Annotated in this window: 96 protein-coding genes, 1 tRNA gene and 5 pseudogenes (1 of these 102 cut by a window edge); 47 read left to right on the top strand and 55 right to left on the bottom strand. The window is 56.4% G+C overall.

What is annotated here, in order from left to right:
- Positions 1-293: 293 nt before the first annotated feature.
- The 6 genes from ACYP2Q_RS08595 to ACYP2Q_RS08570 all read left to right on the top strand — a co-directional run bounded on the left by ACYP2Q_RS08595 (position 294) and on the right by ACYP2Q_RS08570 (position 8,818).
- Positions 294-2,426: a TonB-dependent receptor gene (locus ACYP2Q_RS08595; RefSeq protein WP_459730076.1), complete on the top strand. Its 2,133-nt coding sequence runs from the start codon at positions 294-296 to the stop codon at positions 2,424-2,426.
- 130 nt (positions 2,427-2,556) lie between these two features.
- Positions 2,557-4,131 (top strand): flavin monoamine oxidase family protein, encoded by a 1,575-nt coding sequence (locus ACYP2Q_RS08590; protein WP_459730075.1) that lies wholly within the window; start codon positions 2,557-2,559, stop codon positions 4,129-4,131.
- 24 nt (positions 4,132-4,155) lie between these two features.
- The gene (locus ACYP2Q_RS08585; RefSeq protein ID WP_459730074.1) at positions 4,156-4,653 is read left to right on the top strand and encodes a RidA family protein; all 498 of its coding nucleotides are present in this window, start codon (positions 4,156-4,158) and stop codon (positions 4,651-4,653) included.
- Between the two features lie 36 nt (positions 4,654-4,689).
- Positions 4,690-7,185 (top strand): TonB-dependent receptor plug domain-containing protein, encoded by a 2,496-nt coding sequence (locus ACYP2Q_RS08580; RefSeq protein WP_459730073.1) that lies wholly within the window; start codon positions 4,690-4,692, stop codon positions 7,183-7,185.
- Positions 7,186-7,292: 107 nt separating this feature from the next.
- Complete coding sequence (locus ACYP2Q_RS08575; protein ID WP_459730072.1) at positions 7,293-8,261, top strand: aliphatic sulfonate ABC transporter substrate-binding protein; 969 nt, start codon at positions 7,293-7,295, stop codon at positions 8,259-8,261.
- Positions 8,262-8,545: 284 nt separating this feature from the next.
- Positions 8,546-8,818: a hypothetical protein gene (locus ACYP2Q_RS08570; RefSeq protein WP_459730099.1), complete on the top strand. Its 273-nt coding sequence runs from the start codon at positions 8,546-8,548 to the stop codon at positions 8,816-8,818.
- Positions 8,819-8,854: 36 nt separating this feature from the next.
- Here ACYP2Q_RS08570 and ACYP2Q_RS08565 read toward each other — a convergent pair whose 3' ends face one another.
- A complete protein-coding gene (locus ACYP2Q_RS08565) occupies positions 8,855-9,076 on the bottom strand; it encodes a hypothetical protein (protein WP_459730071.1) in 222 nt (73 codons plus the stop codon).
- Between the two features lie 247 nt (positions 9,077-9,323).
- On the opposite strand from ACYP2Q_RS08565, the gene ACYP2Q_RS08560 reads away from it, so the two are divergent.
- Genes ACYP2Q_RS08560 through ACYP2Q_RS08550 form a run of 3 tightly spaced genes read left to right on the top strand, consistent with a single transcriptional unit; the run spans position 9,324 to position 13,271 of the window.
- Entirely contained in the window at positions 9,324-10,622 is a 1,299-nt protein-coding gene (locus ACYP2Q_RS08560) for a sialidase family protein (protein WP_459730070.1), read from the top strand.
- Positions 10,619-11,227 (top strand): hypothetical protein, encoded by a 609-nt coding sequence (locus ACYP2Q_RS08555; RefSeq protein WP_459730069.1) that lies wholly within the window; start codon positions 10,619-10,621, stop codon positions 11,225-11,227. The genes ACYP2Q_RS08560 and ACYP2Q_RS08555 overlap by 4 nt, the downstream gene beginning before the upstream one ends.
- 10 nt (positions 11,228-11,237) lie before the next feature.
- Positions 11,238-13,271 carry an LTA synthase family protein gene (locus ACYP2Q_RS08550; protein WP_459730068.1) on the top strand — a complete coding sequence of 678 codons (2,034 nt, stop codon included), beginning with the start codon at positions 11,238-11,240 and terminating at the stop codon, positions 13,269-13,271.
- 30 nt (positions 13,272-13,301) lie between these two features.
- On the opposite strand, the gene ACYP2Q_RS08545 is transcribed toward ACYP2Q_RS08550, so the two are convergent.
- From ACYP2Q_RS08545 to ACYP2Q_RS08535, 3 genes are all read right to left on the bottom strand, one after another.
- Complete coding sequence (locus ACYP2Q_RS08545; RefSeq protein ID WP_459730067.1) at positions 13,302-13,982, bottom strand: NADPH-dependent F420 reductase; 681 nt, start codon at positions 13,980-13,982, stop codon at positions 13,302-13,304.
- Between the two features lie 213 nt (positions 13,983-14,195).
- On the bottom strand, positions 14,196-14,708 hold the full coding sequence (locus ACYP2Q_RS08540; RefSeq protein ID WP_459730066.1) for a hypothetical protein: 513 nt from the start codon (positions 14,706-14,708) through the stop codon (positions 14,196-14,198).
- Positions 14,709-14,803: 95 nt separating this feature from the next.
- Positions 14,804-15,265: an anti-virulence regulator CigR family protein gene (locus ACYP2Q_RS08535; RefSeq protein WP_459730065.1), complete on the bottom strand. Its 462-nt coding sequence runs from the start codon at positions 15,263-15,265 to the stop codon at positions 14,804-14,806.
- A gap of 136 nt (positions 15,266-15,401) precedes the next feature.
- On the opposite strand from ACYP2Q_RS08535, the gene ACYP2Q_RS08530 reads away from it, so the two are divergent.
- Positions 15,402-16,136 carry a metallophosphoesterase gene (locus ACYP2Q_RS08530; protein WP_459730064.1) on the top strand — a complete coding sequence of 245 codons (735 nt, stop codon included), beginning with the start codon at positions 15,402-15,404 and terminating at the stop codon, positions 16,134-16,136.
- A gap of 113 nt (positions 16,137-16,249) precedes the next feature.
- Positions 16,250-16,558, top strand: a complete 309-nt coding sequence (locus ACYP2Q_RS08525; protein WP_459730063.1) for a hypothetical protein — start codon at positions 16,250-16,252, stop codon at positions 16,556-16,558.
- A gap of 44 nt (positions 16,559-16,602) precedes the next feature.
- Here ACYP2Q_RS08525 and ACYP2Q_RS08520 read toward each other — a convergent pair whose 3' ends face one another.
- The 5 genes from ACYP2Q_RS08520 to ACYP2Q_RS08500 form a co-directional block, all read right to left on the bottom strand.
- Positions 16,603-18,360: an acyl-CoA dehydrogenase gene (locus ACYP2Q_RS08520; protein ID WP_459730062.1), complete on the bottom strand. Its 1,758-nt coding sequence runs from the start codon at positions 18,358-18,360 to the stop codon at positions 16,603-16,605.
- A 42-nt stretch (positions 18,361-18,402) separates the two neighbouring features.
- On the bottom strand, positions 18,403-19,644 hold the full coding sequence (locus ACYP2Q_RS08515; protein WP_459730061.1) for a thiolase family protein: 1,242 nt from the start codon (positions 19,642-19,644) through the stop codon (positions 18,403-18,405).
- Positions 19,641-21,524: a feruloyl-CoA synthase gene (locus ACYP2Q_RS08510; protein ID WP_459730060.1), complete on the bottom strand. Its 1,884-nt coding sequence runs from the start codon at positions 21,522-21,524 to the stop codon at positions 19,641-19,643. Before ACYP2Q_RS08510 ends, ACYP2Q_RS08515 begins: the two co-directional genes overlap by 4 nt.
- Positions 21,525-21,640: 116 nt before the next feature.
- Entirely contained in the window at positions 21,641-23,089 is a 1,449-nt protein-coding gene (locus ACYP2Q_RS08505; protein ID WP_459730059.1) for an aldehyde dehydrogenase, read from the bottom strand.
- 95 nt (positions 23,090-23,184) lie between these two features.
- Entirely contained in the window at positions 23,185-24,015 is an 831-nt protein-coding gene (locus ACYP2Q_RS08500; RefSeq protein WP_138965462.1) for a p-hydroxycinnamoyl CoA hydratase/lyase, read from the bottom strand.
- Positions 24,016-24,227: 212 nt separating this feature from the next.
- On the opposite strand from ACYP2Q_RS08500, the gene ACYP2Q_RS08495 reads away from it, so the two are divergent.
- Complete coding sequence (locus ACYP2Q_RS08495; protein WP_459730058.1) at positions 24,228-24,716, top strand: MarR family winged helix-turn-helix transcriptional regulator; 489 nt, start codon at positions 24,228-24,230, stop codon at positions 24,714-24,716.
- A 49-nt stretch (positions 24,717-24,765) separates the two neighbouring features.
- Here the strand turns inward: ACYP2Q_RS08495 and ACYP2Q_RS08490 are convergent, their stop codons facing one another.
- Complete coding sequence (locus ACYP2Q_RS08490; protein ID WP_459730057.1) at positions 24,766-26,088, bottom strand: OprD family porin; 1,323 nt, start codon at positions 26,086-26,088, stop codon at positions 24,766-24,768.
- Positions 26,089-26,420: 332 nt separating this feature from the next.
- Here ACYP2Q_RS08490 and mhpT point away from each other — a divergent pair, with 332 nt between their 5' ends.
- Positions 26,421-27,638 (top strand): 3-(3-hydroxy-phenyl)propionate transporter MhpT, encoded by a 1,218-nt coding sequence (gene mhpT, locus ACYP2Q_RS08485; RefSeq protein ID WP_459730056.1) that lies wholly within the window; start codon positions 26,421-26,423, stop codon positions 27,636-27,638.
- Between the two features lie 74 nt (positions 27,639-27,712).
- Here mhpT and ACYP2Q_RS08480 read toward each other — a convergent pair whose 3' ends face one another.
- Positions 27,713-27,925, bottom strand: coding sequence for a hypothetical protein (locus tag ACYP2Q_RS08480; protein ID WP_459730055.1), 213 nt, complete (start codon positions 27,923-27,925; stop codon positions 27,713-27,715).
- A 54-nt stretch (positions 27,926-27,979) separates the two neighbouring features.
- Complete coding sequence (locus ACYP2Q_RS08475; protein WP_459730054.1) at positions 27,980-28,147, bottom strand: hypothetical protein; 168 nt, start codon at positions 28,145-28,147, stop codon at positions 27,980-27,982.
- A gap of 187 nt (positions 28,148-28,334) precedes the next feature.
- Here ACYP2Q_RS08475 and ACYP2Q_RS08470 point away from each other — a divergent pair, with 187 nt between their 5' ends.
- Complete coding sequence (locus ACYP2Q_RS08470) at positions 28,335-28,538, top strand: hypothetical protein (RefSeq protein WP_274077396.1); 204 nt, start codon at positions 28,335-28,337, stop codon at positions 28,536-28,538.
- A 975-nt stretch (positions 28,539-29,513) separates the two neighbouring features.
- Here ACYP2Q_RS08470 and ACYP2Q_RS08465 read toward each other — a convergent pair.
- A pseudogene (locus ACYP2Q_RS08465) lies at positions 29,514-29,819 on the bottom strand (transporter); the annotation flags it as partial.
- Between the two features lie 814 nt (positions 29,820-30,633).
- Here ACYP2Q_RS08465 and ACYP2Q_RS08460 point away from each other — a divergent pair.
- Together ACYP2Q_RS08460 and ACYP2Q_RS08455 are read left to right on the top strand one after the other, a co-directional pair.
- Positions 30,634-31,506, top strand: coding sequence for a TauD/TfdA dioxygenase family protein (locus ACYP2Q_RS08460; RefSeq protein ID WP_459730098.1), 873 nt, complete (start codon positions 30,634-30,636; stop codon positions 31,504-31,506).
- 109 nt (positions 31,507-31,615) lie between these two features.
- Positions 31,616-32,095: a 2,4'-dihydroxyacetophenone dioxygenase family protein gene (locus ACYP2Q_RS08455; protein ID WP_459730053.1), complete on the top strand. Its 480-nt coding sequence runs from the start codon at positions 31,616-31,618 to the stop codon at positions 32,093-32,095.
- A 64-nt stretch (positions 32,096-32,159) separates the two neighbouring features.
- Here ACYP2Q_RS08455 and ACYP2Q_RS08450 read toward each other — a convergent pair whose 3' ends face one another.
- Entirely contained in the window at positions 32,160-33,197 is a 1,038-nt protein-coding gene (locus ACYP2Q_RS08450; RefSeq protein WP_459730052.1) for an alpha/beta fold hydrolase, read from the bottom strand.
- A 111-nt stretch (positions 33,198-33,308) separates the two neighbouring features.
- Between ACYP2Q_RS08450 and ACYP2Q_RS08445 the strand changes: the two genes are divergently transcribed.
- On the top strand, positions 33,309-34,334 hold the full coding sequence (locus tag ACYP2Q_RS08445; protein WP_459730051.1) for an AraC family transcriptional regulator: 1,026 nt from the start codon (positions 33,309-33,311) through the stop codon (positions 34,332-34,334).
- A gap of 261 nt (positions 34,335-34,595) precedes the next feature.
- On the top strand, positions 34,596-34,811 hold the full coding sequence (locus tag ACYP2Q_RS08440; RefSeq protein ID WP_459730050.1) for a hypothetical protein: 216 nt from the start codon (positions 34,596-34,598) through the stop codon (positions 34,809-34,811).
- Between the two features lie 135 nt (positions 34,812-34,946).
- On the opposite strand, the gene ACYP2Q_RS08435 is transcribed toward ACYP2Q_RS08440, so the two are convergent.
- The 9 genes from ACYP2Q_RS08435 to thrS all read right to left on the bottom strand — a co-directional run bounded on the left by ACYP2Q_RS08435 (position 34,947) and on the right by thrS (position 42,403).
- Positions 34,947-35,023, bottom strand: a tRNA-Pro gene (locus ACYP2Q_RS08435).
- A gap of 89 nt (positions 35,024-35,112) precedes the next feature.
- Positions 35,113-35,469, bottom strand: a complete 357-nt coding sequence (locus ACYP2Q_RS08430; protein ID WP_003179985.1) for a MerR family transcriptional regulator — start codon at positions 35,467-35,469, stop codon at positions 35,113-35,115.
- Positions 35,450-35,752 carry an integration host factor subunit alpha gene (gene ihfA / locus ACYP2Q_RS08425; RefSeq protein ID WP_002553164.1) on the bottom strand — a complete coding sequence of 101 codons (303 nt, stop codon included), beginning with the start codon at positions 35,750-35,752 and terminating at the stop codon, positions 35,450-35,452. The genes ACYP2Q_RS08430 and ihfA overlap by 20 nt, the downstream gene beginning before the upstream one ends.
- A gap of 3 nt (positions 35,753-35,755) precedes the next feature.
- Complete coding sequence (pheT, locus tag ACYP2Q_RS08420; RefSeq protein WP_459730049.1) at positions 35,756-38,137, bottom strand: phenylalanine--tRNA ligase subunit beta; 2,382 nt, start codon at positions 38,135-38,137, stop codon at positions 35,756-35,758.
- A 26-nt stretch (positions 38,138-38,163) separates the two neighbouring features.
- Complete coding sequence (gene pheS / locus ACYP2Q_RS08415) at positions 38,164-39,180, bottom strand: phenylalanine--tRNA ligase subunit alpha (RefSeq protein WP_007905876.1); 1,017 nt, start codon at positions 39,178-39,180, stop codon at positions 38,164-38,166.
- Between the two features lie 109 nt (positions 39,181-39,289).
- Entirely contained in the window at positions 39,290-39,646 is a 357-nt protein-coding gene (gene rplT, locus ACYP2Q_RS08410) for a 50S ribosomal protein L20 (RefSeq protein WP_007905879.1), read from the bottom strand.
- A gap of 28 nt (positions 39,647-39,674) precedes the next feature.
- Positions 39,675-39,869, bottom strand: coding sequence for a 50S ribosomal protein L35 (gene rpmI, locus ACYP2Q_RS08405; protein ID WP_002553160.1), 195 nt, complete (start codon positions 39,867-39,869; stop codon positions 39,675-39,677).
- A gap of 60 nt (positions 39,870-39,929) precedes the next feature.
- Positions 39,930-40,481, bottom strand: coding sequence for a translation initiation factor IF-3 (gene infC, locus ACYP2Q_RS08400; RefSeq protein WP_172668659.1), 552 nt, complete (start codon positions 40,479-40,481; stop codon positions 39,930-39,932).
- Positions 40,481-42,403, bottom strand: a complete 1,923-nt coding sequence (gene thrS / locus ACYP2Q_RS08395; RefSeq protein WP_459730048.1) for a threonine--tRNA ligase — start codon at positions 42,401-42,403, stop codon at positions 40,481-40,483. The genes infC and thrS overlap by 1 nt, the downstream gene beginning before the upstream one ends.
- Positions 42,404-42,777: 374 nt before the next feature.
- Here thrS and ACYP2Q_RS08390 point away from each other — a divergent pair, with 374 nt between their 5' ends.
- On the top strand, positions 42,778-43,080 hold the full coding sequence (locus tag ACYP2Q_RS08390; protein ID WP_459730047.1) for a hypothetical protein: 303 nt from the start codon (positions 42,778-42,780) through the stop codon (positions 43,078-43,080).
- A gap of 292 nt (positions 43,081-43,372) precedes the next feature.
- Complete coding sequence (locus ACYP2Q_RS08385) at positions 43,373-43,585, top strand: cold-shock protein (protein WP_003179963.1); 213 nt, start codon at positions 43,373-43,375, stop codon at positions 43,583-43,585.
- A gap of 71 nt (positions 43,586-43,656) precedes the next feature.
- On the opposite strand, the gene ACYP2Q_RS08380 is transcribed toward ACYP2Q_RS08385, so the two are convergent.
- Together ACYP2Q_RS08380 and ACYP2Q_RS08375 are read right to left on the bottom strand one after the other, a co-directional pair.
- Positions 43,657-43,974 (bottom strand): I78 family peptidase inhibitor, encoded by a 318-nt coding sequence (locus ACYP2Q_RS08380; RefSeq protein ID WP_459730046.1) that lies wholly within the window; start codon positions 43,972-43,974, stop codon positions 43,657-43,659.
- A gap of 167 nt (positions 43,975-44,141) precedes the next feature.
- Positions 44,142-44,447, bottom strand: coding sequence for a hypothetical protein (locus tag ACYP2Q_RS08375; RefSeq protein ID WP_459730045.1), 306 nt, complete (start codon positions 44,445-44,447; stop codon positions 44,142-44,144).
- Between the two features lie 133 nt (positions 44,448-44,580).
- Between ACYP2Q_RS08375 and ACYP2Q_RS08370 the strand changes: the two genes are divergently transcribed.
- Entirely contained in the window at positions 44,581-44,790 is a 210-nt protein-coding gene (locus ACYP2Q_RS08370) for a hypothetical protein (protein ID WP_459730044.1), read from the top strand.
- An 18-nt stretch (positions 44,791-44,808) separates the two neighbouring features.
- On the opposite strand, the gene ACYP2Q_RS08365 is transcribed toward ACYP2Q_RS08370, so the two are convergent.
- The 8 genes from ACYP2Q_RS08365 to ACYP2Q_RS08330 all read right to left on the bottom strand — a co-directional run bounded on the left by ACYP2Q_RS08365 (position 44,809) and on the right by ACYP2Q_RS08330 (position 52,304).
- Positions 44,809-45,831 (bottom strand): nucleoside hydrolase, encoded by a 1,023-nt coding sequence (locus ACYP2Q_RS08365; protein WP_459730043.1) that lies wholly within the window; start codon positions 45,829-45,831, stop codon positions 44,809-44,811.
- The gene (gene rbsD / locus ACYP2Q_RS08360; RefSeq protein ID WP_459730042.1) at positions 45,783-46,187 is read right to left on the bottom strand and encodes a D-ribose pyranase; all 405 of its coding nucleotides are present in this window, start codon (positions 46,185-46,187) and stop codon (positions 45,783-45,785) included. Before rbsD ends, ACYP2Q_RS08365 begins: the two co-directional genes overlap by 49 nt.
- On the bottom strand, positions 46,184-47,101 hold the full coding sequence (gene rbsK, locus ACYP2Q_RS08355) for a ribokinase (RefSeq protein WP_459730041.1): 918 nt from the start codon (positions 47,099-47,101) through the stop codon (positions 46,184-46,186). The genes rbsD and rbsK overlap by 4 nt, the downstream gene beginning before the upstream one ends.
- Positions 47,102-47,157: 56 nt before the next feature.
- Positions 47,158-48,177 (bottom strand): LacI family DNA-binding transcriptional regulator, encoded by a 1,020-nt coding sequence (locus tag ACYP2Q_RS08350; protein WP_459730040.1) that lies wholly within the window; start codon positions 48,175-48,177, stop codon positions 47,158-47,160.
- Positions 48,178-48,180: 3 nt separating this feature from the next.
- Positions 48,181-49,158 carry an ABC transporter permease gene (locus ACYP2Q_RS08345; protein ID WP_459730039.1) on the bottom strand — a complete coding sequence of 326 codons (978 nt, stop codon included), beginning with the start codon at positions 49,156-49,158 and terminating at the stop codon, positions 48,181-48,183.
- Positions 49,155-50,708, bottom strand: a complete 1,554-nt coding sequence (locus tag ACYP2Q_RS08340) for a sugar ABC transporter ATP-binding protein (RefSeq protein WP_459730038.1) — start codon at positions 50,706-50,708, stop codon at positions 49,155-49,157. Before ACYP2Q_RS08340 ends, ACYP2Q_RS08345 begins: the two co-directional genes overlap by 4 nt.
- Positions 50,709-50,762: 54 nt before the next feature.
- On the bottom strand, positions 50,763-51,719 hold the full coding sequence (locus ACYP2Q_RS08335; RefSeq protein ID WP_459730037.1) for a substrate-binding domain-containing protein: 957 nt from the start codon (positions 51,717-51,719) through the stop codon (positions 50,763-50,765).
- Positions 51,720-51,872: 153 nt separating this feature from the next.
- Positions 51,873-52,304 (bottom strand): hypothetical protein, encoded by a 432-nt coding sequence (locus tag ACYP2Q_RS08330; RefSeq protein ID WP_459730036.1) that lies wholly within the window; start codon positions 52,302-52,304, stop codon positions 51,873-51,875.
- Positions 52,305-52,626: 322 nt separating this feature from the next.
- Here ACYP2Q_RS08330 and ACYP2Q_RS08325 point away from each other — a divergent pair, with 322 nt between their 5' ends.
- The 3 genes and pseudogenes from ACYP2Q_RS08325 to ACYP2Q_RS08315 all read left to right on the top strand — a co-directional run.
- Entirely contained in the window at positions 52,627-53,715 is a 1,089-nt protein-coding gene (locus ACYP2Q_RS08325; protein ID WP_459730035.1) for an asparaginase, read from the top strand.
- A 124-nt stretch (positions 53,716-53,839) separates the two neighbouring features.
- Positions 53,840-54,130 carry a DUF1654 domain-containing protein gene (locus ACYP2Q_RS08320; protein ID WP_459730034.1) on the top strand — a complete coding sequence of 97 codons (291 nt, stop codon included), beginning with the start codon at positions 53,840-53,842 and terminating at the stop codon, positions 54,128-54,130.
- A 4-nt stretch (positions 54,131-54,134) separates the two neighbouring features.
- Positions 54,135-54,503, top strand: a pseudogene (locus ACYP2Q_RS08315) (endonuclease); the annotation flags it as partial.
- Between the two features lie 418 nt (positions 54,504-54,921).
- On the opposite strand, the gene ACYP2Q_RS08310 reads toward ACYP2Q_RS08315, so the two are convergent.
- The 5 genes from ACYP2Q_RS08310 to ACYP2Q_RS08290 all read right to left on the bottom strand — a co-directional run bounded on the left by ACYP2Q_RS08310 (position 54,922) and on the right by ACYP2Q_RS08290 (position 61,260).
- Complete coding sequence (locus ACYP2Q_RS08310; RefSeq protein WP_459730033.1) at positions 54,922-55,500, bottom strand: hypothetical protein; 579 nt, start codon at positions 55,498-55,500, stop codon at positions 54,922-54,924.
- Positions 55,497-57,440: a hypothetical protein gene (locus ACYP2Q_RS08305; RefSeq protein WP_459730032.1), complete on the bottom strand. Its 1,944-nt coding sequence runs from the start codon at positions 57,438-57,440 to the stop codon at positions 55,497-55,499. Before ACYP2Q_RS08305 ends, ACYP2Q_RS08310 begins: the two co-directional genes overlap by 4 nt.
- Positions 57,441-57,452: 12 nt before the next feature.
- Entirely contained in the window at positions 57,453-59,612 is a 2,160-nt protein-coding gene (locus ACYP2Q_RS08300; protein ID WP_459730031.1) for a hypothetical protein, read from the bottom strand.
- Positions 59,599-60,726 carry a tyrosine-type recombinase/integrase gene (locus ACYP2Q_RS08295; protein WP_459730030.1) on the bottom strand — a complete coding sequence of 376 codons (1,128 nt, stop codon included), beginning with the start codon at positions 60,724-60,726 and terminating at the stop codon, positions 59,599-59,601. Before ACYP2Q_RS08295 ends, ACYP2Q_RS08300 begins: the two co-directional genes overlap by 14 nt.
- A 120-nt stretch (positions 60,727-60,846) precedes the next feature.
- Positions 60,847-61,260: a hypothetical protein gene (locus tag ACYP2Q_RS08290; RefSeq protein ID WP_459730029.1), complete on the bottom strand. Its 414-nt coding sequence runs from the start codon at positions 61,258-61,260 to the stop codon at positions 60,847-60,849.
- A 1,222-nt stretch (positions 61,261-62,482) separates the two neighbouring features.
- Between ACYP2Q_RS08290 and ACYP2Q_RS08285 the strand changes: the two genes are divergently transcribed.
- The 6 genes from ACYP2Q_RS08285 to ACYP2Q_RS08260 all read left to right on the top strand — a co-directional run bounded on the left by ACYP2Q_RS08285 (position 62,483) and on the right by ACYP2Q_RS08260 (position 66,364).
- Positions 62,483-63,658, top strand: coding sequence for a tyrosine-type recombinase/integrase (locus ACYP2Q_RS08285; RefSeq protein WP_459730028.1), 1,176 nt, complete (start codon positions 62,483-62,485; stop codon positions 63,656-63,658).
- 94 nt (positions 63,659-63,752) lie between these two features.
- Entirely contained in the window at positions 63,753-64,355 is a 603-nt protein-coding gene (locus ACYP2Q_RS08280) for a hypothetical protein (protein WP_459730027.1), read from the top strand.
- Between the two features lie 54 nt (positions 64,356-64,409).
- Complete coding sequence (locus ACYP2Q_RS08275; RefSeq protein ID WP_459730026.1) at positions 64,410-64,604, top strand: hypothetical protein; 195 nt, start codon at positions 64,410-64,412, stop codon at positions 64,602-64,604.
- A gap of 196 nt (positions 64,605-64,800) precedes the next feature.
- The gene (locus ACYP2Q_RS08270; RefSeq protein WP_459730025.1) at positions 64,801-65,271 is read left to right on the top strand and encodes a hypothetical protein; all 471 of its coding nucleotides are present in this window, start codon (positions 64,801-64,803) and stop codon (positions 65,269-65,271) included.
- 183 nt (positions 65,272-65,454) lie between these two features.
- The gene (locus ACYP2Q_RS08265; RefSeq protein ID WP_459730024.1) at positions 65,455-65,697 is read left to right on the top strand and encodes a type II toxin-antitoxin system PrlF family antitoxin; all 243 of its coding nucleotides are present in this window, start codon (positions 65,455-65,457) and stop codon (positions 65,695-65,697) included.
- Between the two features lie 100 nt (positions 65,698-65,797).
- Positions 65,798-66,364, top strand: a complete 567-nt coding sequence (locus tag ACYP2Q_RS08260) for a 3'-5' exonuclease (RefSeq protein WP_459730023.1) — start codon at positions 65,798-65,800, stop codon at positions 66,362-66,364.
- Between the two features lie 16 nt (positions 66,365-66,380).
- Here the strand turns inward: ACYP2Q_RS08260 and ACYP2Q_RS08255 are convergent, their stop codons facing one another.
- Genes ACYP2Q_RS08255 through ACYP2Q_RS08240 form a run of 4 tightly spaced genes read right to left on the bottom strand, consistent with a single transcriptional unit; the run spans position 66,381 to position 71,206 of the window.
- Positions 66,381-67,427, bottom strand: a complete 1,047-nt coding sequence (locus ACYP2Q_RS08255; RefSeq protein ID WP_459730022.1) for a hypothetical protein — start codon at positions 67,425-67,427, stop codon at positions 66,381-66,383.
- Positions 67,427-68,950 (bottom strand): Mce/MlaD family protein, encoded by a 1,524-nt coding sequence (locus ACYP2Q_RS08250; protein WP_459730021.1) that lies wholly within the window; start codon positions 68,948-68,950, stop codon positions 67,427-67,429. The genes ACYP2Q_RS08255 and ACYP2Q_RS08250 overlap by 1 nt, the downstream gene beginning before the upstream one ends.
- Complete coding sequence (locus ACYP2Q_RS08245) at positions 68,951-69,760, bottom strand: hypothetical protein (protein WP_459730020.1); 810 nt, start codon at positions 69,758-69,760, stop codon at positions 68,951-68,953.
- 9 nt (positions 69,761-69,769) lie between these two features.
- On the bottom strand, positions 69,770-71,206 hold the full coding sequence (locus ACYP2Q_RS08240; RefSeq protein ID WP_459730019.1) for a hypothetical protein: 1,437 nt from the start codon (positions 71,204-71,206) through the stop codon (positions 69,770-69,772).
- A gap of 489 nt (positions 71,207-71,695) precedes the next feature.
- On the opposite strand from ACYP2Q_RS08240, the gene ACYP2Q_RS08235 reads away from it, so the two are divergent.
- The 3 genes from ACYP2Q_RS08235 (at position 71,696) to ACYP2Q_RS08225 (ending at position 73,483) form a co-directional block, all read left to right on the top strand.
- Entirely contained in the window at positions 71,696-72,658 is a 963-nt protein-coding gene (locus ACYP2Q_RS08235; protein ID WP_459730018.1) for an endonuclease, read from the top strand.
- A gap of 238 nt (positions 72,659-72,896) precedes the next feature.
- A complete protein-coding gene (locus ACYP2Q_RS08230) occupies positions 72,897-73,178 on the top strand; it encodes a hypothetical protein (protein ID WP_459730017.1) in 282 nt (93 codons plus the stop codon).
- A gap of 77 nt (positions 73,179-73,255) precedes the next feature.
- On the top strand, positions 73,256-73,483 hold the full coding sequence (locus tag ACYP2Q_RS08225) for an AbrB/MazE/SpoVT family DNA-binding domain-containing protein (RefSeq protein ID WP_459730016.1): 228 nt from the start codon (positions 73,256-73,258) through the stop codon (positions 73,481-73,483).
- A gap of 134 nt (positions 73,484-73,617) precedes the next feature.
- On the opposite strand, the gene ACYP2Q_RS08220 is transcribed toward ACYP2Q_RS08225, so the two are convergent.
- Entirely contained in the window at positions 73,618-73,848 is a 231-nt protein-coding gene (locus tag ACYP2Q_RS08220; RefSeq protein WP_459730015.1) for an AbrB/MazE/SpoVT family DNA-binding domain-containing protein, read from the bottom strand.
- 251 nt (positions 73,849-74,099) lie between these two features.
- Here ACYP2Q_RS08220 and ACYP2Q_RS08215 point away from each other — a divergent pair, with 251 nt between their 5' ends.
- The 7 genes from ACYP2Q_RS08215 to ACYP2Q_RS08185 all read left to right on the top strand — a co-directional run bounded on the left by ACYP2Q_RS08215 (position 74,100) and on the right by ACYP2Q_RS08185 (position 77,319).
- Positions 74,100-74,717, top strand: a complete 618-nt coding sequence (locus tag ACYP2Q_RS08215; protein WP_459730014.1) for a 3'-5' exonuclease — start codon at positions 74,100-74,102, stop codon at positions 74,715-74,717.
- Between the two features lie 82 nt (positions 74,718-74,799).
- A complete protein-coding gene (locus tag ACYP2Q_RS08210; protein WP_459730013.1) occupies positions 74,800-75,138 on the top strand; it encodes a DUF7693 family protein in 339 nt (112 codons plus the stop codon).
- A gap of 53 nt (positions 75,139-75,191) precedes the next feature.
- On the top strand, positions 75,192-75,434 hold the full coding sequence (locus ACYP2Q_RS08205; protein WP_459730012.1) for an AbrB/MazE/SpoVT family DNA-binding domain-containing protein: 243 nt from the start codon (positions 75,192-75,194) through the stop codon (positions 75,432-75,434).
- Positions 75,435-75,635: 201 nt separating this feature from the next.
- Positions 75,636-76,010 carry a hypothetical protein gene (locus ACYP2Q_RS08200; protein WP_459730011.1) on the top strand — a complete coding sequence of 125 codons (375 nt, stop codon included), beginning with the start codon at positions 75,636-75,638 and terminating at the stop codon, positions 76,008-76,010.
- 291 nt (positions 76,011-76,301) lie between these two features.
- On the top strand, positions 76,302-76,502 hold the full coding sequence (locus tag ACYP2Q_RS08195) for a DUF7693 family protein (RefSeq protein WP_459730097.1): 201 nt from the start codon (positions 76,302-76,304) through the stop codon (positions 76,500-76,502).
- A 258-nt stretch (positions 76,503-76,760) separates the two neighbouring features.
- Positions 76,761-77,042, top strand: coding sequence for a hypothetical protein (locus tag ACYP2Q_RS08190; RefSeq protein ID WP_459730010.1), 282 nt, complete (start codon positions 76,761-76,763; stop codon positions 77,040-77,042).
- Positions 77,043-77,118: 76 nt separating this feature from the next.
- Positions 77,119-77,319, top strand: coding sequence for an AbrB/MazE/SpoVT family DNA-binding domain-containing protein (locus ACYP2Q_RS08185; protein ID WP_459730009.1), 201 nt, complete (start codon positions 77,119-77,121; stop codon positions 77,317-77,319).
- A 273-nt stretch (positions 77,320-77,592) separates the two neighbouring features.
- Here the strand turns inward: ACYP2Q_RS08185 and ACYP2Q_RS08180 are convergent, their stop codons facing one another.
- The gene (locus ACYP2Q_RS08180) at positions 77,593-78,507 is read right to left on the bottom strand and encodes an SGNH/GDSL hydrolase family protein (protein WP_459730008.1); all 915 of its coding nucleotides are present in this window, start codon (positions 78,505-78,507) and stop codon (positions 77,593-77,595) included.
- Between the two features lie 167 nt (positions 78,508-78,674).
- Positions 78,675-78,938 (bottom strand): annotated as a pseudogene (locus ACYP2Q_RS08175) (hypothetical protein); the annotation flags it as partial.
- Between the two features lie 1,011 nt (positions 78,939-79,949).
- On the opposite strand from ACYP2Q_RS08175, the gene ACYP2Q_RS08170 reads away from it, so the two are divergent.
- Positions 79,950-80,159 carry a hypothetical protein gene (locus tag ACYP2Q_RS08170; protein ID WP_064679879.1) on the top strand — a complete coding sequence of 70 codons (210 nt, stop codon included), beginning with the start codon at positions 79,950-79,952 and terminating at the stop codon, positions 80,157-80,159.
- Between the two features lie 67 nt (positions 80,160-80,226).
- Here the strand turns inward: ACYP2Q_RS08170 and ACYP2Q_RS08165 are convergent.
- From ACYP2Q_RS08165 to ACYP2Q_RS08150, 4 genes and pseudogenes are all read right to left on the bottom strand, one after another.
- Positions 80,227-80,869: pseudogene (locus ACYP2Q_RS08165) on the bottom strand (LysE family translocator).
- Between the two features lie 85 nt (positions 80,870-80,954).
- Positions 80,955-82,409 carry an alanine/glycine:cation symporter family protein gene (locus tag ACYP2Q_RS08160; protein ID WP_459730007.1) on the bottom strand — a complete coding sequence of 485 codons (1,455 nt, stop codon included), beginning with the start codon at positions 82,407-82,409 and terminating at the stop codon, positions 80,955-80,957.
- A 158-nt stretch (positions 82,410-82,567) separates the two neighbouring features.
- Positions 82,568-83,386 (bottom strand): alpha/beta fold hydrolase, encoded by an 819-nt coding sequence (locus ACYP2Q_RS08155; protein ID WP_459730006.1) that lies wholly within the window; start codon positions 83,384-83,386, stop codon positions 82,568-82,570.
- A 156-nt stretch (positions 83,387-83,542) separates the two neighbouring features.
- On the bottom strand, positions 83,543-84,436 hold the full coding sequence (locus tag ACYP2Q_RS08150; protein ID WP_064679882.1) for a LysR family transcriptional regulator: 894 nt from the start codon (positions 84,434-84,436) through the stop codon (positions 83,543-83,545).
- A 105-nt stretch (positions 84,437-84,541) separates the two neighbouring features.
- On the opposite strand from ACYP2Q_RS08150, the gene ACYP2Q_RS08145 reads away from it, so the two are divergent.
- The 5 genes and pseudogenes from ACYP2Q_RS08145 to ACYP2Q_RS08125 all read left to right on the top strand — a co-directional run.
- On the top strand, positions 84,542-85,207 hold the full coding sequence (locus ACYP2Q_RS08145) for an RraA family protein (RefSeq protein WP_459730005.1): 666 nt from the start codon (positions 84,542-84,544) through the stop codon (positions 85,205-85,207).
- A complete protein-coding gene (locus ACYP2Q_RS08140; protein WP_459730004.1) occupies positions 85,207-85,869 on the top strand; it encodes an RraA family protein in 663 nt (220 codons plus the stop codon). Before ACYP2Q_RS08145 ends, ACYP2Q_RS08140 begins: the two co-directional genes overlap by 1 nt.
- Entirely contained in the window at positions 85,869-86,507 is a 639-nt protein-coding gene (locus tag ACYP2Q_RS08135; protein ID WP_459730003.1) for an RraA family protein, read from the top strand. The genes ACYP2Q_RS08140 and ACYP2Q_RS08135 overlap by 1 nt, the downstream gene beginning before the upstream one ends.
- Positions 86,504-87,718 carry a pyridoxal phosphate-dependent aminotransferase gene (locus ACYP2Q_RS08130; RefSeq protein ID WP_459730002.1) on the top strand — a complete coding sequence of 405 codons (1,215 nt, stop codon included), beginning with the start codon at positions 86,504-86,506 and terminating at the stop codon, positions 87,716-87,718. Before ACYP2Q_RS08135 ends, ACYP2Q_RS08130 begins: the two co-directional genes overlap by 4 nt.
- A gap of 53 nt (positions 87,719-87,771) precedes the next feature.
- Positions 87,772-87,864, top strand: a pseudogene (locus tag ACYP2Q_RS08125) (endonuclease); the annotation flags it as partial.
- Positions 87,865-88,192: 328 nt separating this feature from the next.
- Here ACYP2Q_RS08125 and ACYP2Q_RS08120 read toward each other — a convergent pair.
- Entirely contained in the window at positions 88,193-88,570 is a 378-nt protein-coding gene (locus tag ACYP2Q_RS08120) for an antitoxin Xre-like helix-turn-helix domain-containing protein (RefSeq protein WP_459730001.1), read from the bottom strand.
- Positions 88,485-88,901, bottom strand: coding sequence for an MBL fold metallo-hydrolase (locus ACYP2Q_RS08115; RefSeq protein WP_459730000.1), 417 nt, complete (start codon positions 88,899-88,901; stop codon positions 88,485-88,487). Before ACYP2Q_RS08115 ends, ACYP2Q_RS08120 begins: the two co-directional genes overlap by 86 nt.
- Positions 88,902-89,401: 500 nt before the next feature.
- On the opposite strand from ACYP2Q_RS08115, the gene ACYP2Q_RS08110 reads away from it, so the two are divergent.
- Positions 89,402-89,653 (top strand): AbrB/MazE/SpoVT family DNA-binding domain-containing protein, encoded by a 252-nt coding sequence (locus ACYP2Q_RS08110; RefSeq protein ID WP_459729999.1) that lies wholly within the window; start codon positions 89,402-89,404, stop codon positions 89,651-89,653.
- A 439-nt stretch (positions 89,654-90,092) separates the two neighbouring features.
- Here ACYP2Q_RS08110 and ACYP2Q_RS08105 read toward each other — a convergent pair whose 3' ends face one another.
- The 4 genes from ACYP2Q_RS08105 to ACYP2Q_RS08090 all read right to left on the bottom strand — a co-directional run.
- Entirely contained in the window at positions 90,093-90,809 is a 717-nt protein-coding gene (locus tag ACYP2Q_RS08105; protein ID WP_459729998.1) for a hypothetical protein, read from the bottom strand.
- Positions 90,806-91,870 carry an LLM class flavin-dependent oxidoreductase gene (locus tag ACYP2Q_RS08100; protein WP_459729997.1) on the bottom strand — a complete coding sequence of 355 codons (1,065 nt, stop codon included), beginning with the start codon at positions 91,868-91,870 and terminating at the stop codon, positions 90,806-90,808. The genes ACYP2Q_RS08105 and ACYP2Q_RS08100 overlap by 4 nt, the downstream gene beginning before the upstream one ends.
- A 3-nt stretch (positions 91,871-91,873) precedes the next feature.
- Positions 91,874-92,353, bottom strand: coding sequence for a nuclear transport factor 2 family protein (locus tag ACYP2Q_RS08095; RefSeq protein WP_459729996.1), 480 nt, complete (start codon positions 92,351-92,353; stop codon positions 91,874-91,876).
- A 116-nt stretch (positions 92,354-92,469) separates the two neighbouring features.
- Positions 92,470-93,118, bottom strand: partial view of a nuclear transport factor 2 family protein gene (locus tag ACYP2Q_RS08090; protein ID WP_459729995.1) — the 3' portion only. The gene runs 329 nt beyond the window's last position; the window shows 649 of its 978 coding nt (coding positions 330-978); the start codon falls outside the window, past its right edge — the gene reads right to left on this strand; it ends in the stop codon at positions 92,470-92,472.

The raw sequence follows: 93,118 nt of genomic DNA, 5'->3' as shown, positions 1-93,118 counted from the left end.
AAGAGGGCGTGTCAGTCGACATTAATGTTGCCTGGCACGCCCTCTTCGCGAGCAAGCCCGCTCCCACATTGGTTTGTGCATAGCCTCAATCACAACATCAGACTTACGCATTTAATAATTTAATTTAATGTTTATTTTTTATAATTAACTTATAACTATTCGGACTTTTACAGTCACTATTTATACAAATATTGTTACAACCATCACCGACCCCCGACCAGGTGGAGGCCCACGCAACCATATGTCTTTGCGGCCGACACCATCCCACGGTCACGCCGCATCCGGGGTTCACCATGCACAACACTTTCCACTCAAACCGCCTGACGCTGGCTGTTTCACTGGCACTCGTCGGCTTGTCGGTCCACGCCGATGAAAGCACCAGGGAGGGTGCCCTCCCCGTCGTGACCGTCACCGCCGAACACCACAGCGAAGACCTGCAAAAGACCCCGCTGGCAATTTCCGCGTTCGACGAAAAGGCCCTCGAAGACAAGCAGATCAAGAGTATCCGCGACCTGTCCGGGCAGGTGCCGAACCTGACCCTCAGCCGCCAGTCGATCTCCTACAGCGCCCAGACCTACGGGATTCGCGGCATTGGCGAGACCGACCCGATCCAGGAAGCGGCCGTCGCGGTCTACGCCGATGACCTGTACATCCCGCGGGCCATTTCCTCGATGCTCGACTTCAACGACGTCGAGCGCGTCGAGGTCCTGCGTGGCCCGCAGGGTACGCTGTATGGACGCAACAGCAGTGCCGGCGCGATCCGCGTGATCACCCGCGATCCGACCCAGCAAACCCGCGGTTTCTTCGAACTCGCCGGCGGCGACTACGATGCCAGGAACGGCCGCCTGCTGATCAGCGGCCCGCTGGTGGACAATGCGCTGTTCGGCAGTTTTTCGGCGATTCGCCTGACCCGTGACGGCACCGTCTCCGACCCCACCCGGGGCTCGGACGTGAACAACGTCGACATCCAGTCCTATCGCGGCAAGCTGCGCTACAACCCCGACGATTCGCCCTGGGATGTGCAACTGACCCTGGCCGGTACGTTCGACCGAGGCGACACCACCAGCTACACCCCCTTCGATGCCAACGGTCGCTTCGACAAATTCAAGAGCTACAGCAGCCTCAATCCGAAAAACCGCCTGGACCAGGGCAGCTCGGTGCTGCGCGCGATCTATGCCATCGACGATCACCTGAACTTCAAATCGGTAACGGCCTACTCGGCCTTCCACCAGCCGGTGAACTATGACAACTCGGGCCAGGCGGCGCTGATCCAGAACAACCTGATCCTGTACAAGCAGGACTACGCCACCCAGGAACTGCAGCTCAACGGCGACTACGACGACTTCAGCTTCAGCACCGGCCTGTACCTGTACCGCGAGACCTTCGATGCCGACCGCGACAACCTCACCTATTCCATCGCGCGCAACCGGGTGATCGGCCAGGGTCAATACAGCACGACCAACACCGAGAGCTACGCCCTGTATGGCCAGGGCAGCTACAAGGTCACGCCAAAGCTGTCGCTGATCGCCGGGCTGCGCTTGACCCGCGAGCACAAGAACTTCGACTACACCAACTACGCCATCACCACCGAGCGGCAGATCACCGGGACCAACTTCAGCGCCGATTCGAGCAAGTCGTGGCAGTCCACCAGCCCGAAGCTGGGCTTCGAATACGCCTGGACGCAGCACCTGAACCAGTACGCCTACGTGGCCAAGGGTTTCAAGGCCGGTGGCTACGACAACCGCGCGCCGACCCAGGCCGCCGCCGAACAGGCGTTCTCCCCGGAAGACGTGACCACTTGGGAAACCGGCTTCAAGGGTGACTTCTTCGAGCGCCGCCTGCGCGCCAACCTCGCGCTGTTCTACAACGATTACGACGACCTGCAGACCAACGCCTACGACCCGGCGCTGGGAGTCAGCCTGCGGACCAACGTCGGCAAGGCCCACACCTACGGTGTCGAGCTGGAAACCCTGACCGCGCTGACCCGCGACCTGCAACTGACCGCCAACGTCGGCTACCTGCAAAGCCAGTACGACGACTTCGAAAATGCCGCCGGTGCCGGTGTCGATGCCGACGGCAAGCAACTGGTGTTCTCGCCGCGCTGGAACGCCAGCGTCGGCCTCAACTACACCATTCCCGCCGGCCTGCCCGGCGACTGGCTGGTGGGCACCGATGCGCAGTTCCAGACCAAGTCCTACGCCAACGCGCTGAACGACGACATCCAGGAAATCCCCAAGCAGACCTTCTGGAATGCCAACACCCGCTACCTCTCCGGCGACGGCCACTGGACCACCACCCTGGCGGTGAAAAACCTGCTCGATCGCGCGTACCCGCAATCGGTCGGCTACGTGCCTTCCAGCGGCGCCCGTTACTACTCGATCAACGACCCGCGCACCGTGCTGTTGTCGGTGCGCTACGACCTCTGACCCCTTGTAGGAGCTGGCTTGCCAGCGAAAGCGGTGGGTCATTCAACATAATTGTCGACTGCCGCGCCGCCTTCGCTGGCAAGCCAGCTCCTACAGAGGCCCCAACGCAAGCACTCCAAGGAGCAACATCATGGCTTTTACCCGTAGGGAACTGATTTCCCGCATTGCCGCCGTCGGTGGTTATTCCGCCGCTGTCAGCGCCCTCGGCGCACTGGGGCTGACGCCTCAGGCCGTGGCGTCGACCTTCAATCCGTTGCAACTGGGCAACAGTGGCAAAGGCAAGCACGTGGTGGTGGTCGGTGCCGGTATTTCCGGCCTGGTCAGTGCCTATGAGCTACGCAAGGCCGGCTTTACCGTGACCATTCTCGAAGCCCGCGAACGGGTGGGTGGACGTAACTGGACAGTGCGACGCGGAACCAGAATCGATTTCGACGACGGTGTCAGCCAGACCGTCGACTTCGATGACGGGCAGTTTTTCAACGCCGGTCCAGCGCGCATTCCCAGCCATCACCAGACCCTTCTCGGCTACTGCCGCGAGCTGGGCGTGGAGCTGCAAGTGCTGGTCAACAGCAGCCGCAACGCCCTGGCCTTGCCGGACCCGAAGCAGCCGGCGTTCCAGTTGCGCCAGGCGGTCAACGACACCCGCGGGCAGCTGTCCGAACTGCTGGCACGCACGGTCAGCCGCAAAGCCCTGGACCAGGACCTGAGCGCTGACGATCGCCAGGCACTGCTGAATTTTCTCAAGGTCTATGGCGACCTCAACACCGACTTCCAATACAAGGGTTCGGTGCGCTCGGGCTATACCCGCGTGCCCGGTGCCGGCGACCAGACCGGCATTACCCGTACGCCGCTGGAGCTGCAGACCCTGCTCAACCCCAAGCTCTGGGGCGCGCTGGTGTTCGATGAAATCCCGGAGTTCTCCTCGACCATGTTCCAGCCGGTCGGCGGCATGGACCGCATTCCCCATGCGTTCTACGACAAGCTCAAGGACGCCGTGCGCTTCAATGCCGAAGTCAGCGACATCCAGACGTCCGAGCACGGCAGCCGCATTACCTATCGCGATCGCAAGACCGGCGCTACGCAAACCCTGAACGCCGACTACGCCATCGTCACGGTGCCCCTGCCGCTGCTGGCCAAGTTGCCGAGCAACTTCAGCGCGCCATTCAAGCAAGCGATCCAGAGCGCGCAAAGCGATCAGGCGAACAAGGTCGCCTGGCAGTCGCCACGGTTCTGGGAAACCGACTTCAACATCTATGGCGGCCTCTCGTACCTGGACCATGAAGTCAAAGGCCTGTGGTACCCCAGCGATCGCCTCAACAGTGCCCAGGGGATTCTGGTGGCGGCCTACAACACCAGCGAATCGGCCCAGGCCTTCAGCAGGAAATCCCTCGCCGAACAGTTCGCGTCCTCCCGGCAAGCCGTGGAACTGCTGCACCCCGGCCACAGCACCAAGCTGCAAAAACCGGTGGCCATCAACTGGGCCAAGGTGCCGTTCAGCAAAGGCCCGTGGATCGTCAACGATGAAGTCGGCGAAAGCGCCTACGAACTGCTCAACCAACCCCAGGGCCGCACCTACCTGGCCAGCGATGCCCTGGCCCACGGCGGTGTCGGCATTTGGCAGAACAGCGCCGCCGACTCGGCGCGACGCATCGTTTCGCTGATCGGCCGAGATGCCGAACGCAACCAAGCGGGCGTCGCCGCCTGACCCATTGAACAAAAGGACTGAACCATGAAAGCCATTACCTTGCTGACAGGACTGCTCATGACCGCCACCGCCTTAGGCAGCCACGCCGACGAGATCAAACGCGTCGCCCTGCCCAACTCGAACTTCCCGATCTCGCTGGCGGTACAGGTGCCGGCGCAAACCGAGCTGCTGTTCGTCAGTGGACTTCTGGCCGACCTGCATGACCCGAACGCGCCGAAGGATTCCTTTGCCGCCTACGGCGACACCGCGACCCAGACCACTTCGATCATCAACAAGCTCAAGGGCGTTTTGCAGAGCCAGGGCCTGGACCTGGGCGATGTGGTGCAACTGCGGGTGTTCCTGGTGGGTGATCCGGCCAAGGGCGGCAAACTCGATTTCGCCGGGTTGCAGCAAGGTTATACGCCGTTCTTCGGCAGCACCGCGCAACCGAACAAACCGGCACGCACCGCCGTGCAAGTGGTGGCCCTGCCGCTGCCTGGCGGCCTGGTCGAAATCGAGGCCGTCGCCGCGCGCAAGAAGTGACACGGACATCACCCGCCATCAAGGAGCTTCACCTTCATGTTCAACCAACCAGAGCGCGGAACAGCGCTGACCTACCGACCCTTATTGCTGCCCCTGTCGATTGCCTGCAGCCTTGCTTCGTTCAACCTCGAGGCTGCCGAAACCAGTTCGCCCACCCTCAATACGGTGGTGGTCACCGGTAACCGAGGCGCCGAACAACGCACCGTCACCACCAGCCCGACACCGATCGACGTGGTTACCGGCGACCAATTGCGCGCGGTGGGCAAACCGAGCCTGCTGGAGGCGCTGAGCAAATTCATCCCGTCCTTCAACCTGCCCGACCGGGCGGGCTGGGATGCCAGCGGCGTGGTGCGTTCGGCGACGCTGCGCGGCCTGACCGCGTCCCATGTGCTGGTGCTGGTCAACGGCAAGCGCCGGCACACCAGTGCGACGCTGAACATCAACGGCATCAACAGCGGCGCCGCCCCCAGCGACCTCGACCTGATCCCGGTGGCGTCCATCGATCATATCGAGGTACTGCGCGACGGTGCGGCCGCGCAGTACGGTTCGGATGCCATCTCGGGGGTGATCAACATCATCCTCAAGCAGACCACCGGCGGCAGCTCCGACACCACCCTGGGGCAGAACTACGACGGTAAGCGCGGCACCGCCCAGGAAGCCCTCAACCATGGTTTCGAAATCGGCGACGCCGGCGTGCTCAATGTCTCGCTCGATGCCCGCTACCAGGAGCGGGACAACAAGGCCGGCAGCAACGGCTACACCTCGCAGTACTATCCACTGGCGGACGGCTCGCCCGATCCGCGCGAGGCCACGGCCAGCCATCACACTTACAAAGGTTATGGCTTGCCGCGCAGCCAGCTGGCGGATGCCGCCTACAACCTCGACCTGCCCTTGAACGAAGCCGTCACGCTCTATTCATTTTCGACCCTGGCCACCCGGGAAAACAACGACGGCCAGAACTTCCGCCTGCCCAGCGGGCGCAACACCATCACCACCGGCCCCAACGGCTTTCCCGATGGCTACAGCCCTTACTGGTTGATCAACGAGACCGACTTCCAGTCCGCCTTCGGCGCCCGGGGTGACGACATCGGCATCGGCGGTTGGGCCTGGGACTTGAGCAGCACCTACGGGCGCAACTACGCCAAGCAGCGCACCTATGACAACCAGAACCCGTCGCTGGGCGAAAACACCCCGAACAAATTCACCTCCGGCATCTACATCGCCGATCAGTGGACCAGCAACCTGGACCTGAAAAACAGCTACGAGATCGGCTTGTCCAAACCCCTGGATGTCGCCTTCGGTTTCGAGCATCGGCGTGACGGCTACGAGACGCGTGCCGGCTCCGAAGCGTCCTATATCGACGGCGGCTACGTGTTCCCTGCCGATCATCCGCGCGCGGGACAACGCCCGGATCCGGGCGCCCAGGTCACCAACGGCATTACCCCTGACGATGAGCAAAAAGTCAGTCGCAACAACGTCGCCACCTACATCGACCTGGGGTTCTACCCGGTCGAGCAGTGGTACCTGGGCGTCGCCGCGCGCTACGAGCACTACAACGAAGGCGTGGGCAGCACGCGCAGCGGCAAGATCAGCAGCCGCTATGAGTTCAACCCGGTGTTTTCCGTGCGCGGCACCATCAGCAACGGCTTTCGCGCGCCATCGCTGGCCAACGAGGTCTTCACCGCGCGCTCGACCGGGTTCGACACCATCAATGGCGTCTACCAGTCCTATAACTACGTGATTGTGCCGGTGGACTCGGCAGGCGCCCAGGCGTTGGGGGCCGAGTCGTTGAAACCCGAGCGCTCGACCAACTTCAGCCTCGGCTTTGCCTTGACGCCCAGCGAAGACCTGAGCCTGACCGTGGACGGCTATGTGATCAACCTGCGCGACCGCCTGGTGCTCAGCGAACGCTTCCAGGGCCCGGGCGTCGCCGCCCTGCTCGACAGCATTGGTGTACCCGCGACCGCCGGCGCACAGTTTTTCACCAATGGCGCCAGTACCCGTACGTCCGGGGTCGATGTGGTGGGTAACTATCGGCAGAACCTCAATGCGTTCGGCTCGGTGCGGTGGACCGCGGCGCTGAACTACAACCACACGCAAATCCTTAGCGTCGACCAGACCCCGGCGCAGCTCACCGCCCTCAACAGCAGCTATCAATTGCTCGGGCGCCAGGCGCGGGCGCTGATCACCAAGACCTCGCCGAGCAGCAAGGCGATTTTCTCCGCTGACTGGGCGATCCATGACTTCGACGTCAACCTGCGCCTGACCCGCTATGGCACCTACACCGAAGTCAACAGCTCCGCCGATTCGAGCCTGGACCGCGACTATTCCGCCAAATGGATCACCGACCTCGATGTTGCGTACTCACTGACTCGGCAGCTGACCGTCGCCGTCGGTGCGCAGAACCTGTTCGACAAATACCCCGATCATATCGGCGTGCCCAACTCTTCGTTCGGCGACAACTGGGGCAGCTACTCACCTTTCGGTTTCACCGGTGGCTACTACTACACCCGTTTGCAGTACGCGTTCTGATGGTAAAAACTCACTAAGCTAATTCCTAATACGTATTTATAAACTATTTTTTATAACCATATTATTCAGGTCAGCGAACCCTTCCCTGTCCTGATATCGAGCGTGCCATGTCCAGATTCGCCCCTGCAGCAAAGTTTCAACGCCCCGTGCTGGCCGGCCTGATCGTTGCCCTGGCCCTGACCTTCTCCCTGCCATCCCAGGCCCGCGAGACGCTGCGGATCGGTTACCAGAAGTCATCGACCTTGATTACCCTGCTCAAGAGCCAGGGCACCCTGGATAAAACCCTCGCGCAACAGAACATCGACGTGAGCTGGCATGAGTTTCCAAGCGGCCTGCCGCTGCTGGAGGCGCTGAATGTCGGCAATGTCGATATCAGCGCCGACGTGGCCGACACCGTGCCGATCTTCGCCCAGGCTGCCCAGGCCAGGCTTACCTACTTTGCCCAGGAAGCGCCCTCTCCCACGGCCCAGGCCATCGTCGTGCACAAGGACTCGTCCCTGCAGCAACTGGCGGACCTCAAAGGCAAGAAGGTGGCCGTGACCAAGGCCGCCGGCGCCCATTATTTGCTGATTGCCGCCCTGACCAAGGCCGGGCTGGCGTTTTCCGATATCCAGCCGGCCTACCTGTCGCCCGCCGATGGCCGCGCCGCGTTCGAGAACAACAAGGTCGACGCCTGGGTCACCTGGGAACCCTTCCTCACCAGCGCACAACGGCAACTGCCGACCCGCACCCTGGCTGACGGCACGGGCCTGGCCAGCTACAAGCGCTACTATCTGACCAGCACGAACTATGCCAAGGCGCACCCGCAGGTACTCAAGGTGGTCTACGAGCAATTGGACAAGACCGGCAGCTGGGTAAAAACCCACCCCCGTGAAGCGGCCCAGGTGCTCAGCCCGCTGTGGGGCAACCTGGGAGAGGAAACTGTCGAGACCGCCAACACCCATCGCAGCTACCAGGTACAGCCGGTGAAGAGTGATGAGCTAGGTGAACAGCAGAAAATCGCCGACGCATTTTTTGCCGCAGGCCTGTTGCCCAAGGCGGTGGATGCGCAGGATGTTGAAATCTGGCGGCCGTGAAATTTCAAATGCTTGTGCCCACCCCCTGTAGGAGCGAGCTTGCTCGCGAAAAACCTGAGAGCAACGCGGGGTGTCAGGCTCCCAGAGTCATCGTTGACCTCCATCGCGAGCAAGCTCGCTCCTACGGTAGATTGGGTACAGCCGCGAGAGGTAGGTCGGCTGTCAGGCCACCATCACCGGCAGGCCCACAGCAGATCGGGTACAGCCGCTCGTCCGCCACTGCGCACCTTCCTGTGCTCCGCTCTTCCAATGCAGTACATCCCCTCGCACGGAAGACTCAAATGATGAACACAACCCTTGCCGCGCTCATGCTCACGGGCTTGCTGTCGGCCTCGCCGCTTTACGTGCTGGCCGCCGAGAAAACGACCGAGGATGCAACCATTCCACCTTCCGCCCCCGGGCTCAACCAGGGCGCTGAATCCAACGAGGAAAAGGCTGACAAGAAGGGCGAGGAAGCGTCAGGCTCGAATTCCGGCGCCGATTCGCATTCCATGAAAAAAGACGCGGCGTCTGAGGACGACGGGCACAATCAGAAAGGTAGTAAGTCAGGAAGCTGACCCCCTACCCTTCGTTTTTCAATTATCCAGGGTGTATCAGTCGTCACGATCGCGATAACGACGGTTGTCGCGATCGTCGTCACGACGATCATATCGATGGTCATACCCTCGGTCATCGTCATCGCGCTGGTCATAGCCACGGCGATGATCATGATCGTGATAGCGGCCGTACCTTTCTCCGTCTTCCCAGTGAGGTCCACAGCCGCCCAGCAAGAGCAAGCTGGAAATGGCCAGGGTCATCATTACTGCGCGATTCATTTGTACATCCTGAAGGTCGGGGGCTGAGAGTGTTTTGCCCGGCGGAGCACCCGCACGGCGTTGAACCCTGGTTATGACCATTCAGTAACTCAATGATTCCGTTGAGTTTGTGCCCAGCCCAGCGATTGCGCCTGGTGGAAACAGCCATGCGCCAACCCTGCAGAATAGACATTCACGCAATCAGATCATGTACTAGAGTCTGAGCTCGAGCGTTTTATTGGGCCACGAAATGCGAAGGGCTTGATTTATGCGCATTCAATTTCCCGGCGTTCCCGCACTCGGTGTCTACCTTGCCCTGGCGTGCCTCTTTGCGGGCGCATGGATCACCCACCCTGCCCCCACGCATTCGTCGTTTGCCCTGATCAATCCGCTCTTGGCTGTGGCAGATAATTCGGCCAAGCCGATTTACACCAGCCGTTTCGCCTCCTCCGGGCTGGTGGACTTTGTGCATTCCGCGGCGGTCACTGCCTTGCCTGACGGTAGCCTGATGGCGGTCTGGTTCGCCGGCACCCGTGAAGGCGCAGCGGATGTGCAGGTGCGTTCCGCCCGCTTCAACCTGAACACCGGCGAGTGGGGGGAGGAGCAGGTCATGGCGACCCGGGATTCGACCCAGCAGAGCACGCGAAAATACATCCGCAAACTGGGCAACCCGGTCATAGCCCTCGCCCCGGACAATCGCCTGTGGCTGTTCTACGTGTCCGTCTCCATGGGTGGCTGGGCGGGCAGCGCGGTCAATGTGATGGTTTCGGACGACTTTGGCGCGCACTGGTCAGCACCGCGCCAATTGATCACTTCACCTTTCCTGAACATCAGCACCCTGGTCCGCTCGGCACCGGTATTCCATGTCGACGGCTCCATCGGCTTGCCGGTCTACCATGAATTCCTGGGCAAGTTTGCCGAGTACCTGTACCTGAGCGCAGACGGTGAGGTGATCGACAAATTCCGCATCAGCCACGGCAACAATTCATTGCAACCGGCGATCGTTCCGCTGGATGGCCAGCGCGGCATCGCCTTTTTGCGTTATGCCGGCAGCACCCACCACCGAGTCCTGGCGAGCCGCACGGAAGATGCCGGGCAAAGCTGGAGCGAACCTTTTCCTCTGATTCCGTCGAACCCCAATTCCTCGTTGGCGGTCGTGGCGACTCCGGGACACGGGTTGCTGGTAGCACTCAACGACCTGCAAGAGGGGCGCTTCAAGCTGAGCCTGTATGTCACCGATGCGAAAATGGACACATGGCGCCTGTTGCACGACCTGGACAAGTCACCGGATCCCGAGGGCGATCCGTATTCACCCCTGGCCTACAAGGAAATCATCGGCAAGGAATTCCGCGGCTCCAGTGGCAAGCTGCGCCAGGCGCTGGAGGCGCAATTCCTCGCTAACCTCGACAAACGTGTGTGTAAAAGCCAGGAGTGTGAATTTGAATATGAATACCCCTACTTCATCCGCAGTCCCGACGGCATGTATCACCTGGTGTATTCCTGGAACAACACCTTCATCAAACACGTCACATTCAACGATGCCTGGCTGTCCGAGCGCCTCCAATGATTAACCTGTGGCAAGCCCATGCCAGCTTCGCGATGATCGTCTTCCTGTTGCTGCCGTCTTTTGGCCTGGACAGAACCTGGCGCATCGCGCTGCTGATCGCACTGCTGGCCGCCAGCTTCATCCCCCTGGGTGGGTTGTCGCTGGCCGCCTACTTGCGCAGCCATATCGACGACCTGGCGATTACCACAATGGTGTTCATGGCGTGGGGGTGTTTGCGTCGCCTGGATTTTTTACCGCCTGCGCAGCGGGGGCAAACCAGCGTATTGATCCTCTTCGCCGCGCTGGCCCTGGTGCTGTACCCGGCAACCCTGGGCTTGAGTGACCTGGACCCTTACCGGCGGGGCTACAGCCCACGCCCCCTGTTGTTGCTCGTCGCACTGATGACGTTCAGCCTGTTTTACCTGCGCCATTACCTGGCCGTGGTGATGCTGACCTGCGCGACCCTGGCCTTCATCGCCGGGATCAAACCTTCCCACAACTATTGGGACTACCTGGTCGATCCACTGCTGGGCCTGTTTTGCTGCCTGGCACTGCTGGTGCTGGCGGCGCGCTGGGCCTATCGCCGGCACTGCGCGGCGTCTGAAACTCAACGAAACGCTCAATAAGGAAACAGGCATGGGCTGGCTGAAATCGAGACGTGTGCATTACTGGCTGGGCGCAACAGCGATCGCGTTTGTGCTGTTTGCACTGCTGCGGGTGATGTTCTTTTTCGGCTTTTCCGGTTTCCAGCCCACAGCCCTGGACGACGAGAACGTCCTGAAAACCCTGGGCATCGGCTTTCGCTTCGACTTGCGCCTGGCCATCCTGGTCATGCTGCCGTTGGCGTTGCTGGCCTGGATCCCGCGCTGGAACCTGGTCCGCAGCCGCCTCCTGCGCATCATCGCCCGCCTGTACCTGGTCGCCATCCTCGGCGCGGTGCTGCTGATCTATATCATCGATTTTGGCCATTACGCCTACCTTGGCGTGAGGATCAACGCCACGGTCTTGCGCTTCATCGAGGATGCGCAAATATCCCGGGACATGGTCTGGCAAACCTACCCGGTCATCTGGATTGCACTGGGTTGGCTGGCCACAGTCGCGTTCGTGACACTGGCCCTGGCGCGCCTGGAGCGCGTCACGCTGGACCGCCCCCGCCAAGTCATTAACCGGTTCTCCGCGACATGGGGCGGTGCGTTGATGGTGGTGCTGGTGCTGCTGGGCATCCTGGGTCGTGTCGAACACCTGAACCTCGAAAACCCCGTGCCGCTGCGCTGGAGCGATGCGTTCTTCTCGGGCAACAACCAGGTCGCCGCATTGGGCCTGAACCCGGTGATTTTCCTCTACGACACGGTCAAGGTCGGCCAGTCGCGTTATGACGAAGCCCAGGTGCGCGAACACTACGCGGTCATGGCCCACTATCTGGGCGTCGACCAACCCGACCCGCAGACCCTCAATTTCGTGCGCCACCAGGCGCCACAACCCTACAAAATTCCAGGCTCGCGACCACCCAACGTGATGTTCATCATGCTCGAGTCGCTGGGCACCAGCGCCGTCGGGGCTTATGGCAACCCGATCGATCCAACGCCCAATATCGATCGCCTGGCCACCCAGAGCTGGTTCTTCAAGCACTTCTACGTGCCGGTGACGGGCACCGCGAAAACCGTCTGGGCCAGCATCACCGGAGTGCCTGATGTCACCCGCCACGAAACCGCGACGCGTAATCCCCTGATCACCCGGCAGAACACGCTGGTCAATGCCTTCACCGGCTACGAGAAGATCTACACCATCGGCGGCAACTCCGGCTGGGCCAACATGAATGCCTTGATCCGGCAAAGCATCGACGGCGTGCGGCTGTTCGACGAGCGCGACTGGAAATCCCCGGTGGTGGATGTCTGGGGCATCTCGGACCTGGACCTGTTCAAGGAAACCGACCAAATCCTGCAAGCCCTACCCAGGGACAAACCGTTCTTCGCCTATGTGCAAACGGCCGGCAACCATCGGCCCTTCACGATTCCAGCGAGCAATGACGGCTTCGAGGTCAAGCACCCGACCCTGGAGCAAGTCCAGGCCGCAGGCTCGCGCAGTGTCGAGCAATACAACGCCGTGCGCCTGCTGGACTTCAACATCGGACGCCTGATGGAAATCGCCAAGGCCGGCGGCTGGTACGACAACACCATTTTCGTGCTGTTTGGCGACCACAACACCCGTATCGCGCAGATCCCTTTCCTCGCACCGGCCTACGAGCAACTGGGCCTGGAAAGCAACGCGGTGCCGATGATCATCCACGCACCGGGCATGATCGGCACGCGCAAGGTCGAGGAAGCGGTCGGCCTGGTGGACCTGCTGCCCACCGTGGCGGGCATGGCCGGCCTTGAGTTTCGCAACGGTGGCATGGGCCGTGATATCCAGCAGCCCGCCCCCGAAGGCGAACGCGTGGTGCCATTGGTGTTGCGTGAAGGCACCTTCCCGCTGATTGCCGGCGTGACGCAACACTACATGGTGCAGATGGAGCACGACGGCAGCTCGCCAAGCCTGCATGACCTGGCTTCCGCGACGCCGCTGGACAACGTCGCCGAGCAAAACCCCGAGGAGTTCAAGCGACTGGCACTATTGACCCGCGCCATGCATGAAACCTCGCGGTTGATGCTGTATCAGAACGTGCGCAAGTAAGGGGTTTGCCTGATGCTCTGCGTTATGGTTTTACTGCGTGTGCTTCGTCAATCGCTCGAGTTTGGCTTCGCTCCAGAGGCCGCTGAGCGGGCCGCCCGGCAATCCTTCATTGGCTCGTGCCAGCGGGAAAATGACTGGCGTGAATCCGGCATCGCGCACCAACCGGATCCCCAGGTCCCGAGCCTGGGCGTCGTCGGCGAATACGGGAATCGCCTGGCCCTTGCCAGACTGGTCTTTCATTGATGCGTAGCCTATGGCGTTGAACGCCCGCACCAGGTGCACACCGGGTAGATATTGCTGATCCGCGAAGGCGGCGCCCGCCTCCAGCGCCTTGCGCCCGACGTCTCCATCACGGCCGCTGAACGGGTTGCTGGTGCTGAACACCACCTTGCCGTCGAGCTTGCCCTTGAGCTGTTCGGACAGCACCGGCATCGCGCCGTAGGGAACACTCAACACGATCACATCGCCCCAAGCCGCGGCATCGCTGACCGAGCCCGTCCGGGCGTTGGCGCCGGCGCTTTTGACCAGTTCCACCAGCTCCTCGGGGTGGCGCGAGGAAAACATTACCGAGTGCCCGGCCTTTACCCATAACGTACCCAGCGTACCGCCGACGTTGCCGGCGCCAATGACGCTGATCTTGAGGGTGTCCGCCATGGCCTGGCTGGCGCACATGACCAGGCCGGAGAACATCAGAAAGAGGATTCTGGACATGCATCGGGCTCCTGCGTTGCAGAGCAGTCTTACCTGCAACCGTAGTTGAGCCTGTACCGGCCAACTGACAGATCACGACGTACGGCAGGATTTCGCCCGGCGTTACAACGAAAAATCCCGGAGACAGAAGGTCTCCGGGATTTTTTTGTTCGCAGAAACCGATAGGAATAACTATTGGTTCAGCCTATAGCGGACATCTCATCCCGATTCTGCTCAATGGGATTTTTTCGAAGTTGACGACCCGGCATTACTCAACCCCTTGGCGTTGTGATCTCCCGGCGTCGAGGCCGAAATTGCCGTGGCCTTGGTCAGGCCACGGGTATCTTTGGAATGCGCAATGCCCGAAGTCGTGGTGCCGTGACCCTTGTCACTATTACGATCACCGCCATAGTGGTTGCCACTGATGCCATGGTCGCGAACGGACTTGCCCGCATGATCACTGCTCAATCCCTCACCGCGGCCGTTACTGCCGGAGTGACCCGAACCACTGTGACCGCCAGCATTACCGCCGCCATGGCCACCGCCATTGCCGCCGCCATTTCCGCCGCCGTGGCCACCACCACCACCACCACCACCACCACCACCACCACCACCACCACCACCACCACCACCTTCTTTGGCATAGGCGGAGTTCATGATGGACAGGTCAGCAGGCAATAACGGAGCGGCTGCAAGCATCAGGGCGAATGACATTACAGCAACGAAACTCTTGTTTTTTAAAAGCATGATTGCTTCCGTGAGGGTTGATATCGCGTACCTTAGGACGCGTTAAACCTCTTCCGGTTCAAAGCCCCGCGACGGACGGATGCGTCAGCCAATCATCAATCGAAAGCACCGTTGAGAACTTCATAGATGAGGCCGGTAGCAATCGCAATCAATATCAAATCGGTGCCCGCCTGCTGCCATTCGTACCCGTCATAATGAGGCAGCCTGCCGATCAGCCGACCATCGAGCTTTTTCGCAATGCCCGGTGGCAGCGGTTTCCCCCGGGCGAGATTCTTTTGAATCCCGGGCGGCAAAGCCGGTCCGGGGCTCCAGTAATCTCGATACCCATCAACAATGCCAAGCACGTTTCCCCGATTGATACTCGGGCCATTGTCCCAATCACCGCCCGCGGAATTGTTCCCTTTATTGCCCTGGTTGCCATGCGCCTGGCTGTTTTGCGAATTGCCCTTTGCGTTTCCTTGCCCCTTGCCATTGCCCGGATCGGCCCATGCCGTAGCCGAGCCGCAGACCAATGCAACACATGTGATAGCTGCAATCAACGAGCGGTATCTGGACATATCCGTACTCTCAGAAAGGGAACACTCCCTGGAATGTAGACGCTGTGGACCGATTTGGTTCCCGACGGTAAAGGGCGGGAGAGCCGAAGCTATGCCAAAATCTAAAGGAATGCCTCCCGCCGTACCGGAGTGACCCATGATCGAAACCATCGGGGTGTCACGCATCAAGCGCTTCGCTGCAAATACCGCTGGCCGGGATTTCGCGGTGGGTGACATTCACGGTCACTTCAGCCGATTGCAGCCTGCGCTGGAGGCGGTCGATTTCGATCCGGTCGTCGACCGCCTGTTCAGCGTCGGTGACCTGATCGATCGTGGACCCGAGAGCCGCGACGCGCTCGACTGGCTTGCCAAACCATGGTTTCACGCGGTGTGCGGCAACCATGACGACTACGTGGTTCACTTCGACACTTGTGACATCGACAGCTGGATCTGCAATGGCGGGTCATGGTTCGCCGGGCTTTCGCCGTTCGAGCAGATAGCGTTCGCGGTGCAGTTCGCCGAGCTGCCGATCGCCATCGAGGTCGAGACGCCTGGCGGATGGGTCGGGATCATTCATGCCGATTGCCCGGTGCCTTCGTGGGATCAATTGCGCAGCGAACTGCAATCGCCTGCAGGCACTAAACGGCTGGAACGGGTGCTGCACAGTTGCCTGTGGTCACGTACCCGGATTCAGGACGGCGATACCGCCGGCGTCGAAGGTCTTCGAGCGTTGGTGGTCGGCCATACACCGCTCAGGCAACCTGCAGTGCTTGGCAATGTGTATCACATCGACACAGCGGGCTGGCTGGACGGTTATTTCACGCTGCTGGATCTGGCGACCCTGGAGTGCATCCCGCCGATCGATCCGGGACTCGGCTTCGACTGGGATTGAGCTTTCGTGAGGGCTCTGGAGTTCGCCGTTCGTCCAAAGTCAGGCACTCAACGTGCGCCGCTATCTCTCATGTATAAGCGCGGAGATTGTGCGCATCAGAACGGAGAACCAGCATGGACATTGACGAGAATGCAGTGGGTAACAGGTCGCAGCAGGACGTGACACGAACGACGGACAACGAAACCGGCCATGACCCCAGGAAGGATGCGCCCGAGGTTCCATTGCCGGTGAACGACGAAGCGCCTGTCGATGAAGACAGGAGAGAGGGGGAGGCAAATAACCCGGTCTCGAGTGAGCATCCGGACTTTGGAAAAGGTGCTCGCCTCGATGATTCTGATGCCGCCCCGCACATGAACGATCAGGACGAAAAAGACAAGGAGGCTCGTGGCTTGCCTGCGAGTGACCCGGAATCAGGGGCCTGAAGCGTTTGGATCATGCCTGATGCCCGCGACGCGCCTCCTGCAGCTCACGTGAGAAACGGCAGCGGCGCCTTGGCCGCACGAATGGCAGCGATCCGCTGGTCCGCTTCCGGCAGCAAGTAGGCAAAGAAAAAGCTCGCTGTTTGCAGCTTGCTGATGCGCAGAGGATCGCTGTCGGGTAATGACCGTGCGACACGTGCCGCCCGGGTCCAGGCAAAAGCCAGGAGGGCCACGCCACACAGGCGCAGAAAGTCGCCTGCGGCCCGATAGGGGTATTCGATGTCCTCGACTGACTGATCACGGATCTCCCCGTGCACGCCCTCGAGTTTATTGCACAGCGACGCCAGCTCCGCGCCAAAGCCGGCGCAGTCTGCTGTTTCTCCGGCCTGCGCGGCTTCTTCGCGCATCAGCGCCAACAATTGAGCGTACGCGCGGCCTTCATCGCCCAGTACTTTGCGCAGAATCAGGTCATTGGCCTGGATTTCGTTGCTGCCCTCATAAATCATCGCTATTCGGCTGTCGCGCAGGGTCTGCTCAATGGCGAACTCGGCGACGTAGCCGTAGCCACCAAAGACTTGCAGGGCATTGCTGGCCAGACGAAAACCCTGGTCAGTGAAAAAAGCCTTGATCACCGGCGTCAACAGCTCCGCCAGTTGCAAGGCACTTTTGCGAGCCAACGGGTCCGGCACATGCTCGGCCTGGTCGAGCAGATGCGCGGCCCAATAACCGACGGCGCGCATGCCCTCGGTGCAGGCCTGCAGCTCCAGCAAAACCCGGCGCATGGCCGGATGATAATGAATCGGGTCGACCGCTTCGCCGGCAACCCCGACGGGGTGCTTGGGCGCACGCATTTGCCTGCGCTCCAATGCGTATGCATAGGCGTTCTGCCATGCAGCCTCGGCATGCCCGAGCCCTTGGAGGCCGACATGCAGTCGCGCCGAGTTCATCATCACGAACATGGCCGCCAGACCACGATTCTCCTCGCCAATCAGCCAACCCTGGGCGCCGTCGAAAACCAGCGAGCACGTGGCACTGCCCTTGATGCCCATCTTGTGTTCGATACCGTCGCAGCGCAGCGCATTGGCTCGACCGTCATCCAGGTGCCTGGGCACCAGGAACAGCGAAACGCCACGACTTCCCGCAGGCGCCCCGGGCACACGCGCCAGCACCAGATGCAGGATATTTTCGGTCAGGTCATGTTCGCCTCCGGAAATGAACAGCTTGCTGCCACTGAGCGAATAACTGCCGTCGTCCAGGGGTTCGGCGCGGCAGCGCAGCAGGCCGACGTCGCTGCCGGCCTGGGGTTCGGTGAGGCACATGGTTGGCAGCGCCTCGCCACTGACGATCTGCGGCAGATAACGGTCCTTGATCCACTGCGGCGCATGGGTCTTGAGGCACAGGTAGGCGCCATGGGCGATTCCCGTGTACATGGCCCAGGCGTGGTTGCTGGCGTAGAGCATTTCCTGCAAGGCGGCATCGAGCAATTGCGGCAGGCCCTGGCCACCGAAGGCTTCATCACAGGCCAATGCCGGCCAGCCACCTTCAGCGAATGCCCGGTAGGCCTGGGCAAAACCGTCCGGCGTACTGACCCGGCCATTGTCGAAGCGGCAACCCTGGCGATCGCCACTGCTGTTGAGCGGCGCCAGCACATCCGCGCCGAAACGCCCGGCCTCACCCAGCACCTGAAGTGCCAATGGCAAGTCCAGGGCCTCGAATGCGGGCATCTGGCTCCATGCCTGGGGCGACTGCAGCCAGTGTTCAAGGATAAATTGCATATCGCGCAACGGCGCCTGGTAGTGCCACATGGCTAACCTCGTGGGGTCAAAATGGAAAACACACCGCAAGGGTCAGCCGCGATAGTCCGGGTTTTCGATCAGCACGGCCATGCCCTGCCCGCCGCCGACACAGGCCGCGGCGATCCCGTAGCGCAGATGTCGCTCGCGCAATTGCCGCGCCAGGGTCATCACCAACCGCAGGCCGGTGGCGGCCAATGGATGGCCCAGCGCGATCGAACCACCCCGGCGGTTAAGCCGCTGGCTGTCCAGTTCCAGTTCCTGGGCCACCGCCAGCACTTGCGCGCCCTGGGCTTCGTTGACTTCGAACAGGGCGATATCGTCCTGGACCAGCCCACTGCGTTCCAGCAACAAGCGGATCGCCGGAACCGGGCCGATCCCCATGAACTCCGGCGCCACACCGACCACCGCAGTGGCCAACAGGTGCGCCAGTACCGGACGCGTACTCATCGAGGCTCGGCCGACCAGTGCGGCCGCTGCGCCGTCCACCACCGCACAGCTGTTGCCGGCGGTTTGCACCCCCTCGGCGTGAATCGCCTGCAGCCTGGCCAACGCGGGTAAATCGGTAGGCCGGGGATGGCTGTCCTGGATGACCGCTTCACATCGACGCGGCAGGGTTATACCCCGTGGCTGATAGCCTTGCAGCTCAAACACCTCATTAACCACCGGGACGATTTCATCGCTGAACCAGCCACTGGCCTGCGCGTGCAGCGCCCGTTGGTGACTGTCGAGGGCATAGCGATCCACCGCCTCGCGGCTCAGGCCGTGACGCCTGGCGAGGTTTTCCGCCGTGGCAATCATGTCCAGTCCCGGTGCCGGGTCGTACAGCGCTTCCCAAAGGAAATCCTTGAAATCCACCGGCGCCCCGAGGCGAAACCCGCCCCGGTGGGTGTAGGCGGCAATCGGGTTGCGCGACATGGATTCGGCACCTACACACAGCGCCAGTTGCGCGCCACCTTGAAGCTGTTCGCCAGCCTGGCGCAACAGCTCGAAACCGGTCGCGCAAATGCGCTGCACCGCCAGGGCCGGCACCTGTTGCGGCACACCGCTGTAGAGACCGATATGACGTGGCAGCATGTAGGCGTCGAAGCTGGCCTGGGCCATGGAGCCGGCCAGCACCGTATCAACCGCCCGCGGATCGAGCCCGGCACGGGCCAACGCTTCGCGACCGACCTTGATGCCCAGGTCGATGGGCGATACCTGGGCCAGTGCGCCGCCGACATCGACCCAAGGCGTTCGCACCGCTTCAAGAATCGCCACATCACTGAAGGACGAGTATTGCCCCGCCCCACTCAAGACCGTGACCCTGCGCGCAGGATCGACGGGTCTTCACCGCGATAAAGCGCCTCGACCTGGGCCGCACGCCATTGCAATACCGCGCGCTGATTGATCGAGCCTTTGTCGGTAATCTCACCACGATCGATGGACGGGGCTTCGTCGAGCAATGCGATCCATTCCAGGCGACTGGCATTGCCGCTGGCATCGCGATTGAGCCGCTGCAACCAGTCGGCGAACCACTCGCGCACCGGCGCGCTGGCCAGCACCTGGGCATCGCTGGCACTGGCACCAAGCCCCGCCAGGCGGCGGCATTCGTACAACCGCGGGAACACCAGCGCGCCCAGGCATTCGCGATCCGGCGCGGTCACTACCAGGTCCTGGACATAAGGCGAGCCCTCCAGCACTGCTCGACTGCGCAGCGGGCCGACACTGACGAACACCCCGGAAGACAGCTTGAAGTCTTCGGCGATGCGCCCATCGAACATCAGCCCCAGTTGTGGGTCACGCGGGTCAGCAAGCTTGAGCGCATCACCGGAACAGTAATAGCCTTGATCGTCGAACACCTCGGCGGTCTGCTGCGGTGAGCGCCAGTAACCGGGCATGATGTGCGGCCCACGAAAGCGCCCTTCCAGCTTGCCGTCCTTAGGCACCAACCGGACCTCGCAACCCGGCGCCGGCAGGCCGATGTAACCGGCCATGGACAAGGGCCCGGTGGTAAAGGTGCAGGATGGCGCGGCCTCGGTCATGCCCAGCCCGGCCATCATCCGGATACGCTCGCCACAGTGTTGTTCGGCGACCCGGTCAAGGCGATCCCAGACGCTTTGCGACAGCCCGGCAGCGGCGAAGAAGAACAGGCTGACGCGCTTGAAAAAACACTCCCGAAGCTGCGCATCCTGTTCCAGGGCCGAGACCAGCTCTTCCCAGCCCTTGGGTACGGTCAGGTAGGCGGTTGGCGATATCTCCTTGAGGTTGCGCAGGGTTTGGGCAAAGCCCTGCGCGGTCGGTTTGCCGTCGTCCAGGTAAAAGCTGCCGCCGTTGTAGAGCACGATACCGAGGTTGTGGCTGCCACCGAAGGTGTGGTTCCACGGCAGCCAGTCCACCAGCACCGGAGGTTGTTCACCGAACACCGGAAAAGTCTGCAACAACATCTGCTGGTTGGCGCAGAGCATGCGTTGGGTGGTGATCACTGCCTTGGGCAGCCGGGTCGAGCCGGAGGTGAACAGATACTTGGCGATGCTGTCCGGGCCGGTGGCGGCAAAAGCGGCATCAGCCTCGGCGCCGCCCGGTTGCTCGAGCAGGCTGGCAAAGCTCGCCTGGCGGCGACCCGAAACCTGGCCACGGACGCTGATCAGTGGCGTGTCGGCCGGCAGTACGGCGTCGATGGCGCGCTGGTAGGCCGCGGTATCACTGACGAACACCAGGCCTGGTTGCAGCAGGTCGCACACGTGGCGCAGCTTGGAGAAATCCTGGGACAGCAGCGAATAGGCCGGCGACACCGGGCAGTAGGGAATACCCGCATACAGGGCGCCGAAGGCGACTTGCAAATGCTCGATGTCATTGCCCGAGAGCAGCACCAGGGGCTTGTCGGCCGACAGGCCATAGCTCAGCAGGCATTGGGCGATCGCCCGCACACTGTCGAGCATTTGCGCGTAGCTCACCCGGCGCCATTCACCGTCGTCCTGGCGGGCGGCGATAAAGGTCTGCTCGGGACGCACCCGGGCCCAATGCACCAGGCGGTCGAGCAACCGCGTGGGCATCTCGGCCAAGGCTTCCAGGGAGCGCATGTGTAGTTCGCCCTGCTGCTCGGTCACCTCGGCCGCCGCGCAACCGATGGACACGGGGCGATAGCGCGGTGCGCCGGCCTTGGCATGGGCTTGTAGACTGAATTCGGAACTCAAGTGCTTGTACTCCGTCGAGGCACGCTAGACCCCGAGCCATCCGCAGATGACTCACCGATAGCGTGGCAGCCGTTGGCTGCAGCCTTGTTATTGTTATTTCGGCCTTGCCCGCCTGTTCAGATCGGGTAGTGCCGCGGTCCGTTCTGCAAGGTGACCCAACGCAACTGGGTGAAGTGCTCGATGGATGCCTTGCCACCGAAACTTCCGTAGCCGCTGGACTTGACCCCGCCGAAGGGCATTTGCGCCTCGTCGTGCACGGTCGGGCCGTTGATGTGGCAGATGCCCGACTCGACCCGTTGGGCCAGGGCCAGGGCACGCCCGGTATCGCGACTGAAAATCGCCGCCGACAAACCGAACTCAGAGTCGTTGGCCAGCTGCAGCAGCGCCTCATCCCCTTCCCCGCGCAGCAACACGGCCACCGGCCCGAAGGACTCCTCGCCGAACAGGCGCATGCTCGCGTCGACGCCGTCGAGCAGGGTCGGCTGCAAGATGCTGCCGTCCAGTTGCCCGCCCACCACCAGCCGCGCGCCCTTGGCCAGGGCATCGTCGATCAGGCCCTTGATGCGCGTGCCGGCGCTGGCGTCCACCAGCGAACCGAGCACCGAGCCCTCAGCGGCGGGGTTACCGGCGCGCAGGGTGGCGACCTTGGCCGCCAACTTGTCGACAAAGGCATCGGCCACCTTGGCATCGACGATCAGCCGCTCGGTGGACATGCAGATCTGCCCCTGATTGAAATAGGCGCCAAACGCGGCCGCCTCTACCGCGGCGTCCAGGTCGGCATCGTCGAGCACCAGCAACGGCGCCTTGCCGCCCAGCTCCAGCAAGGCCGGCTTGAGGTGACGCGCCGAGAGTTCGCCAACGATGCGTCCGACATGGGTCGAGCCGGTGAAATTGACCCGGCGCACCGCCGGGTTGGCGATCAACCGTTCGACAATCGCCGCAGCATCCGCTGGCGCATTGCTGATGACATTGACCACGCCATCGCCCAGGCCGGCATCCTGCAATACCTGACCGATCAAGCGATGCACCGCTGGACTGAGCTCGGAGGCCTTGAGCACCACGGTGTTGCCGCAGGCCAATGGCATGGCGATAGCGCGGGTGGCGAGAATCACCGGGGCGTTCCAGGGCGCGATGCCCAACACGACGCCGCAGGGTTGGCGCAGGGCCATGGCGAAACTGCCAGGCACATCCGAGGGGATGACTTCGCCATTGATTTGCGTGGTCATCGACGCCGCTTCACGCAGCATATTGGCCGCCAGTCGCACGTTGAACGCATACCAGTTGGCCATGGCGCCGGTCTCGCCGGCCGCCTCGATGAACTCGGCGCTGCGCGCCTGCAATTGCTCGGCCGCCTTGAGCAAACGGGTTCGACGTTCATTGGGGGCCAGGGCGGCCCAGACGGGAAACGCCTTCTGCGCAGCGGCCACCGCGGCGTCGGCATCTTCCAGGGTGGCGGCGGCAACCCGCGACACCAACTCGCCGGTCACCGGGTTACGGCGTTCGAAGGTTCGACCGTCGCGGGCGGGGCACGACTGGCCGCCAATCAGCAGGGGCACGTCCAGCATGGTGATTCCTCTTTATAGTCTTTATCGGGAATACATAAGAACCGTGTAATCGCAGTACCGGGGCGCAACCGCGCCCGGCTACTGACCGCAGGACCTCAGCGTTTGTACGCTTGCAGGCCGGGCTTGATGCTCTTGTCGTCGAGGAATTGTTTCATGCCCTGCTCCCGACCGCCTTCGGTGTCGAGCAGGCGTGACTGGTCGAGCTTGGCGTACAGGTAATCCTCGTTCTGCTCCCAGGTCAGTTCGCGACAACGCTTGAAACCATGCTTGGCCGCACGCAACACCACCGGGTTTTTCTCCAGCAGGTTACGCGCCAGTTCCACGGTGACTTCACGCAGTTGCGCCAGGGGTACGCTTTCATTGACCAGGCCCATCTCGGCAGCTTTCTGCCCGCCAAAGGTCTTGCCCGTCATGATGTAGTACAGCGACTGGCGATGGCCCACGGTGTCGGCCATGGCCTTGCTGACCAGGTTGCCCGGCGGGATGCCCCAGTTGATTTCCGAAAGACCGAAGGTCGCTTCGTCGGCGCAGATCGCCAGGTCGCAGGCCACCAGGGGGCTGAAGCCGCCGCCGAAGCACCAGCCGTTGACCATGGCAATGGTCGGCTTGGCGTACATGCGCAACAGTTTCCATTGCCATTGCGAGGCTTCGCGGCGGATTTTTTCCTGGAGGATTTCCGGGCCGGCGTCCACTTCGCGAAAGTACTCCTTGAGATCCATCCCCGCGGTCCAGGCTTCGCCTGCGCCGGTCAGCACCAGGACACCGGCGTCCGGGTCCTGCTCGAGGGTTTCCAGGACATCGATCATCTCGCGGTTCAGGGTCGGGCTCATGGCGTTGCGTTTTTCCGGGCGGTTGAGGATGACCCACGCGATGCCTTCCTCGATTTCCACTTTGACCGTTGTCCAGCGACCTTCGTAATTGCTCATGGCGATGCTCTCTTGTTCTTGGTGTGAAGATGACTGGAAATTAAACCGGCAAATTAGTTATGTCAATTAACTATTAATAAAATTAACCTGTTTCCGTTGTGCTGCAAGCCCCCACCTTCCGAACGCCAAGCGATATTGGGCATAGCAATCACCGGGCAACGCCGGCAAAATAGATAGCCTTGTTAACCCAAAATCCCCAGGACTCACCCGCAATGGCCAAGCCCTCCCCCCTCGCCGAGTCGATCGAGGCACCGTCGACCAACGCCGAGATTCAGGCACCACTCGATTCGGCGCTGAACGACCTGATCGGCTACGCCATGCGCCGCGCACAACTCAAGCTGTTCCAGAACCTGATTGGCCGCCTCTCGGCCCACGATCTGCGACCCGCTCAATTCTCGGCCCTGGCGATCATCAATCAGAACCCCGGCCTGATGCAGGCCGATCTGGCGCGGGCACTGACCATCGAACCGCCCCAGGTGGTGCCGCTGCTCAATAAACTGGAAAGCCGTGCGCTGGCGGTGCGCGTGCGCTGCAAGCCGGACAAGCGCTCCTATGGGATCTTCCTCAGCAAGACCGGCGAGACCCTGCTCAAGGAACTGAACCAGATCGCCGCGCAAAGCGACCTGGACGCCACCGCGGCACTGGACGATCAGGAGCGCGAGGAGCTGCTGCGACTGCTGAAGAAGATTTATCAGGAGTGACGCACGCCCCCAAGGGGCGTGCCGGTGAGACGTCTGCAGGACTTCGGAGTTACCAGATCGGCAAGGTGTAGGTCACCAGGAACCGGGTCTGGTTTTCATCGCGAAATGCAGCGCCAGTCGGAAAATCATTGCGGTAGATCGCCTTGCGCGCCACCAGTGCGACGTTTTTCAAAGGGCCGCTCTGCACCACGTAGCCCAGTTCCATCTGGAACTCGCGCTCTTTGCGATCCTCGGCGTTGAAGGCTGCCAGCTCGATATTGTCGGCGCGCAGATAACGCAACCGGCCCCTCAGCCCGGGCACTCCGGACGCAACAAAGTCATAGTCATAGATGGCTTGCCACGTGCGCTCCTTGGCATTGAGAAAGTCCGACGCCATGGTCAGCTCACTCATGCCCATCAACTCTGTTCCGGAGATGTAAGGCGTCGCCGAGTCGCCACTGGAATGCATATAGCCGATGCCCAGCTTGTGCCCGCCGTAACGGTAGCTGAACAGCCCCGAGACGTTGCGATTATCCACTTCACCGCCCTTGGCGCTGCCATCCTCGCGGCTGAAAAAACTGCGCAGGTCGCTGGTCAACACACCCCCGCCCAGCGGCAGGTCATGCAGCAACGCAAACGTGTCCTGTTGGTACAAGTCGGTCACCTCGGCGTGGTAGACACGCAGGCTCAGCGTCTTGCTGACCTGATAATCGCCCCCCACATAGGCCATGTGCGAGGTCGTCGCGGTGGCGTTGAAGCGCCGGTTGGGCGCGGCGATGGTCATCGCCTCATAGTTGGTGGAGTTGCGCTTGTCGATGCGATCGATATAGCCGGTGTTCAACGTCAGTCCATCGAAGTCCCTGGAGCTGAGGGTGGTGCCGCGAAAGGTTTGTGGCAGCAGTCGCGAGGGGCTGGCAAAAGCAAACGGCAGGAAGATCGACACATCCCCGGACTTCACCGTGGTCTGGGCAAACCGCAGTTTGGCGGTCGGGGCCAGGCGCGAGTACTCGTCCGCCGCCCGATTGTCGCTGGCCGACACCGGCAACAACTCGGTACCGCTGCGATCCGGCGCGGAGTCGAGCTTGACCCCCATCAGCCCGCGAACGTCCAGCCCAAAACCCAACGGTCCTTCGGTAAACCCCGACTCCATGTTCATGATGAAACCCTGGGCCCACTCCTGCGCGGCGGTCTTGGCGCCATCGTCCTTGTATTGGCGGTCCAGGTAGTAATTACGCAGGGTCAAGGTGCCATGGCTGTCTTCGATAAAGCCTGCGGCGCGAAGCTGGGTAGGCAGAACGCTCAGGCCGAGCAGCGCCAGGACCAAACTTCGACTGATAGCGGGCACACAGGTGGCTGACGCCGTCGCAACGTCGTGCAGAGGGAGTTTTGGCATGTTCTATTTCCATTTTTATTGTTGTTTGTGCCGCCGGCAGAGCGCAGTGCAGCCGGCTTCGCGAACAGAGAATGGAAACAGCCAACGACCCGTGTCAATGGCGAATGACCGGTAATCGAACATTAATATTATTATCTATTTTTAATGAATTATGAATACCTGTGTCTTACTTATTGATTTTTATGGTTTATTTGACAATTTTTGTTGTTTTCACGTGGCAGTTCATTTTTTAGTTATCTTTGTTATCTTATTGGTCAGCAGTCATCTTCAGCGTACCCCCGTGCGATGGGACGGCTCGACTCCACAACAAAAACAACAATGAGGTTCCACCCATGGACAGCCCATCGCGTCGTTCGACGCTGACAATCGCTTTGTGCTTTATCGTTGCGCTGATCGAGGGTTTCGATCTGCAGGCCGCCGGCACCGCTGCCGCCGGGCTGCGCCAGAGTTTTGCCCTGGACCCGAAGATGATGGGCTGGGTGTTCAGCGCCGGGATCATCGGCCTGCTGCCCGGGGCGTTTTTTGGCGGCTGGGTCGCCGATCGCATCGGCCGCAAGAAAATCCTCGTCGGTGCCGTGCTGCTGTTCGGCCTGTTCTCCCTGTGCACGGCCTACGTCGAGAGCTACTCCAGCCTGTTGCTGGTGCGCTTCATGACCGGTTTGGGCCTGGGCGCCGCCCTGCCCAACCTGATCGCCTTGTGCGCCGAGGCCGTGAGCGAACGCAACCGTGGCACCGCCATCAGTGTCATGTATTGCGGCGTGCCCCTGGGCGGTGCGCTCGCGGCGGTGGTGGCGATGTTTTCCAGTGAACACTGGCAAACCACCTTCATCATCGGCGGCCTGGTGCCCTTGCTGGTCGTACCGCTGATGGCCCTGCTGCTGCCCGAATCCACCGCCTTCCGCCAGCAACACTCAGCAACCGGCAGCCTGCGACCCTCCAGCGCACAGGCACTGTTCGGCGAAGGCCGCACACGCAACACCCTGGCCTTGTGGCTGAGCTATTTCTTCACCCTCACCGTGATGTACATGCTGCTCAACTGGCTGCCATCGTTACTGCTGGAACAGGGCTTCAGCAAACCCCAGGCGGGCATGGTGCAGATGCTGTTCAACATCGGCGGCGCCCTCGGCTCGCTGCTCGGTGGCCTGCTTCTGGATCGATGCAACGGCTTCAAGGTCGTGGTGTTCGTTTACACCGGGTTGCTGACGGCGCTGGCTGGGGTCGGATTGGCCGTGGGTATCGTACCGATGGCGATCGCCGGATTTGCCGCCGGGCTGTTCGTCATGGCTGCGCAACTGGTGCTCTACGCCCTGGCGCCACCGTCCTACCCGACCGCGGTGCGCGCCACCGGTGTCGGCGCCGCCGTGGCCATCGGCCGTCTGGGCTCGGTGGCAGGCCCCTTGGCCGCCGGGCAAATCCTGGCTGCGGGAGCGGGCACCACTGGCGTGCTGCTGGCGACCTCTCCCGGGCTGGTGATTGCTGCGCTGTCGATCCTGACTGTAATCGCCCGCACCGGATCGAGCGCGCAAGGGCAGCTGAAAACTGCCAGCTAAGCGGTTGATCTTCACAAGTGTTGCCTTCACTGCAACGACATCGGGAGTTCAAGCGAGGGTCCTGCCAAGGGCCCTCAATCTTCCTTAGCGCAATGCAAGCTCGCGAAAATCATCCCGAACAGCCAGCCACCGATCATGGCCAGGTAGAGGGATTTGTATCCGGGGACTGTATAGGCAAGCGAATAGTTGACCGCGGTGACCGCGAGGGCAGCAAAGAAAAACTGCTTGCGGGTAAACCTGCTTAGATAACGCTCTGAGGCTGCGTTGAGGGCCTTGAGATATTTCATTGGTTTCATCCTTGAAAAAACGCAGGCAACCTGACCCACCTTGATATTGCCGGCCTAGTCCTCTTGATCAATCGAATCAAGATAGTCCAGGTCATCATCTTCTTCGTCTTCATCGTCAAGAATGCCTTGGGCATCTACTTCAGCCCAGGGTTCTTCATCGTGGAATTCATGATCGAGCAAATGGTCGTGCTCGGGCTCAGGAATATCGATCTCTTCGCTCATTTACATGTCCTGCTTTGACTAAACTGTGCAATGTGCACCTATATAAGCGTGCCCTGCCCCTCAGTCAATGTTCAGACACTCAAGGCCGTCGGTTGATATTCTGTTTCACTACTTTTTCCCATTGAAATGAGCGCCAAAAAATGCCGAATCGTCGGCGTTATCGCTCGCGCACTGAGCCATTTTGACAATGCCAAAGAAGCGGCAGACAGACACACCCGCAGCAACCGCTGCAGACATTGAAAGATCCATCCAGGCCCTGAACAAAATGGCCGAACGACTATGGGGAGATGGCCGGGAAGCCGAGGCAAAAGCCCTTCTCGATGCCTTGGACGCATTGAACCGGGCGCTTGATCGGATCAGGATTGGAGAGAGTCGCAGGGTGCTCCATTGAGGTGGGTTTCGCGTTTTGCCCTACCCCGCGACGGTTTTCGCCTCACTGGGAAGACCGGGTGAATTGATAACGCACCTCCCCGCTGTCCGTGCCGACAAACCAGTAGTCATTTTTATCCGATTTCACTCGAACACACTCTGTTGGATAGCCCGGGGATTCGATACATAAAACTCCATCCTTAACTTTCCATCGTTCCGTCACTGGCGCCGCACCAGAAGTTTTGAAGATCGCCGCCAGAAGTGGCGCAGCCTGTTAATGCGAGGACAATGAGCGTAACGCTGAGGCTTTTGATATTCACGCTGCACCACGGCTATGTGTTGTGGACGCTGGGTTGAGCTTAGGCGCGTTTCCCTTGCGTCGTTGGAAATCTGCTCTGCATGCGTATGCGCACCTCGTCACGTCTTCGTCACAATTGTCCAGCACAATGCAGTCAGCCAAAGGGAATTGGCTACGTGATTGGAAAGCCCGACCCAGGTCGGGCTTTTTCATTTGCGCTCTCACCCTTCAGACTGCATTGCGACCCATCATCGTTGATGTCGTACTGCGAGCCCACGGGCAGTTCGTGCCGGAAGCGGGTTACGTGACTCATGTTGCCCCCCGTTCATCCACCTTCCTTGATAAATACCAATCAGGGATTAAGGTTTATGGATTGACCACCAAGGGGCCAGATCATGGGGGAAGTCTTCATCGTGCAAAAACGACCTGCCCACGGTGTTTCGAACGGTTTCTACTATCGAATCGTCGACATCCGTACAGGGGAGGCAGTGAATCGAAATTTCGCACAGGCCGTACAGGCAGAAATCCATTGCCGTCACCTGAATGAAATACTTTCTCGTCCCAACACAGTCGACTCTTGTGGGATCAACCTGATGCCAGATTGGTAATTGGACTCAAAGGGCACTTACTGAGTCCGGCGATCTGCATTTCCCGCCACCTGACCACTCAATGCTCACAGTTCAGCCTGTGGCACAGCCAGGCGAGCCCGCCAGACACCAGGCCATGCTGATCGATGACAGGAAGGATGGTCCGGGAAGTCAGGTTCCATTCCTCGTTCAGACTGAAGGGCAACACCGGCTGAATATTGGTGACGCTTTGATAGCCCTCACCGCTGGGACCGAGTTTCTGATTCCAGTTGTATTGAATCGGCAAACTGTAGAGTGCAGCGACCGGGTTCAGGGATTGTTTAGCCAGTTCCGCCTGACTATCGGCAGCGACACCTGGTTCAGGCCAGATAACAACCAAGGAAATAAAAGGAGCAAGAAGCTGAAAGACTTTGCTCACTGCCATTGCCTGTCCCGGAGTTGAGAGCTTTAACTACCGTATCGCTACTGAAAGGCTGAGGCAAAGCCCTAGCGCATAGAGCTGAGTTCAGGTTTTTACACCGTGACCAGGAACGACCATGAATGCGGCGCGGATGTTGCGAAAGACTTCCAATCTCCATTTAAAAATCTTACTGCTCTCCTTCACGTAGTTAACAGCTCCCTGTCGGATCATGGGCCCGGAAGCGGATGGAAATTGGCCATCACGAAAGGAAAGCGTGGAGCTACCGCTGCCAAATCATCTTCACCCGTTCACGAAAGGCAGCAAACGGCCGATTCTGTTGAAAAAGTCGGCCATAGTTTCCACGGCAGAAAAGTACGCGCTTGAGATTGAAATCTTTACTTTGAGCAGAGGTTTCTGGGCTCAGATTTCGCGTAGCTGCTCGCAAAAAGAAACGTTTTCAGCAGTCAGTACGCGGGCAGTCTCGAAGGACCGACTTTTTCAACAGAATCGGCCAAAAGCTGCCTCTCATCAAAGGCCACCTTTAGCCAAAATCGGATCACCCAACCTGCATCGCAATATTGTTCGTTTTCCTGTCTTCCCTTGTCTCAATATGCGAAGAAACTGTCCTGCTAAGCCCATGGCATCGCGCCCGCGATACCTACTATAGGCCCGGTGCCTCTGCCCAATTTGGCAGGGAGCAGCTACCCATAGCGGATGCACATATTGCGCAACGCCGTAAATGCCCGGATTGAAGACAACAATGACAATATTCGCCACCCAAGACACGCCATCAGCCCCCGCCATTATTCGCTCGTCAGTGCGCCAGCATTCGATCAAGGTGGAAATTTGCTCACCCGCCATCGGTGCCGAACTCAGCAATATCAACCTGGCCGATGCTGCCCAAGACCCCGAACTGATCGCGGAAATCCGGGCGCTGTGGTTGAAGTACAAAGTTCTGTTCTTTCGCGATCAGGACATCACCCCTATGGAGCAACAGCACTTCGCCGCGCAATTCGGCGACTTGGAAGGACATCCCTTGGCACCGAGCCACCCGGAGGCAGACAAGCTTCTGATGTTGTACCGCAACCTCGACCCAAGTAAGCCCAAGAGTTTTGTCGAAAAAGCGAGCCGCGAAAACCTGTGGCATACCGATGTCACCTTTAAGCCGGCTCCGCCTCGCGGCGCGATATTGCGCTGCGAGCAAGGCCCTGAATCCGGCGGCGACACCCTGTTCTCCAACATGGTAATGGCTTACGAAAACCTGCCCAGCACCATCAAACAACGGATCGAAGGCCTGTTCGCAAAACACAGTGCCGAGCACTCCTTTGGTGCCCAGATGCCCCGCGAAGAACGTCACGCAATGGCCCTGAAAACCCCCGCCGCTGAACATCCGGTGGTACTGATCCACCCTGAAACAGGTGAAAAAGTGCTGTTCGTCAACTCCGCGTTCACCACCCATTTCGCGAACTTCTTCAACTTCGAAGACATCCGCTACGGCCAGGACTTCATGCCCGAGGCACATCACCTGATGAATTACCTGACCTCTCAGGCGGCTATTCCGGAGTACCAGGTACGCCTGAAGTGGCGCACCAACACGGTTGCCATGTGGGATAACTTGCAAGTCCAGCACTACGCGGTGGCCGACTACGGCAATGCACCAAGAAAGATGCTCCGCGCCACACTTGCGGGCACCCCGCTAACCTGATTCGAACCGTCTCCCCCAGAGAAAACCAGGACCCCCGACCATCAGAGATCGTCGGGCTGTCTTGGCTGCCGACGAATACTCGATCTGAACCGCGTCAATGGAGATAAACATGCTCTACGAACACGTCGACACCGCAGTCATCGATGGCGAATCGCTGCCGTGGGTACCCTTTACGCCCTATGCGGAAAACGTTCTGCTGAAGTACTTCAAGCTTGACCCGATTCGTGGTGAATGGATTGTCATGATGAAGTCGCCGATCGACATGCAATTGCCCAAGCACCATCACACGGGGACGGTGATGGTCTACACGATCGAAGGCCATTGGAAATACAAGGATCACGACTGGATCGCTGGCCCTGGCAGCATCGTGTATGAGACTGCTGGATCGACTCACACGCCTGAAGTCGTCAGCACGGGAAGCACAGAGGGGTATGTGCTCACCCTGGTTCAGGTGAATGGCGATCTGGCGTTTCTGGACGGCAACGACAACATCGTCGCGCTCGAAAACTGGAAGTCAGGATTGCATCGCTATCTTGCCTACTGCGAGCAGCATGACATCGCACCGAAAGACCTGACGGCATTCAACTGAGTAACAGGCATTGCCGCGAAAAACGCGAATCGGGCGGGCGCACCAAAGCGCTCGCCCCCCATCGTTAGAACTGTTCGAGAAACGTCAGGAGCAGTTCGTTGACTTGCTCGGTGCTTTCTTCTGCAGCGCTATGGCCCACGCCGGGTAGCAGTACTTTCTTCTGTAGCCCGGGTAGATAGGTGTCGAGCTGATCGTAGAGACCGCGGATTTCGACTGGCTCCAGTGAAGGGTCGGCAGCACCACCGATGAACATGCTCGGCTGGCGCACCACCGCACCATCAAGAAACGCGGTGATTTCCCAGTTCCGGTCGCGAAAGCGATAGTAGTTCAATGCACCGGTAAACCCGGTACGCGTGTATTCGGCGACGTAGTAATCGAGCGCCCTTGCGCTCAGCCATGACGGGAACTCGCCCTTCGGTTCAGTGAAGGCATTGAGAATGGGCTCACCTGGCTCGACGAACAGACGCCAGCGTTCAGCGCCGACAGCACTGCCGGAAATCGAATAGAAAACGCTACGCAAGGTCTTGCGCGGGTCGCTGGCCAGTTCGCGATCCGGCTTATCGAGCTGCTGGAAATACAGGTGGTGATACACCCGGCCCTTCGCCATTGCCTGCAAACCTACGGTCGGTTTGACCTTGCCGCGTGGTGGCACCGGCGTATTGAGCATCACCAGGCCACGGAACAGATCCGGCCTTAGCATGGCTGCGGCTTGGGCCACCCAGGCGCCCAAGTCGTGCCCAATGATCACTGCGGAGGTTTCGCCCAGAGTCGCCATCAAGCCCACCATGTCGCCGACAGCCTGGCTCATGTCATAGGCCTCAATGGCATCGGGCCGATCGGTTTGCCCAAAACCCCGCTGATCGGGGACGACGACCCGATAACCGGCCTCGGCCAACGCCACGATCTGGCGTCGCCACATGTACCAAAGGTAGGGAAAACCGTGCAGCAGGATGACGAGCGGACCCTGTCCCTCGTCGACGTAATGCATGCGAATGCCGTTGAGTTCGGCGAAGCAGTGGTTGAATACCTCAGGGTCGTCAGCGTCCACTTGCGCCCTTGCCGCGAGCGGCTGGCTGATATGTGTTGCGGTGCGCGTGCCCACTATCCACCTCCATCTTTGCTGTAGTTGTCAGCCTGAAGGTAGCCGTGATCGGGTGTCCTGCACTAAGCTTCTGAAGACACAATCTTGTGAATTTGGGACATGAGGGGATGCATGTACACCGTGACGCGCAGTGCCAGCCTAACCAACTATGAGCAGGTTGCCCGTTCAGTGGGGCTCGATCCATTTCGAATGCTGCGTTTGGCCAAGTTGCCAGCCAGTGCCCTCGATGATCCGAATATCATGATCAGCAGCGATTCGGTGGGTTTGCTACTGGAGGAGTCGGCCCGTCTCTCCGGCCAGGAGGCCTTCGGACTGCTGCTCGCGGAAACACGACACCTATCCAATTTCGGCATGCTCGCGCTACTCATCCGCGAAGAACCGACACTTCGCGCAGCCTTGCAATCGTGCGCGCGCTATATGCGCCTGCATAACGCCGGGGTGGAGTTGCGACTTGAGGATGTAGGCGACCTGGTGCTGCTGCATGTGGGTGTAAAAATGCAGGGCCATCACGGTGTCTGGCGTCAGGCTATCGAACAGTCAACGGGTATTGGACTGCGTACGTTGAACGTGCTGACGCGCAATACGTTCCGCCCGGTCAGGGTCAGTTTTACTCATGAGCGACCTGCCAGCCTTGAGGTGCACCACCGCGTACTGGGCACAGCTATCGAGTTTTCGCAGGAGTTCAATGCCATCGTTTGTCGTAGGCGCGATCTGGACGTGCCCATTCCCGCGGCTGACCCCGCGTTGCATCGGGAAATAAAGCGATCGCTGGACCTGCAGTTGACTACCTTGCGCGACGAGCCGGCGCAGCGGGTACGCCAGATCGTCAAGATGCTGCTGCCAAGCGGACTGTGCTCCGTCGATGGGATTGCCCAGCATCTTGGCATGCATCGACGCACCCTTAGCCGACACCTGTCAGCCGAGGGAGAGAGTGTCACGACGATCATCAATGCTGTACGCGCTGAACTCGCCGAAGAGTACCTGGCCAACAGCAAACGTCGATTGTATGAAGTTGCCGAACTCCTCGGATTCTCCTCCGCCGGTGACTTTTCACGCTGGTTCCGCAGCCAGTTCGGCAAGACACCCTCGGATTGGGCCGCCGCCTACCGAGAGAGCAAGGCGAGACTGCCGCATTAATCCGTTGGCCCGCCTTGCCATCGCAAGATGGAGCGCGCGGCCATTTTCGGCGATAAACCCTACTGATATGTGAATAGTCCGAGACTGGAGACGCTTCTGAGTGCCTCCTTTGGGTCGGCAGTTGCCGTTTATGATGGCCGAATATGTTAGGAGCCGCAGTAGCGCAAAGTTAGGACTTCAACCCCGTATCCGGTCTTAAGATACGAAAAGAGGGATCATCTGTCCTACGCTTGCAGAAAGCCCGCAGTGAGGTGAACAGTCATGCAGTGCACTATCAGCGAGATCGCCCGCCGCGCTGGCATATCGAAGGCCGCGATCATTAAGGCTCGCAATGAGGGCCGCCTTTCCGAGTCACTGTTCACCCTAAACGAGCGCGGTATCACCTGCATCGCTGATGCTGAACTGACGGAGCAGGTACTGCGGCGAACCATTGGGCTTAGGATCAACAGCACACTGCGCATGCCACGTAGCAGCTGAACTACATCCTCAGGACAAAGCGAACATCTGCGCGCTTCGCTTAGAAAAGGGGATTATGTTTACCCCCTTGTTTACCCCTAGTCCAGAAATGAAAAAGCCCAATCTTTTCAGATTGGGCTAAGTCATTGAAAAATATGGTCGGGACGGAGTGATTCGAACACTCGACCCCTAGCACCCCATGCTAGTGCGCTACCGGACTGCGCTACGCCCCGACTAGGCGTGTTACTTGTTCCTCATCTCGAGGAACGCTCAAGAATATATCGCAAGCTTTTGAAAACTGGAAGTATTTAAATGCAGGAATTTATTTCTTGAGGACAACCAGTACATCTTCGAGCTCGGCAATCATCTGACGAATCATCTGTTTGTATTGGGTGGTGTCGTCTTTGGCTTCGTCGCCGGACAGGCGCAGGCGTGCGCCGCCGATGGTGAAACCCTGATCGTACAGCAGCGCGCGGATCTGCCGGATCATCAGCACGTCCTGGCGCTGATAATACCGGCGGTTTCCGCGGCGTTTGACGGGGTTGAGTTGAGGAAATTCTTGCTCCCAGTAGCGCAGCACGTGTGGTTTTACCGCACACAGTTCGCTGACTTCACCAATGGTGAAGTAGCGTTTGCCTGGAATGACGGGAAGCTCGTCGTTATGACTTGGTTCCAGCATAAGCCTCAACTCGGGCCTTCAACTTCTGCCCTGGACGAAAGGTGACCACACGGCGAGCCGTGATCGGGATTTCTTCCCCCGTTTTCGGGTTGCGGCCAGGCCGCTGGCGTTTGTCCCGAAGGTCGAAATTGCCGAAACCGGACAATTTGACCTGCTCGTTGTCTTCAAGAGCGTGCCTGATTTCCTCGAAAAACAGTTCGACCAATTCCTTGGCTTCCCGCTTGTTCAGGCCCAGCTCTTCATACAGACGTTCCGCCATCTCAGCTTTCGTCAAAGCCCCCATACGTCACTTCCTTAACGTGGCGTCCAACCTTTGTTCGAGCGAGGTGAGGATGTTTTGCGTCGTGGAATTCACCTCATCGTCATTAAGAGTGCGCGATGGATGCTGCCAGGTCAAGCCAACTGCAAGGCTTTTTCTATCAGGATCAATGCCTTTACCCTGATACACGTCAAATAGCCTTAGGTCTGTCAGCCACTCGCCTGCATTTTCACGGATTACGTCCAGTACTGCCGCGGCGGCAACATCTTTGTGTGCAATCAATGCAAGGTCACGACGCACTTCAGGAAAGCGCGACAACTCGTGGAATTTAGGCATTTTACCCGATGCCACTTCCGCCAGGACCAGCTCGAAAACGAAGACTGGACGGTCCAGACCCAGGGTTTTCGAAAGTTCAGGGTGGATGGCACCGATGAAACCGACCAGACGACCTTCACGCTCGATGCGTGCGGTTTGACCCGGGTGCAGCGCGGCGTGCTTGCCCGGCACGAAACTGAAGGCATCCAGCGCGCCGGCAAAGCCCAACACCGCTTCCACGTCAGCCTTGACGTCGAAGAAGTCGACAGTATCGCGACCTTGTGCCCAGCCTTCCGGCAGGCGGCTACCGCACACGACACCGGCCAGCATCGGCTCTTGCTTCAGGCCTTCGAGCTGGCCGACGAAGCGCAGGCCGCTTTCGAACAGGCGAACGCGATCCTGCTGACGGTTCAGGTTGTGTTGAAGCGCCTTGACCAGGCCTGGCCACAGCGACGAGCGCATGGCAGCCATGTCGTTCGAGATCGGGTTGGCCAGCAGCAACGGCTCGACACCTGGATTGAACAGTTCGAACTGTTTCGGATCGATGAAGCTGTAGGTGATCGCTTCCTGGTAACCACGGGCAACCAGCAGTCGACGCAGTTCAGGCAAGTCGCTACGGGCTTCAGCCTTGGCTTGCGGTGCCAGGCGCGCTTGCGGGTAACGAACCGGCAGGCGGTTGTAGCCATACAGGCGAGCCAGCTCTTCGATCAGGTCGACTTCCAGGCTGATATCGAAGCGATGGCTTGGCACTTCCACGCGCCACTGCCCTGCCCCATCGGCAGAAACGGTCAGGCCCAGAGCGTTGAGCAGACGCTCGACTTCGGCCGAATCCATTTCCATACCCAGCATCTGGGTGATGCGCTGGGCACGCAGGGTGACCGGTGCAATCTTCGGCAGGTGCTGTTCGCTGACGGTCTCGATGATCGGGCCGGCTTCGCCACCGGTGATTTCCAGCAGCAGGCCAGTGGCGCGCTCCATGGCTTCACGGGCCAGTTGCCAGTCCACGCCGCGCTCGTAGCGGTGCGAGGCATCGGTGTGCAGGCCATAGGAACGGGCCTTGCCAGCGACAGCGATCTGATCGAAGAACGCGCTTTCGAGGAAGATGTCGCGCGTGGTCGCGGTGTTCACGCCACTGTGCTCGCCACCCATGACGCCGGCGATGGCCAGGGCGCGGGTGTGGTCGGCGATTACCAGCGTATCGCTACGCAGGCTGACTTCCTGTCCGTCGAGCAGTACCAGCTTCTCGCCCTCTTCGGCCATGCGCACGCGGATGCCGCCATTGATTTCGGCGAGATCGAAGGCGTGCAGCGGTTGACCCAGTTCCAGCATCACGTAGTTGGTGATGTCGACGGCAGCGTCGATGCTGCGCACATCGCCACGACGCAGACGTTCAACCATCCACAGCGGCGTTGGCTTGGTCAGGTCGACGTTACGGATCACTCGGCCCAGGTAACGCGGGCAAGCAGCCGGCGCCAGGACTTCGATCGAACGAACTTCGTCGTGCACGGCAGGCACGGCAGGCACCACCGGACGGGTCACTTCAGCGGCGTACAGCGCACCGACTTCACGGGCCAGGCCGGCCAGGGACAGGCAGTCACCACGGTTCGGGGTCAGGTCGACCTCGATGCTGGCATCGTCCAGTTTCAGGTATTCACGAATGTCCTGACCGACCGGCGCATCAGCCGGCAACTCCATCAGGCCGTCGTTGCCTTCGCCCACTTGCAGCTCGGCTTGCGAGCACAGCATGCCGTTGGACTCGACGCCCCGCAGCTTGGCTTTCTTGATCTTGAAGTCGCCCGGCAGCTCGGCACCGATGGTGGCGAACGGGATCTTCAGGCCAGGGCGCACGTTTGGCGCGCCGCACACCACCTGGAAAGTCTCCGAGCCGTTGCTGACCTGGCACACACGCAGCTTGTCGGCATCCGGGTGCTGTTCGGTGCTCAGCACCTCGCCCACGATGACGCCACTGAATTCACCGGCGGCCGGCGTAACGCTATCGACCTCAAGACCGGCCATCGACAGACGGGCAACCAGCTCGTCGCGACTTACCTGCGGGCTTACCCAGCCACGCAGCCATTGTTCACTGAATTTCATCCTGCTCTCCTAAGAATTCGTTACGACTAGCGAAATTGCGCAAGGAACCGCAAGTCGTTGTCGAAGAACAGACGCAAGTCGTTCACGCCGTAACGCAGCATGGCCAGGCGCTCGACGCCCATGCCGAAGGCGAAGCCCGAAAACTCTTCCGGGTCGATCCCGGACATGCGCAACACGTTCGGGTGCACCATGCCGCAACCCATCACTTCCAGCCAGCCAGTCTGCTTGCAGACGCGGCAGCCTTTACCGCTGCACATCACGCATTCCATGTCGACTTCGGCCGATGGCTCGGTGAACGGGAAGTAGGAAGGACGGAAACGCACGGCCAATTCTTTTTCGAAGAACACCCGCAGGAATTCTTCGATGGTGCCTTTGAGGTCGGCGAAATTGATGTCGCGATCGACCAGCAGGCCTTCGACCTGGTGGAACATCGGCGAGTGGGTGATATCCGAGTCGCTACGGTACACACGGCCTGGGCAGACGATGCGGATCGGCGGCTGTTTCGACTCCATGGTGCGGACCTGTACCGGCGAGGTATGGGTGCGCAGCAACATGTTGGCGTTGAAATAGAAGGTGTCATGCATCGACCGGGCCGGGTGGTGGCCTGGGATGTTGAGCGCTTCGAAGTTGTGGTAGTCGTCTTCGACCTCAGGGCCTTCGGCGATGCCGTAGCCGATGTGGGTGAAGAACTGCTCGATACGTTCCAGAGTGCGTGTAACCGGATGCAGACCACCGGAGGTCTGGCCACGGCCAGGCAGGGTCACGTCAATGGACTCGGCAGACAGTTTGGCGGCCAGGTCGGCCTCTTCAAACAGTGCCTTGCGGGCATTGAGAACCTCTGTGACACGCTCCTTGGCAACGTTGATCAGGGCGCCGACTTGCGGACGCTCCTCTGCCGGCAAATTCCCCAGGGTCTTCATCACCTGAGTCAATTCGCCCTTCTTGCCAAGGTAGTGAACCCGGATTTGCTCCAGGGCATTGATATCTTCAGCGCTTTGCACAGCCTCTAGTGCTTGAGAGACGAGCGCATCCAGGTTTTCCATGTACAGACTCCAGATACAAAATAGGGGAAGAGCTTGAAGGCTCTTCCCCTATTTATGACGTTTAACACCTGGCCCCACAGAGGTGAGGCCGGGTGACTGTCGGGGGTACTTAAGCCAAGGTGGCTTTAGCTTTCTCGACAATCGCAGCAAACGCCGCTTTTTCGTTCACTGCCAGATCAGCCAGAACCTTACGGTCGATCTCGATGGACGCTTTTTTCAGGCCGGCGATGAAACGGCTGTAGGACAGACCGTTGATACGAGCACCAGCGTTGATACGAGCGATCCACAGAGCGCGGAACTGACGTTTTTTCTGACGACGGTCACGGTAGGCGTATTGGCCTGCCTTGATTACCGCTTGCTTGGCAACACGGAATACGCGGGAGCGTGCGCCGTAGTAGCCTTTAGCAAGTTTCAGAATTTTTTTGTGACGCTTACGGGCAATGACGCCACGCTTTACACGAGCCATGAGTTACTTCCTCTATTCTTGACTAAAATTAACGAAGGCGCAGCATGCGCTCGACTTTTGCCACGTCAGACGGATGCAGCAAGCTGCTACCGCGCAGTTGACGCTTACGCTTGGTCGACATTTTGGTCAGGATGTGGCTCTTGAAAGCGTGCTTGTGCTTGATACCGTTAGCAGTTTTCAGAAACCGCTTAGCAGCACCACTTTTGGTCTTCATTTTTGGCATGTTCGGATACTCCGCATTCAGTTGATAAACATAATCAGAAGGCCTGCCGTGCCCTGTTGATTACTTCTTCTTTTTCGGGGCGATGACCATGATCAGCTGGCGTCCTTCCATCTTAGGATGCTGTTCGACCGAACCGTACTCGAGCAAGTCACCTTCAACTCGCTTGAGCAGTTCCATCCCCAGCTCCTGGTGGGCCATCTCACGGCCGCGGAATCGCAAGGATACCTTGGCCCTGTCCCCGTCACTCAGGAAACGTACCAGGTTGCGCAGTTTTACCTGGTAATCCCCTTCCTCCGTCCCTGGACGAAACTTGATTTCTTTAACCTGGATCTGCTTCTGGTTTTTCTTGGCCGCAGCAACCTGCTTCTTCTTTTCGAAGATCGATTTGCCGTAGTCCATCAGTTTGCAAACAGGTGGTACTGCATCGGCGGAAATCTCCACCAGATCCAGCTTGGCCTCTTCAGCCTTAAGAAGCGCGTCTTCAATTGACACAATCCCAAGCTGTTCACCTTCAGCACCAATTAACCGAACCTCGCGGGCCGAGATATTCTCGTTGATCGGGGCTTTCGGTGCAGCTCGTTTATCTTGTCTCATTTCACGCTTAATAATAATTACTCCGAATCTGGGCGACCACGCCGGGAAACCGCTTGCGCGAGAAACTCAGCGAACTGGGCGACGGGCATCGAGCCCAGGTCAGCACCTTCACGAGTACGCACAGCGACAGTCTGCATCTCGACTTCCCGATCTCCGATAACCAAGAGATAAGGAACCTTGAGCAAAGTATGCTCGCGGATTTTAAAGCCGATTTTTTCATTTCTCAAGTCAGACTTGGCACGAAACCCGCTTTCGTTGAGAGTTTTTTCCACTTCTGCGGCAAAATCTGCCTGCTTGTCAGTGATATTCATGATCACTGCCTGGGTCGGAGCCAGCCACGCAGGGAATGCACCCTCGTAGTGCTCGATCAGGATTCCGACGAAACGTTCGAAGGAGCCCAGGATCGCCCGATGCAACATCACCGGATGCTTGCGGCTGTTGTCTTCGGAGACGAATTCGGCACCCAGACGGACAGGCAGGTTAAAATCGAGCTGCAGGGTACCACATTGCCAGACACGGCCAAGGCAATCTTTCAGCGAAAATTCGATCTTCGGACCGTAGAACGCACCTTCACCCGGCTGCAGATCGTACGGCAGGCCAGCACTATCAAGGGCTGCAGCCAAGGCCGCTTCGGCGCGATCCCACAGCTCGTCGGAACCGACGCGTTTTTCCGGACGAGTGGACAGCTTCATCTCGACGTCTTTAAAGCCGAAATCGGCGTAGACGTCCATGGTCAGCTTGATGAACGCGGCGGATTCGGCCTGCATCTGCTCTTCGGTGCAGAAGATGTGGGCGTCATCCTGGGTGAACGCACGCACACGCATGATGCCGTGCAGCGCACCCGACGGCTCGTTACGGTGGCAGGCACCGAATTCGGCCAGGCGCATCGGCAGCTCGCGGTAGCTTTTCAGGCCCTGGTTGAACACCTGCACGTGGCACGGGCAGTTCATTGGCTTGATCGCGTAGTCGCGGTTTTCCGACTGGGTGGTGAACATGTTGTCGGCGTAGTTGGCCCAGTGCCCGGATTTCTCCCACAGGCTGCGGTCAACGACCTGTGGAGTCTTGATCTCCAGGTAGCCGTTGTCGCGCTGCACCTTGCGCATATACTGCTCGAGCACCTGGTAAAGGGTCCAGCCGTTCGGGTGCCAGAACACCATGCCCGGCGACTCTTCCTGGGTGTGGAACAGGCCCAGGCGCTTGCCAATCTTGCGGTGATCGCGCTTTTCAGCTTCTTCGATGCGCTGGATGTAAGCCGCCAGCTGCTTCTTGTCGGCCCATGCCGTGCCGTAGACGCGCTGCAATTGCTCGTTCTTGGCATCGCCGCGCCAGTAGGCGCCGGACAACTTGGTCAGCTTGAAGGATTTCAGGAAACGCGTGTTCGGCACGTGCGGACCGCGGCACATGTCGACGTATTCTTCGTGATAGTACAGGCCCATGGCCTGCTCGTTCGGCATGTCCTCGACCAGGCGCAGCTTGTAGTCTTCGCCGCGGGCCTTGAACACTTCGATCACTTCGGCGCGCGGAGTGACTTTCTTGATCACGTCGTAATCTTTTTCGATCAGCTGCTGCATGCGCTGTTCGATGGCGGCCAGGTCGTCCGGGGTGAAAGGACGCTCGAAGGCGATGTCGTAATAGAAGCCTTCGTCAATGACCGGGCCGATGACCATCTTGGCCGTCGGGTACAGCTGCTTGACCGCGTGACCGACCAGGTGGGCGCAAGAGTGGCGAATGATCTCCAGCCCCTCTTCATCCTTTGGCGTGATGATTTGCAGCGTGGCGTCGCTGCTGATGGTGTCGCTGGCGTCAACCAGCTTGCCATCGACCTTGCCCGCTACAGTGGCCTTGGCCAGGCCGGCACCGATGGATGCGGCGACCTCGGCTACGGAAACCGGGTGATCGAAGGAACGTTGACTGCCGTCGGGAAGAGTAATAGTTGGCATGGCGCCTCCTCTCCTAGTGGTGACCCCTACCAAAGGTCACGTGGGTTGGGATGAGCCAGTACAAGATCCGATCCAGGCCATTCAATGACGAACGCCTGCCTTACAGCGGCAGGAGCCTTGCGGCCAACCGGAAAATCGAACCAGAGTGACTGGGATTCAAATCAGGGTTATTCGAACAATTGCCGCCACCGGGACTGAAGGTCAGCCGGGGCCTGCAAATAGCCGAGCGGAGCATGCTAGCACAGATGAACGGTCGTCGATGCACGCAGCATTGCCGCAAGGGTAAAACCGGCGATTTTATGCCAGAGTGCTGAACTTGAACCCCGCGTTGCCCCTCAGATAACAAGTCATTGACCCACAAGGAGCATCCCAGCATGCGTCTGAATCGTTTGTTCGCAGTCATCGCCCCAGTCGTTCTCCTGCTGCCCCTGGCCGCCCATGCAGAATGGCCCAAGGGCGAACGGGAGAAATACATGGCGCAGTGCGTTCCTGCGGCTGCGGAGAAGATTGGCACGCCAGCAGCGAAATCCCACTGCGCCTGTGGTGCCGACGCAATCAAATCGTACCCGGCCGGCGATATTTCGGCCTTGATGAACAACACTGCAAGTGACGCATTGAAGAAAGAGGCTCTGGGCAAAATTGCAAAATGCAAGGCCTCCAATAAAGAGGCGAAATGACCCCGCCCCAGTGCTTTCGGGCCATGATTTGCCGATAAAAAGACGCCCAATCAGGCCCTTTCGTACAAATTATGCAGGTTTTACAGCTTTTTTTATCGCCTTTACTTTCGACTGAAAGCCTTATAAACCGGGGCTTTCAGCCACATCAGCCCACAAAGAATGTGCGACTGTAGGGCAAACAACCGCTGTGGGGGGCTCCCAAAGCGAACATTTCGACTATGATACTCGGGTGTGCCCAGTTGGCCTGAGCAGCACAGTACTACTGAAAATATATGTTTCTTGGAGATACACCATGTCTAATCGCCAAACCGGCACCGTTAAATGGTTCAACGATGAAAAAGGCTTCGGCTTCATCACTCCTCAAGGTGGCGGTGACGACCTGTTCGTACACTTCAAAGCTATCGAAAGCGACGGTTTCAAAAGCCTGAAAGAAGGCCAGACTGTTTCCTTCGTGGCTGAGAAAGGCCAAAAGGGTATGCAAGCTGCTCAAGTTCGCCCAGAGTAATTTCCAGGCGCACTAAAAAAACCCCGTCCATGTGACGGGGTTTTTTATGGGCGATTCAAAAGCCTGATCGATCAGCCGCAGTTGACGCGGGTGACGACCCGATTGGCATCGGTATTGAGGTTCAGGCGGTCGGAGCGGTACTCCAGCGTGATCATGTCGTTTGGTTGGAGGAACCGTGCGTTTTGTGCGCCTGCACGGGTGCGTGCCTGCTCCAGCAGTTGCGGCGACGCCTGTTTGCCGATGGTGAATTCGGCCGCTTTGGCCTCGCAACGGCTATGACCTGACTCCGTGGTAGTGGCTGGGTCAGTCGGCTCAGTGGTGGCCGTGCTGCAACCGGCCAGCATGGCAGCAGCCAGCACAGTACCCAATGACGCGAGCTTCCAAGGCATGACGCCTCCTTATTTCGATGATTTAGCTGAATTCTTGCGACCGCCAATCCGGCGTTTGGTTTCACGGGGAGCCCAGGCAACCCGCCCTTCACAACGGACAAACGGCAAGTTTGCCTGAGCTGCGCCCTGCCCTTCATCTTTCAATCGTGACTGGATATGAACGGCGCTCAGTAGACGTCAATGTAGTCAAAGGCCGGTTTTGGCCAGTTCTGCTTCAACGCATTGTAGATCTGCATGACCCACACTTCGTCGCTGGCGGCTACCCGCCCGACATAACCGGAACCCTTGGCCCAGGTTTCCAGGCGAAACAGCAAGCCGTCGATATCGCTGCCACCCACGACCCCCGATGAAATATAGGCGATGCCGCCCTTGGTCACGCGCAATTGCGTGTGCTCATCGTCGCTGGCCGCAGCCAACAATTGGCGCACCGCTTCAAGGGTCAAGCCGCCGGGAGTGTTCAAATCGATCTGCACAACGCGATCCTTGAATAACTAACAAAGACCAAGTGTCGCATAGCCCTGCGCTCATGCCTAAGTCGCAGTGCCAAAAGCGCCATAAAGTGATTAACTCGACACTCACAATTTCCCCTGACTCTCGAGCCCTATCATGACCACCGTGAGCATCGACGCCGACATCAAGATCAAATGGCCAGATGGCCATATTTCTTACAGCCCCGGCAGCCCGGAAGAACTGGCCATCATCGGCATTGACCTGCTGGTCAAGGACCTGGGTACCGAAGCGGCACGATCCTTCATCGACCAGATCTTCGAAAAACACTCGAACAATCACGGCGCCGGGCATTTGCAGCGAGAGTGAGTCCCCAGGGTTCGCGAGTTACTTCAGACGCGCCAGGCGCTCGGTCAACAGATCGAAGAATCCCTGGGCGTCACCGTTTCCAACCCAGAAGGCATTCTTCGGCGCCTTGAGGCTGTCATACCAGTCGACGATGGTCTGGCCAAACGTCGGACCTTCGCGACTGTCGACCACCAGATTGACCGAACGGCCACTGAACAACTCCGGCTTGAGCAGGTAGCCGACGACCGTGGCGTCATGCACCGGCCCACCGGCTATGCCATACCGCGCCATATCACCGCTGATGCACTCTTGCAGGATATCGCACACCAGCTTGCCGGCCTTGTTCTTCAACGCCGCAATCTGCTCCAGGCGTGCGTCACTGGTGAGGATCTTGTGGGTCACGTCCAGCGGCAGGTAGACCAGCTTCGCGCCACTCTTGAGCACCACCTCGGCAGCGTGCGGATCGGCGAACAGGTTGAATTCCGCCACCGGGGTAATGTTACCGCCGTTGAAGTGCGCACCGCCCATGATCACTACTTCCTTGATACCCCGAACGATTCCCGGCTCGCGCATCAGCGCCAGGGCAAGGTTGGTCTGTGGCCCCAGCATGGCAATGGTAATGCTATGGGGCCTGGCGGCCAGCAGCGTGTCGATCAGGAAGTCAATCGCACTGCCCTTGGCCAGGCCTTGCTTCGGCTCATGGATGGCGACGCCCGGCAGACCTTCTTCGCCATGGACGTGCTCGGCATAGATGGGCATGCGTTGCAGCGGCGTCGGCGCCCCGGCGTATACCGGCACTCCTTCGCACCCAGCCCACTCAAGGGCAAGCCGCGCATTGCGCGAAGTCTTGTCCAGGCGCACGTTGCCGGCGACGGTGGTCAATGCGCGCACGTTCAATTCTTGCGGCGATGCCAGGGCAAACAGCAAGGCAATCACGTCGTCGGCACCGGGATCGGTATCGATGATCAGGTCGACCTGTTGTGGCGACTGGGCGCCGGTCGTGTTGATCGGCGTCAAAACGTCACCCCGGCAACCAGTACGATATTGCAGTAAGGCTGACATTCGCCGGTGCGCACAATCGCCCGCGCCTGGCGACTGAGGACCTTGAAGTGCTCATGGCTGAGCAGTTCGCGCCGCCCCAGCGCCCCCTCGGCCTCCAGCGCATCCAGGGCTGCCAGTGCCGGCGGCTGCCGATCGAGGATCTCCTGCGCCAGCACATGGCTTTCGACCTGCATTTCGCTGAGCACGACTTCAAGGGTGCTGACGAAATCCGGAATGCCGTGGGTCAGGGCCAGGTCGATCAATTCGACACCGGGCGGCACCGGCAGGCCTGCATCGCCGATCACCACCTTGTCGCCATGCCCCAGGGAGGCAATCAGCCGCGACAGCGCAACATTGAGCAAAGGGGTCTTTTTCATGGTGTTTTGAACGCCTGCACTTCGGCCAAGGTGGGAATCGAGGGTTGCGCGCCAGCCCGGGTGACCGACAACGCGGCGGCGACCTGGCCAAAACGTATCGCCTGGGCTTCGCCCTGGCCGGCCACCAGCGCCGCGGCGAAGCCGCCCACGAAGGTATCGCCGGCCGCCGTGGTGTCGAGCGCCTTCACGCTCGGTGCCGGGAAATGTTCGAAGCCCTTGCCATCGGCAAACAACGAGCCCTGGGCGCCGAGGGTAATGATGACCTTGCCGGCCCCCATCTCGATCAGGCGAGTGGCCGCGACCTGCGCCGCTTGCAGAGAGTCCACCGGCAAACCGCTGAGCGCCGCTGCTTCACTTTCGTTGGGGATCAGGTAGTCGATGGACGCATACCAGTGCGCCGGCAACGGTCGACTGGCCGGGGCGGGGTTGAGGATCACGATCTTACCCAGTTCACGAGCCCGCTTGAGCGCATGGCCGACCGTGGCGTCCGGCATTTCCAGCTGGCAGATGATCACATCCGCCTCCTGCAACACCGCATCGAAACAGCCGAGCACCGCCGGCGTCAGTTCGCCGTTGGCCCCAGCGACAATCACGATGGCGTTCTGGCTGTTGTCGTCGACCACGATCAACGCCACGCCACTGGTGCCCTCCACGGTACTGACGGCCCGACAATCGATGCCTTCGTCCAGCAACGCCTGACGCAACACCTGGCCGTAGGCATCGCTGCCCACGCAGCCCACCATCGACACCTGCGCGCCGAGGCGCGCGGCCGCCACGGCCTGGTTCGCGCCCTTGCCGCCACAGACTGTCGCAAACGACTGGCCGATCAGTGTTTCTCCACCACGGGGCAAGCGCGGAGCCCGGGTTACCAGGTCCATGTTCAAGCTGCCGACTACCACTACTTTTGCGGACATACTTTGCTACTCATCAAGACGGTTTCAGCGCTGCTTTGGGTTCAGCGGTGCTTTCGTTAGCGATATTGCTCAAACACCCCAGCCAACGGCGCGGTCGATTCGCGCATGACAATGCTGGGAGTGACGATCCTTTGTTCGGTCGCCAGGTCCGGCGTGGCGATCCGGCGCAGCAGCACCCCGGCCGCCATTTCGCCCAACTGCAGGATCGACTGCCCCACGGTGGTCAAGGCCGGATAGACATAACGGCTCATCTGGATGTCGTCGAAGCCGATCACCGACAGGTCCGTCGGCACGCGGATATTGCGTTCGGCGGCGGCACGCAGCACGCCAAAGCCGATCATGTCGTTGGCGGCGAAGATCGCGCTGGGCGGATTCTGTTCCAGCAGCGTCGCGGCGGCGCTGTAACCGCCGGTGCTGGTGAAATCGCTTTCCAGCATGCGCTCGGGCGCAACGCTGATGCCCGCCTCTGCAAGGGCCCGGCAAAACCCGGCCAGGCGCATCTGCGCCACGCTGGTGGTCGCCGGGCCGCTGATGGTGGCGATATCCCGATGACCCAACTCCAGCAGATGCCGGGTCGCCAGGTAGGCGCCATACTCGTGATCGATGCGCACCAGGTCCGCATCGACGCCTTCGAGCCCGCGGTCGACGATCACCATTGGCGTGCGCACGCTCGCCAGGCCCTGGGCCAGTCCGCTGTCACCCCCGGCCGAGGCGACGATAAGCCCATCGATGCGTTTCTCCAGCAGCACCCGCAGGTAGCTGCGCTGCTTGTCCGGGTTATCGTCGGAATTGCACAGGATCACGCAATAGCCATTGCGCTCACAATAATCCTCGATGCCCCGCGCCAGTTCGGCGAAGTACGGGTTGAGGCTGTTGGGCACCAGCAGGCCGATGGTGGCCGTGGTCTTGGCCTTGAGGGACCGGGCCACGGCGCTGGGTACGTAGTCGAGGGTCTTGATCGCCGCCTCGACCTTGACCCGCACTTCTTCACTGACCGGCCGGGTCTTGTTCACCACGTGGGAAACCGTGGTGTAGGAAATCCCCGCCAGTGCTGCTACATCCTTGATCGTTGCCATGACTCAGGTCCGCCGGCTTGCGCGCTGACTGCGATAAGTATCGAGCACCACCGCCACCACGATCACCGCGCCGGTGATGATGCGTTTGGTCGGCTCGGTGGCGCCGATCTGCGCCAGACCGGCCGCCAGCACGGAAATGATCAGCACGCCAAAGAAGGTGCTGATAACCGAACCGCGTCCGCCCATCAGGCTGGTGCCGCCGATCACCACGGCAGCGATCACTTGCAACTCCAGCCCGGAGCCGGCATTGGGGTCGGCCGCTTCCAGGCGCGAAATCTGGAACAGCGCGGCAATCCCGGCCAGCAGCCCCATCAGGCTGAACACCAGGATCTTGTAGGGTTTCGGATTGATCCCCGCCAGGCGCACGGCTTCCTCGTTGGTGCCGATGCCGATCAGGTAGCGGCCGAACACGGTACGGGTCAACACGGCCTGGGCGATGAAAATGATCAACAAGGCAATGATGAACGATGGCGAAATCCCGAAGGCGATCGGATTGGACAGCCAGGCGAAGGCATCGCCGATGTAGGCCGTGCGCGAACCGGTCATCTGGTACGCCAGGCCGCGGGCCATCTCCAAGACACCCAGTGACACGATGAACGACGGAATCCGCCAGGCCACGGTGATCGAGCCCGTAACGGTCCCCGCCAGCGCGGCCGCCGCCATGCCGAGCAATGCCGCGGGCAACACGCTCCAGCCCCAGCCGAGAATCGCCACGCTGACCGTCGACGCGGCGAGCGCCAGCACCGACCCCACCGACAGGTCGATGCCGCCAATGATCAGCACGAAGGTCATGCCGACCGCCAGGACCATCAAGTCTGGAATCTGGTTGGCCAGGGTGCTGAAGGTGCTGTACGAGAGGAAATGGCTACTCAGGATCGAGAACAGCACGACCATCGCCAACAAGGCACCGGCCAGCCCCAGGTAAGTGCCCAGCCCGTAGAAATTGCCGCGGCGTTGGCCGGCCGAAGATGCGCTTTTCATTGAAGATCCCTAGGCGCTGCTCCGAAGAGCTGCGCATCACGTTTTTGATAGCCGGCGAACGCGGCGGCAAGCAAATCATCCTGGGTCCAGCTGTCGCGCTCGAAGGTGTCGATCAGGCGCCCCGCCGAGAGCACGCCGATTCGGTCGCAAATCAACATCAATTCGCGCAGGTCACTGGACACCACCACCAACGCCTTGCCCTGGCGAGTCAGCTCGCCGAGCAGCGCGTAGATGTCGAACTTGGCGCCGACATCGATGCCCCGGGTCGGCTCGTCGAACAGCAGCACCGAGCAATCACGCTCCAGCCAGCGACCGATCACCACTTTCTGCTGGTTGCCCCCGGACAATTCGGACACCAGCTGCGCCGGCCCGGAACTGCGGATGTGCATCGCGTCGATCTGACGCTGGGCCAGCCCCGCCTCATCGCCTGGGTTGACCAGGCCACCGCTGGAAATACCGGGCATGTTACCCAGCGCAATGTTCGCGCTGATCGATTGCGTCAGCAGCAGGCCTTCGCCCTTGCGGTCTTCGGTGATCAGGGCGATGCCATGCCCGACCGCGTCCACCGGAGAACGGATATTCACCACTTGTGCCGGTGAGCCCAGCGCCACCGTGCCGCTGTCCGCGATGTCCGCGCCGAAAATCAACCGCAGCAACTCGGTGCGCCCTGCCCCGATCAATCCGGAGATGCCGAAGATCTCCCCGGCCCGCACTTCGAAGGACACGTCACGCACCTTGTCGGCACGGGTCAGCCCCTTGACCGTCAACGCCGCAGCACCAATGTCGCGCGGCCCCATGTCGAGGTGTTCGCCCAGCTCGCGGCCAACCATCAGCGTGACCAGTTGCTCACTGTTGTAGTTAGCCATCGGCTCGACACACACCAGGTTGCCGTCCCGTAGGACCGCAATGCGCTGGGCCACCCGTGCCAGTTCCTCGAGGCGATGGGAGATATAGATGATCGACACGCCACGGGACTGCAGGCGCGTGATCTGCTCGAAGAGCATTTCGACTTCACGGGCGGTGAGCATCGCGGTCGGCTCATCGAGGATCAGCACGTGGCAATCGCCGATCAGGTTTCGCGCTATCTCGACCATCTGCTGATGGCCGATGCCCAGCTCGCCCACCAGCGTGTCCGGGTCGATGGCGTCGAGCCCGACCTGAGCCATGGCCTCGAGCGCTGCCTGGCGCAGTTGCTTGCGGTTGATCCAGCCGGCGGTGCTGGGCAGCTTGTGCAAAAACAGGTTCTCCGCCACCGACAGGGTCGGCAACAGGTTGAGCTCCTGCATGACCATGCGGATGCCCAGGTCTTCGGCCCGGGTGCGGCTGCCCGGGCGGTAGTCCTGCCCCTGAAACTGCATCTGGCCGGTGGTTGGCGTGACCAGCCCGCCGATGATCTTCGACAGCGTGCTTTTGCCAGCGCCGTTCTCACCAGTCAGTGCCAGCACCTCGCCGCGCATGAGCGTCAGGTCGATGCCGGCCAGGACCGGCTGGGCGTAGGTCTTGCCAATGCCGCTGACCGAGAGGACAGCGTGCGGGGCGCTAACGGACATAAAACTCTCCAGGCGCTCGCCGGGACGGGCGAGCGTCATTGTGCCGGCGGACAATTACTGGGTAACCAGCTCTACCGGAGTTTCGATCACGCCGTTGGTGCCGCTGTCGACTTTCTCGCCCTTGATGATCTTCAACGCCGTCTCGATACCGAACACCGCCTGCTTGGCGGCAAACTGATCGGCGGTGGCCAGGACGCGGCCATCCTTGAGCATCGGCTTGATCGCATTGATGTTGTCGTAACCGACCACCTCGACCTGGCCGGCCTTGCCCGCGGCACGCACGGCCGACACCACGCCAACCGCCATGCTGTCGTTGCCGGCCAGCAGCGCCTTGATGTTCGGGTATTCGCTGAGCATCGAGGAGGCAACCTGGTTGCCCTTGTTGATTTCCCAGTCGCCCGATTGCACGGACACGACCTTGATCTGCGCAGCCTCCATCGCATCCTTGAAGCCTGCCGTACGAGCCTGGGCGTTGGTGGTGGTGGACACCCCTTCGATGATGCCGACTTCATCACCGGCCTTGAGCTTCTTGGCCAGGTATTCACCCACCAGGCGTGCACCCTTGCGGTTGTCCGGGCCTACGAACGGTACGCTGATGTTCTTGCTCTTGACCACGGCGGGGTCGAGTTGGTTGTCGATGTTGATCACGGTGATGCCGGCGTCGACGGCTTTCTTGATCACTGGCACCATGGCCTTGGAATCCGCCGGCGCGATCACCAGCGCATCGACTTTGGAAACGATCATTTGTTCGACGATGCGGATCTGGTTGGTGGTGTCGGTTTCGTCCTTGATGCCATTGGAGATGAGCTCGAACTCGCCGGAGTGGTCTTTCTGGTAGGCCTTGGCGCCGTCTTCCATGGTCAGGAAGAATTCGTTGGCCAGGGACTTCATCACCAGCGCGACTTTAGGCTTTTCAGGCGTCTGGGCAAACGCCGAAGAAACAGGCAGCGCGGTGGTTGCGCCAGCCAGTATTGCGACAGCAAGAAGACGTCCAGCGAATGGCAGCTTCATGGTTTCACTCCGATCTTATGATTATTGTGAGCAACGTCGAGACGGCATCTGGAGGTGTCGCAAACGTTTGCGAACCTTGACTATGCGAATCTTGCCGGATTTTGTCAACCTACCCCGTGCGCTGGTTGCGCACGCACCGAACCCTAAGCCTGGTCACGCCGTAGTGCTGACAACACTGCCGGTATCGGTCAAGGCTTTCGCCAGGCTGGCGGCCACCTGCATCAACGCCGCCGACGTATCGGCAATCTGTACCTGCAGCGACATCACGGCTGCGGCCTTGGTCTCTTCAGACTGAAACGACGCGGCCTGGGCAGCCGCCAATTGTTGCTGTTGCTCGCGTAGCTGCTCTTGCAGTTCCTGCATGCGCTTGAGCAACATTTGCACGGCGACGCTCTGCTGGCTGCCGGCGCCTTCGGCTTTTTCACCGCCCTGCGTACCCTGCCCCAGGTTCACAGGCTTTTCACCCCCCACTGGCAAACCCGACTGCTGCGCCGAGGTCGCCTCGCTCAATGTGTCGACAGCAGCCGCGGGTTTCCCGCCGATATTGATCACCGCTGAATGGGGCAAACCGATCGTCAATGACATGCGAACTCCCTGAATATGATTCTTCATTAAACATCGACCTGCCGGCGGGTTTCTTTAACACCTATGTTTAAGTTGGGTTCGTAATCCTTTCGGAAAGCCGAATGAAAAATCCACGGACGGTCGGAAAGCCGGACATGACTGGGCGATCGCCGCTCAACGTTTCGTTTAAATATCTATATATATCAATGTGTTACGGATTTTTTTGATTCCAGTTGTAACTGGTACGCGTCGTGCTCTTCTCCAGTACCTCAACGGTTCAGATCCGCTTGGGGCGCATCTAGATGAACCTGCATCGGCACCGTCACCACTAGAGAGAAAAATAATGACATCTGCTTTGAAAAACCTTCTCCCGGGCACCTTGGCCCTCCTGCTGCTCCTGCCCGCCGCCCTTCAGGCAAAAGAAGTCGAAACCCAACAGAAACTGGCCAACGTCGTGGTCCTGGCCACCGGTGGCACCATCGCCGGTGCGGGCGCCAGCGCCGCCAACAGCGCCACCTATCAGGCGGCGAAAGTCGGCATCGAACAATTAATCGCCGCGGTTCCGCAGCTCGGCCAACTGGCCAATGTCCGCGGCGAACAGGTCATGCAGATCGCCTCCGAAAGCATCACCAACGACAACCTGCTACAGCTGGGCCGCCGCGTCGCCGAACTGGCGGACAGCAAGGACGTCGATGGCATCGTGATCACCCACGGCACCGACACCCTGGAAGAAACCGCCTATTTCCTCAACCTGGTGGAAAAAACCGACAAGCCGATCATTGTCGTGGGCTCCATGCGCCCGGGCACTGCCATGTCGGCGGACGGCATGTTGAACCTGTACAACGCCGTCGCCGTGGCCAGCAGCAAGGACGCGCGCGGCAAAGGCGTACTGGTGACCATGAACGATGAAATCCAGTCGGGTCGCGATGTCAGCAAAATGATCAACATCAAGACCGAGGCATTCAAAAGCGCCTGGGGCCCGCTCGGGATGGTGGTCGAAGGAAAATCATACTGGTTTCGTCTCCCGGCCAAGCGCCACACCATGGACTCGGAGTTCGACATCAAGACCATCGAGAGCCTGCCTGACGTCGAAATCGCCTATTCCTACGGCAACGTCAGCGACACTGCCTACAAGGCCCTGGCACAGTCGGGCGCCAAGGCCATCATCCATGCCGGCACCGGCAATGGCTCGGTCTCTTCCCGGGTGGTCCCCGCCTTGCAAGCCCTGCGCAAGGACGGGGTGCAGATCATCCGTTCTTCCCACGTCAATGCCGGTGGTTTTGTCCTGCGTAACGCCGAACAGCCGGACGACAAATACGACTGGGTAGTGGCGCATGACCTGAACCCGCAGAAAGCCCGGATCCTGGCGATGGTCGCGCTGACCAAGACCAATGACAGCAAAGAGCTGCAACGGATGTTCTGGGAATATTGATTCGCCCTCGCCCGACCGACTCCGGTCGGGCACCCCTTGCCTGACAAAAAAACTCTCATCCCCCTACACCAATCGGCAAAAACCACTGTCAGAGGATTCTCTTGAATTTTAAGCAGTTGCGAAAATGCCTACAGTTAAATACTGTATGCACGTACAGCTTAATAAGGATAATCCTGTGGACACCACCTCCGCCGCACCAGACGCCTATGTACGCATGGGCTTGCGCGTTCAGAAAATCATCAACGGCCCCACCGCACAGAAAGCCAGGGCCGCCCTGATCTTCCGCCTTCCAGACGAGCCCGTGGACGAGTGGGAACGCCTGCTCGAAGAAATCGACGAGAACGACAACGTCACCCTCGCCTATCGCGACGATGGCGGCGTGCAGATTTTCTGGGTAGTGCCGAAGGAAGACTGAGTCAATGAGTGTCCGTTGTTTTGCTTTGCTGTTCCTGTTGCTCGCCACGGGGGCCCAGGCCGATGCGCCTCGCACTTTCAGCGAAGCCAAGAAGGTCGCCTGGAAGCTGTATGCACCGCAATCCACCGAGTTCTATTGCGGCTGCAAATACACCGGCAACAAGGTGAACCTCGCGGCGTGCGGTTATGTGCCGCGCAAAAACGCCAAGCGCGCCGCCCGCATCGAGTGGGAACACATTGTTCCGGCCTGGCAGATCGGCCATCAGCGTCAATGCTGGCAGGCAGGTGGGCGCAAGAACTGCACACGATACGACCCGACCTACCAGAAGGCCGAGGCCGATCTGCACAACCTGGTGCCCAGCATCGGCGAGGTTTATCTAGGAGCGCCTCAAATCCTTGGGTTTGTTGACACCTTTCCCGAGCGCCCCTAATCGTCGTTACGCCTCGTTCAAGCAAAAAACAGTCTGAACAATTGTCAACAATTGTCGGAAAATTTTTCTTCAGCACCGTCTGGCGCGAACTCACCCTAGAGCTGATGTGTGGTCTTGCGACTTAAGGCCACATCAGTTGCAGATGTAGCCTGCCGACTTGGTTTTTAAAACTCAATTTTGATTCCTTTGGTACCGACGAACGAAGGCCTGAAGTGATTGAGTCGTTTGTTGTAGATTTAACACTAAATACGGCAGTGGATTTATTGAACCGGGGCCTTTAGGCTGCAGTTATAATACTGCAAACTAAATTAAAACACAGAACAACGCAAAAACTGACAGCAATAATAAAACTTAAAAATAACTAATTTTTTTGCATCTTATTAAGTGCAATTATCATATCTCGCAACTGTCCATTTAAAGATTTATTCCTTTCCCTCAAATCCTTGTTTTCAATAGAGAGCGTTTCATTCAGCAAAATAAGTTCTGATTTTGACACAGCAAGATTCTTTTCGATCGCAGAAGTGAATGCTTCAGCGAGTCGTAAATTTTCCAAGATATGGAACTCGGAGTTAAGCAAGGCTAGCTGCTTTACCAATTCTGGTTTTGTTAATTTTCTGCCGCTCCCGCCTCGCGTAGCACACTTACTAATCCAATACTGATCAAGCTCTATATTTTTCTGAGCTATAAATTTTATCAGATCCGGTTGACGTCGAGAACTGAGCAAACTTGGATCAACCGAACAATCTTTGGCCAAACGTCGAAGAACGATTCGACGTTCTTTTATCGAAAGATGAGCACTCAATTCCATTTTCGATTTAATTATATCAAAATAATAAATGCATTGGACATACAATTTCTTGCACGAAGCTGACTTGACCCAAGATGGCATCTCTTCCACCTCAGCCGGCTTCTTATAGTTATCCAGGCTAAAATCCATCATTTTGTTAACCTGCGTTGTATAATTTTTACAACATCAGCACTCATCTCCTTGATTGTGTCAAGAGGATGTGTGTCAACAATATTTTGATGCGCTATCGCTATCCGCTCCAAAGTTTTGCACTGAAGGTCATTGTTCATATTGTGCACACAACCACAGCAAAGTTCTGGACAGCTGTTCACATCAACTTTGGGTAGCCCAGTTGAAGAATCAACACATTTTGCCTTGTATTCTTCGCCTTTGCGAAGCGCGCAATAGCCCCACTCAAATGCTATGAACCTTACATACAAATCAGCATGCTTTGCTATAAATCCTCCCAACTCACTGAATGAATACACAGATACAGCCTTTAACTCCTTCTCTAACCGTTTAGCTGCCGGCCCATAGAATCTATCCTCCAGGCTACCTTTTGCCACTCGATGCATTACCTCTTTGAGATAGTCACGCTCAAGGCTCATCTTCACAGACTCACTCAGTTTGTTTCTTGTATAGCGCCTCATCTGATAAGATCCTTTTACATGGCGATAATGTTCTCGCAGCTTGGGTAAAATACTTCCATCAAATCGACGAAGAGCGAATTCGGCAAAGGTATGCCGAGCTTGGTGCGGGCTCACAGTACGATGATGTATAACTATATCGGGAAATTTAGGAATGATTTGTTTTAAATAGAACCGCTTAAACCAATAACTGAGGGTATTCTTCGCATATCTACAAGAAACCAGCCACGTTTCGGGCGTCCAGCCTCCCCATTTCAATGTGGCGTTGAAAGCATTTCCTCGAAATCCGCAATGGAAAATAGGGACATCGTATTTTTTTATGTCTACAGCACAAAGATTTTTCATAACAGTCGCAGCTTTGGCAGCCATGCCATGGAGTGAACGAGGAAGCATCACCCCTTTTTCAGTCTTTGTGTTAACAGTTTTGAACCACCACGAACCATCATTATCCTGATAAAAATCGCTTATATCCATTTTTTGAATCTCATTAATTCTGAAAGCGCTCAACAATAGAATTATCGTAAGTCCGGCCTTCATAACCAGTTCACAGAAATCACCTAATTCAGTTAGATTTTTCCACGGAAGGGAGTGAAATTGCTTTAGACATCTTTCATCTACAAGCTCTCCAAAGCTAATAAGAGATGTATATGTCTCAGGCTTAATTACTCGCTCAATAGATCCATTTTTTTGCCACTCGCGATAAGCCATTAGTCGATCAAACCCCTTACTACCATCAAACCAAAGCACCGGTGCACATGGAGTTTTACGCCAAGATTCAAAGAACACCTGAGCCAATTTAGCATCTTCCGACTCAATGATTGAAATCGCTTCACTCAGGATAATTGATGCACATGTAAGAGGGATTGAGCCGTAGGTTCCGCCCTCTAACCATTCCTCGTACTCTAAATTTAATCCTTCAAGCAGAGGCCTCATCACATCTTTTTTGAATTTTTTATTGATTACAAATTGGAACCCGTCAAAAATCATTCCTTTATTATAAAGTGTTCTTGACCGTCCAAGAAGGACGCATATAGTGCCGAGCACACTCCTGCTCATGACTTTATCTTTGCCGTCGATGGAAAGCATTAGCGTTCTAATCATTACCTGAGTTTCTGCTAAGCTTAATGAGCTAAGCGTGCGATCGGCATGGTTTCTATGCCAGTACTCACATATTCTTTGAATCAATGACACCTCTGTTTTGGCGGCAGAAATACTAGACGGAACAATTCGATTACTTTCATCAGCATACCCCCTTGACACCTTCCCCTTCAAAAACAATAACTGACCATAAACAATTTTATCCTTTGAACAGTCCCACACGAAAGAAACATTAATTATTAGATTTGTACTGACATCCACTAGCCGGAAGTGCGAATCACCGATCGAGTTTGAGGTTGTAGTTTCTTCACCCGCAGACTCTCGCCAAGTTTTAATAATCGTTGACATACGAACCTCAATTTACCGGATAATTGGCGCGGGAAAGTTTCTTGTCCGCATCAGTTCTTGCGCCCCGCTCACTGTCTTTCTATCGAATCGCGCCAGTACGGCATCAGCATAAGCTATTTGCATTATCAGGGCGCTCTCCCGAAGCTCTTCAATACTTGAAAGGCTCTCCAGTTGATTACTACATTCTTCTCGATATGATATAAGCAGCGCAGCTGTGACAGGGCTAATGATGATTATAGTATCTTCACCACGCTCTAGTTGACCAAAGGGAGTTATACCCCAGCCTTGTTTCTGATGAGCTAGTAATAGAGCATCAAACTCCTGAAAATCATTCAAAGTTGGCGTATCAGCTTTCCATCCTAGAGACTCTTTGACCTGATCCACTGTCAGGTATATATTTTGCTTGCATAGATCATTTATTTTTCTTGCGTCAGCAACCATTAACTCACCCACAAGCGAGGCAAATCCTGCTCTTTTTTCTAATCTATACTTAGTGGTACTAGCATGAATGTAATAACGTTCTTTTACACCAAAAGAGTGAGCTGTTGCTGTTGCCCCTACAACCTCTTCCGAGTAACGCCCGAAAGTCTCTTCACTCTTATCAGCACCGGATTTATTATGATGCACTGGATCTTCATCCAAAATAGCTCGAGAGTGAGCTATAATATTCACAGTGATTGATTGTCGTTTTTTTCCGCAAACAAATTCTTCTCCTTTCTCTGCCGCCACTCTTTTTTGGCGCAGCTCATCGTTATGAATAGAAACCTGCTCAAGTATTTTCGCAAACGGCGCAATCTCACTGCTGATTCCCTGCATCTGACTGTAGAGTAACGTGTGTGGAAGCGAGGCTAGAATCAATGGGCGAAAGAAACTACTTTCTAAAACTTGCAGAGACCCTGGTTCTGCCACATCAAAAAGTTTATCTTCAGTCTGAGGAAAAAGCTTTAGAAAGCCGGCGCGAACATTCACATAAGTCGTGTATGCGTGATACCTCAACGACCCCCTAGGATGCAGCGGACTTTGTTGTGGATATTCAGAAGATCGACGTTTGGTATATTCAATTGAGACGGAACTTGACGATATTTTTATATCAGACAGCAATAAGTCATTTATACCAGACTGCTGAATTCGATCTGACCCCAGCAGCCAGGCAAAGCAGATCTCCTCGGCAGGCGTGTGCTTGATCAGAAACAGATAATCCAGATTGACGAAAAGTAGCGGCCCTGGCCACGTTGGGTTTGAAAATTCAAGCCCACCACCAACGGTCAAGCCAGATTTAATATAGGTATCCGCTTGCGCTCTAGAAATTTTTTCCCCGCCATCACGTAGCGCACGAATAAAATCTACACGATTTGATAACAAAAACTCTTTAAGAGCACAGTCTTCACTTGACAATACTGCTGCCGCCATGTGCTTATAATCACGTTTATAATGCCCCCCACTTGCTGTCCATCTCAACCCACTAATATCCCCCTTACATTCACGTAAAAGCTTTTGTAGTTGTTCTTCCACCTGAGTGTTTCGGCGGAGCGCATCACGAAAATCATTCATTATTTGCAAATAGGCATTACAAAACCTCATGCATGATCTGACCAAAAGCTTCTCATCACTTATAATGCCAGTTGTGACTTGGCTTAGACTTGGATGGGATTTAGCGCGAGTATTTGGAACCGATGGGATGAACGAAAATATCTTGACCAGCTCTTCTTGTTGTCGACAACCATCTTCATCTACATACATAAATTGTAATGCCCAAACGACTACTTGTCGGAGCTGGGCTATATATTGACATATTGACCCTGCCGAAAGCTTCTTCAGCTTAAGATACGAGTGATAACGCTCCACGACATCTGATGGCAGTGAGCGTTCGTCTCGGAATTCTTCCTGGATCCACAGGAACACGTTGCTCACAAATCTGAATTTAACATAATTAGCATCAAAGTTATTTGATTGTGTTTGCGTTATATAGTTAAGAAGCACAATGCAGAATGTGCATTCTCGAAACAACTCTGGCGCTTCTATACAATGTTCAGTAACCTTTCCACCATACGAACTTCGCGCAAAAACTCGCGCGGAATACTGTGTATTAGAAATAGGCGGCTTTACACATTCATACGAGCCACCATCAACCAGAGAAAATCTCTTTGTTTTATCAGCGCTAGGTATCTTCATCCTCCAATGCCCTCCGGACTTTTTCCCGACGATAAATCAACCCATCAAATACAATATATTCTTTCGTTGTATCTTCATCTTCGTGCCCCATTTGCTCCGGCACATATTCCCAAGGATCAAATCCGTTCTTATAACAAAAGTCTACTAGGTTTGTAGCATAGGTATGACGAAGGCAGTGAAAGGTTAAATCATTAAAAGCACTAGTACTTACATAGTAGTGATTACGTGTATTTGCTCCCAGGCTTTCAAGTAGGGACGGCATTCGATGCTGAACACATCGCTTGGCCGATCTGAATACATCTGTAGCGAATGACTCCCTTAGCGCATCACCATGAGTGGAGCAAATAAGCGGGCCGTCTTTGATATTTTTCCTTCGCCCATCCATGAAATATTTAATTTTTTTTGTCAATGAAGGTGAAAAATCCACACTCCTTAATTTATTTCTTTTCCCGAAAATCTTAACTTTTATGGTATTCTCACCAACTTTCTCAGCTTCTGAAATCAGTAAGCTTAAATCCGAGGTAATAAGATTACGATTATCAGTCACTTCACTTGTTCTCAACCCCGCACGAAATCCCAACTCCAAGGCCAACTCGTTTCGCTCTCTTATTAAATCAGAGCGCGCTACAACACCACTGAGTACTTCCTCGAAAAGAACACGATCGAGATACTGATTTTTTAAATTAAAGTTAATTTTTCTTGTTTCACTTCGGTACTGTTTAGATTCATCACGCTTATAGTAAAATGTAAAACTCTTTGGAGCACCCAAAAACCCGGAAACCCATCCAAACATATAAAACCCTTTAATACTTGATATGTGACGCGCAATAGAGTTATCCTTGAGCTCTTTCTCCCTTATCAAGTGAAAATGTATATAACTAGACATTTCTCCATCCGTAACATCACGCCAATCCATACTCATTCTCAAAAAGTAATCAAATAAAGACTTCAGATCCTCAGCAATCGCTCTAAGAGAATGTTCTAATATTCCTCGCTGCGCTTCAGATAAAAGAAATAAACTAGGTGCAGGAACAATGGAGACAGTACGTAATCCGTAGTCCATCAGCAATGCATAGGTGCTTAACTCCGTCCCAGACCATATAATATTTTGCACCCATCGAATTTCCATAGAGATCACTGACCGAATTAAATAATCCCCCAGGTAGCACCAACTCAACCACTCTAATTTTAAGTTTTTTTATTTTCGAGCGCTTCGTATAAAACGTAAACCCCCCTAAGTTTGCAATCGACGAAAAACCCGCATTGCCAAAACCTTACTTTCGTCCAGATACAATGACCACTCACTAACCATCCGTGATATGGCAAATGTGGGCAAAGGGTTTGAAGAATTGTTCGGATCAGCGAAAAGCAAATCTCCCGGCTTAAATTTTGATAACCACTCGGCGCTCAACTTACGAACTGGTACAGGATAAGCATGAGAGTCGTTCGTCTTCTTGAAATATACAAACAAGTAACTATCAGACATTTCCACTGCTTTGCATCCGCAGAATTCAGTAAGGCTGATTCCTGAACAGAGCAAGTCGAAAACCACCAGTTCTTTTAGTTTTTTTGAACCCAACAAATCATCATGGATTTTCCTTAGATCTTCTCCGACTAGAGGCAATGGCGCTAATTTATGCAAGCTCATCGATGCACCTCCCAGGAATCTCCTTGAAAGCTAGATCGCAACTGCGCTAGGTGTCAAATTTTTTTTAAAAAAAAACTTATGAAAACCGATAAAAATCAATTATTTACCATATATTGCCATCCTCAACTAACAAACAAGTAAACACTGCAAACATCCGTAAAATAACCATTTTCTCGCGCAGGAGTTGATGCACCAAATCTGCAAAAAATGGCTGGGGTTACGACTTTTTTATCAAAAAAATAAATTTATCCTTAAGCTCATCCAACGTAGAACAGGGAGCTATTCGTCCAGAATTTGGACACGCTGAGCTCTTGTTCCATGCACTCAAAAAACCCTTGTCCAGGGCTTATGTGGGCTACCAGCTCTCGCAACGTGCTAACCAATTGCACCAGCTCTTGGACTGGAGCTACAGGTAACTGAGACTGCCTCCTTGGCGAAGAGCTCCGAACATTTGCTACGCGGTATCCAAACGCGGCCTGGGCGTCATGGGGTGACTACGATGCTCGGCAGCTTGAACGCGATGCTGGGTTTGCTGCGTGCCCTTCTCTGCTCGAAGGCTTGCCACATTTCAATGCTAGGAAATGGTATGCCGGCCTATACGACAATCGACCGAAAGGACTTATGCAAACGGTGGAGTCGCTGGGTTTGGATTGGCAGGGTACCTACCATCGGGGGATAAATGCTCGGCTGACGGCATGAGCCGGGCCAGGCGCCCGAGAAAGCGATGTCCTATTTGGGCTGCTGTTTTAGCACCGCTGATCGATCGGCGGGGATGTGTCGAACAGCGTCTCTGCCCTGTGGGCTTGAATCCTCACATCGGCATACTCCACTAGTTTTCTAACGCGAACTGTAACGTAACTTTCTGGTTCAACTTAAGTGGCGTTACAGAGCAAAAAGTACGTTACAGGCAGCTGAGATCGCGTGGTTCACGGCGCCTAGAACGTCATTTGCCCGGCAGGCACTCGATGCCGGAAACCCTCACTTCAGAAGTCTTCGCCATCAGCACATACCTGCGTCCCTGGCCCGAGACCTCCGCTCACACTCACCCCTTGTGCTTCCTCCCCAGTAATCGGCGACCGCGGCCTTCAAGCCTTAATCAAAAATCAATGGGTATACTCTTAATATACTGATTACAAAAGAAAAATTACCACTGGTCGCTTCATCTTGACCGACGTCCTCCTGTCGACTTCAGTAATCCTTACCCCTCAGGAGAGAAGCCGCCATGTTCTTTTCACACCTGCTTCACCTCGAAAGCCCTCCCGTAGCGCTCGATGGTCTCCACTATGCTGTCTTCAGCTGCCTACAGTGGAAAACCCCCAATCTTGAACTGATGACCCAGGCATCCAAGCAGCGCTTCGCAATCTTGTACAACCAGCCTCTAGAGAACAGCTTCGTCATTGAGACACTGGAGCAAGCACACATCCAAGGTGCCATGTCCGGGGTAAAGGTGGTCGCAGTTCACAAAAATTTGCTCTATCTCTTTTTGAGCAGAGAGGTGGCCAGCATCACCTTCCCTGCTATTGAGACCTTGTGGACTCCGATCACCGAGCTGGATCTCAATCAGGGATTGAAAGTAGATTTCGCGTGTGAGAACGAAGTCTATTCTTGCCGCTCCGATTACGCATTTTGGCCAGCGGTCAAAGAAATCCTTGCGTCCAATGAATTGGGAGTTGAGCAGTATGTGACGCCTATACTCGGTCGCTCCCAAGATATCGTTGACGATGCGATCGAGCTCCGATTTGCCGCTGGGGACATAGGGCTGTGCGCCTCAGCAACCCCGGCGATGCAGCTTGAACACGCTTCCTCTTTAGAGTGTCTTAAGTGCTCGAATGCGTGGAGGCAAACTTCGAGTCTCGAGGATTTTCCTCCAGAGCTAGAGCCTTTAAATCAGAGCGAGCTTGAGGCCATTGGTCAAGCCGTTAAGCGCAGGGGCAACCTCCGTGATGCGTGCCTGTATGCATTGTTGTGTGTTGAAGGGCTCCGTGTAAATGAAATCAGAGAGATGAAGGCGAGTGATTTGTCCAAGAATGCATGCATGACCGTGCAGTTAGCCAAGAAGTTTTGGAAAACAAGGACGCAAGCGCTGTCTGCCGATGCTTACGCCTTGATCAACCATTATGTTGAAGCAAGCGGCCTCTCTGGTAATGACTTTCTATTTCCCTCAGCTGGAGACTATAAACAGCCGATTAGCCCTGCTGTCATGAAGAAAGTGTTTAAGTCGTGGCTCATTGAAGCAAATATTGCCCCTCGACATCTCTCTTTACACAGCATCGGGCGGGCCTTGAGGCTGGAGCGTTCGGAGGCTGTAATGCAAAGCATTGTTCGCAAACTTGGACACTCCCAGCAACTGATGACTGAGTGTTACCTCTCCCCGCGCGTTAGGAAGCCAGACGCTTAATATTCCAGCCGGACTGTCACGAGTTGTGTCGGTGCAAAGCCTCTTACGCAGAGACGATCATCACAGTCCCTTCGCCAAAAACGGTGCCCATCCCATGATCTATTCCCGCTGGCTTTATACCGAACATGAGCAACCCCACAATGATGATGGTGAGGGGGCGTATACAATTTTCTCTACGCAGCAATTATGGGGCGCTAACTGCATACCACTTGATTCTGTATGCATTCAAAGATTTGCTGTGCTGTGGGAAGGTAGCCCCGACACAAGGGTAATCGATTTGATTGAGCAGTCGATTGTCATAACCATCCTCTCCCCTGTGAAGCTGTTGAGTGCCTCCAAAGGGATGCTTGTCGTCGTGTATGACTCTATTTTAATCGGCGAGACGTATGAGCTGTTTCAGCTCACTTGGGAGAAGCTTGCTTCCGGTGTGATGTATGACGAATGGACTGTACTGTTTATCAAAGATACCGACGCAGGATTCGGCTTCGATGGCGGCAGGATATTTAGACAATTCGCTCGTGAAATTCTGGATAACAACGAGCTCGGAATCACAGACTTCACGCCTGATATGTTCTTGTTTAAGGATGACTGGACACCTGAAAATGTCTTTGGGGCAGACTTTCGAGAGAAAGCGGAGGCAAAGGCGAAAGAGTTGCGAGAAGACCCAGATTTTTTTGACGATGACATAATTTTTTGAGACCAGTCGACTATCGCTTCCAGACCAAAAAAATCATGTGTAAAGGAAATGATCGTGATTTTGTCTTCCGACTCAGCAACCTTGTTTGAAAGGTACATTGAGGCAGCGAACCTTTCAGCAGGTGACTATCTGTTTCCGTCCGCAGGCAACGCCAAGCGCCCGATGAGCACGGAGGAGTTGAACCGGATTGTCCAGCCTTACCTACTTGAAGCCCTGACTGCCCGTACAAAAACATTCCAATTCACCTGATCCGGCGGTCTGTAGCTTTCAATATCCTGAAAGTCATGAAACCGCAGTCCCTGGCGAATTTTATGGGACACAGTTCAACTCAATTAATCAGTTGCCACTTGCCAAGTTTCAAAAAATTAAATGAGTAAAGTGTTATCGGATAGACCAGGCTTTGTGAATGCAAGGCTTAGTCACTTCGCCAAACAGGTGACCTACCATGACCTATTCTCATCTACTTCACATCGAACATGAGCAATATCACATTGACGATCATGGTGGAGCATACACAGTATTTAGTACTAAATTTCCCTACGATAACGATGTAGAGCCTACCGGTCTACTTGTTCAAAATTTCGCTGTGCTATGGGACAGAACTTTCAACCCTAGCGTCATAAAATTCATCGAACATGCTATTATGGCAAGCGTGTTTTCACCCATAAAAATTATACATTTATCTAAAGGCATCCTCTCTATAGTTCACTGCTGGGATACAGAGGACACGGATATCAACAAAGCTACGCACGCATGGATCAGAATCGCCAAGAGAGTCTCTCATAATGATTGGATGATAGATACATACGATGAAACTGAGGTTGGTAGTGGCGATGAACGAAGCGAAGCCATTGGGAGCTATGCATATATTATTATGGACTGCCATAACTTAGGCATTAAACAAGGTAGGATCTGATGCCTTGGTCGATATTCCTCGATCGATAACAGCACTTCACCTCCATCTGAAAAACCTAACCCTAGCCGGGCCAGCCGGCCCGAACCGGCGACAAATCCTCTCGCCGCCCCTCACCACTCAGCCTCTTTCGAAATCTACACTCGGCGCATGACAAGCGCTTCAAGCGCGGATAATGTCAGTACCATGAACGAATCAAATCCTGCTTCATCCGTATCCACGATCCTTTCTCGCAATGAGACGGATGGCACAGAAACCTCCAAGAATGATCGGGAGCTTTGCGAGTTTCTGACGCTGTTAGAGGACGATATCCTGAGTAACCCTGGGAAGCTGATCGCCCTCGATTCAACTCTCCAAGTTCGCCTCGATTCTTTGATCGGCGCTATCGATGTTGACATCAACTCTCCGCTCTCAGCGGATGATGAATGAATGCTCGGCACTGGCGCAATGGACGGCGCCTGCAGTCAGGATGGAGCGAGAGCTGGATGGCTCGTAACCTGTACAAACTCCAAGTAAGGTTTCCCATGCCATGAGCATCGAAGCAAAACTCCTTCATCTCCAAGCTATCCAAAACCTCCTCGCGCCATACCACTATCTGTATTGCGTAGACCTTGAGGCAACCTGCGATGAGATTGAGAAATCTGAGCCGCCACGTTCGCTCACAGTCGCCCCCGAGCAGATGGAAACAATTGAGATTGGCCTGGTGGTGATTGATTTGGAGTCACTTGAAATCGTCGACGAATTCCAGCGCTTCGTTCGGCCTCAGATCAACCCTACCCTGACCGATTTCTGCACGAAGCTTACGTCCATTCAACAACCCGACGTGGATGGTGCCCGAACCTATCGAGAGGTTGGCGAAGAGTTACGAACGTTCACTGCGCGTTATCCAAACGCGGCTTGGGCGTCATGGGGTGACTACGATGCAAGACAGCTTGAGCGCGATGCTGGCTTTGCCGCGTGCCGTTCCCTGCTCGAAGGCCTACAGCACTTCAACGCAAGGAAGTGGCACAAAGGTCTGTACGACAATCAGCCGAAAGGGCTCAAGCAAACTGTAGAGTGGATGGGTGTGGTCAGTATGGAGTTTGTGCCCAAGTGAAACCCCGAAAGAATATTTACCATCGCCTTACCTCAATCTTGTAGAAATTACTTTCTACTTGAATTCGACGTTTGTCTGATGTCGGGGCATCTTGAATTTGGCTAGCCAGCCTCACGAAATATCGGCACTCGCTCTTTTCAGCAAGTGACTTTATCGCTTGTGTGGCACGTAGAAAGTCCTCGTAACTTCGACTCGTATTGGCCATTAGCTCGGTAAAGCCTGGAAGCGCCTGAGCATCTGCCAGCCGGGATGGTGGCCAAGCGGGTTCGAATGTCAGGTTGTTTTCTTTAAGGTAAACAGTCAAAAACATCTCAGGCTTGCCGGCGCTATCAGCCCAGCAGGGTGGAAAGTCTCCGCCCTTACCTTTGTTCAGCCGATTCTGCAGAAACTGCACCTGCCCCTTGAGGTCGGTATTCGTTTTTTGCAGCACAGCCGGGTTCAGACCTTCCTTCTCAGCCTGCGTAAATGCCTGGGCATGCTCAACCATTTCTTGCACCTGGTCAGGTGTTGGATGACCCTCGGTACCCAAGCCTGCATTGAGGATCTGCTCGGTGGCTTTTAGTTGTCCGATGCGCTTTACGATGTCCGTAGGTTGTTGATCCTTTTCAGGGTCGGCCACCAGCTTCTTCAATTGGTCATAGCTCATGAGCGTTTCGAGAATCAGCCGCTTGGTCTGTTCTGGCTTCCCAGAGCTTCCGGCATCTTTTAAAGCCTTATCGATCGCTGCCAGCGCAGTCATTTCTTCTTCTTTCTGCGTTAGGAGTACCTTCAGTTGGGCGGCTTCATCTCGCGCTTTGGAAGCGTCTACCAGCTTGCTGATGACTTCGTCTGGATTTGTGATCCCCATTTCTGTCAGACGGGCTTTAAGCACTTGAGTGGCTTCAGTAACCGCCCTCTCTCGGCCATCCATACCGTTGAACGTGTCGATCTTTTGCTGCATTTCGCGCTTGTCGGCGTTGAGCTTGAAGACCTGGTAACCGGTCAACAGCAGAAGCAGAAACGCGATCACCATCCAAATTTCCGTGATGGAAAGGTTGAATACCTGATCGTTCTTTTGGCTCATCAGGCCGGTCTCGCGTCAGGCTCAACTGGATCATTTATCGCCGTAGCGTACCCCACTCGATCCAGCGGAATTGAAAGTTCACTTCTTGTCGGCTGAAGAAACTCGATTCTATTCAGGTGTTCAATCCTACCGGTGAGTTCATCCAGCTCCGCATGGGCCCGATCAAGAGTGCGGCTGTCCTGCTCTACTCGAGCAGCAATTTCCTGGTGCACCTTGTTGCTGTCAACGATTGCTTGAATCAGGGGCATAAGGGTATCCATGATGCTCGCTGCAAAGGCTTCGTTGGATTTGGCGCCTTGGTCGATTACTGCCTTCATTCCAACGCCGATCTCAGTATCAAGACCCGCGATCGAGCCAGTCACATCTTTACTCATATCGCTCAATCGATCGGCCAGTTTTGCGATGACCTCACGATTGGCCTTTGCCGATTCATGGTGATCTTGCTGGTAATCGTCCAGCGTATTGAGGAACTCTTTTTGTGCTCGCTCAAAACGCTCCATGACCTGCCCACCCTGACTGCCGATACTGTCCATCAGCCGCTGCTGACTGTCGACGATGCCACCCACTGCTGCCAAGTTGTCCTCAAGTGACTGAGTCTTGGTGTTGAGACCGCGGATAGCGGTTCCGACCGAGCGCGCGGCGGCTTTTACGTCATCGGCGAGTGTTTCAATGCTCGAGTTGACACCTGCTGTTGTGCTGGACAGGCTATCAAGTGCCGGACTCAGTTTTTTGGCGAAGAGGTCATCCGGGAACAGGGTCTGCTCGAGTCGAGTTGACGCCTTTACACCAAACTCAAGCGAATGGGTTTCCATGCGTTCAAGTGTTTGCTCACTGCGCTGCGCCAAGCCGGAGATCGTGGTCAGCATTTCATCGCTGGCGTTTTTAACGTCACCGAGCATCGCCGCAAATGCCTCATTACTGCGTGCGGTGGCGTGTTCGAAATAGGCGTCCATCGCAGCCATGTTCTGCTTGGACATCTCGGTAATCTGCTCCTGAACCCCTGACACAGCGTCCTTGGATGCAGCAATCACGCTGTCACGGAACATCAGGAAATGTTGATATGTATCCTCGAAGACATGGGCAAGATTCTCGGACGCCTTCACTGCTTGATCGTGTACGCTCTGAGCCGCATCGTCCTGATCTGGCTTGAAGCCAATGTAGAGAGTACGTGCCACCATCCCAATACCGGTGCTGACCAGCGCGGCGCCGAAGCGCATCGCCATGCCGGTCAAGTTGTCGCCGATACTCTGGATATCGACTAGGCAGATGATGATGCTACCCACAGTGAACAAAAAGCCCAGGTAATACACCGAGTCGGCGAACTTGGCGACGGTAAGCTGAATGTCGTAGTTATCCCTGATCCGATTGCCTACCCACCAGTAGCCAGCCATAACCGCAACCGGGACAAGTAACCCAAAAAAGAAGGTGCCTACGTATAGGCTTAGTACAGCGCAAATCCCCTTCAGTACCAAGGCGATGATGAACCAGAATCTGACCGTTCTTACATGCGCTTTGATGTCCATTCATAGCGCCTCTACGGGATTAACGCTTTCAAGCGTGGCTTTGTTCGCTTCGAAATAATGTGCCCAGAAGTCAGACCGCATCTTGTAAGGCGCTGCAGCAGGCTCTGCCGCCAGCATATTGATCGTCACTACTGCACCCTCAAGAGCTCGTGCAGTGGCGTCGCGACCATAAGAGGTGATGGCAAAATCCTTGTAGGCCGGCAGCTTGGAGTTGTACATGCTGAATTGAGGCATGTTGGCTACCATGTCGCTGTAAATGATCAGATGACGATCACCCTGAACGTTCGCACGTTCAAAACCTTTGATACCAACAAGCTGAAGCATTTCAAAGATCGGCGAATTCTTGGCTTTTTGATCGAGCGAGATCTGGTGCATGACTGCTTCGAGAGGCCTTTCAAATTTCTCAGCGTATTCCCTTTCCACCAGTTTCTTAGACGCAGTGAGTTTCATGTCGTCGTCCCACTGGGTAGGCTTACATTTTTCAAAGATGGGCGCGTCGTGTTGCTTGTAGTTTTCTCCCAGCAGGAACACCGACACCAGCGCACCTTGCGGCACTTCGTTTAGTACCAGCGTCTTGAGTCGTTGTGACAGGGCCACTTTCTGGTTGTGGGGAAATGGTGAGGTGTTATCGATCAGCACAACGTACTGGCCAATAGGCCCCTTTCCGGGGCACAGGGTCACTTTGTCTTGTACGTCCTTATGGTACATGTACCAGGCATACCAGCCCAGGCACGCAGCAAAACCTATCACCCCCAACCAAATCAACACGGTGTAAGGGGAAGTTTTTTCATCATCTTCGAACAGTGACATGGCGCTTCCTTAAACGTGGCTTTCCAGAGGCTGGATCTGGTCGAATTTCTGATTAAACGCCGCCTGGATTTTCTTCCGGGTGGGCTCGAAGGTCGTGATCATCTCGCTCAGCAGCTCTTCTTGTTTCGCCAAGCGCACCAGATCCTCAGCAATGCTGAAGTCAGGCATTTTGTCGTCTTCGAATTGCACCACCTCGTCGAAGTGCGCAGGCCGAGGACAGTCGGCCGGCCGCTTGAGTTGGTTTTCGTATCGGTAGCACTGTATGAGCGATCTGAGCGTGTTTTCAGCCTTGACCGTGTAGGCAACCAGATTTTTCTCAACCACGGCCTTATCGTTCATGTAGCTCTTGTACCGATGAATCCTGTCCTCGGCGCTTTTGATGTCCGCGTCCAGCTGAGCGAGCTTGCTCGACTTCTCGTCCTCTAGCTGTTTGCGCAGTTTCGCCAGCGCCTTGGTGTTAACAAGAAACGCATCCTTGTAAGCCTTGAAGACCTTTGCATAGCCGGGATAAGTATCTGTCCAGTGGTAGGCGTGCCAGAGTGCCAAGATACCGAAGGCAACCGTGACTCCAAACAGCATGATTGACTGAAAGTCTGTAAATGGGCTCACTCCTCGATCCCAGGCATCAAGTGCGAGCGAAACTGCGCTCTGCGTACCGTCTTCCAGCACGCCGAGCGCATAACGGAAGTAGGCGACGACAAATCCGATTGCGACAGTAATAGCCAGCCCTACCGCCCCGGAAGCCCAGCCTAGAGCCCGGCACATCCAGCTCACGTGGTTTGAATTGGTGAACCATCGCCCAGCGACGAAACAAAACATCACGTTGAAAAATGAAAAGCCTAAGGCGAGCATGAGTCCACCCATCAAACCATCAGCCAAGCCGGTCGCGAACCAGAAAGCGTTGCATACACCTTCAGCAATGACAGCAATGATAAGAATCGCCCAGCGCTGACTACGCTTGTTGCGACTTGGTAGTGCAGCATCCGTTTCTGGAAGTTTATTCTTTGCGCGGAAGTCATCTAGCAGCGTTTTCCGGGCCTTTAATTGCTGGCCACTGATCCCAATCTTGGTACTCTCGACGGACAGCAATCTATCTGACTCACGGACAAACTCATCACCCAACTGCGACATTCGATTTGCATCGCGAGTCAACTGAACCTTGTCCAGAGCCCGCTGAATAAGGACTTTACGGTGCTCACCGTATTTAAACCCCATGGAGCGTATCGCGCCCAGCTCTGCCTGAATCTTGTACTCAATCGGGCTGCGCAGCACCTGATCTGGCGCAGGCACGCGTGCAGCGCCATGCTCATGAGCCTTGCTAACGACCTCAAGGCGTACCCTGATCTCGTCTTCGTTAATTGGGGGAAGTAACGGCTCAACCGACTCATCAGGTCGACTTTCGAAAAACTTGGCGATGCCGGCTAAAAACTTTTTCAGAAACTTCATTGGGTTAAATCCGCGGTTTCAATACGATCCCTGAAATTTTCCACAGCGAACCGGCGGCCCTGGTACTTGCACCGTGTTTGAGGCCCGTATGGGGTTCAGTAAATTCGTCATCCGTAACGTGAGGGCAACATCAAAAGGCCATCAATACCTTTGAATCATGACGCTGGGCTAGGAGCTTTGCAAGACTGACCTATTCGCCAACGCTCCTCATCGCTCATTTCGCGTGCTTGAAGCAGTCTCATGATCCCGGTGAGCTAACCCGCGGTCGGGTTTGCCCAATCCGTCGAGTTATCGATTGGCGTAGCTTGTAGCGCAGATCAGGTTGAGGAGTTTATAGACAGGAAGGTTACCTACGTTTCTTTAGGCGACAGCCTTTTATCATTCCATGACAAACCCATACCTTTCATCCGGAATTGCGCAGAGGGTTTCAGTCAATAAGTGTGGAGCTCATGCGTATAATGTTCCCCCCAAAACTGCTAATGCTTACCAATGAAAAAGCTGTTGTCCGTAGTAGCACTGACCCTCTCAGTAATTACCCCCACCTTCGCTAACCCTCCATCGACCTTTTCCGAAGCCAAGGTCATAGCCAAGCAAAAAATCTACCTCGACCAGGCGAACAGCTCCATGGGCGAGTTGTATTGCGGCTGCAAATGGACGTGGGTTGGCAAATCAGGTGGGCGTATCGACGCTGAATCTTGCGGCTATCAAACCAGGAAACAGCAGAGCCGTGCTGAGCGGACTGAGTGGGAACACATCGTTCCAGCCTGGACATTCGGTAACCAACGCCAATGCTGGAAGAACGGCGGTCGAGAGCACTGCGTGGACGATGATCCCGTGTTTCGAGCAATGGAGGCAGACCTGTTCAACCTCTACCCATCTGTTGGGGAGGTGAACGGCGACCGTAGTAATTTCAACTACGGCATGGCCGCCGGGATAGCGCCTCAGTATGGGCAATGCAAGACACGGGTTGATTTCGATCAACGCGCTGCGGAACCGCGTGACGAGGTTAAGGGGCTGGTCGCCAGGACAACCTTTTACATGTTCGACAGATACAATCTGAATATGTCTCGTCAACAGCAACAGCTACTGATGACCTGGGACAAGCAGTATCCAGTTTCGTCTTGGGAGAAAGAGCGAGATCGACGCATTGCAGCAATCATGGGACATTCTAATCCATTCGTAACTGGCGAACGTCGATGGTCACAAGGATACAAGGCAGTTGGTGATGGGGTAGTTAGCGTCATTCCTGTTAATCCTCCGCGAACAACCCAGCCTACCCTCGCTAGCGTGACCGGGACAGGTGTGATCATCGGTAACCGGAAGAGCCAGGTGTACCACCTCTCAATGGGATGCCCTGGCTATGGTCAGGTGTCTGAAAAAAACCAGGTCTCCTTCACGTCAGAATCTGAGGCCCAAGCAGCAGGATATCGAAAGGCAGGCAACTGCAAGTAGTTGCTGCTTGCTGAAAGCCGGTCTCGCGAAACCGATACCGATACCGATACCGATACCGATACCGATACCGATACCGATACCGATACCGAACATTAGGCTGAGACATGCGTCCGGCATTTGCTATTTTCATCCTTGATAACATCATTCACCGCAGGCGGTTGATGCTAAGGCTTGGATGCCCCATCTCACACCACCAAGCCAATGAGCCAATCGCTGACTGCCAACTAGGAGTAACCAATTGCTTAACCGCCCCGACAAAGACGCGCTACGTGCGATGTTGGAATCGCAAGTCCAAGAAAAACTGCAGCACGATCCAGACGCAGTCACCACTTATGCTGCCAAGTCTGTACCTGATCGAAAGCCATACATCAGCAAACCAACGGTTCAGGACAAAGCATTTCAGAAGGAGATTGAACAGATGCGTGCGGATGCTGAAGCCGGAGTGATACATACGCCCCTGCGCGAGCCGCAGGACGCGAGCGCTCCAAGCCTTAAGCTTGATGATTATCCTGATCTGTAAACGTGCCACTGAGAATCTAAAGACGGGAACGGCTTGCCTGCTCATAGCAACGGAGACCACACGTGAAAAAGCCACCTATGAAAATCATCATCGAAGAATGGGATGGTGACGGTGCGATTCGAATTCCCGATGAGGCATTGCAGGAGCTCGAACTGGATGTCGGCGACGCGGTGTACCTGATAGAAGAATTTGTCGGCAACACGCGCTGCCTTGTCCTATCAAAAACACCTCAGATTGCGGATCGAATAGACGAGCTCACTGAAGCCTGGGATAGCGGACAGCATGGCATGGCTGAGGTGAAATAAAGCAGCCACTCGATGAGCCGGGCCTTAGGCCCGAACACGCGATAGCAATAACCCGTCTCAGAAGCTGCCTTGGAAGGAAGTGCGAGACAAACCTTAGCAAGCCTTTCTCCTTATGAAACGCAATCGACGAGCATTTACTCCTTCAGCGCAAAAACCGCGTTCATGTCATCGATGCTCACGATGACCTTCGGCTTACGAATCAAGCCTTTCAGTCGCTTAACGGAGCAAGTCGCAGCCACGATGGCGAACTGACCATTCCTTAGGTCGATGAATTCGATTTCATCCCCTGGTTGTAGGCCAAGAGCAGCCCGTACCTGGACAGGGATGGTGATTTGGCCTTTAGAATTCACAGTGGCACTAGCCATGAGGATACCTACGCGATTGGGCACTTAAATGATAGCCGAGCGGTGCGGTAGGCTTTAACGTGAAGACGTGAGGTCGAGCCGGGCTTAAGCCCGAAGGAGCGATAGCCAAAGAAGCTTTAGCTCCGAAGCCCAACAAATCACCTATCCTGCGCCGGAACTGAAGCAGCACGCCCTCTAACAACTCCGTCAGAGCGTGGCTGTATGCACGTGTCGATGTACCTTGGACAGATCAAAGCTAGGACATCCATGTCATGAGCATTCAAGCAAAGCTTCTTCACCTTCAATCCATCCAAAACCTCCTCGCGCCCTACCGCTACCTTTACTGCGTAGACCTTGAGGCAACCTGTGACCAGGTGGATGAGTCGGAATCACCAAGGCCCCTCGCAGTCGTTCCCGATCAGATGGAAACGATTGAAATTGGTCTGGTAGTAATCGATTTGGAATCGCTTGAGATCGTCGATGAGTTCCAGCGTTTCGTTCGGCCTCAGATCAACCCTACCCTGACCGCTTTCTGCAAAAAACTCACCTCCATCCAACAAGCAGACGTGGACGGCGCCCGAACCTATCAAGAGGTTGGCCAAGAGCTAGCAGCGTTTATTGCCCGGCATACAGATGCTGCTTGGGCATCTTGGGGTGATTACGATGCAAGGCAGCTGGAGCGCGATGCAGGATTAGCTGCGTGCCCTTCCCTGCTCTCCGGTCTGCAGCACTTCAATGTGAGGAAATGGCATAAAGGGCTCTACGACAATCAGCCGAAGGGACTGAAGCAAACAGTAGAGGCCATGGGCTTGGCCTGGCAGGGTACCTACCACCGAGGGATAGACGATGCGAGAAATGTGGCCTCTATCGTTAAGGAAATACTTGGCTAATTGATGAGCCGGGCCTCAAGGCCCGAAGGTGCGACTTCTCCATTGACGTTACTTCATACCGCAGCTTAGCTACGGGCAAGCGATGACTAGAAACCGAAATGGATTGAACACAACCTCCCCTCTCACCGCCCTAGAGGTCTGCCAGGTGCTGATGGACGTCGCCCTGGGCAAACGCATCATGACGCGAAGCTCCATGCAGTCCTGGAGCGAGATTTACCACGGCCTCATGCCCGTGGAGATTGATGGCTGGCGACTCACACTCTTCAATGACTGTGACACCCTGGACTACTGCGAGTACGGCAGATCGCCAGATGGCAGAGTCGGGACACTTGAGCTCTGGCTGCGCGACGGAGTTGATCCTGTCGAGCTAATGAGTTCCAGGGAGCGTGAACGGCTCGAACAGTTGCTCGCCGCGCTCTGAGCCTGCACGCAAAGCACGTTACCATTGCCGGCCTTAAGCTATGGAGACCTCACGTGAGAAAGCCACCGATAAAAATCATGATCGAAGAATGGGATGGTGACGGTGCAATCCGAATTCCCGATGAGGCGCTACAGGAATTGGAGCTAGACGTCGGCGACGCGGTGTATTTGATAGAAGAATTCGTCGGCAATACGCACTGCCATGTCCTGTCAACAAAGCCTCAAATCGCGGATCGAATAGATGAACTCACGGAAGCATGGGATAGCGGACAGCTTGGTAACGCCAACGAAAAATGAGACAGCTGAAATGCGCATCCTTGATCTGCTGTCGCGGTGCAAGGGTTGAATTTCAGCACCTAGAATGGCTATGATCTCAGGCGCAGATCATGCCAGGCAGGCCTGACCCGTCAATAAAAACGAAATGTAATCCTTTCTTAGCATGCATGGCCAGGTGTCAAGCGGGCTCCCGCCCCCGTACCGACAACTGGAGATTTACTCATGCGTATCCCGATATATCCTGCAGACCTTAACCCTCAGAAAGGCTTCAAACGGATCGCCAAAGTCATTCATCGCGATTGGCCTGGGTCTGAACCTGTCAACCTGTCAGCGGCGCGCGAAATCCTCGCTCGGTGCTTTGGTTACAAGGACTACCACGATGTCACGCGGTCTGCCGACGGGTGGTCTGATGATGCTTCCGCTCCAGAAGTGGAGGATCTTCGCGCCGCAATCCTAGTTTCTCTTGCTAACCAACTTCACGCAGAGTCTTCGAGCACGTCTGTCGATCTGGAAAAGCTGACAACATTCGTTGAAAGCTTGCCCCTGAAGGTGTTGCAAACTTACCGCTTATCTCGAGCAAATCATCCTGAGGGTTAGCCGTTGCCCAGCCGCATCAGGTGAGTGAGCACAAGCTCGCTGCTCGTCATCGGACGCTCAATGGTAGAAATTCCATTGAGCGTCATTCATAACGTCACAACCAGTGATGGGCAGAACGTGGCTGTATGCACGTGTCGATGTATCTTGGACAGATCAAAGTTAGGACGTCCTTGCCATGAGCATTGAAGCGAAGCTTCTTCACCTCCAGTCCATCCAAAACCTGCTAGCGCCCTACCGCTACCTCTATTGCGTAGACCTTGAGGCAACCTGTGACGAGGTTGGTGAGTCGGAATCACCAACGCCGCTCGCAGTCGTCCCTGGCAGCTCACACTCTTCAACGACTGTGACACCCTGGACTACTGCGAGTACTGCAGGTCGCCTGATGGCCGAGTCGGTACGCTTGAACTCTGGCAGCGCGACGGCGCTGATCCTGTTGAGCTTTTGAGCGCCTGTGAGCGAGAACAGCTTGAGCGACTGCTCGCTGGGCTCTGAGCATGCATGCAAAACGGCGGATGGATGCTTGGCCACTTCAGTCATGTCGAAAACTGCATCCAAAACTGTAGCTATGACATCATTTTCATCACAGACGGTTGCCACCAAGGCTTGGTAGGCTTACCAGGATTTTTAACCTGCAATCCGGGTAACTGCCAATCTCCGATGCAACCACAAATATAAACGGCCCTGCCCTCACCAACTGCTCAATATACCAATCGAATAGCTAGTGCTTGGCTTCCGAATAGGAGTTACAAATTGCTGAACCGTCCCGACAAAGACGCGCTCCGTGCAATGCTGGAATCGCAAGTTCAAGAAAAGCTGCAGCACGACCCAGACGCGGTAACGACTTATGCAGCCCAGCCTGTACCTGACCGAAAGCCGTACACCAGCAAACCCACGGTTCAGGACAAGGCATTTCACAAAGAGCTCGAGCAGATGCGTGCAGACGCCGAAGCTGGAGTGGTACATCCGCCTAAGCGCGAGTCGGAAGATGTAGGCGCTCCTAGCCTTAAGCTTGATGATTATCCGGATCTGTAAGGTGCCATTGAGAATCTACAGACAGGAACTGCTTGCCGGCTCATAGCAACGGAGACCACATGTGAAAAAGCCACCTATGAAAATCATGATCGAAGAATGGGATGGCGACGGTGCAGTCCGGATTCCCGATGAAGCACTGCAAGAACTGGAGCTGGACGTCGGTGACGCCGTGTATCTGATCGAGGAGTTTGTCGGCAACACGCGCTGCCTTGTCCTTTCAAAAACGCCTCAAATTGCGGATCGAATAGACGAACTCACTGAGTCCTGGAATAGCTGACACCAAGGCAACGCCGAGGAAAAATGAGACAGCCACAATGCACTTCTTGAATCAATCATGGTGGGCCAACTGTGGAGTGACTCGCCGAGGGCATGTGAAGACTTGGGGGTCGAGCCGGGCTTAAGCCCGAAGGAGCGATAGCCAAAGGTAATCGTCCGGCGAACACACCTTCCTGATCCCAGCATAAGGTCAATGGTGTCCGCGTAACTGCCTTGACAATGATTTGCGCGCCCCCCCTGAGCGCGCTTACCGGCTATGACTTGATAGAGAACCTCAACGGCTAGCTTTTAGCGTTTCAAGCATCGCCTCGGCGGCCAGGGTGTGGACTTTGCGGGTCGGGTGCCATTCATCCCAGTAGTAATGGGTATCTGGATTTTCACACACGGGCTTGACGTCCGGATAGGTGGCTTGGCACGGGGTATCCAGATCCTTCAACCCCGCAACATCGGGTGCCGCGCGAAGCTTGTTGCTGAAGGCCAGGTGGTCAAAGTAACTGATACTAACGTGATAAGCTTTGGCCAGTGTTGTCAGCACGGCTGGCAGTTTTTGTTCGAGTATCTGCTGGTATTCTGTTGCGCTCTTGGCTTGATTGCCCTGCACCACAGCCGGCACATGACTCAAATCCGTAGTCCCCACGACCATCACGTGCTTCGCGCCTGCTGCAATCAGCGCCTCGGTGGCCTTCTGTATGTTCGCCACGCTGTTCTGGCTTAGCACGTCAATCGACTCTGGGCGCGAGAAGTCGGCCCATTCAAAAAAGTCGTTGGCTGAGATGAAAATGAAATAGAGCGCATTCGGATCCGCTTTATGTGTTTTAGCGGCTTTCAGGTGATCGGCGATTTGGCCGAAAACCCCGGTGTCGCGAGATGGCTCCATCCAGGCATAGTAGTTGCCGTTGCCGCTCTTGGCGCCGCCAATCGCGTAGTCGGTCAAGGGTATTTTCAAGGCGTGAGCCAAGTCCTCGACGGCGGTGGGGCCATTGCTCCAGCGTCCCTTCCAATATAACGAGCCGGGTAGCTCCTGTGCATCTTTGATCTTCTGCGTGGTCAATGTTCTAGTGAAGTTTTCACCCGCACCATTGTCAGAGTAGCTGTCACCGAAAGCATAGAGGTGATCGTAGCTGGGGGCGCCAAAGGCGGTTGATGCAGTCAGTGCCAATAGAGCGGCCAAGCAAGCACGTCGAGTCATTGAAAGTCTCCCAGGTTGTCATCTCAGACTACCGGCGGCGAAGTTTTTGCCTTGCGACGGTTGCGACCTATGTTTAGCCGGGTGCGCAAAGACTGTCCTGCTCGCGACAGGTGGGAAGGTCTATTAGGCACGTAAAGAGAAGGCGCCTTCAGTCAGGCTGGAGCGAAAGCTACCTCGATCAGATGTGCATTAGGTACGGCTCGACCCACGTCTTCTATGGCGCCCTCAATTGCGTCATGTGCAGAGGGTGCTTCACGGACAAACTCCAAAGCCAGGCGACCTGGCTGTCCGACTCCGACCAACGCATCATCACAGCCTGCTTCCGCCAAGCGATCCATAATCGCATCCGTGTCGTTGTCGTTGTCGTTGTCGTTGTCGTTGTCGTTGTCGTCAGACGGCAATTGGTACGTCAGGGTGAAAGTACATTCCATCTGTAATCCTTCGCTTCAGCGGACAGTTGATTGGTGTTTATTTTTTCGGGATATAACGAGCAGTTGCTCATAAGGTTGAGTCGGTTTGTACGATGAAAGCACCATACCACCGTCCCAGGTCAGTGCCCCGACGTCATTCAAGCTGACTTAGCCGGGCCGTCGGCCCGAAGCAGCGACTTCTAGAAAAATGCCACCACTCGCCGCCTACTACTGAGCCGGCCTCCTCGAAATGGCGAGCGCATTGCACTGTCATAAATTGTCTCAGCTGAAGCCCGCCCCGTTCTTGAAATCGTCTCGTTTTGCCGGTACTTGTAGGACACCAACCTCATGCACGGAAAGCAACCATGCACCCAAGATTCAGAGTGATTGAAACCACCACGCTGGACGATGGCAGCAAGCGATATCGAGTTGTTGATCTCGTAGAGGGCGGTTCAGCCAGCAAGCATGGCGTGTTCAAAATTAGGACAGAGGCAGACGCTGTTTGCTCAGCGTTGAACGGTGAAGGCCCTAAATCAGCGGATAAAAATCGTGCTGCATCTACAGCTTCGCTCTGAAGCTATAAGCCCGGAGAGCACGGAGCTTTCTTATAGGGACGGCATGGACTCGCGCCCAGATAGCATGCTTTGCAGTCGCACCTGATTAAGTTCTACGCAAGCACTCTCTGCTTCAGCACGTGTCTGATAGACAGTCTTCAGACGAAGCTTTTCTTCGTTGTCGTAAATGTTGAAACCTATCGGAGCGGTTTCGCAGTAGAAGCGCGTTCCGCTGCGCATAGATCCTGTTTCTGTTGGGATTGCGGGGACAACAACGAACCTCAAAATCATCTTCATATCCTCACCAATCTCCCTTTCACTAATAGCGGCTGTTGGCGACCACGGCAAGGGATCAACATCGGTTTCCGATGAGGAACATCGCCGGCCACGGGTGCAGGCTGAAGTCATTTCAGGGTTCGAGAATAGCACTCTAAAACATCCTCACTGCTACGCTGTCCTCTTCCACGGAGGAACCACAATGTCGAACGCAGACCTACTCCCTTCCCTACTCTTCAAGATCAATCAAAACCAGCTCGCACTTGAGGCTGCCATTATGGAGCTGACTCTCTGGGTCGAGCAGCGTGGATCAGCAGAGGTCGCTGGTAATGTTCGTGGTGCTTTGGACACAATCAGCAAGAACGAAGAGTTCATCAACCTAACGCTCGCCGTGCTTATGGCCCCCGAGTGAGTAGCTCACGAGCTTGGTAGACTAGCCGGGCCCAGTTGGCCCGAAAGAGCGACTAGCCGCCCTCCTCTTATGCAGCCTGGCGACGCATGGTCAGGATGGCTGCTCCGAAGCAGATGAACGTCGACCCCACCACCCGGCTGACACACCCGGGACAGGTCGGGCCGTGTCAGTACGCCCTTGGCTCGAGAGGCAAGCGCCGCATACAGGCTCAGCGACGCCACCGACAACGCCATGAAGATCGAGGTGAGGATCAGAAACTGCGGCAGCAACGTCGCGCTCTGGTCGATGAATTGCGGGAACAGCGCAGTGAAGAACATCGCTGCCTTAGGGTTGGTCACCGCCGTCAGGAAAGCAGACTTGTACAGTTTTAAGCGAGTAGGCCTGCTCTTCTTTGAGCCATCCTGCATACCTTCCGCGAGCATCGGGCTCTTTTTGAACAACTGCCTTACCCCCAAGTAAAACAGATAGCCCGCACCGATGATCTTCACCGCATTAAACAGCCATTCAGAGCTGGCAAACAACGCCCCCAACCCCAGCATGGCTGCGGCAGATAGGCAGAACAGGCCACAAGCATTACCAAGGGACGACCACACTGCGCTGCGTTGCCCATGGGCCAGGCTGTTGTTGATTGCCATCAAGGTGGCAGGCCCTGGACTAGCAATGGCAATTGCAGCAACCAGTGTAAAGGCAAGAACCGAGTGAAACTCCATTTTCAATGCTCATAGTGGGTGTTGTTGCATGGTACAGGAGGTGATGAGCCTGTAAGCCAACTTCATCCGGCGGACATGGCACTTTTCAACTTTGTATTGCGGATGCAACTACCTGAATTGCAGGCTCAGAAACGTTGTTGTTCACTGTTGGCCGAGGCGGCCATGCCTTCAGATCAAGATCAAGATCCTTGAACAGGCTTGAGTCGAAGATCGGAGTCTTGATGCCTGCTTTGCGTTGCTGATCATAATCGCTCAGCAAGCGCATGCCGACCTTGAACAACAGCGCGAGGGCGATCAGATTCACGAGGGCCAGCAACGTCATGGTGATATCGGCAAAGGCGAAAACCGTGTCCAGATTCTGGACAGCCCCCCAGAGGATCAGCAACAAGACTAAACCACGATAGACAATGACGGCACTGCGCTTGTCACCGAGCAAAAAGCGCAAATTGTTCTCACCCAGATAGTAGTTGTATAGGATCGAAGTGAAGACAAACAGAGCCAACGCCACACTGATGAAAGTACGTCCCCAGTCTCCAACCACTGCTGCCAGTGCATTCTGTGTGAGTACCAAGCCATCACCTTCGAAACCGGGCGTGTAAAATCCCGACAGCAGAATCAGCAGCGCTGTGCAGGTACAGATCACAAAGGTGTCAAGGAAAACACTGAAGGCTTGAACTACCCCTTGAGCAGCCGGGTGATCAACTTTCGCCACTGCGGCTACGTTCGGAGCACTGCCCAGTCCTGCCTCGTTGGCAAACACGCCACGCTTGACGCCCATGACAATGGCACTGCCGACTAGGCCCGCGAATGCCTGATCCAGACCGAAGGCGCTTTTAAAGATGGTCATCAACATGCCAGGGACATGATCAAACTGAAGCACAATCACATATACGGTAACGCCAATGTAGGCCAAGGTCTTTACTGGCACCAACAAGTCCGAAACGGCAGCGATACGTTTGATTCCGCCGATGAAAACCAAGCCAAGTAATACAGCAATCACCACACCTGAGTAGGTAGTAGAGAAACCGAACGCATTATTCAGCGAGTGAGTCACTGCATGAGATTGCAGCCCATTGAATGCAAAACCGAAGGTTACCAGTAGCAACAACGCCATGATTTTTCCAAGCCAGGCTTGTTTCAATCCGTACTGGATGTAATACGACGGCCCACCGCGAAACTGCCCCTTGGAATCGCACCGTTTGTACAGTTGCCCCAAACTACATTCAAAGAAGCTGGTGGACATACCCACCAGCGCGGTCACCCACATCCAGAACACCGCGCCAGGCCCGCCCAGCGTCACCGCCAATCCGACACCGGCTATATTTCCCGCGCCCACGCGACCCGCCAGGCTGAGCATTAACGCTTGGAATGAGCTGATCTGGCCCGCACTCTTCTGAACGCTATCGCGAAAAACACTGAACATATGTAGGAAATGGCGGAACTGCACAAAGCGCGAACGGATGGTGAAGTAGCCACCGAGGCCCACGATGAGCACGATCAGAAGTTTTCCAGAAAGAAAGCTGTTAATGACTTCAAGCATGATTTGAACCTCTTGTTGTTATAGATTTCAAGCGTGCACGCACCCTTACAAGCCACTGCAAGGGGGCACGTGAAATAGCTGAACTTGCTTTTCGAATCGCAACCGCCAAGCCTGTCCGGCTCCCGCGAAGTATCAGGGAGCGCTCAAGACGACAAGACTTATCCGGATTGCCTGCTGGTCAGGAAATCAGCGATTTGGCTCCACATCGCGATCGGGTTGGAATACATAGGAAAGTGTCCGCAGGCGGGAATTTGCGCCAGGCGTACGCCCTGAGCCTGGATATGCGGAAGATAGGACAGTGACGCGTTCTGCTCGCCGTACATGAACATTCGCGGGCACTTCAATCCAAGAAATTTACCCATCAGATCGGCGTTGTCGGACAGATCGACCATCGACTCGAAAATCCCTCGAACTGCCCCAGCACGCACCTTGTGTCTCAAGCTCGCTGAATACAATGCGCTGGCGTATGCCGGGGCGTGCCTGGCACGTTCGATGAAGGCCGCGAAAAATGCCTCGGGATCATTACTCGGATAGTCGACGATCTGACGGCTGAGGAAGCAGTCTTCCGGAGCAATATTGCCCTCTATATCGACAAAACTAATTATCCGCTCCGGGAACTGATGGGCCAGCATCAGAGCAGTCAACCCGCCCATGGAGTGACCGACCAGATGGAAGCGCTCGACTTCGAAATGCTCCAGCACCTGTAGTGCTACCTGCATCAAAAATGGGATGGAAACCTTGGAAAGGTCACTGCACTGGCTTTCCCCGCATCCGGGGGCGTCGTAGGCGATGAAAGGATGACCGACGAACCCCGCTTGCAGCGCGATATCGGCATAGTCCTCTTTGGTCGAACCAAAACCATGCAGGAATACAATCGGCGCCAAATCGCCATTCCTGTGAATGGCGGCGACGTTCAGCTGGACACCCTCTACCGTCAGAGGGAGTTGCGTGTGAGTGAACGTTTCGGATGAGGACACGTTAATAGCTCCTTGAACGAAAAGGATTGCCGCCACATGAGAGTCGCTGGCAGTCAGATATGCAATTTCAAGGGATTCGTGCGTTCTGTAAAATCCTGATTGTGGAAGGCTTTGATACGCTAAACCTATCACTAAACTTTCGCGTTCCCAATCTACTCACGCCTTCGCCCGAAAACGCGCAACGACTTCTTCTACTAGCGGATTGGGCCGATCTGCATTCCAGGCAACCGCCGTGGTTACGACATTTAGCTTCTGGCTCAAAGCTCGAAATACGACATTGTTGGGTGCCAGTTTTTTTAGTGAGGCTGGTACCAATGCGATGCCTTGGCCATAGCTTACAAAGGCAATCTGCGAAGCGACTGAACGCACTTCATGCAACACGCGAGGGGAAAAACCGCTCGCTCGGCAGGTGGCGATCAGATTGTCGAAATACACTGGGCTGACCTTTCGGGCAAACATCACCAAAGGTTCGTTGGACAAACTGGATAGGCTGATTCGCGTGCGTGAAGCTAAGGCATGATCGCTCGGTAAGGCCACCACCAGGCGATCTTCCAGAAGCGGCAGTGAATCGACCGACCCGCCGAGATCACCGTCCAGTCGGGCGAATGCCAGGTCGATGTCTCCGGCTTCAAGTGCTGGAACAGCCTCGACGCTGTCGATTTCCCGCACGGATACCGTCAAGTGCGGGTAATCGTTTTTCAATTGCTCGATCAGGCCCGGTAAAACGTCGAACATCGCTGTGGATATTGCGCCAATAGTCAACATCCCCGACTGGCCCGCCACTGCTTCTTCCACCGCCAACTCCAATCGTTCGAGTTGCTCAGCGAATTTGCGCACTGCAGGCAAAATTGCCGCACCCACGGGAGTTAGTTTCGCACCACGTCGAGATCGCTCGAACAGCGTGACCTTCAGCGCTTGCTCCAGCACCTGAATCTGTTCGCTCAAGGGGGGTTGAGACATGCCTAGGCGCTTGGCAGCACGCCCAAAGTTCTGCTCTTCGGCAACGGCAAGGAACAGCCAGAGATGACGGATCAGACGGAAATTGATCATGATTAATCCATAGGTTTAACGTATCTGATACTTCTGTAATTAGTAATATACCTATCAAATTGTCTAACTGACACTGGAAGCCTCCGCCACTAAAGGGGCTCCCCCATGACCAATAATAGTTTGCTGGATCGCTTGGCAACGCTAGATACCAATACGGTATCCGACGCGCTCGACTTCCTCGGCCTGCCGGGTGCCACTGTCGGGCTGCGTCCGCTGTGGAACTGCCCGAAGATCGTCGGTCGCGCCAGTACCGTTCTGCTCGCACCTAAATCTGACAACGCCCCCACTGTGCACCTGATTACCCCCGTGGTTGAACAGATCGACACCGACGATCGTGTTCTGGTGATTGCTGGTGGTATCGAAGGCATATCCTGTTGGGGCGACATTCTCGCCAACGCGTCGGCGTGCAAACAGGTACGTGGCACGGTCATCGACGGTTTCAGTCGTGACATCGAAGGCAGCGAATCGATTGGCTACCCGGTTTTTGGCCGTGGGGTCACCATGATCAGCGCGCGCAACCGAGTGGTTCAGATTGACTCCGCCGTGACGATAAACGTCGCCGGCGTCAAGGTCAGTGAAGACGACTACGTCATCGCCGATCAATGCGGAACCGTGTTCGTGCCCCAGGCTTACATCGAGAAGGTTGTGGATCTTGGCGAGCGTATTGCCCGTCGCCAGGACGGCATGGTTGAAGCTGTTCGCAGCGGACGCTCGGTGGCCGAAGTCATGCATGACACCCAGTTCGAAGCTATTCACGTGGAGCGCTCCTGATGAACATCGATGATCAAGCACTGATTGCCCTGTTCGAGGGGCTCGACACGCCTGGCGTCTCTGATGCCATGGACAAGCTTGGCCTGCCGGGTCAATGCCTCGGCATAGCTCCGCTCGACAACTACAGCAAGGTCATCGTCGGCCCGGCGTTCACCGTGCAGTACGTCTCGGCGAGCGTGCCACCCGGCACCGTAGGAGACTTCATCGAAGACGTAGCCGTGGGCGATGTGGTGGTTATCGACAATGGCGGCCGCACTGACTGCACGGTCTGGGGCGACATCATGACCCAGTACGCCGGTAGCCGAAAAATCGCCGCCACGGTCATCGATGGTGTGTGCCGTGACGTTAACAAAGCTCTGGGCGACGGCTATCCGATTTTTAGCAAGGGCCGTTTCATGCGTACAGGTAAAGACCGAGTACAGGTTCAGTCGGTCAACCAGCCGGTGTCGATTGGCACTGCACGGGTCTGCGCCCGAGACATTGTTGTTGCTGACGCCAATGGCGTGGTGATAGTGCCGCGCGACCGGGCCGCTGAAGTGGCCGCCTGTGCCCGCCAAATCGAATCTGTTGAAGCCGACATTCGCACGATGATTGGTCAAGGAAAAACCCTTAAAGAAGCCCGCGACGCGCTGGGCTACCACGGTCTGCAGAGGAAAATCTGATGACTACGCTCACCCTCCCCTTGAATTTCCACGAACGGGCAAAAGTGTTGGGCAGCTCAACACTGTATGAAGCCTCACATCTCCCATGCGCGGTGGACAGTGCAATTCGCCCAGTCTGGGACGGTGCTTTTATCGCCGCACCGGCCTACCCGCTGGAGTGTTCACCAGGTGACAATCTCTCTCTGCACCTGGCGATGGAGCGCGTACCTCGTGGCAGCGTGCTGGTCGTCGGCACCGGTAATTTTATTGCCGGCTACTGGGGCGAAGTGCTCACCGTGGCAGCCGAGGCAGCTGGAGTGGTCGGTTTGATAATTGATGGTGGCGTTCGTGATATTGCGGCCTTGAAAAAGCGACAGTTTCCCGTGTTCGCCCGAGGTATTTCACTCAAAGGCACCGTCAAGGCGAGCGCTCCATCTGTCGGACAAGCTTTCAATTTCGCCGGAGCCATGGTGGCTCCGGGCGATCTGGTGGTAGCTGACGATGATGGCGTCATCATCATTCCCATTGCGGATGCGCCCCGTACCTTTGCTGAAGGGGAAGCCCGAGCTAGCAAGGAAGCTGAGATGATGCAGGCATTGACCGAAGGCCGATCGACTCTTGAACTGATGAACCTGACTGAGTGGAGAAACCGCGCATGACCGCCGATATCCAGCGGCTCAATCAGCGACTGGCGGATGCACAACCTTCCGCAACATACAGAATCATCGATCGGGTGGCTGAGCGCCGGGCGCAAGGTGCAAAAATCATTTCACTCTGCGCCGGCGAGCCTGACTTTGATACACCTAAACATGTGCGTGAAGCGGCGATTCAAGCTATTGAAAACGGCCATACTCGCTACACTCAAGTCGCCGGCGCGCGTTCACTGCGAGAAGCGGTAGCCGCTAAATTCCGTCGCGAGAACGGCCTGGACGTCACTTGGCAAGACACCCTCGTCTGTAACGGTGGAAAGCAGGTGATCTATAACGCCTTGGCCGCGACCCTCAACGAAGGTGACCAGGTCATCGTGCCGGCACCGTACTGGGTCAGCTACCCGGAAATGGTTCAACTGTGCGGCGGTGAAGCGCGGATCGTGACGTGCGATGCTGACACCGGCTTTAAATTGACACCCGCAGCACTGGCCGAGGCGATCAACCCGCAGACCCGATGGCTGATCCTCAATTCGCCGTCTAACCCGACAGGCGCGGTGTACAGCCGGGATGAGTTGCAAGCCCTGGCCGATATCTTGTTGGCACATCCCCACGTGCTGATTCTGGCTGATGACATCTACGAACATCTGATCTTCGATGATCAAGTGTTCCTGACCCTGGCTCAAGTTGAACCGAGACTGGCGCCGCGAACCTTGACCATGAACGGTGTTTCCAAGGCGTATGCCATGACCGGCTGGCGCATCGGCTTTGCGACAGGGCCGCGCTGGCTGTTGGAAGCGATGGAAAAACTGCAGGGGCAACAAACCTCTGGCGCCAGCTCAATCTCACAGCAGGCCGCACTTGCCGCGCTGGAAGGGCCAAAGGATTTCATCCTGGAAAGCCGTGCTGTTTTCCAAAAACGTCGCGATTTGATGGTGGCGCTATTGAACGACACGCCGGGCCTTGAATGCGTCAGCCCAGCAGGTGCGTTTTACGCGTTTGCTTCCTGTGCAGGGCTCATCGGACGAACATCACCATCTGGTCGCGTGTTGCAAACCGATGAGGATGTTGCCCACGCGTTGCTCGATGAAGCAGATGTGGCGGTAGTTCATGGCAGTGCATTTGGCCTTGGCCCCTACATCCGCATTGCCTATGCCCTGGATGACGCATCATTACGCCAGGCTTGTGAGGCCATCCGCGCGTTCTGCACTTCCCTTCGCTAATCCGTTAATGAATGAAGGAACGAAACCTTACCGAGGTCGGGTTTCGTTTTGCCTATGGTCAGGTGTCGACGAAAATCCAAAAAACTTTTGATTCTGAATCTCTGGCCCAGGCGGCGGGGTATTGTAAAGCAGGTAACTGCAAGTAATTGCAGGCGTGTATTGAGGAGTCTACGGAGTGTCCGGCTCATTACAGTGCCATGCTTAGCCGGGCTTCACGGGCTCGAAGGAGCGATAGCAACAATCACCTAAACTGCCTTCCCGGAGTGAAGTGTGCGATGAAGCTAAGTCAGGACTACCCTCTCCAGTCGGTGAATTAGATCAAGGACAGCGCTAGCTCTAACCCTTGTCCCTAAAAACTTAACGTCGCGTTCCAGATCGGCTGACCACTACAGCCTATTGAATCTCACGCAATAACGCCCCGCCCCAATCCGGCAATCAAATCAAACACGGCCTTCGTTTCCACCCTCGTCCTCATCATATCCAGAGGACGCTTCGACCAAGCCCACGAACGTGCGTGCTCATCAATTCCGTTGTAGCGGCAACGTCGTTTTCAAACAGGAAAAGGGCCTGTTCAAACACAGCTATCAATGCGACGAGGCGGTCGCGTTCTACGGTGTTAAACCGCCCTGCTTTCGCCCTACGCGCCAACGTTGTGGGCGGCACACAAATAGACTTGGAGATATCCTTTCGCTGCATCTGCAGCAGGTTCGCTATCCGGTCGAGGAATTCAAAAGGCAGTCCCTCACGAATTAGGTCATGAAGCCTGCTACCGCGTGACGGCAGCCCGAGGATCATCCAAATGCTCTGGAGCGTCTGAGGCCCTGGTTGGTATTCCTTGATCGATGACAGCACATTCACCTCCACCTGAAAACCTAGCATCACCCGACAAGAAGTAGGTAACGTCAGAGGTTCTGACGATGACCGACATGTGACCACGCATATGACCAGGGGTCGGAACAAGCAAGATTCGCTTGTCCTTCGTCAACGGATAGGTCTGCTGGAAAGGGCCAAAGCTTTCGTTCTTGAACTCGATCAAGGTTGGGGCCAGCCACCGAGGAAAATACTGCGGAAGGCAGCCGAAAATGGCACCTTTAAAACTGTTGGCCAGGAGGAAGTTTTCTTTAGTGACAATGATTGGGGTGTGCGGGAAGTGGTTGAGGCCGCCCGCGTGATCGTGATGCATGTGTGTCAGGATCAACGCTTTGATGTCGCGGGCCGGGTTGATACCAGGATGCAGCCGTGAGTTTGGACGTCGCTATTTTTCACGAACCGGCCTATTTCCCAATCGAACAGTAGCGCCTAGATTCCGAATAGGAGTAAATAAATTGCTGTCCCGTCCCGACAAAGACGCGCTCCGCGCAATGCTGGAGTCGCAAGTCCAACAGAAACTACAGCACGACCCAGACGCGGTAACGACTTATGCAGCCCAGCCTGTCCCTGACCGAAAACCGTACACCAGCAAACCCACGGTTCAGGACAAGGCGTTTCACAAGGAGCTCGAGCAGATGCGTGCAGACGCCGAAGCTGGAGTGATACATACGCCTAAGCGCGAGCCGGAAGATGGAGGCGCTCCTAGCCTTAAGCTTGATGATTATCCGGATCTGTAAGGTGCCATTGAGAATCTACAGGCAGGAACTGCTTGCCGGCTCATAGCAACGGAGACCACATGTGAAAAAGCCACCTATGAAAATCATGATCGAAGAATGGGTTGGTGACGGTGCGATTCGAATTCCCGATGAGGCGCTGCAGGAGCTCGAGCTTGATGTCGGCGACTCGTTGTATTTGATAGAGGAGTTTGTCGGCAATACACGCTGCCTTGTCCTATCAAAAACGCCTCAGATTGCGGATCGAGTAGACGAGCTCACTGAAGCCTGGGATAGCGGACAACATGGCAACGCTTGGGAGAAATCAGGCCGCCGCGATTCGCTTGCGTGATTCGTCTCGTCGACCTTCTGGCGTGTCCAGAAAGCATCCCATTTGCATGGCCAGCCCGAACGTTTCAAATCGAAACGGGAGCATCTCGGTTAGAAAAAACGAAGCCCCGGAGGTTCGCGGCTCCAGGGCTTCTATTTTCGCCTCCATCCCTTAATGGTTTGACGAACGTGGCCGGGACATTACCAGCGTCGTTTTGATATTTCACTACGACTTTGGATAAATGTGTTCGATCAGCGAAGCATCAGGGGCGAACGTTGAAACACATACACCCTTAACCGAATGCAGTAGGGTCTGGCTTGCGAGCGATCATCTGGTCACAGGGGTGGAGAACTATTAACAGGAGACGTGGATCGCAGGCGAATCATGTTGAGCAATCGTTGACGAAGCACTTCGTCTTGAAGCTGCTCTGCTGCTCTAGCCGACTCCACAATCACCGTCACTAAAGAGCAATTGGCTGCACCATATTGACCGTTGGGATAGTCGTCCTGACGTCATCGTTGAGTTTCAAGCGCACGGCTCGGAGCTCAGCGGGATTGCCACCAATGCCGGACACAAGTGCCTCGTATGCACGACTTCCCTCCGGGGCAGTCACCAGAGCGGATACCTGCCGCACGTCACTCCCCAATGCGACCCGTAACTGGCCATCTGAATCGGTGATGCCACCAAGCTCGGCATGCACCCATGCCAGCACGCGGTTAGTCGACCAAGAGGTCTCGTACTCAAGTCTCCTATTGGGAAGGATCGGCGTCTTGTCGATCGCACTGAAACGTGGGTCACCCATTGCGAATTCGATCCGCGTCTCGTAGCTGATGATTGATCCATGCATATCCAGTTGGTCGGGCGCCTGATACGCCACAACCATGCTCAGCAAGCCGTCTCCGTTTTCGGCGGTCGAAAAATTGGAATGAACGATGTGATGAGAACTGATCACATCGGGCACGGCGGCGAACCAGGCCACGAGGCTCTCATGGTCGCGCGCGAAAAGGTGATTCCCTCGGTGGCCGGATAGCTGTACCTGCGGGTGAAACATTTTCAGATGTGCGTCGAGTTCCCCTCCAGGCGCCTCCAGAAAGGCGAACCATCGATGGGCAAGGTGAAGTGCGACATGATGCCTGCCTGTCATCGGTGGCTGAGTGACTATCTGTGCTCCAGTCATGGGTGCGCTCCTGCTTTCTCCTGCTCAGCGGGAGCAACCGGCAAAGATCCAATCTCATCCATCGCGTCGCTAATGGCATTGATGGCGTTCAGCCGCGCCGACTCACCTGGCATCATCAGGTTGATCATCACCTCGTCAGTGCCGTAGGCGTCCGCTAGTCCACGAAGCTGGGTAACAACTTGGGAGGCCGTTCCGAAAATGAGCCTGCCCTTGTTGCGCTCGCGCACAGCCAGTTCGTCAGATGTCCAGCGATGCTCACGAGTGGTGGCGAGCGAAGGTATCCGCTCGAACGGGTTCGCGCTCTCCGCATAGGTAAGCCAGAGGTGGAATGCGTCGGCGAACTCCCTTGCCTGGGCCTCGCTTTCGCCGACCGCCACAAAGACCGCCGTGATAACCGAGGGATCCGGGGAAAAGTCGCTTGGTTGGAACGCAGCACGGTAGGTTTTGGCCGCTAGAGGGCCGTCGCTGCGCGGGTTGATAAAGTGGGCGAAGGTGAAACCGAGACCTGCCTGCGCAGCAATCTCCGCTGTCGCACCGGACGCGCCAAGCACAAAGGGTTGAGGTCTATCTCGGGTCTCGGGATGTGCGCGCATACCCGCATACGGCGAGCCTGGCATGTGACGTCCAGTGACGAAGCCCAGCAGATCGGAAACCTTGCGGGAATATGAAATCGACTCGCTCTTCTCATCGTTGAGCGCCATGCTCGTACGACGGTCGGCGCCCGGAGCACGGCCGAAGCCGAGATCGATCCGACCCGGGAACAGCGCCTCGAGGAGCTGATAGTTCTCGGCAATCTTCAGGCTGCTGTAGTTGGGCAGTAGCACGCCACCGGAGCCCACCCGGATCGCCTTCGTCGCCGAAGCGATGCGCGACATAAGTATTTCCGGCGAATTGCTGGCGGTAGCCGGAGCGCCATGGTGCTCCGATACCCAAAATCGTTTGAATCCTTTCTCTTCCGCACACTGTGCCAGGCGTACGCTGGCCGCAAGTGCATCGACCGGGAGAAGACCCTCATCGACGGGGGAATAATCCAGAATGCTAAGCTTTATTGGTTTCGACACTGATCACGCCCCTTTAGCCTGTTCAACTGCCTGCTCGTCACTGGTGTTGCTTGCTGGCCAGACGACTTCCAGGCGGGTGTGGGTGATGCGCCATTCGCCGTCAATACGTTTGTACTCATCGGCGTAGATGCCAAGCAGCAGCAACGGATTAGGGTCAGGCTTTGAGGCGGTTTCGAAATCGATCAAATAGCAGCGGCCTAGTGCGGTATCCGGCCCGGTGAGCTTGACCCAGTGGTTAGTGATCGCATGCATGAAGGGATAGCTTCCCCGATGATCCCGATCGTACAACTTGAATGCTTCATTCAGACCGACTCGAATGGCGTCGATGCCTTCCATCTTGCCGACGGTGACGTCCACCACCGCATCCGCGGAGAAGACCTGGTCGAGAGCGGCTATGTTGTTGCTGTCCAGGTGGTGCGCGTAGATAGTTCTGAGGTTGCGAATTTCTTCACGATCAAGCAGCCCTTTGAGATTGATGTCCATGGTAAGTGACCTCTGTATTTAATTAATGGTTAGCGGGGAAATCAGATACTCCCCTTTGCTTTAGCGCTTGTGGTGAGCCGCCCCCCGATGACGGACGCTTAGGAAGTTGCTGGGCATTAGGCGTGGGTGACGCCAATTTCGAATGCCGGGGCCTCTGCGGTGGTAAACCAACCTGGCCGGTAATCGCTCCAGCAGATACGCCACTGGCCATCGTCTTCGCGTCGCGCGCGGATCTGGTAGTGGGCGCCATAGAGCGAGTGTCCCTGCGCATCGACCGGACGCTCCGGGATGATCCGTGCGACGATCACTTGCGCATGCCGGCCATCGGCCTCGATCTCCAGCCGCACCACATCGGCGAAGTGCTGCATCCACGGCCAAAGCCGTCGAAAGCTTTTGAGCTGACCGACAATGGCATGCCGCCCTTGCAAGGGCCCGATCGGAGCGAAGCCACCTGCCGCGTCGTCCGTATAGCAATCACTTAGTAATGCGATGTCGCCTTGGTCGATAGCCCAAGAATATTTGCTGTAGAGCTCGCGCACGGCAACTTCCGCATCGGCTTGCGGCAGAGCATTGCCGATCAATGCCCATGGGGAATCCAGCTCACTTACGATCATCGGCGGGACATCGCCTAACTCCCATCCCGCGTCGCTCGGCGGTATGCGCCAATGCGCTGCTAATGGCAGGTCACCTTTGCACCAGTTCACATTAATGCGGGCGTTGGCCAGCATCCAGCGGCCGTCATTCCCATGGAACTGGAACCGAAGC

Source organism: Pseudomonas sp. MHK4, from assembly GCF_054600775.1.
This window is presented reverse-complemented; position numbering and strand designations above follow the sequence as displayed.

What these genes read in the sequence shown, in the direction of transcription:
- ACYP2Q_RS08595 (WP_459730076.1), top strand. Translation starts at nt 294, where the DNA reads ATGCACAACACTTTCCACTCAAACCGCCTGACGCTGGCTGTTTCACTG.
- ACYP2Q_RS08590 (WP_459730075.1), top strand. Translation starts at nt 2,557, where the DNA reads ATGGCTTTTACCCGTAGGGAACTGATTTCCCGCATTGCCGCCGTCGGT.
- ACYP2Q_RS08585 (WP_459730074.1), top strand. Translation starts at nt 4,156, where the DNA reads ATGAAAGCCATTACCTTGCTGACAGGACTGCTCATGACCGCCACCGCC.
- ACYP2Q_RS08580 (WP_459730073.1), top strand. Translation starts at nt 4,690, where the DNA reads ATGTTCAACCAACCAGAGCGCGGAACAGCGCTGACCTACCGACCCTTA.
- ACYP2Q_RS08575 (WP_459730072.1), top strand. Translation starts at nt 7,293, where the DNA reads ATGTCCAGATTCGCCCCTGCAGCAAAGTTTCAACGCCCCGTGCTGGCC.
- ACYP2Q_RS08570 (WP_459730099.1), top strand. Translation starts at nt 8,546, where the DNA reads ATGAACACAACCCTTGCCGCGCTCATGCTCACGGGCTTGCTGTCGGCC.
- ACYP2Q_RS08565 (WP_459730071.1), bottom strand. Translation starts at nt 9,076, where the DNA reads ATGAATCGCGCAGTAATGATGACCCTGGCCATTTCCAGCTTGCTCTTG.
- ACYP2Q_RS08560 (WP_459730070.1), top strand. Translation starts at nt 9,324, where the DNA reads ATGCGCATTCAATTTCCCGGCGTTCCCGCACTCGGTGTCTACCTTGCC.
- ACYP2Q_RS08555 (WP_459730069.1), top strand. Translation starts at nt 10,619, where the DNA reads ATGATTAACCTGTGGCAAGCCCATGCCAGCTTCGCGATGATCGTCTTC.
- ACYP2Q_RS08550 (WP_459730068.1), top strand. Translation starts at nt 11,238, where the DNA reads ATGGGCTGGCTGAAATCGAGACGTGTGCATTACTGGCTGGGCGCAACA.
- ACYP2Q_RS08545 (WP_459730067.1), bottom strand. Translation starts at nt 13,982, where the DNA reads ATGTCCAGAATCCTCTTTCTGATGTTCTCCGGCCTGGTCATGTGCGCC.
- ACYP2Q_RS08540 (WP_459730066.1), bottom strand. Translation starts at nt 14,708, where the DNA reads ATGCTTTTAAAAAACAAGAGTTTCGTTGCTGTAATGTCATTCGCCCTG.
- ACYP2Q_RS08535 (WP_459730065.1), bottom strand. Translation starts at nt 15,265, where the DNA reads ATGTCCAGATACCGCTCGTTGATTGCAGCTATCACATGTGTTGCATTG.
- ACYP2Q_RS08530 (WP_459730064.1), top strand. Translation starts at nt 15,402, where the DNA reads ATGATCGAAACCATCGGGGTGTCACGCATCAAGCGCTTCGCTGCAAAT.
- ACYP2Q_RS08525 (WP_459730063.1), top strand. Translation starts at nt 16,250, where the DNA reads ATGGACATTGACGAGAATGCAGTGGGTAACAGGTCGCAGCAGGACGTG.
- ACYP2Q_RS08520 (WP_459730062.1), bottom strand. Translation starts at nt 18,360, where the DNA reads ATGTGGCACTACCAGGCGCCGTTGCGCGATATGCAATTTATCCTTGAA.
- ACYP2Q_RS08505 (WP_459730059.1), bottom strand. Translation starts at nt 23,089, where the DNA reads ATGCTGGACGTGCCCCTGCTGATTGGCGGCCAGTCGTGCCCCGCCCGC.
- ACYP2Q_RS08500 (WP_138965462.1), bottom strand. Translation starts at nt 24,015, where the DNA reads ATGAGCAATTACGAAGGTCGCTGGACAACGGTCAAAGTGGAAATCGAG.
- ACYP2Q_RS08495 (WP_459730058.1), top strand. Translation starts at nt 24,228, where the DNA reads ATGGCCAAGCCCTCCCCCCTCGCCGAGTCGATCGAGGCACCGTCGACC.
- ACYP2Q_RS08490 (WP_459730057.1), bottom strand. Translation starts at nt 26,088, where the DNA reads ATGCCAAAACTCCCTCTGCACGACGTTGCGACGGCGTCAGCCACCTGT.
- mhpT (WP_459730056.1), top strand. Translation starts at nt 26,421, where the DNA reads ATGGACAGCCCATCGCGTCGTTCGACGCTGACAATCGCTTTGTGCTTT.
- ACYP2Q_RS08480 (WP_459730055.1), bottom strand. Translation starts at nt 27,925, where the DNA reads ATGAAATATCTCAAGGCCCTCAACGCAGCCTCAGAGCGTTATCTAAGC.
- ACYP2Q_RS08475 (WP_459730054.1), bottom strand. Translation starts at nt 28,147, where the DNA reads ATGAGCGAAGAGATCGATATTCCTGAGCCCGAGCACGACCATTTGCTC.
- ACYP2Q_RS08470 (WP_274077396.1), top strand. Translation starts at nt 28,335, where the DNA reads ATGCCAAAGAAGCGGCAGACAGACACACCCGCAGCAACCGCTGCAGAC.
- ACYP2Q_RS08455 (WP_459730053.1), top strand. Translation starts at nt 31,616, where the DNA reads ATGCTCTACGAACACGTCGACACCGCAGTCATCGATGGCGAATCGCTG.
- ACYP2Q_RS08445 (WP_459730051.1), top strand. Translation starts at nt 33,309, where the DNA reads ATGTACACCGTGACGCGCAGTGCCAGCCTAACCAACTATGAGCAGGTT.
- ACYP2Q_RS08440 (WP_459730050.1), top strand. Translation starts at nt 34,596, where the DNA reads ATGCAGTGCACTATCAGCGAGATCGCCCGCCGCGCTGGCATATCGAAG.
- ACYP2Q_RS08430 (WP_003179985.1), bottom strand. Translation starts at nt 35,469, where the DNA reads ATGCTGGAACCAAGTCATAACGACGAGCTTCCCGTCATTCCAGGCAAA.
- ihfA (WP_002553164.1), bottom strand. Translation starts at nt 35,752, where the DNA reads ATGGGGGCTTTGACGAAAGCTGAGATGGCGGAACGTCTGTATGAAGAG.
- pheT (WP_459730049.1), bottom strand. Translation starts at nt 38,137, where the DNA reads ATGAAATTCAGTGAACAATGGCTGCGTGGCTGGGTAAGCCCGCAGGTA.
- pheS (WP_007905876.1), bottom strand. Translation starts at nt 39,180, where the DNA reads ATGGAAAACCTGGATGCGCTCGTCTCTCAAGCACTAGAGGCTGTGCAA.
- rplT (WP_007905879.1), bottom strand. Translation starts at nt 39,646, where the DNA reads ATGGCTCGTGTAAAGCGTGGCGTCATTGCCCGTAAGCGTCACAAAAAA.
- rpmI (WP_002553160.1), bottom strand. Translation starts at nt 39,869, where the DNA reads ATGCCAAAAATGAAGACCAAAAGTGGTGCTGCTAAGCGGTTTCTGAAA.
- thrS (WP_459730048.1), bottom strand. Translation starts at nt 42,403, where the DNA reads ATGCCAACTATTACTCTTCCCGACGGCAGTCAACGTTCCTTCGATCAC.
- ACYP2Q_RS08390 (WP_459730047.1), top strand. Translation starts at nt 42,778, where the DNA reads ATGCGTCTGAATCGTTTGTTCGCAGTCATCGCCCCAGTCGTTCTCCTG.
- ACYP2Q_RS08385 (WP_003179963.1), top strand. Translation starts at nt 43,373, where the DNA reads ATGTCTAATCGCCAAACCGGCACCGTTAAATGGTTCAACGATGAAAAA.
- ACYP2Q_RS08380 (WP_459730046.1), bottom strand. Translation starts at nt 43,974, where the DNA reads ATGCCTTGGAAGCTCGCGTCATTGGGTACTGTGCTGGCTGCTGCCATG.
- ACYP2Q_RS08370 (WP_459730044.1), top strand. Translation starts at nt 44,581, where the DNA reads ATGACCACCGTGAGCATCGACGCCGACATCAAGATCAAATGGCCAGAT.
- ACYP2Q_RS08365 (WP_459730043.1), bottom strand. Translation starts at nt 45,831, where the DNA reads ATGTCAGCCTTACTGCAATATCGTACTGGTTGCCGGGGTGACGTTTTG.
- rbsD (WP_459730042.1), bottom strand. Translation starts at nt 46,187, where the DNA reads ATGAAAAAGACCCCTTTGCTCAATGTTGCGCTGTCGCGGCTGATTGCC.
- rbsK (WP_459730041.1), bottom strand. Translation starts at nt 47,101, where the DNA reads ATGTCCGCAAAAGTAGTGGTAGTCGGCAGCTTGAACATGGACCTGGTA.
- ACYP2Q_RS08350 (WP_459730040.1), bottom strand. Translation starts at nt 48,177, where the DNA reads ATGGCAACGATCAAGGATGTAGCAGCACTGGCGGGGATTTCCTACACC.
- ACYP2Q_RS08345 (WP_459730039.1), bottom strand. Translation starts at nt 49,158, where the DNA reads ATGAAAAGCGCATCTTCGGCCGGCCAACGCCGCGGCAATTTCTACGGG.
- ACYP2Q_RS08340 (WP_459730038.1), bottom strand. Translation starts at nt 50,708, where the DNA reads ATGTCCGTTAGCGCCCCGCACGCTGTCCTCTCGGTCAGCGGCATTGGC.
- ACYP2Q_RS08335 (WP_459730037.1), bottom strand. Translation starts at nt 51,719, where the DNA reads ATGAAGCTGCCATTCGCTGGACGTCTTCTTGCTGTCGCAATACTGGCT.
- ACYP2Q_RS08330 (WP_459730036.1), bottom strand. Translation starts at nt 52,304, where the DNA reads ATGTCATTGACGATCGGTTTGCCCCATTCAGCGGTGATCAATATCGGC.
- ACYP2Q_RS08325 (WP_459730035.1), top strand. Translation starts at nt 52,627, where the DNA reads ATGACATCTGCTTTGAAAAACCTTCTCCCGGGCACCTTGGCCCTCCTG.
- ACYP2Q_RS08320 (WP_459730034.1), top strand. Translation starts at nt 53,840, where the DNA reads ATGCCTACAGTTAAATACTGTATGCACGTACAGCTTAATAAGGATAAT.
- ACYP2Q_RS08310 (WP_459730033.1), bottom strand. Translation starts at nt 55,500, where the DNA reads ATGATGGATTTTAGCCTGGATAACTATAAGAAGCCGGCTGAGGTGGAA.
- ACYP2Q_RS08305 (WP_459730032.1), bottom strand. Translation starts at nt 57,440, where the DNA reads ATGTCAACGATTATTAAAACTTGGCGAGAGTCTGCGGGTGAAGAAACT.
- ACYP2Q_RS08300 (WP_459730031.1), bottom strand. Translation starts at nt 59,612, where the DNA reads ATGAAGATACCTAGCGCTGATAAAACAAAGAGATTTTCTCTGGTTGAT.
- ACYP2Q_RS08290 (WP_459730029.1), bottom strand. Translation starts at nt 61,260, where the DNA reads ATGAGCTTGCATAAATTAGCGCCATTGCCTCTAGTCGGAGAAGATCTA.
- ACYP2Q_RS08285 (WP_459730028.1), top strand. Translation starts at nt 62,483, where the DNA reads ATGTTCTTTTCACACCTGCTTCACCTCGAAAGCCCTCCCGTAGCGCTC.
- ACYP2Q_RS08280 (WP_459730027.1), top strand. Translation starts at nt 63,753, where the DNA reads ATGATCTATTCCCGCTGGCTTTATACCGAACATGAGCAACCCCACAAT.
- ACYP2Q_RS08270 (WP_459730025.1), top strand. Translation starts at nt 64,801, where the DNA reads ATGACCTATTCTCATCTACTTCACATCGAACATGAGCAATATCACATT.
- ACYP2Q_RS08265 (WP_459730024.1), top strand. Translation starts at nt 65,455, where the DNA reads ATGAACGAATCAAATCCTGCTTCATCCGTATCCACGATCCTTTCTCGC.
- ACYP2Q_RS08260 (WP_459730023.1), top strand. Translation starts at nt 65,798, where the DNA reads ATGAGCATCGAAGCAAAACTCCTTCATCTCCAAGCTATCCAAAACCTC.
- ACYP2Q_RS08255 (WP_459730022.1), bottom strand. Translation starts at nt 67,427, where the DNA reads ATGAGCCAAAAGAACGATCAGGTATTCAACCTTTCCATCACGGAAATT.
- ACYP2Q_RS08250 (WP_459730021.1), bottom strand. Translation starts at nt 68,950, where the DNA reads ATGGACATCAAAGCGCATGTAAGAACGGTCAGATTCTGGTTCATCATC.
- ACYP2Q_RS08245 (WP_459730020.1), bottom strand. Translation starts at nt 69,760, where the DNA reads ATGTCACTGTTCGAAGATGATGAAAAAACTTCCCCTTACACCGTGTTG.
- ACYP2Q_RS08240 (WP_459730019.1), bottom strand. Translation starts at nt 71,206, where the DNA reads ATGAAGTTTCTGAAAAAGTTTTTAGCCGGCATCGCCAAGTTTTTCGAA.
- ACYP2Q_RS08235 (WP_459730018.1), top strand. Translation starts at nt 71,696, where the DNA reads ATGAAAAAGCTGTTGTCCGTAGTAGCACTGACCCTCTCAGTAATTACC.
- ACYP2Q_RS08225 (WP_459730016.1), top strand. Translation starts at nt 73,256, where the DNA reads ATGAAAATCATCATCGAAGAATGGGATGGTGACGGTGCGATTCGAATT.
- ACYP2Q_RS08220 (WP_459730015.1), bottom strand. Translation starts at nt 73,848, where the DNA reads ATGGCTAGTGCCACTGTGAATTCTAAAGGCCAAATCACCATCCCTGTC.
- ACYP2Q_RS08215 (WP_459730014.1), top strand. Translation starts at nt 74,100, where the DNA reads ATGAGCATTCAAGCAAAGCTTCTTCACCTTCAATCCATCCAAAACCTC.
- ACYP2Q_RS08210 (WP_459730013.1), top strand. Translation starts at nt 74,800, where the DNA reads ATGACTAGAAACCGAAATGGATTGAACACAACCTCCCCTCTCACCGCC.
- ACYP2Q_RS08200 (WP_459730011.1), top strand. Translation starts at nt 75,636, where the DNA reads ATGCGTATCCCGATATATCCTGCAGACCTTAACCCTCAGAAAGGCTTC.
- ACYP2Q_RS08185 (WP_459730009.1), top strand. Translation starts at nt 77,119, where the DNA reads ATGAAAATCATGATCGAAGAATGGGATGGCGACGGTGCAGTCCGGATT.
- ACYP2Q_RS08180 (WP_459730008.1), bottom strand. Translation starts at nt 78,507, where the DNA reads ATGACTCGACGTGCTTGCTTGGCCGCTCTATTGGCACTGACTGCATCA.
- ACYP2Q_RS08170 (WP_064679879.1), top strand. Translation starts at nt 79,950, where the DNA reads ATGTCGAACGCAGACCTACTCCCTTCCCTACTCTTCAAGATCAATCAA.
- ACYP2Q_RS08160 (WP_459730007.1), bottom strand. Translation starts at nt 82,409, where the DNA reads ATGCTTGAAGTCATTAACAGCTTTCTTTCTGGAAAACTTCTGATCGTG.
- ACYP2Q_RS08150 (WP_064679882.1), bottom strand. Translation starts at nt 84,436, where the DNA reads ATGATCAATTTCCGTCTGATCCGTCATCTCTGGCTGTTCCTTGCCGTT.
- ACYP2Q_RS08145 (WP_459730005.1), top strand. Translation starts at nt 84,542, where the DNA reads ATGACCAATAATAGTTTGCTGGATCGCTTGGCAACGCTAGATACCAAT.
- ACYP2Q_RS08140 (WP_459730004.1), top strand. Translation starts at nt 85,207, where the DNA reads ATGAACATCGATGATCAAGCACTGATTGCCCTGTTCGAGGGGCTCGAC.
- ACYP2Q_RS08135 (WP_459730003.1), top strand. Translation starts at nt 85,869, where the DNA reads ATGACTACGCTCACCCTCCCCTTGAATTTCCACGAACGGGCAAAAGTG.
- ACYP2Q_RS08130 (WP_459730002.1), top strand. Translation starts at nt 86,504, where the DNA reads ATGACCGCCGATATCCAGCGGCTCAATCAGCGACTGGCGGATGCACAA.
- ACYP2Q_RS08115 (WP_459730000.1), bottom strand. Translation starts at nt 88,901, where the DNA reads ATGCATCACGATCACGCGGGCGGCCTCAACCACTTCCCGCACACCCCA.
- ACYP2Q_RS08110 (WP_459729999.1), top strand. Translation starts at nt 89,402, where the DNA reads ATGAAAATCATGATCGAAGAATGGGTTGGTGACGGTGCGATTCGAATT.
- ACYP2Q_RS08105 (WP_459729998.1), bottom strand. Translation starts at nt 90,809, where the DNA reads ATGACTGGAGCACAGATAGTCACTCAGCCACCGATGACAGGCAGGCAT.
- ACYP2Q_RS08095 (WP_459729996.1), bottom strand. Translation starts at nt 92,353, where the DNA reads ATGGACATCAATCTCAAAGGGCTGCTTGATCGTGAAGAAATTCGCAAC.